Annotated in this window: 106 protein-coding genes, 3 tRNA genes and 4 pseudogenes (2 of these 113 running past the window's edge); 65 read left to right on the plus strand and 48 right to left on the minus strand. The window is 68.6% G+C overall.

Annotated features, from left to right (window positions below):
- Positions 1-100 carry the final stretch of a metallophosphoesterase gene (locus PXH83_RS14220; protein ID WP_420803222.1) on the plus strand. Its footprint begins 1,001 nt before the window's first position, so only the last 100 of its 1,101 coding nucleotides appear in the window; the start codon falls outside the window, past its left edge; its stop codon occupies positions 98-100.
- 182 nt (positions 101-282) lie between these two features.
- Positions 283-1,113: a hypothetical protein gene (locus PXH83_RS14225; RefSeq protein WP_274560495.1), complete on the plus strand. Its 831-nt coding sequence runs from the start codon at positions 283-285 to the stop codon at positions 1,111-1,113.
- 49 nt (positions 1,114-1,162) lie between these two features.
- Here PXH83_RS14225 and thiC read toward each other — a convergent pair whose 3' ends face one another.
- Positions 1,163-2,938 carry a phosphomethylpyrimidine synthase ThiC gene (gene thiC / locus PXH83_RS14230; protein WP_214927904.1) on the minus strand — a complete coding sequence of 592 codons (1,776 nt, stop codon included), beginning with the start codon at positions 2,936-2,938 and terminating at the stop codon, positions 1,163-1,165.
- A 201-nt stretch (positions 2,939-3,139) separates the two neighbouring features.
- On the opposite strand from thiC, the gene PXH83_RS14235 reads away from it, so the two are divergent.
- A complete protein-coding gene (locus PXH83_RS14235) occupies positions 3,140-4,459 on the plus strand; it encodes a YibE/F family protein (protein ID WP_274560496.1) in 1,320 nt (439 codons plus the stop codon).
- A 13-nt stretch (positions 4,460-4,472) separates the two neighbouring features.
- Here the strand turns inward: PXH83_RS14235 and PXH83_RS14240 are convergent, their stop codons facing one another.
- Together PXH83_RS14240 and PXH83_RS14245 are read right to left on the minus strand one after the other, a co-directional pair.
- The gene (locus PXH83_RS14240; RefSeq protein ID WP_274560497.1) at positions 4,473-4,688 is read right to left on the minus strand and encodes a DUF5326 family protein; all 216 of its coding nucleotides are present in this window, start codon (positions 4,686-4,688) and stop codon (positions 4,473-4,475) included.
- 203 nt (positions 4,689-4,891) lie between these two features.
- The gene (locus PXH83_RS14245) at positions 4,892-5,209 is read right to left on the minus strand and encodes a cupin domain-containing protein (RefSeq protein ID WP_274560498.1); all 318 of its coding nucleotides are present in this window, start codon (positions 5,207-5,209) and stop codon (positions 4,892-4,894) included.
- Positions 5,210-5,278: 69 nt separating this feature from the next.
- On the opposite strand from PXH83_RS14245, the gene PXH83_RS14250 reads away from it, so the two are divergent.
- From PXH83_RS14250 to PXH83_RS14265, 4 genes are all read left to right on the plus strand, one after another.
- Positions 5,279-5,656: a phage holin family protein gene (locus PXH83_RS14250; RefSeq protein WP_274560499.1), complete on the plus strand. Its 378-nt coding sequence runs from the start codon at positions 5,279-5,281 to the stop codon at positions 5,654-5,656.
- A gap of 3 nt (positions 5,657-5,659) precedes the next feature.
- Positions 5,660-6,793 (plus strand): cystathionine gamma-lyase, encoded by a 1,134-nt coding sequence (locus PXH83_RS14255; RefSeq protein ID WP_274560501.1) that lies wholly within the window; start codon positions 5,660-5,662, stop codon positions 6,791-6,793.
- Between the two features lie 211 nt (positions 6,794-7,004).
- Positions 7,005-7,901: a LysR family transcriptional regulator gene (locus PXH83_RS14260; RefSeq protein WP_274560503.1), complete on the plus strand. Its 897-nt coding sequence runs from the start codon at positions 7,005-7,007 to the stop codon at positions 7,899-7,901.
- Between the two features lie 59 nt (positions 7,902-7,960).
- Entirely contained in the window at positions 7,961-8,476 is a 516-nt protein-coding gene (locus tag PXH83_RS14265; RefSeq protein WP_274560506.1) for an NUDIX domain-containing protein, read from the plus strand.
- Here the strand turns inward: PXH83_RS14265 and PXH83_RS14270 are convergent.
- Positions 8,473-10,263, minus strand: a complete 1,791-nt coding sequence (locus PXH83_RS14270; protein WP_274560508.1) for a globin domain-containing protein — start codon at positions 10,261-10,263, stop codon at positions 8,473-8,475. The two genes, PXH83_RS14265 and PXH83_RS14270, sit on opposite strands and share 4 nt — an antisense overlap.
- A gap of 389 nt (positions 10,264-10,652) precedes the next feature.
- Positions 10,653-11,030 (minus strand): annotated as a pseudogene (locus PXH83_RS14275) (HAD hydrolase family protein); the annotation flags it as partial.
- A 112-nt stretch (positions 11,031-11,142) separates the two neighbouring features.
- On the opposite strand from PXH83_RS14275, the gene PXH83_RS14280 reads away from it, so the two are divergent.
- Together PXH83_RS14280 and PXH83_RS14285 are read left to right on the plus strand one after the other, a co-directional pair.
- Positions 11,143-11,673 (plus strand): DUF2269 domain-containing protein, encoded by a 531-nt coding sequence (locus PXH83_RS14280; protein WP_274560510.1) that lies wholly within the window; start codon positions 11,143-11,145, stop codon positions 11,671-11,673.
- A 4-nt stretch (positions 11,674-11,677) separates the two neighbouring features.
- Entirely contained in the window at positions 11,678-12,553 is an 876-nt protein-coding gene (locus PXH83_RS14285; RefSeq protein WP_274560512.1) for a GNAT family N-acetyltransferase, read from the plus strand.
- 30 nt (positions 12,554-12,583) lie between these two features.
- Here the strand turns inward: PXH83_RS14285 and PXH83_RS14290 are convergent, their stop codons facing one another.
- Positions 12,584-13,072, minus strand: a complete 489-nt coding sequence (locus PXH83_RS14290; protein WP_274560514.1) for an MFS transporter — start codon at positions 13,070-13,072, stop codon at positions 12,584-12,586.
- A 14-nt stretch (positions 13,073-13,086) separates the two neighbouring features.
- On the opposite strand from PXH83_RS14290, the pseudogene PXH83_RS14295 reads away from it, so the two are divergent.
- Both PXH83_RS14295 and PXH83_RS14300 read left to right on the plus strand, forming a co-directional pair.
- Positions 13,087-13,185, plus strand: a pseudogene (locus PXH83_RS14295) (MarR family transcriptional regulator); the annotation flags it as partial.
- Positions 13,186-13,195: 10 nt separating this feature from the next.
- Positions 13,196-13,648 carry a GNAT family N-acetyltransferase gene (locus tag PXH83_RS14300; protein WP_274560516.1) on the plus strand — a complete coding sequence of 151 codons (453 nt, stop codon included), beginning with the start codon at positions 13,196-13,198 and terminating at the stop codon, positions 13,646-13,648.
- 34 nt (positions 13,649-13,682) lie between these two features.
- Here PXH83_RS14300 and PXH83_RS14305 read toward each other — a convergent pair whose 3' ends face one another.
- Entirely contained in the window at positions 13,683-15,053 is a 1,371-nt protein-coding gene (locus PXH83_RS14305) for a serine hydrolase domain-containing protein (RefSeq protein WP_274560518.1), read from the minus strand.
- Positions 15,054-15,103: 50 nt separating this feature from the next.
- Positions 15,104-16,579 (minus strand): replicative DNA helicase, encoded by a 1,476-nt coding sequence (dnaB, locus tag PXH83_RS14310; RefSeq protein WP_274560520.1) that lies wholly within the window; start codon positions 16,577-16,579, stop codon positions 15,104-15,106.
- Positions 16,580-17,037: 458 nt separating this feature from the next.
- Between dnaB and PXH83_RS14315 the strand changes: the two genes are divergently transcribed.
- Positions 17,038-18,375: an MATE family efflux transporter gene (locus PXH83_RS14315; RefSeq protein WP_274560521.1), complete on the plus strand. Its 1,338-nt coding sequence runs from the start codon at positions 17,038-17,040 to the stop codon at positions 18,373-18,375.
- Between the two features lie 96 nt (positions 18,376-18,471).
- Here PXH83_RS14315 and rplI read toward each other — a convergent pair whose 3' ends face one another.
- The 4 genes from rplI to rpsF all read right to left on the minus strand — a co-directional run bounded on the left by rplI (position 18,472) and on the right by rpsF (position 20,176).
- Positions 18,472-18,918, minus strand: a complete 447-nt coding sequence (rplI, locus tag PXH83_RS14320; RefSeq protein ID WP_214920718.1) for a 50S ribosomal protein L9 — start codon at positions 18,916-18,918, stop codon at positions 18,472-18,474.
- Between the two features lie 18 nt (positions 18,919-18,936).
- Positions 18,937-19,173, minus strand: a complete 237-nt coding sequence (rpsR, locus tag PXH83_RS14325) for a 30S ribosomal protein S18 (protein ID WP_003949403.1) — start codon at positions 19,171-19,173, stop codon at positions 18,937-18,939.
- 43 nt (positions 19,174-19,216) lie between these two features.
- The gene (locus PXH83_RS14330) at positions 19,217-19,810 is read right to left on the minus strand and encodes a single-stranded DNA-binding protein (protein ID WP_214920717.1); all 594 of its coding nucleotides are present in this window, start codon (positions 19,808-19,810) and stop codon (positions 19,217-19,219) included.
- 75 nt (positions 19,811-19,885) lie between these two features.
- Positions 19,886-20,176: a 30S ribosomal protein S6 gene (rpsF, locus tag PXH83_RS14335; RefSeq protein WP_006604399.1), complete on the minus strand. Its 291-nt coding sequence runs from the start codon at positions 20,174-20,176 to the stop codon at positions 19,886-19,888.
- A 266-nt stretch (positions 20,177-20,442) separates the two neighbouring features.
- Here rpsF and PXH83_RS14340 point away from each other — a divergent pair, with 266 nt between their 5' ends.
- The 3 genes from PXH83_RS14340 (at position 20,443) to PXH83_RS14350 (ending at position 23,089) form a co-directional block, all read left to right on the plus strand.
- Positions 20,443-20,757: a hypothetical protein gene (locus PXH83_RS14340; RefSeq protein WP_274560522.1), complete on the plus strand. Its 315-nt coding sequence runs from the start codon at positions 20,443-20,445 to the stop codon at positions 20,755-20,757.
- A 111-nt stretch (positions 20,758-20,868) separates the two neighbouring features.
- The gene (locus PXH83_RS14345; RefSeq protein ID WP_274560523.1) at positions 20,869-21,987 is read left to right on the plus strand and encodes a lipid II:glycine glycyltransferase FemX; all 1,119 of its coding nucleotides are present in this window, start codon (positions 20,869-20,871) and stop codon (positions 21,985-21,987) included.
- Between the two features lie 70 nt (positions 21,988-22,057).
- Entirely contained in the window at positions 22,058-23,089 is a 1,032-nt protein-coding gene (locus PXH83_RS14350) for an alanine racemase (RefSeq protein ID WP_274560525.1), read from the plus strand.
- Between the two features lie 95 nt (positions 23,090-23,184).
- Here the strand turns inward: PXH83_RS14350 and PXH83_RS14355 are convergent, their stop codons facing one another.
- Together PXH83_RS14355 and PXH83_RS14360 are read right to left on the minus strand one after the other, a co-directional pair.
- A complete protein-coding gene (locus PXH83_RS14355; protein ID WP_274562829.1) occupies positions 23,185-24,669 on the minus strand; it encodes a glycosyltransferase family 87 protein in 1,485 nt (494 codons plus the stop codon).
- An 84-nt stretch (positions 24,670-24,753) separates the two neighbouring features.
- A complete protein-coding gene (locus PXH83_RS14360) occupies positions 24,754-27,453 on the minus strand; it encodes a transglycosylase domain-containing protein (RefSeq protein ID WP_274560526.1) in 2,700 nt (899 codons plus the stop codon).
- Between the two features lie 366 nt (positions 27,454-27,819).
- Between PXH83_RS14360 and PXH83_RS14365 the strand changes: the two genes are divergently transcribed.
- The 4 genes from PXH83_RS14365 (at position 27,820) to PXH83_RS14380 (ending at position 31,598) form a co-directional block, all read left to right on the plus strand.
- Positions 27,820-28,503, plus strand: coding sequence for a PadR family transcriptional regulator (locus tag PXH83_RS14365; RefSeq protein WP_274560527.1), 684 nt, complete (start codon positions 27,820-27,822; stop codon positions 28,501-28,503).
- A gap of 52 nt (positions 28,504-28,555) precedes the next feature.
- On the plus strand, positions 28,556-29,638 hold the full coding sequence (locus PXH83_RS14370; protein ID WP_274560528.1) for an inositol-3-phosphate synthase: 1,083 nt from the start codon (positions 28,556-28,558) through the stop codon (positions 29,636-29,638).
- Between the two features lie 77 nt (positions 29,639-29,715).
- Positions 29,716-30,981, plus strand: a complete 1,266-nt coding sequence (locus tag PXH83_RS14375; RefSeq protein ID WP_274560530.1) for an MFS transporter — start codon at positions 29,716-29,718, stop codon at positions 30,979-30,981.
- A gap of 53 nt (positions 30,982-31,034) precedes the next feature.
- On the plus strand, positions 31,035-31,598 hold the full coding sequence (locus PXH83_RS14380; protein WP_274560532.1) for an LppU/SCO3897 family protein: 564 nt from the start codon (positions 31,035-31,037) through the stop codon (positions 31,596-31,598).
- A gap of 102 nt (positions 31,599-31,700) precedes the next feature.
- Here PXH83_RS14380 and PXH83_RS14385 read toward each other — a convergent pair whose 3' ends face one another.
- Positions 31,701-33,143 (minus strand): CCA tRNA nucleotidyltransferase, encoded by a 1,443-nt coding sequence (locus PXH83_RS14385; RefSeq protein ID WP_274560533.1) that lies wholly within the window; start codon positions 33,141-33,143, stop codon positions 31,701-31,703.
- Between the two features lie 185 nt (positions 33,144-33,328).
- Here PXH83_RS14385 and PXH83_RS14390 point away from each other — a divergent pair, with 185 nt between their 5' ends.
- The 7 genes from PXH83_RS14390 to trxA all read left to right on the plus strand — a co-directional run bounded on the left by PXH83_RS14390 (position 33,329) and on the right by trxA (position 42,879).
- Positions 33,329-35,620, plus strand: a complete 2,292-nt coding sequence (locus PXH83_RS14390; protein ID WP_274560534.1) for a DUF6049 family protein — start codon at positions 33,329-33,331, stop codon at positions 35,618-35,620.
- Between the two features lie 136 nt (positions 35,621-35,756).
- Positions 35,757-37,934, plus strand: coding sequence for a murein biosynthesis integral membrane protein MurJ (gene murJ / locus PXH83_RS14395; protein ID WP_274560535.1), 2,178 nt, complete (start codon positions 35,757-35,759; stop codon positions 37,932-37,934).
- Positions 37,935-38,055: 121 nt separating this feature from the next.
- Positions 38,056-39,771, plus strand: a complete 1,716-nt coding sequence (locus PXH83_RS14400; RefSeq protein WP_274560536.1) for a protein kinase family protein — start codon at positions 38,056-38,058, stop codon at positions 39,769-39,771.
- Between the two features lie 28 nt (positions 39,772-39,799).
- Entirely contained in the window at positions 39,800-40,504 is a 705-nt protein-coding gene (sigM, locus tag PXH83_RS14405) for an RNA polymerase sigma factor SigM (protein ID WP_274560538.1), read from the plus strand.
- Positions 40,501-41,385: a zf-HC2 domain-containing protein gene (locus PXH83_RS14410; RefSeq protein ID WP_274560539.1), complete on the plus strand. Its 885-nt coding sequence runs from the start codon at positions 40,501-40,503 to the stop codon at positions 41,383-41,385. Before sigM ends, PXH83_RS14410 begins: the two co-directional genes overlap by 4 nt.
- 124 nt (positions 41,386-41,509) lie before the next feature.
- Positions 41,510-42,484 (plus strand): thioredoxin-disulfide reductase, encoded by a 975-nt coding sequence (trxB, locus tag PXH83_RS14415; protein ID WP_274560540.1) that lies wholly within the window; start codon positions 41,510-41,512, stop codon positions 42,482-42,484.
- A gap of 47 nt (positions 42,485-42,531) precedes the next feature.
- Complete coding sequence (trxA, locus tag PXH83_RS14420; RefSeq protein ID WP_274560541.1) at positions 42,532-42,879, plus strand: thioredoxin; 348 nt, start codon at positions 42,532-42,534, stop codon at positions 42,877-42,879.
- 79 nt (positions 42,880-42,958) lie between these two features.
- On the opposite strand, the gene PXH83_RS14425 is transcribed toward trxA, so the two are convergent.
- The 9 genes from PXH83_RS14425 to rpmH form a co-directional block, all read right to left on the minus strand.
- Positions 42,959-43,576, minus strand: coding sequence for a GNAT family N-acetyltransferase (locus PXH83_RS14425; RefSeq protein WP_274560542.1), 618 nt, complete (start codon positions 43,574-43,576; stop codon positions 42,959-42,961).
- Between the two features lie 306 nt (positions 43,577-43,882).
- The gene (locus PXH83_RS14430) at positions 43,883-44,980 is read right to left on the minus strand and encodes a ParB/RepB/Spo0J family partition protein (RefSeq protein WP_274560543.1); all 1,098 of its coding nucleotides are present in this window, start codon (positions 44,978-44,980) and stop codon (positions 43,883-43,885) included.
- The gene (locus tag PXH83_RS14435; protein ID WP_214920737.1) at positions 44,977-46,053 is read right to left on the minus strand and encodes a ParA family protein; all 1,077 of its coding nucleotides are present in this window, start codon (positions 46,051-46,053) and stop codon (positions 44,977-44,979) included. The genes PXH83_RS14430 and PXH83_RS14435 overlap by 4 nt, the downstream gene beginning before the upstream one ends.
- Positions 46,054-46,306: 253 nt before the next feature.
- A complete protein-coding gene (gene rsmG / locus PXH83_RS14440) occupies positions 46,307-47,023 on the minus strand; it encodes a 16S rRNA (guanine(527)-N(7))-methyltransferase RsmG (protein ID WP_274560544.1) in 717 nt (238 codons plus the stop codon).
- A gap of 105 nt (positions 47,024-47,128) precedes the next feature.
- The gene (locus PXH83_RS14445; RefSeq protein ID WP_274560545.1) at positions 47,129-47,641 is read right to left on the minus strand and encodes a Jag family protein; all 513 of its coding nucleotides are present in this window, start codon (positions 47,639-47,641) and stop codon (positions 47,129-47,131) included.
- Positions 47,642-47,656: 15 nt separating this feature from the next.
- Entirely contained in the window at positions 47,657-48,892 is a 1,236-nt protein-coding gene (gene yidC / locus PXH83_RS14450) for a membrane protein insertase YidC (protein WP_274560546.1), read from the minus strand.
- 3 nt (positions 48,893-48,895) lie between these two features.
- Positions 48,896-49,237 carry a membrane protein insertion efficiency factor YidD gene (gene yidD / locus PXH83_RS14455; RefSeq protein WP_214920697.1) on the minus strand — a complete coding sequence of 114 codons (342 nt, stop codon included), beginning with the start codon at positions 49,235-49,237 and terminating at the stop codon, positions 48,896-48,898.
- Entirely contained in the window at positions 49,234-49,608 is a 375-nt protein-coding gene (rnpA, locus tag PXH83_RS14460) for a ribonuclease P protein component (RefSeq protein ID WP_214920696.1), read from the minus strand. Before rnpA ends, yidD begins: the two co-directional genes overlap by 4 nt.
- A 20-nt stretch (positions 49,609-49,628) precedes the next feature.
- Positions 49,629-49,766, minus strand: coding sequence for a 50S ribosomal protein L34 (gene rpmH / locus PXH83_RS14465; RefSeq protein WP_078606731.1), 138 nt, complete (start codon positions 49,764-49,766; stop codon positions 49,629-49,631).
- Positions 49,767-50,126: 360 nt separating this feature from the next.
- On the opposite strand from rpmH, the gene dnaA reads away from it, so the two are divergent.
- The 10 genes and pseudogenes from dnaA to PXH83_RS14515 form a co-directional block, all read left to right on the plus strand.
- On the plus strand, positions 50,127-51,929 hold the full coding sequence (gene dnaA, locus PXH83_RS14470) for a chromosomal replication initiator protein DnaA (protein WP_274560550.1): 1,803 nt from the start codon (positions 50,127-50,129) through the stop codon (positions 51,927-51,929).
- Positions 51,930-52,770: 841 nt separating this feature from the next.
- The gene (gene dnaN, locus PXH83_RS14475) at positions 52,771-53,901 is read left to right on the plus strand and encodes a DNA polymerase III subunit beta (RefSeq protein ID WP_274560552.1); all 1,131 of its coding nucleotides are present in this window, start codon (positions 52,771-52,773) and stop codon (positions 53,899-53,901) included.
- Between the two features lie 178 nt (positions 53,902-54,079).
- Positions 54,080-54,958, plus strand: coding sequence for a phosphogluconate dehydrogenase (NAD(+)-dependent, decarboxylating) (gene gnd, locus PXH83_RS14480; protein ID WP_214920693.1), 879 nt, complete (start codon positions 54,080-54,082; stop codon positions 54,956-54,958).
- Between the two features lie 30 nt (positions 54,959-54,988).
- A complete protein-coding gene (gene recF / locus PXH83_RS14485) occupies positions 54,989-56,119 on the plus strand; it encodes a DNA replication/repair protein RecF (RefSeq protein WP_274560555.1) in 1,131 nt (376 codons plus the stop codon).
- A 131-nt stretch (positions 56,120-56,250) separates the two neighbouring features.
- Positions 56,251-56,817 (plus strand): DciA family protein, encoded by a 567-nt coding sequence (locus PXH83_RS14490; RefSeq protein WP_420803223.1) that lies wholly within the window; start codon positions 56,251-56,253, stop codon positions 56,815-56,817.
- A gap of 269 nt (positions 56,818-57,086) precedes the next feature.
- Positions 57,087-59,177: a DNA topoisomerase (ATP-hydrolyzing) subunit B gene (gene gyrB / locus PXH83_RS14495; protein ID WP_274560557.1), complete on the plus strand. Its 2,091-nt coding sequence runs from the start codon at positions 57,087-57,089 to the stop codon at positions 59,175-59,177.
- 55 nt (positions 59,178-59,232) lie between these two features.
- Positions 59,233-61,875, plus strand: a complete 2,643-nt coding sequence (gene gyrA / locus PXH83_RS14500; RefSeq protein WP_274560559.1) for a DNA gyrase subunit A — start codon at positions 59,233-59,235, stop codon at positions 61,873-61,875.
- A 3-nt stretch (positions 61,876-61,878) separates the two neighbouring features.
- The gene (locus PXH83_RS14505; protein ID WP_274560561.1) at positions 61,879-62,574 is read left to right on the plus strand and encodes a DUF3566 domain-containing protein; all 696 of its coding nucleotides are present in this window, start codon (positions 61,879-61,881) and stop codon (positions 62,572-62,574) included.
- Between the two features lie 61 nt (positions 62,575-62,635).
- Positions 62,636-62,709, plus strand: a tRNA-Ile gene (locus PXH83_RS14510).
- Positions 62,710-63,113: 404 nt separating this feature from the next.
- Positions 63,114-63,239, plus strand: a pseudogene (locus tag PXH83_RS14515) (IS5/IS1182 family transposase); the annotation flags it as partial.
- A gap of 72 nt (positions 63,240-63,311) precedes the next feature.
- On the opposite strand, the gene PXH83_RS14520 reads toward PXH83_RS14515, so the two are convergent.
- The 4 genes from PXH83_RS14520 to PXH83_RS14535 all read right to left on the minus strand — a co-directional run bounded on the left by PXH83_RS14520 (position 63,312) and on the right by PXH83_RS14535 (position 65,192).
- Complete coding sequence (locus PXH83_RS14520) at positions 63,312-63,602, minus strand: hypothetical protein (protein WP_274560563.1); 291 nt, start codon at positions 63,600-63,602, stop codon at positions 63,312-63,314.
- 254 nt (positions 63,603-63,856) lie between these two features.
- Positions 63,857-64,450, minus strand: coding sequence for a hypothetical protein (locus PXH83_RS14525; protein ID WP_274560565.1), 594 nt, complete (start codon positions 64,448-64,450; stop codon positions 63,857-63,859).
- A 53-nt stretch (positions 64,451-64,503) separates the two neighbouring features.
- Positions 64,504-65,019 (minus strand): methyltransferase domain-containing protein, encoded by a 516-nt coding sequence (locus tag PXH83_RS14530; protein WP_274560567.1) that lies wholly within the window; start codon positions 65,017-65,019, stop codon positions 64,504-64,506.
- Between the two features lie 41 nt (positions 65,020-65,060).
- A complete protein-coding gene (locus PXH83_RS14535; RefSeq protein WP_274560568.1) occupies positions 65,061-65,192 on the minus strand; it encodes a hypothetical protein in 132 nt (43 codons plus the stop codon).
- A 137-nt stretch (positions 65,193-65,329) separates the two neighbouring features.
- Here PXH83_RS14535 and PXH83_RS14540 point away from each other — a divergent pair, with 137 nt between their 5' ends.
- The 3 genes from PXH83_RS14540 to PXH83_RS14550 all read left to right on the plus strand — a co-directional run bounded on the left by PXH83_RS14540 (position 65,330) and on the right by PXH83_RS14550 (position 68,447).
- Positions 65,330-65,464 carry a DLW-39 family protein gene (locus PXH83_RS14540; RefSeq protein ID WP_003958712.1) on the plus strand — a complete coding sequence of 45 codons (135 nt, stop codon included), beginning with the start codon at positions 65,330-65,332 and terminating at the stop codon, positions 65,462-65,464.
- Positions 65,465-65,664: 200 nt separating this feature from the next.
- Positions 65,665-66,723 carry a vWA domain-containing protein gene (locus PXH83_RS14545; RefSeq protein ID WP_420803168.1) on the plus strand — a complete coding sequence of 353 codons (1,059 nt, stop codon included), beginning with the start codon at positions 65,665-65,667 and terminating at the stop codon, positions 66,721-66,723.
- Positions 66,606-68,447 (plus strand): hypothetical protein, encoded by a 1,842-nt coding sequence (locus PXH83_RS14550; RefSeq protein ID WP_420803169.1) that lies wholly within the window; start codon positions 66,606-66,608, stop codon positions 68,445-68,447. Before PXH83_RS14545 ends, PXH83_RS14550 begins: the two co-directional genes overlap by 118 nt.
- A gap of 26 nt (positions 68,448-68,473) precedes the next feature.
- On the opposite strand, the gene PXH83_RS14555 is transcribed toward PXH83_RS14550, so the two are convergent.
- Together PXH83_RS14555 and PXH83_RS14560 are read right to left on the minus strand one after the other, a co-directional pair.
- Complete coding sequence (locus PXH83_RS14555) at positions 68,474-69,883, minus strand: serine/threonine-protein kinase (protein WP_274560571.1); 1,410 nt, start codon at positions 69,881-69,883, stop codon at positions 68,474-68,476.
- Between the two features lie 31 nt (positions 69,884-69,914).
- Positions 69,915-70,463 (minus strand): helix-turn-helix domain-containing protein, encoded by a 549-nt coding sequence (locus PXH83_RS14560; protein ID WP_274560573.1) that lies wholly within the window; start codon positions 70,461-70,463, stop codon positions 69,915-69,917.
- Between the two features lie 163 nt (positions 70,464-70,626).
- Between PXH83_RS14560 and PXH83_RS14565 the strand changes: the two genes are divergently transcribed.
- Positions 70,627-70,699: transfer RNA gene (locus PXH83_RS14565), tRNA-Ala, on the plus strand.
- A 55-nt stretch (positions 70,700-70,754) separates the two neighbouring features.
- Here PXH83_RS14565 and PXH83_RS14570 read toward each other — a convergent pair.
- Positions 70,755-71,099 (minus strand): annotated as a pseudogene (locus tag PXH83_RS14570) (response regulator transcription factor); the annotation flags it as partial.
- A gap of 160 nt (positions 71,100-71,259) precedes the next feature.
- Positions 71,260-71,982, minus strand: coding sequence for a DUF5324 family protein (locus tag PXH83_RS14575; RefSeq protein WP_274560576.1), 723 nt, complete (start codon positions 71,980-71,982; stop codon positions 71,260-71,262).
- Between the two features lie 310 nt (positions 71,983-72,292).
- Here PXH83_RS14575 and PXH83_RS14580 point away from each other — a divergent pair, with 310 nt between their 5' ends.
- Positions 72,293-72,820, plus strand: a complete 528-nt coding sequence (locus PXH83_RS14580) for a peptidylprolyl isomerase (RefSeq protein WP_274560578.1) — start codon at positions 72,293-72,295, stop codon at positions 72,818-72,820.
- A 113-nt stretch (positions 72,821-72,933) separates the two neighbouring features.
- Positions 72,934-73,827 (plus strand): rhomboid family intramembrane serine protease, encoded by an 894-nt coding sequence (locus tag PXH83_RS14585; protein WP_274560580.1) that lies wholly within the window; start codon positions 72,934-72,936, stop codon positions 73,825-73,827.
- A 315-nt stretch (positions 73,828-74,142) separates the two neighbouring features.
- On the opposite strand, the gene crgA is transcribed toward PXH83_RS14585, so the two are convergent.
- Entirely contained in the window at positions 74,143-74,400 is a 258-nt protein-coding gene (gene crgA, locus PXH83_RS14590) for a cell division protein CrgA (RefSeq protein WP_214920680.1), read from the minus strand.
- A 136-nt stretch (positions 74,401-74,536) separates the two neighbouring features.
- Between crgA and PXH83_RS14595 the strand changes: the two genes are divergently transcribed.
- Genes PXH83_RS14595 through PXH83_RS14620 form a run of 6 tightly spaced genes read left to right on the plus strand, consistent with a single transcriptional unit; the run spans position 74,537 to position 78,996 of the window.
- A complete protein-coding gene (locus tag PXH83_RS14595) occupies positions 74,537-75,304 on the plus strand; it encodes a DUF881 domain-containing protein (protein WP_274560584.1) in 768 nt (255 codons plus the stop codon).
- Positions 75,305-75,324: 20 nt separating this feature from the next.
- Entirely contained in the window at positions 75,325-76,014 is a 690-nt protein-coding gene (locus PXH83_RS14600; protein WP_274560587.1) for a class E sortase, read from the plus strand.
- 59 nt (positions 76,015-76,073) lie between these two features.
- Positions 76,074-76,244: a hypothetical protein gene (locus PXH83_RS14605; RefSeq protein ID WP_214920677.1), complete on the plus strand. Its 171-nt coding sequence runs from the start codon at positions 76,074-76,076 to the stop codon at positions 76,242-76,244.
- Positions 76,241-76,879, plus strand: coding sequence for an aminodeoxychorismate/anthranilate synthase component II (locus PXH83_RS14610; RefSeq protein WP_274560593.1), 639 nt, complete (start codon positions 76,241-76,243; stop codon positions 76,877-76,879). The genes PXH83_RS14605 and PXH83_RS14610 overlap by 4 nt, the downstream gene beginning before the upstream one ends.
- The gene (locus PXH83_RS14615) at positions 76,876-78,213 is read left to right on the plus strand and encodes a class E sortase (protein WP_274560595.1); all 1,338 of its coding nucleotides are present in this window, start codon (positions 76,876-76,878) and stop codon (positions 78,211-78,213) included. The genes PXH83_RS14610 and PXH83_RS14615 overlap by 4 nt, the downstream gene beginning before the upstream one ends.
- A 45-nt stretch (positions 78,214-78,258) precedes the next feature.
- Complete coding sequence (locus PXH83_RS14620) at positions 78,259-78,996, plus strand: class E sortase (protein ID WP_274560597.1); 738 nt, start codon at positions 78,259-78,261, stop codon at positions 78,994-78,996.
- A gap of 130 nt (positions 78,997-79,126) precedes the next feature.
- On the opposite strand, the gene pknB is transcribed toward PXH83_RS14620, so the two are convergent.
- From pknB to PXH83_RS14650, 6 genes are all read right to left on the minus strand, one after another.
- On the minus strand, positions 79,127-81,139 hold the full coding sequence (pknB, locus tag PXH83_RS14625) for a Stk1 family PASTA domain-containing Ser/Thr kinase (RefSeq protein ID WP_274560599.1): 2,013 nt from the start codon (positions 81,137-81,139) through the stop codon (positions 79,127-79,129).
- Between the two features lie 171 nt (positions 81,140-81,310).
- Positions 81,311-82,768 carry a peptidoglycan D,D-transpeptidase FtsI family protein gene (locus tag PXH83_RS14630; protein WP_274560601.1) on the minus strand — a complete coding sequence of 486 codons (1,458 nt, stop codon included), beginning with the start codon at positions 82,766-82,768 and terminating at the stop codon, positions 81,311-81,313.
- Positions 82,765-84,162 carry an FtsW/RodA/SpoVE family cell cycle protein gene (locus tag PXH83_RS14635; RefSeq protein ID WP_274560603.1) on the minus strand — a complete coding sequence of 466 codons (1,398 nt, stop codon included), beginning with the start codon at positions 84,160-84,162 and terminating at the stop codon, positions 82,765-82,767. Before PXH83_RS14635 ends, PXH83_RS14630 begins: the two co-directional genes overlap by 4 nt.
- Before the next feature lie 22 nt (positions 84,163-84,184).
- Positions 84,185-85,699 (minus strand): Stp1/IreP family PP2C-type Ser/Thr phosphatase, encoded by a 1,515-nt coding sequence (locus PXH83_RS14640; protein ID WP_274560606.1) that lies wholly within the window; start codon positions 85,697-85,699, stop codon positions 84,185-84,187.
- 120 nt (positions 85,700-85,819) lie between these two features.
- Positions 85,820-86,329 (minus strand): FHA domain-containing protein FhaB/FipA, encoded by a 510-nt coding sequence (locus tag PXH83_RS14645; protein ID WP_214920669.1) that lies wholly within the window; start codon positions 86,327-86,329, stop codon positions 85,820-85,822.
- A 10-nt stretch (positions 86,330-86,339) separates the two neighbouring features.
- Positions 86,340-87,221 (minus strand): FhaA domain-containing protein, encoded by an 882-nt coding sequence (locus tag PXH83_RS14650; RefSeq protein ID WP_274560609.1) that lies wholly within the window; start codon positions 87,219-87,221, stop codon positions 86,340-86,342.
- A 308-nt stretch (positions 87,222-87,529) separates the two neighbouring features.
- On the opposite strand from PXH83_RS14650, the gene PXH83_RS14655 reads away from it, so the two are divergent.
- The 5 genes from PXH83_RS14655 to PXH83_RS14675 all read left to right on the plus strand — a co-directional run bounded on the left by PXH83_RS14655 (position 87,530) and on the right by PXH83_RS14675 (position 92,562).
- Positions 87,530-87,612, plus strand: a tRNA-Leu gene (locus tag PXH83_RS14655).
- A 218-nt stretch (positions 87,613-87,830) separates the two neighbouring features.
- A complete protein-coding gene (locus PXH83_RS14660) occupies positions 87,831-89,516 on the plus strand; it encodes a glycosyltransferase (RefSeq protein WP_274560611.1) in 1,686 nt (561 codons plus the stop codon).
- A gap of 144 nt (positions 89,517-89,660) precedes the next feature.
- Positions 89,661-91,085 carry a DUF2252 domain-containing protein gene (locus tag PXH83_RS14665; protein WP_274560613.1) on the plus strand — a complete coding sequence of 475 codons (1,425 nt, stop codon included), beginning with the start codon at positions 89,661-89,663 and terminating at the stop codon, positions 91,083-91,085.
- A 48-nt stretch (positions 91,086-91,133) separates the two neighbouring features.
- Positions 91,134-92,144 (plus strand): J domain-containing protein, encoded by a 1,011-nt coding sequence (locus tag PXH83_RS14670; protein WP_274560614.1) that lies wholly within the window; start codon positions 91,134-91,136, stop codon positions 92,142-92,144.
- A 73-nt stretch (positions 92,145-92,217) separates the two neighbouring features.
- A complete protein-coding gene (locus PXH83_RS14675; RefSeq protein WP_274560615.1) occupies positions 92,218-92,562 on the plus strand; it encodes a rhodanese-like domain-containing protein in 345 nt (114 codons plus the stop codon).
- A 58-nt stretch (positions 92,563-92,620) separates the two neighbouring features.
- Here the strand turns inward: PXH83_RS14675 and PXH83_RS14680 are convergent, their stop codons facing one another.
- From PXH83_RS14680 to paaA, 6 genes are all read right to left on the minus strand, one after another.
- A complete protein-coding gene (locus PXH83_RS14680) occupies positions 92,621-93,754 on the minus strand; it encodes an acyl-CoA dehydrogenase family protein (RefSeq protein WP_274560616.1) in 1,134 nt (377 codons plus the stop codon).
- A gap of 92 nt (positions 93,755-93,846) precedes the next feature.
- Positions 93,847-94,905 (minus strand): 2Fe-2S iron-sulfur cluster-binding protein, encoded by a 1,059-nt coding sequence (locus PXH83_RS14685; RefSeq protein WP_274560617.1) that lies wholly within the window; start codon positions 94,903-94,905, stop codon positions 93,847-93,849.
- The gene (gene paaD / locus PXH83_RS14690) at positions 94,906-95,403 is read right to left on the minus strand and encodes a 1,2-phenylacetyl-CoA epoxidase subunit PaaD (RefSeq protein ID WP_214920660.1); all 498 of its coding nucleotides are present in this window, start codon (positions 95,401-95,403) and stop codon (positions 94,906-94,908) included. It lies immediately after the preceding gene.
- Positions 95,397-96,140 (minus strand): 1,2-phenylacetyl-CoA epoxidase subunit PaaC, encoded by a 744-nt coding sequence (paaC, locus tag PXH83_RS14695; RefSeq protein WP_274560618.1) that lies wholly within the window; start codon positions 96,138-96,140, stop codon positions 95,397-95,399. The genes paaD and paaC overlap by 7 nt, the downstream gene beginning before the upstream one ends.
- Positions 96,137-96,424 (minus strand): 1,2-phenylacetyl-CoA epoxidase subunit PaaB, encoded by a 288-nt coding sequence (gene paaB, locus PXH83_RS14700; RefSeq protein ID WP_214920659.1) that lies wholly within the window; start codon positions 96,422-96,424, stop codon positions 96,137-96,139. The genes paaC and paaB overlap by 4 nt, the downstream gene beginning before the upstream one ends.
- The gene (gene paaA, locus PXH83_RS14705; RefSeq protein ID WP_274560619.1) at positions 96,421-97,434 is read right to left on the minus strand and encodes a 1,2-phenylacetyl-CoA epoxidase subunit PaaA; all 1,014 of its coding nucleotides are present in this window, start codon (positions 97,432-97,434) and stop codon (positions 96,421-96,423) included. The genes paaB and paaA overlap by 4 nt, the downstream gene beginning before the upstream one ends.
- Positions 97,435-97,618: 184 nt before the next feature.
- Here paaA and PXH83_RS14710 point away from each other — a divergent pair, with 184 nt between their 5' ends.
- From PXH83_RS14710 to PXH83_RS14720, 3 genes are read left to right on the plus strand one after another with little or no spacing between them, the layout of a single operon-like run.
- Positions 97,619-98,464, plus strand: a complete 846-nt coding sequence (locus PXH83_RS14710; protein ID WP_274560620.1) for a DUF5819 family protein — start codon at positions 97,619-97,621, stop codon at positions 98,462-98,464.
- Positions 98,461-99,693, plus strand: a complete 1,233-nt coding sequence (locus PXH83_RS14715; protein WP_274560621.1) for an HTTM domain-containing protein — start codon at positions 98,461-98,463, stop codon at positions 99,691-99,693. Before PXH83_RS14710 ends, PXH83_RS14715 begins: the two co-directional genes overlap by 4 nt.
- Positions 99,690-100,385: a TrmH family RNA methyltransferase gene (locus PXH83_RS14720; RefSeq protein ID WP_274560622.1), complete on the plus strand. Its 696-nt coding sequence runs from the start codon at positions 99,690-99,692 to the stop codon at positions 100,383-100,385. The genes PXH83_RS14715 and PXH83_RS14720 overlap by 4 nt, the downstream gene beginning before the upstream one ends.
- Positions 100,386-100,689: 304 nt before the next feature.
- On the opposite strand, the gene paaN is transcribed toward PXH83_RS14720, so the two are convergent.
- Positions 100,690-102,381 carry a phenylacetic acid degradation protein PaaN gene (paaN, locus tag PXH83_RS14725; protein ID WP_274560623.1) on the minus strand — a complete coding sequence of 564 codons (1,692 nt, stop codon included), beginning with the start codon at positions 102,379-102,381 and terminating at the stop codon, positions 100,690-100,692.
- 124 nt (positions 102,382-102,505) lie between these two features.
- On the opposite strand from paaN, the gene PXH83_RS14730 reads away from it, so the two are divergent.
- Together PXH83_RS14730 and PXH83_RS14735 are read left to right on the plus strand one after the other, a co-directional pair.
- The gene (locus PXH83_RS14730) at positions 102,506-104,020 is read left to right on the plus strand and encodes a 3-hydroxyacyl-CoA dehydrogenase (protein WP_274560624.1); all 1,515 of its coding nucleotides are present in this window, start codon (positions 102,506-102,508) and stop codon (positions 104,018-104,020) included.
- Positions 104,017-104,628 (plus strand): TetR/AcrR family transcriptional regulator, encoded by a 612-nt coding sequence (locus PXH83_RS14735; RefSeq protein WP_274560625.1) that lies wholly within the window; start codon positions 104,017-104,019, stop codon positions 104,626-104,628. The genes PXH83_RS14730 and PXH83_RS14735 overlap by 4 nt, the downstream gene beginning before the upstream one ends.
- A gap of 30 nt (positions 104,629-104,658) precedes the next feature.
- Here PXH83_RS14735 and PXH83_RS14740 read toward each other — a convergent pair whose 3' ends face one another.
- Positions 104,659-105,159, minus strand: coding sequence for an Lrp/AsnC family transcriptional regulator (locus tag PXH83_RS14740; protein ID WP_274560626.1), 501 nt, complete (start codon positions 105,157-105,159; stop codon positions 104,659-104,661).
- A gap of 175 nt (positions 105,160-105,334) precedes the next feature.
- Here PXH83_RS14740 and pdhA point away from each other — a divergent pair, with 175 nt between their 5' ends.
- The 7 genes from pdhA (at position 105,335) to PXH83_RS14775 (ending at position 113,671) form a co-directional block, all read left to right on the plus strand.
- Positions 105,335-106,483 (plus strand): pyruvate dehydrogenase (acetyl-transferring) E1 component subunit alpha, encoded by a 1,149-nt coding sequence (gene pdhA, locus PXH83_RS14745; RefSeq protein ID WP_274560627.1) that lies wholly within the window; start codon positions 105,335-105,337, stop codon positions 106,481-106,483.
- The gene (locus PXH83_RS14750; protein ID WP_274560628.1) at positions 106,480-107,514 is read left to right on the plus strand and encodes an alpha-ketoacid dehydrogenase subunit beta; all 1,035 of its coding nucleotides are present in this window, start codon (positions 106,480-106,482) and stop codon (positions 107,512-107,514) included. The genes pdhA and PXH83_RS14750 overlap by 4 nt, the downstream gene beginning before the upstream one ends.
- Positions 107,514-108,845 (plus strand): dihydrolipoamide acetyltransferase family protein, encoded by a 1,332-nt coding sequence (locus PXH83_RS14755; RefSeq protein WP_274560629.1) that lies wholly within the window; start codon positions 107,514-107,516, stop codon positions 108,843-108,845. Before PXH83_RS14750 ends, PXH83_RS14755 begins: the two co-directional genes overlap by 1 nt.
- 148 nt (positions 108,846-108,993) lie before the next feature.
- A complete protein-coding gene (locus PXH83_RS14760; RefSeq protein WP_274560630.1) occupies positions 108,994-109,869 on the plus strand; it encodes an NTP transferase domain-containing protein in 876 nt (291 codons plus the stop codon).
- On the plus strand, positions 109,866-111,566 hold the full coding sequence (locus PXH83_RS14765) for a molybdopterin-binding protein (RefSeq protein WP_338054713.1): 1,701 nt from the start codon (positions 109,866-109,868) through the stop codon (positions 111,564-111,566). The genes PXH83_RS14760 and PXH83_RS14765 overlap by 4 nt, the downstream gene beginning before the upstream one ends.
- Positions 111,563-112,660 carry a potassium channel family protein gene (locus PXH83_RS14770; RefSeq protein WP_274560631.1) on the plus strand — a complete coding sequence of 366 codons (1,098 nt, stop codon included), beginning with the start codon at positions 111,563-111,565 and terminating at the stop codon, positions 112,658-112,660. Before PXH83_RS14765 ends, PXH83_RS14770 begins: the two co-directional genes overlap by 4 nt.
- Positions 112,661-112,690: 30 nt before the next feature.
- Entirely contained in the window at positions 112,691-113,671 is a 981-nt protein-coding gene (locus tag PXH83_RS14775; protein ID WP_274560632.1) for an NAD(P)H-quinone oxidoreductase, read from the plus strand.
- A 132-nt stretch (positions 113,672-113,803) separates the two neighbouring features.
- On the opposite strand, the gene PXH83_RS14780 is transcribed toward PXH83_RS14775, so the two are convergent.
- Positions 113,804-114,196, minus strand: the 3' portion of a protein-coding gene (locus PXH83_RS14780; RefSeq protein WP_274560633.1) for a bacterial proteasome activator family protein. The gene runs 147 nt beyond the window's last position; the window shows 393 of its 540 coding nt (coding positions 148-540); its start codon lies beyond the right edge, outside the window; the stop codon is at positions 113,804-113,806.

Consider the following 114,196-nt stretch of genomic DNA (forward strand, 5'->3'; position numbering starts at 1 on the left):
GGGTCCTCATGTGTACGCCGACGGGCTTGCCATCGCCATGGACGGCGGCGTGACCATGGCCGGAAAGCTACTGGTGGTGCAACTTCCCCTGCATGGCTGACCGTCGTACGGGAAGGGGCAGCAGCACACTCATCGCACCCACCGCGGGGCCAATTTCAGGAAACCCCCTGTCACCCCCTGCCGTGGGCGCTCTACCATCGGCTTATCCGTAGCAGGCTCTCCTCCGTTTCCGCCCAACTGCGCGCCCGGCGCGGGTTGTCCGGCCCTACGGAGCATCGGGGGATGCACATGAACAGCAGCGCTCCGCATCTGCTGGCCGAGGACCGCCCGGAATTCGCACGCGTCCTCGACGAGGCACTGCGCACTGCGCCCGACCGCCCGGACCTGGCCGCCGTCGGGCAGCGGCTCAACAGCGAACAGCTGCGCACCATGGCGCTGAACGCCACCGCGATCATCGCGACGGCGGCGGCAGCCGAGTACGACCACTACGTGAAGGTCCGCGACGAAGTACGCACACCGCCCGGGGCGACCACAGGCGGCAGTTCCGTTCTCGCCATGGGCGAGGCCACCGAGACGACGGGCGCCGGCGCCGCCGCGGTCGTCGCCGTGCTGACCCCTGTGCTCGCGGGAACAGCCGCCGCGATCTTCCTGCTCGTCGGCTATCTGCTGACGATGCTCACACCTGAACCGGCCTTCGCCGAGACACTGCTGACCGCCGGCTGGTGCTTCGGGGGGCTCACCGCGGCGGGCATCCTCGTCGCTGCCGTCGGACTGCTGCTGACCGCTCTGCGCAACGGCTCGACGGCCTTCCCCGACGGACAGGTGGGTGAACAGACCGAAGAGGTCGACCGGGCCAGGGAAGCCTGGCGGCACGCCCTGCTGGAGCAGGGGATCGTGCCGTTCCTGCGCGAAGCCCTGGCCGACCCGGGCGCGGGCCAGGCTGCCCCCACGCCGCGCCGCCCTGCCGGCCGTATCCCGGATCTCGGGTACTCACGGCCGGACTTCAGCAGTCCCGGACCGGAAGGCGGCACCACACCGGGACCCCGCCCGAGCTACTCCAGCCCGGACTTCTCCAGCCCCGACTTCGGCGGTCCGGATCACAAACCCGAGTGATCCGGACCGGCCGCAGAGCGGAGCCAGGCCCCGCAGAGCCAGACCGGGCTCAGTCGGCAATCGGGAGGTACACCCGGTTGCCGGCGGCGGCGAACTCCTTGGACTTCTCCGCCATGCCCGCCTCGATTTCGTCCTGCGTCCCCCCGTGGTCGCGTCGGATGTCGTGGCTGATCTTCATCGAGCAGAACTTCGGCCCGCACATCGAGCAGAAGTGCGCGGTCTTCGCCGGCTCGGCGGGGAGCGTCTCGTCGTGGAACTCCCGCGCCGTGTCCGGGTCCAGAGCCAGGTTGAACTGGTCCTCCCAGCGGAACTCGAAACGCGCGTCGGACAGTGCGTCGTCCCACTCCTGCGCCCCCGGGTGCCCCTTGGCGAGATCCGCCGCATGTGCGGCGATCTTGTAGGTGATGACGCCGGTCTTCACGTCGTCACGGTTGGGCAGACCCAGGTGCTCCTTGGGCGTGACGTAGCAGAGCATGGCCGTGCCCCACCACGCGATCATTGCCGCCCCGATGCCGGAGGTGATGTGGTCATACGCCGGGGCCACGTCCGTCGTGAGCGGGCCGAGCGTATAGAAGGGGGCCTCCTCGCAGATTTCCTGCTGGAGGTCGATGTTCTCCTTGATCTTGTGCATCGGGACGTGACCGGGACCCTCGATCATCGTCTGTACGTTGTGACGCTTGGCGATCGTGTTGAGTTCCCCGAGGGTCTTGAGCTCGGCGAACTGCGCCTCGTCGTTGGCGTCCGCGATCGAACCCGGCCGCAGGCCGTCGCCGAGCGAGTACGTCACGTCGTACGCCGCGAGGATCTCGCAGAGCTCCTCGAAGTGCTCGTACAGGAACGATTCCTTGTGGTGCGCCAGGCACCACGCGGCCATGATCGAACCACCGCGCGAGACGATGCCGGTCTTGCGCCGGGCGGTCAGCGGAACGTACTGGAGCCGCACGCCCGCGTGGACCGTCATGTAGTCGACGCCCTGCTCGGCCTGCTCGATGACGGTGTCCTTGTAGACGTCCCAGGTCAGCTCCTCCGCGCGGCCGTCGACCTTTTCGAGGGCCTGGTAGAGCGGCACGGTGCCGATCGGCACGGGAGCATTGCGCAGGATCCACTCACGCGTGGTGTGGATATTGCGGCCGGTCGACAGGTCCATGACCGTGTCCGCGCCCCACTTGGTGGCCCAGGTCATCTTGTCGACCTCCTCTTCGATGGAGGAGGTGACCGCGGAGTTCCCGATGTTGGCGTTGACCTTCACCAGGAAACGCTTGCCGATGATCATCGGCTCGATCTCCGGGTGATTGACGTTCGCCGGCAGAACGGCCCGGCCCGCCGCGATCTCGTCCCGTACGACCTCGGGCGCGACGTTCTCGCGGATCGCCACGAACTCCATCTCGGGCGTGATGTCCCCGCGGCGCGCGTACGCGAGCTGGGTCACTGCCTGCCCGTCGCGGCCCCGGCGGGGCTGGCGCGGACGCCCGGGGAAGACCGCGTCGAGGTTCCTGAGGCCCCCACGCGGCGAGGTGTGCTTGATCCCGTCGTCCTCGGGGCGGACGGGGCGGCCCGCGTATTCCTCGGTGTCGCCGCGGCCGATGATCCAGTTCTCGCGCAACGGCGCGAGTCCCCGGCGTACGTCCGTCTCGATGGTCGGGTCGGTGTACGGGCCGGACGTGTCGTACAGCGTCACGTCCTTCCCGTTGGTGAGGTGCACCTGACGGACCGGCACGCGGAGATCCGAGCGCGAGCCCTCGGGCCCCGCGACGTATCCCTTGTGCCAGCCCGGCTTGCGCCCGTCCTGGCTGGTGGCAGGCGTGTGTGCATCCGCTGTGGTCATGAGACCTACTCCCTACGCCGGCATTACCCGGTAACAGGTTCGGCGGTCGACGCAGCGGCTTTCGTACAGATTTGCGTACGAAGGTCAGCGCCCTCTCAGCCCGGTGCTCCGAGCTCCCGCGTGTGCAAAGGTGCCCCCACGCTAGCGTCATGTCTGGCGCGCTGAACAGAGGGCCCCCTCCATTCTTGCGATGATCGGTCGGTGACGTCCCCACAGCCAACGCCCGAATCGCACGGCCACACCCACAGCCACGGGCCCGCCGCGCCCGTCTCCAAGCACCTCCGCAAGGTCATCGCGGCAGTGCTGATTCCTTTCGCCACAGCGGTGCTCGTCGGCCTCTTCGTCCTCTGGCCCGGCGGCGCACCCGAACACGAGCGCACAGGTGTCGGTTTCGACCGGCAAACCGTGGACGGCAAGGTGACCTCCGTGCAGCAGGTCGACTGCAAGGACGTGAACGCCGCCCAGGTGCCGCCCACCGGTGACACGTCTACGCCGTCCGGCCGCGAGGCCCAGCAGGCCCAGCAGGGCATCTGCAAGAAGGCGACGATCGAGGTCACGTCCGGCAAGGACAAGGGCCGCACCTTCACCGAGATCGTCCAGCCGGACGCACCGAGGCAGCTGCGCGAGGGCCAGGGCGTGGTGGTGGCGTACGCGCCCGACGCGCCACGCGACCTCCAGTACTCGGTCACCGATGTGGACCGCGGCCTGCCGATGTCCCTGCTGGCCGGGATCTTCGCCCTCGCGGTGATCGTGGTCGGCCGGATGAAGGGCCTGATGGCGCTGATCGCGCTCGCGGTGTCCTTCGCCGTCCTGACGCTGTTCATCCTCCCGGCGATCCTTCAGGGCTCGAATCCGCTGGTCGTCGCGGTCGTCGGTGCGAGCGCCATCATGCTGTTCGCGCTCTACGCCTGCCACGGTCTGACGGCCCGCACGTCCGTCGCCGTCGTCGGCACACTTGTCTCGCTGCTGCTGATCGGGCTGCTGGGCTCGCTCTTCATCGGCTGGGCGTCCCTGACCGGCAACACCGACGACAACACCGGGCTGATTCACGGCCTTTATCCGGACATCGACATGAGCGGTCTGCTGCTCGCGGGCGTCATCATCGGTTCGCTCGGCGTGCTCGACGATGTGACGGTCACCCAGACATCGGCGGTCTGGGAACTCCGCCAGGCCGACCCGACGATGGGCCCGCGCGCCCTCTACCGGGCCGGCATCCGTATCGGCCGCGACCACATCGCGTCCGTCGTCAATACGCTCGTCCTGGCGTACGCGGGCGCCGCACTGCCCCTCCTGCTGCTTTTCTCCATCGCACAGAGCAGTGTCGGCACGGTCGCCAACAGCGAGCTGGTCGCGGAGGAGATCGTACGGACACTGGTCGGCTCGATCGGTCTGGTCGCCTCGGTGCCGGTGACGACCGCGCTCGCAGCTCTGGTCGTGTCCGCCGATCGGATCTCACCTGCGGAATCCGCCGCGGCAGCCCCCGCGCGCGGCGGTGGCAGGGGGCGGCGCCGCAAGCGCTGAGCCCGTGGAGGGCCTACCAGTCGCTGCTCGACGAGGACGAGGAGGACATGAACTTCCGTACGACATAGATCAGACCGCCGACCACGGCGACGAAGACGAGAACCTTGAAGAGGATCGCGATCAGCAGACCGATGGCGCTCAGGATCGCTCCGCCGAACACGACCAGAGCGATGACGGGCACCGCGACCCACTTCACCCACCACGGCATTCCCGCGTATATCTCGCGCACAGACATCGTCCTGCCTCTTCTCCCTCGGGGCTTTCTTCCTGCCCTCGATGCTAGGGGCGAGGGGGTGGTCAACGGGGGCTCGGGAGCCCTTGAAGACCCCTGACCGTCCCCCTAGGGAACCCCGAGTACCGGCAGCTCCCCGGGGCGGCTCAACCGGCCCGCTCGCGGGTCGGGCTCCGGATCAGCTGTCGGTCGGCTGTCGGTCAGCTCTCGGGCGGAGAGAAGACGACCATCACGCGCAGATCCTCGGTGATGTGGTGGAACTTATGGGGCACTTCGGCCGGTACGTACACCACGCTGCCCCGCCCCACCTGCGTCGTCTCCATCCCGACCGTGATCGACGCACGGCCGCTGACGATGAAGTACACCTCGTCCTGACGGTGGGGCTGCTGCGGGTCCGTCTCGCCCGCATCCAGCGCGTACAGACCGACGGACATGTTCCTCTCCCTCAGGAACTGCAGATACGCGCCGTCATTGGCGGCGCGCTCCGCCTCCAGCTCGTCCAGTCGGAATGCCTTCATCGTCCGTCCGCCCCTCGGCCCGTCGCACGCCGCTATCCGGCGCAGATCATGTCTGCCACGATCAGACACATGATGAATTTCGTAGTCAAGACGATCGCCAATGCGGCGGCGCTGCTGGTAGCCATCTGGCTGATCAAGGACATCACTCTGACCGGCGACAGCACCGGCAACAAGGCAATGACGCTGATCATCGTCGCGCTTCTCTTCGGCCTGGTGAACTTCCTCGTGAAGCCGGTCGTTAACCTGCTGACGCTGCCGCTCTTCATTCTGACGCTCGGGCTGATCACACTGGTGATCAATGCCCTGATGCTGCTGCTGACCTCCTGGCTGGCCGACAAGTTCGATCTCAGCTTCCATGTCGAGGGCTTCTGGACCGCCGTGGTCGGCGCCCTCATCATCAGCATCGTGTCGTGGGCGCTGAACGTCGTCCTGCCCGACAAGGACTGACGTATGAACATCGCAGGCACAGGAGACGGCACCCGAGCGGTACGGGCGGGTCTGCCCGATCCTGTCGCGTACGAGCCGACCCTCCCGGGGCCGGTCTTCGCCGCGCACTACCACCTGCCGGGCGAGGCGACCGGCCCGTACACCTACGGCCGCGACGAGAACCCGACCTGGACGCACCTGGAGCGGGCCATCGGCGAGCTGGAGGCGCCGGGGGAGGAGGGCATCCATACGGTCGTCTTCGCGTCCGGCATGGCCGCCGTCTCCGCCGTCCTCCTCTCGCAGGTGCGGGCCGGCGACACGGTGGTCCTGCCCGACGACGGCTACCAGGCGCTGGCGCTGGTACGCGAGCAGCTGGCGGTGTACGACGTGACCGTCCGCACCGCGCCGACCGGTGGCGACGCGCAGCTCGGCGTGCTCGAAGGGGCGCGGCTGCTGTGGATCGAGACGCCGTCCAACCCCGGGCTCGACGTATGCGACATACGCCGCCTCGCGGACGCGGCGCACGCCGGCGGCGCGCTGGTCGCCGTCGACAACACCCTCGCGACGCCGCTCGGGCAGCGGCCCCTGGAACTCGGCGCGGACTTCTCCGTGGCCAGCGGCACCAAGGGCCTCACCGGGCACGGCGATGTCCTGCTCGGTTATGTGACGTGCCGGGACCCCGGACTGGCGGCGCGGGTACGCCGCTGGCGCAAGGTCGTCGGCGCGATCCCCGGGCCGATGGAAGCCTGGCTCGCGCACCGTTCGCTGGCCACGCTCCAGCTGCGCGCCGACAAGCAGGGCGCGAACGCGCTGGCGCTCGCCGAGGCGCTGCGCGGGCACGCCGCGGTGAGCGGGCTGCGCCATCCCGGGCTGCCCGGCGACCCGTCGTACGCCGTCGCCGCGCGCCAGATGCGCCGCTTCGGCTGCGTCGTGTCGTTCACGCTGCCCGACCGCGGGTACGCGGAGCGCTTCCTGGACGGGCTGCGGCTGGCCGACGACACGACGAGCTTCGGCGGCGTACGGTCCACCGCCGAGCGGCGCGGGCGGTGGGGCGGCGACGCCGTACCGGAGGGCTTCATCCGCTTCTCCGTGGGAGCCGAGGACGCCGTGGACCTGGTGGCGGATGTGCTGCGCGCGCTCGACGAGGCCGCCCCGTAGCGCGGCGGTACGTACAGCGGCGACTACGTACAACGGACGGTCCGAGCCTCCCCCCTCATGGCTCGGACCGTCCCGGTTCCACGCGCGAAGAACCGTGCAATCAAGGCTAGTTGACTCAGCGTCAGTGTCCAATCACCGTAGCGACACAGGCCTATCGACATATTTATAGTTGTGACTGGCCGGGGACCCGTCGGAACGGGAAGGGCGCGACATGGATCTTGCCCTGCTGCGCACATTCGTCACGGTGCACCGGGCCGGTTCCTTCACCCGGGCCGCCTCACTGCTCGGACTGTCACAGCCCGCGGTGACCAGCCAGATACGGACCCTGGAGCGGCAATTGGGCCGCCCGCTGTTCCTGCGGCAGGCCCGCGGCGTAACCCCCACCAGCGTCGGCGACGAGCTGGCGCACCGGGCCGCGCCGCATCTGGACGCGCTCGTCGAGATCACCGAGGCCGGACTCGACGAGGAGTCGGGAGTACGGACCCTGCACCTCGCCGGGCCGCCCGAATTCACGTCCGTACGCGTCCTGCCGACGCTCTCGCCGCTCATCCCTCAGGGCCTGGCGCTGCGCATCTCCTTCGGAAACGCCCAGGAGACCCTGGAGGGCCTCGCCGCGGGCCACCATGACCTGGCCATCTCGACGGACCGCCCGCGCGGAGGGGTGCTCACCGCCACCGCCCTCTGCGACGAGGAGCACGTCCTGGTCGCCGGTCCGCGCTGGGCGGGGCGCATCGGGCCCGGGCTGCTGCGCCGTAAGGGACCCGCCGTACTGGAGCACCTGCCGGTGGTGGAGGTGCATGAATCCCTGCCGCTGGTCACGCGCTACTGGACCACTGTCTTCGACACCCTGCCGACCTCTGCCGCCACCATCGTCGCGCCCGACCTGCGAGCGGTGTTACAGGCGACAGCGGCGGGCGCGGGGCTGGCCGTGGTGCCGCGATATCTGTGCGAAGAGGCGCTGGAGCGGGGGGAGGTGGTGGCGCTTTTCGACCCTCCTGTGCCGCCGCTGCGGACCTATTTCCTGGCCGTACGGACGGGCACATTGGCGCTGCCGCACATTGCGCGGGCGCACGAGTGGCTGTTGCGTGCTGCCACGGACTGGTGCTGAGCGACGCACAACACGGGTACGGGAGTTTCAGAAGGGCCGGCGCGGGCCACTTTATTGCCATGACCGGCACCGCTTTTTCCGGGGGGACGAACCCCACACCCCCGAGGCCCGTGGTCAAGCGCACCGCACGCGCCATCCTGCTCGACGGCGACGACCTCATCCTCATCAAACGCACCAAGCCGGGCGTCGACCCGTACTGGCTCACGCCCGGCGGCGGGGTCGAACCGGAGGACGCCACCGTGGTGGACGCCCTGCACCGTGAAGTCGACGAGGAACTCGGCGCCAAGATCACTGATGTGGTGCCCTGCTTCGTCGACACCGTGGAGCACATCGCGGGCGGTGGGGTGACGGGCGTGAAAGTGCAGCACTTCTTCGTCTGCCGACTGGAGTCGATGGACCCGTCCCAGCGGCACGGGCCGGAGATCGACGAACCGTGCGGTGAGTACGAGATCGTACGGGTGCCCTTCAGCCGGGTCGGGATCGCCGCGGTGCACCTCGTACCGCTGTCGCTGCGGCACTACCTGGACGGCAACATCGAGGGCCTACGGGCGATGCACGCACCTGACCTGGGTTAATCGCCTGCTGCTACGAGCTCTTCGATCGAATCGTGGCGGATGCGGTCGCCGGGGATCCCCAGGTTCCTGAGCGCGTGGACACCGCTGCGGATCATGCCGGGCGGGCCCGAGAGGTAGGCGTCGTAGGAGTTCCACGGGCCGTACTCGCGCACCGCGTCCGGGAGCTGGGCCCGGTCGTCGACCACCGTGCGGACCGACAGCCAGGAGTGCGACTGCTGGAGGCGCAGCATGGTGTCGATGTCGTACAGGTCGTAATCGCTGCGCGCACCGTAGAAGACCTCGACGGGGCGGCGCTCGCCGTGCTCGGCCACGTCCTCGACGATCGCCTTGATGGGCGCGATGCCGGTGCCGCCCCCGAGGCAGAGCAGACCGTCGTCGGTGCTGTGGTCGACGGTCATCGAGCCGGCCGGGGGGCCGAGACGCACGATGTCGCCGGGGCGGGCGCGGTGGACCAGGGCGTTGGAGACCCAGCCGGCCGGGACCGCCTTGACGTGGAACGACAGCAGCCCGTCGGTACGAGGGGCTGCGGCGAAGGAGTAGTGGCGCCAGATCCTCGGCCACCACGGGGTTTCCAGGCTGGTGTACTGGCCGGCGAGGAACGGATAGGGCTGGTCGGGACGCAGCGTGATGACGGCTATGTCGGGGGTGCGGAGGTCGTGCGAGACGACCTCGCCCTGCCATGAGGCGGGCGCCCGCCGCTCGTTCTCGGCGGCCGCGTCGATCATGATCTGGGAGATCGCGGTGTACGTCCGGATCCAGGCGGCCTCGGTCTCGTCGTCCCAGGTGGTGGTCGCGTAGCGGGCCAGCGCGCCGAGGAGGGCCTCGCCGACGGCCGGGTAGTGGGAGGCCTGGGTGCCGTACTTGCGGTGGCCGCGGCCCAGGTTGCGCAGGTACTCGGTGAGCACCGGGGCGTTGTCGATGTGTTCGGCGGCGGTGAGCAGCGCCTTGAGCAGCCGGTCGCGCTGGGTGTCCATGGCGGCTGGGAAGAGCGCGCGCAGGTCGGGGTGGCGGACGAAGAGCAGCGCGTAGAAGTACGACGTGACCTTGCCCGCGTCGGGTCCGACCTCGGCCAGGGTGCGGCGGATAAGTGCCGCGTCGGGGGAAACGGGGGCGGCGGGGGCGGCCGGGGGGCGCGGAGCCGGGGCTTCGGGGGCGGTTGCGAGGGGGGCCGCGGCTTGAGGGGCTGCGGCTTGGGGGGCTGCGGCTTGGGGGGCTCTCTGCGACTGCTGCGGTTGCTGCGGTTGCTGCCGCTCCTGCTGCTGCGGCGGCTGCGGCTGCGGCTGCGGCTGCGGCTGACGCTGTGGCTGCGGCTGACGCTGTGGGGCGGGCGCTGGGTGCGGGGCCGGTGCGGGGCGGGGGGCTTCCGCTTGCGGTGCCGGTGCTGGTGCCTGCGCTGGGCGAGGGGCCTGCGCAGGGCGGGCCTGCGCTGGGCGACGGGCTTCCGCTTGCGCAGCCGGTGCGCCCGGTGCGGCTCCCCAGACCCCTTCCGCCCGCCTCTCCGGCGGCTGCGTGGCTTCGGGCGTTTCGGCCACTTCGGGCCACCGACGCACTTCGTCGGCGGACCCTGGGTTGGGCACAGGTGTGGGCTTCGGGCGTGAAGCTCCCGTGCCGACGGGGCGTATCGCGCTCACGGGACGGCTCGGGCCGGGTATCCGGTCCTGGCCGGGGTCAGCTCCCGGGCCGGTCTGCTGAGTGGCCGCGCCCGGCTTCCTGCGCGGCTTGAACCAGCCGCCGCCGTCCTCACCAGAAGCACCGCTGTCGGCCGAGTTGGTGGTCGGAGCGTCCATACCTCTGCCTCGCCTCGAACATTTTTCGGTCGGTCTCTGCACTTCCGGAACCGGAATGTGCTCGCAATCCCCGCTCTGCTTCAGATCTGTTGGCAGCCCACACTAATCACGCCGCTGCCCCCATTCGGGGCGAGCCGGACAAAAATGTGACATTGACCGCACTTCCCGTCGTCGCAGCATGCCAGGGACCACTTCCACATCGGACAAAGAATGGGAACTCCGGGCATCCCAACCGGCTTTCCGGTTAGGCTGCTTTGCCCCATGCCCATAGACAGAGGCGCGCAGGCGCGAACCGGAGTTGACCATACCGGCGGTAGCGCGGGGCACAACCCCCCTGTTCCGCTGCCTGCACTGCCGGATGCCCGGTCGGCTCTGTGGCTATTCGAGAATTACCGGAGAGGCTGCACCAGTTCATACGCCTCGCGCAGATCGCCACCTTCGTAGGCGAGCGTGGCAAAGCCCGACACATGGTGATCTGCATTGACTGCTACGGAAAGTGGCACCTTCGCAAAGATCTCCGCGTCCGACATCGAATCCCCGTAAGCGACGCAGTCACTCCGAAGTAGCCCGAACTCTTCACAGAGCCGGTCTGCGATCTTCACCTTCGCTGCCGCATTCAGGATTCCCGCACGGTCCACCGGCTCCACGAACGGCACAGCCGGCCATCGGGAGCCGTGCGCGGCGTGAGCACCCCACGCCAGGAGCCGCTCCACAAAGAAGTCCGGCGAAAGGGAGATGACGGCGCAGCCGCCGAGCCGCGCATCAGCGTTCCGTCGAGGTCGAAAAGATGAAGTCTCGCCATGTACGCCGAGGCTAGTACGAGCGGTTACTCCCCCTGTAAGACGCGGGACCACCTCGCCGCCGGGCACCGTGTTTCACGTGAAACAACTCCCACGCCCCGCACGCCGCGCCCTCCTGGTCACCCATGTCGCCGCCTCTGTCGGCTGGCTGGGCCTCACGGTTGGGCTGCTCGCGCTCGGGCTCACCGCCTACACAACCAACTCCGCCGCTACTACACAGGCTGCGTACAGCGCCATGAAGGTCTTCGGCGACTGGCTGGTCGCCCCCGTGGCGCTGCTGTCGCTGGGCACCGGGCTCGTGCTGTCGCTCGGCACGCCCTGGGGCCTGGCCAGGCACCGCTGGGTCTGGGTGAAGTTCTGGCTGACTCTGATCACCGTGGCTGGGACGATCTTCGCGCTGCGCCCGGAAATCAGTGCGGCCGCCGCCTTGGGTATTCCCGACAGCAGTCTGGTCGCCGCACCGACCGTCGCCTCGACCGCCTACTTCTTCATGACGGCGATTTCGGTGCTCAAGCCCTGGGGGCTCACCCGGCGCGGCCGGCGTCTACGAGCAGCCACGGCCTCCTCACGTAAACAGGTGGACGCGCGATCAGTGCGTCAGCCAGCCTGACCCCATGCCGACTCCGCTTGCCGACGTGCCCGTCCGACGTCTGACTCGGGGCGACCTCACTGCCTGCGCCGACCTCGCGGAGAACCGTGGCTGGCAGCGCCAGGAGCACAGATGGGGTCTCCTGCTGACAGCCGGCACCGGCTACGGCATCGACGCACCCGGCGGCAAGGGCCTGGCCGCCACAAGCGTCCTCACCTCGTACGGCCCGGGGCCCGCTTCGTATGGCCCGGGACTCGCTGCCATCGGGCTGGTCCTCGTCGCCGAACAGCACGCACGGCAGGGCGTCGGCCGCCGCATGATGCGGCACATCATGGCGGAAGCCGGGGACACCCCGCTCACGCTGCACGCCACCCCCGACGGCCGCCCGCTCTACGAGGAGCTCGGCTTCGCCGTGACGGGCAGGGCCGAGATGGTCCGCGGCCACTTCCGCCCGTCCGGCCCGATGGCCGAAGTGCCGACCCGCCCCGCCACCGCCGAGGACCTGGCCGCGATCCTCCGCCTGGACGCCGAGGTCTTCGGCCAGGACCGCACCCACGTGATCACGCGGCTGCCCGCCTTTGCCGACCAGATCCGGGTAGCCGAGGACGGGAGCGGCATCACCGGCTACGCGGCGGCCTGGCCCAACATGAACACCCATGTCGTGGGCCCGCTCATCGCCCGGGACACGGACACCGCCAAGGCTCTGGTCGCCTCCCTGGCAGCGGGCACGGACCGCCCGCTGCACACCGACATCGACGTACGGCATGAGGACCTGCTGGCCTGGGTGAAGGCCTGCGGCCTGGAGTCGGTGGCATTCAACGCGGTGATGACCTACGGCATCCCTGCCCTGCCGGGCGACTGGACCCGCCGCTTCGCACCTTTGACGGTCGCGGCGGGCTGACGGGGAAGTCCACAGCGTCCTCTGTCCCGGTTACCTGTCGAGGGCCTCGACTGCCTCGGTCGCGAAGCCGTGGTCCTGCTCGGGCGCTCCGCCGCCCACACCGATCGCACCGATCAGACGGCCGCCACGGCGGACAGGAACTCCCCCCGCGATGAACAGGAGCGGCCGGTCGAGCACGGTCGGCAGAGTGTGGAACGGCCCGCCCGGCTGGACAGCGTCGACCGGGTCCGCCGTCGGGGCGTTGAGCTGGAGAGCGGTGTAAGCAATGGGGTCTCCCCTGCTCGAACGAAGTGTCGCTGGGCGCCCTCGCATCCGCTTGCGGGAGATCCGGGTGCCGAGGACCGACATCAGCGGGGCACCCAGCACGACACCGAGGGCGTAACCGCTGACGAGGTAACCGGCGGTGAGGATCGAGACACCGAAGTCGGTCGAGACCTCCGGCAGCAGACCCGTGATCACGAATTCGGTGGTGCCGATACCGAACGCCCCGATGGCGAGGGCGAGGAGCGCGAGTGGCATGGCCGGACCTTCCCGATGACACCGCCCTGCGCGAGGCCCTCGACGAGGCCGTGAAAACCCCGGAACTGGCTCCCTTGGTCAGGGCAGTCGAAGATCTCCGGGTCCCCGCGTAATCTGCGCTCCATGAGCGATCTTGAGATACGCCCTGCGGCGCCCGGAGACATCCCCGCGATCGTGGCCATGCTCGCCGACGACCCGCTGGGCGCCCAGCGGGAGTCCCCGGACGACCTCGCCCCGTACACCGCCGCCCTCAAGCGGCTCGCCAACGACCCGAACCAGCACGTGGTCGTCGCCGTACGCGAGGACCGGGTCGTCGGCACACTGCAGCTCACGATCATTCCGGGCCTGTCCCGGCGGGGCTCCACCCGCTCCATCATCGAAGGCGTACGCATCCACTCCGACGAACGCGGAAGCGGCCTCGGTACGCAGCTCATCGAGTGGGCGGTCGACGAATCCAGGCGCCAGGACTGCCAGTTGGTCCAGCTGACGTCGGACGCCACCCGTACCGACGCCCATCGCTTCTACGAGCGGCTCGGCTTCGAAGCCTCCCATGTCGGATTCAAGATGAGCCTTTGAAGGCCCTTTCAGCAGTCCGGTTTCACGTGAAACATCACAACCCGCGCCAGCCCTCGGGGTCGACGCCTCCCGGAACAGCAGCCCCGGATTCGTACGGCTCACGCGTGAAGACGAAGGAACCCAGGTCGAGATGGCTCACCGAGCCGTCGCCCCGACGCACCACACGCAGCGTCTCCCCCGCGTAGTAACCGTCGAGACCGGTCCAGGTACCGTCCGGCTGCGCGGCAAAGCGCGAGCGACGGCCGGGTCCGCGCAGCGGCTGCAGCTCCAAGCCCCGGTCCCCGGTCAGCGTCAGGGCATACGCGTACGTGCCCCAGAACCAGGGGCCGGTCAGCTTCAGCAGCTCCTTGTCGACCTCGGGCAGCGGCCGCCACGGCTCCGGGAAACGCGGCTCGGCCTCCGCCACGATGCGGATCAGCTCGGCGGCAACCGTCGCCGTGAGCGGGCCCGACGTGGCATTGGCGAGCGCTACGGCAGCCACACCGTCCTCCAGGCTCATCCACAGGCACGCGACGAAGCCCGGCAACGAGCCTCCGTGGCCCACCAGAGTGCGGCCGTCGCTGTCGACGATCTGCATTCCCAGCCCGTACCCGCTGCCCAACTCCCCGGGCGGCGCGGCAGGCGTCCTCATCTCCCGTACGGACCCGGCGCTCAGCACCTTCTCGTCGCCCTCCGCCAGGAACGCGGCAAAGCGGCAGAGGTCGGCAGCCGTCGACCAGAGCTGGCCCGCCGGGGCCATCAGCCCGAGGTCTTCGGCCGGTTCGGGCAGCAGTACATCGGCCCAGGGGTGCACGGCCCAGCCGCCCGCGTGCGGCGCCATGGGCTGCGCACTCGTCCGGTCCATGCCCAGCGGATCAAGGATCTCGCGCTGCAGGGCTTCAACCCAGCTCACCCCGCGTACCTCCTCGACCAGTCGGCCGAGCAGCGTGTAGCCGGGATTGGAGTAGTGATGAATGCGGCCGACGGGGTGCACCAGCGGCTGCTCACCAAGAACGTCGGCGAGGTCGGGACGCAGATCCCCCGGCGTCCGCTCCCACCAAGGCGCCGGCGTTTCCGCGGCCAGTCCCGCGGTGTGGCACAGGAGTTGAGCAACGGTCACCTCGCCCACCCCCGTGCCGGGGAGGTACTTCTCCAGCAGGTCATCGAGGTCGAGCAGTCCCTCGTCACGCAGCCGCAGCACCAGCACAGCGGTGAAGGTCTTGGTGATCGAACCGATCCGGTACTGGGTGTCTGCATCTGGCCCGTGCCCGTCGACACAGGTACGGGATCCCGTCCACACCATCCGCCCGTCGCGCTGTACCGCAGCGACGAACGAGGGCGCCCGTCCTTCGGCTTGAGCGGTGGCGATGCGGTGCAGCAAGGCGCGTTGCGTGGTGGGAAGAAGCTCTTCGAGCGGTGAGGTCATGGACAAGACGTACCGCCCCGGACCAGCCTCGTCGACTTCATTTCGGAGGATCAGATCTGCGCCATGTCCACAAAGCGTGAATAGTGGCCCTGGAAGGCCACAGTGATCGTCGCCGTCGGACCGTTACGGTGCTTGGCCACCATCAAGTCCGCCTCGCCCGCGCGCGGCGACTCCTTCTCATACGCATCCTCACGGTGCAGCAGGATGACCATGTCCGCGTCCTGCTCGATGGATCCCGACTCACGCAGGTCGGAGACCATCGGCTTCTTGTCCGTACGCTGCTCGGGACCACGGTTCAGCTGCGACAGTGCAATCACCGGGAGCTCGAGCTCCTTCGCCAGCAGCTTGAGGTTTCGGGACATGTCCGAGACCTCCTGCTGACGGCTCTCCGCACGCTTGGAGCCACCGGACTGCATCAGCTGCAAATAGTCGATGATCACCAGCTTCAGATCATTGCGCTGCTTCAGCCGACGGCACTTCGCCCGGATCTCCATCATCGAGAGGTTCGGCGAATCGTCGATGTAGAGCGGCGCCTGCGAGACATCCGGCATACGCCGCGCCAGCCGCGTCCAGTCCTCGTCCGTCAGCGTGCCGGAACGCATATGGTGAAGCGCCACCCGGGCCTCCGCCGACAGCAGGCGCATCGCGATCTCATTGCGCCCCATTTCGAGGGAGAAGATCACGCTGGGCAGGTTGTTCTTGATCGAGCAGGCGCGGGCGAAGTCCAGGGCCAAAGTCGACTTACCCATGGCGGGACGGGCTGCGATGACGATCATCTGGCCCGGGTGCAGACCGTTGGTCAGCGAGTCGAAGTCCGTGAAACCGGTAGGCACACCGGTCATTTCGCCCGTGCGGGAGCCGATCGCCTCAATCTCGTCGAGCGCGCCCTCCATGATGTCGCCGAGCGGGAGATAGTCCTCGCTCGTGCGCTGCTCGGTGACGGCGTAGATTTCGGCCTGGGCGGCGTTGACGATGTCGTCCACGTCGCCGTCGGCCGCATATCCCATCTGCGTGATCTTCGTGCCCGCCTCGACGAGCCGGCGCAGTACGGCCCGCTCATGGACGATCTCGGCGTAATACTCCGCATTGGCCGCCGTCGGCACCGTCTGGACCAGGGTGTGCAGATACGACGCCCCGCCGACCTTCGTGATTTCGCCGCGCCTGGTCAGCTCGGCGCCCACCGTGATGGGGTCCGCCGGCTCGCCCTTGGCGTAGAGATCGAGAATCGCTGTGTAGACGGTCTCGTGGGCAGGACGGTAGAAGTCGTTGCCCTTGAGGACCTCCACCACGTCTGCGATGGCGTCCTTCGACAGCAGCATGCCGCCGAGGACGGACTGCTCGGCGTCGAGATCCTGCGGGGGCACCCGCTCGAAACCGGTAGAACCGCCGTCCCAGCCGCCGCCGTCCCCGCCACGATCGTGCTGCTCGTCGCGGCCCCTGCCCTCGCCGCTGCGCCGACGGGGAGGCAGACGGTCACCTGGACCGCTGTCGGCCCAGGGGTCGTCCAACGGCTCGGAAATGCTCACCGGGCCACCTCCTCCCGTCCGCTTCGCGGACCTCGCTGTGCCACTCTTTCTTACGGCACGGCTCTGACAAATAAGACGCCCGACTCCGGTTCCGGCGCATCGAGTTCGACAGGCTTCCAGGGCCGGAACGGAAGGCGGGCGCCGGACCACGTTAGGCCCGCAGGCACCGTCAGCCAATCTGGTTATCCACAGGCCATGTGGACGAAGGACCAGTTGCTGTGGAGAACTCTCCGGATCCTGTGCACGGACCGGGGGACAGCACTGTGGACAAACTCATAGCACGCACACCCCCACCGCTCTGACCTGGTGTTTCTCCATCCACCGGCTGTGGGGGAGAAAAACTTTCACACCCGCGCCAAGTTCAGAACAAACGGCACACAGCCGAACCGTCAAAGCGTCCACAGGTAAGGACCACTAATGCATTGCGTCTCTTACCTGTGGAAGATTAGATTGGGCTCATGACACAGGCCTCCACGACGCCGAAGAACGGCCGCCGCCAACACGACCGCGAGATCATCGCGCTCGCCGTCCCCGCCTTCGGCGCCCTGGTCGCCGAGCCGCTCTTCCTGATGGCCGACAGCGCGATCATCGGCCATCTCGGGACACCCCAGCTCGCAGGTCTCGGCATCGCCGCGGCCCTGCTGATGACCGGCGTGAGTGTCTTCGTCTTTCTCGCCTATGCCACCACCGCCGCGGTCGCACGCCGCGTCGGCGCGGGCGATCTCCAGTCCGCCATCCGCCAGGGCATGGACGGCATCTGGCTCGCGCTCCTGCTCGGCGCCGCGGTCATCGTGGTCGTCCTGCCCTCTGCCCCCTGGCTCGTAGATCTCTTCGGCGCCTCCGACACGGCGGCTCCCTACGCCATTACCTATCTGCGGATCTCCAGCCTCGGCATCCCCGCCATGCTGGTCGTACTCGCCTCCACCGGAGTCCTGCGGGGCCTCCAGGACACCAAGACGCCGCTGTACGTCGCCATCGGCGGCTTCACCGCCAACGCGGCTCTCAATGTGGGCCTCGTGTACGGCGCCGAGCTCGGCATCGCCGGGTCCGCCTGGGGCACAGTGATCGCCCAGTGCGGCATGGCTGCCGTCTATCTCAGGGTGGTCGTACGGGGAGCCCGACGGCACGGCGCTTCACTGCGACCCGACGCGGCAGGGATAAGGGCCTCCGCCCAGGCCGGCGTCCCCCTGCTGGTCCGTACGCTCTCGCTGCGCGCCGTCCTGATGATCGCCACCGCTGTGGCGGCCCGTCTCGGGGACGCGGATGTCGCGGCCCACCAGATCATCCTGTCCCTGTGGAGCCTGCTCGCCTTTGCCCTCGACGCGATCGCCATTGCCGGACAGGCAATCATCGGGCGCTATCTGGGTGCCAATGACGCCGAGGGTGCACAGGAAGCCTGCCGACGCATGGTGCAGTGGGGAATCGTCTCCGGGGTGGTTCTCGGCGTGCTGGTCGCGGTATCGCGGCCGCTGTTCATACCGCTCTTCACAAGTGACCAGGTCGTGCGTGATGCGCTGCTGCCCGCACTGCTCGTGGTAGCCGTCTCCCAGCCCATCTCGGGAATCGTCTTCGTCCTGGACGGCGTGCTCATGGGTGCGGGCGACGGCCCCTATCTGGCATGGGCCATGCTGGCGACACTCGCGGTCTTCACGCCGGTCGCACTCCTGGTGCCCGTGCTCGGTGGGGGACTGACGGCCCTGTGGTGGGCGATGGTGCTGATGATGACCGTCCGGATGGTGACCCTCTGGGTGCGTGCCCGCTCGGGACGCTGGATCGTCACGGGCGCCACGCGCTGAGGCGATGTTTCACGTGAAACCGCAGAGCCGTGAACCGCAGAAGGGCCGCACCCCGAAGGGTGCGGCCCTTTGACTTTGCTCTGCGAGACGCAGCGCTTAGGCGGCGACGACCTCGACACCGAGCTTCGCAGCGACCTCGGCGTGCAGACGCACGGAGACCTGGTGCGAACCAAGGGTCTTGATCGGGGTGCCCAGCTCAACGCGGCGCTTGTCGACCTCGGGGCCACCGGCAGCCTTGATCGCCGAAGCGACGTCGGCGGGGGTGACGGAGCCGAAGAGACGGCCGGCGTCGCCGGAGCGAACGGCCAGACGCACCTTCACGCCCTCGAGCTTGGCCTTGATCTCGTTGGCCTGCTCGATGGTCGCGATCTCGTGGATCTTGCGGGCGCGGCGGATCTGTGCCACGTCCTTCTCGCCACCCTTGGTCCAGCGGATCGCGAAACCACGCGGGACCAGGTAGTTGCGAGCGTAGCCGTCCTTGACGTCAACGACGTCGCCGGCAGTGCCGAGGCCAGAGACCTCGTGGGTGAGGATGATCTTCATTTTTCGGTCACCCTTCCCTTATCGCGCGGTGGACGTGTAGGGCAGCAGCGCCATCTCACGGCTGTTCTTGACTGCCGTGGCGACGTCACGCTGGTGCTGCGTGCAGTTGCCGGTCACGCGGCGGGCACGAATCTTGCCGCGGTCGGAAATGAACTTCCGCAGCATGTTCGTGTCCTTGTAGTCCACGTACGTGACCTTGTCCTTGCAGAACGCGCAGACCTTCTTCTTAGGCTTGCGCACAGGCGGCTTCGCCATGGTGTTTCTCCTGTGTGATCAAGAAGTGGGGTACGGGCCCGCCCTAGAAGGGGGGCTCGTCCGAGTAGCCGCCGCCGGCGGAACCGCCGGAGCTTCCGCCCCAGCTGCCGCCGCCCTGCTGCTGACCGCCGCCGGACGGTGCACTGCTGGCCCAGGGATCGTCGGCGGGTGCGCCGCCGCCCTGCTGCTGGCCGCCACCGCTGGGGGCTCCGCCCCAGCTGCCGCCGCCCTGCTGGCCGCCACCGCCGCCGTAACCACCCTGACCGCCTCGACCGGTGGTCTTGGTGACCTTGGCCGTGGCGTTCTTCAGGCTGGGGCCGACTTCCTCGACGTCCAGCTCGTAGACCGTGCGCTTGACGCCCTCACGGTCCTCGTAGGACCGCTGCTTCAACCGGCCCTGCACGACGACGCGCATGCCTCGCTGAAGCGACTCCGCGACGTTCTCCGCCGCCTGACGCCAGACCGAGCAGGTGAGGAACAGGCCTTCGCCGTCCTTCCACTCATTGGTCTGCTTGTCGAAGATGCGGGGAGTGGACGCGACACGGAACTTCGCGACCGCCGCACCGGACGGGGTGAAGCGCAGCTCGGGGTCGTCGACGAGATTGCCGACGACCGTGATGACGGTCTCGCCTGCCATGGGTGAACCTCTCGGCGGGGATTGCTGCTGGCTGCTTGTTGCTACTCGGACCCGATTACCGCTGAGCTACGGAGCTCAGTGGGTTTCGGGGCGGAGGACCTTGGTCCGGAGGACCGACTCGTTCAGGTTCATCTGTCGGTCGAGCTCCTTGACGACCGCAGGCTCGGCCTGCAGGTCGATGACCGAGTAGATGCCCTCAGGCTTCTTCTTGATCTCGTAGGACAGACGACGACGGCCCCAGGTGTCGACCTTCTCGACCTTTCCGTTGCCCTCACGGACGACGGAGAGGAAGTTCTCGATCAGCGGGGAGACAGCGCGCTCCTCGAGATCGGGGTCGAGGATGACCATCACTTCGTAGTGACGCATGTGGAACCCACCTCCTTTGGACTCAGCGGCCACGGTCGTTCCGTGGCAGGAGGGTCGTGATGCGTACGCAACGGTATCGGCCGCCACTGACAAGCCGCCTCTTCGAGAGAGGAGCTCATTTCCTGGCATAGGCAGACACCGGTGCAGACCGTACAGAGTACCTGCTCACCACCTTCGGGTTGAAATCCGGCCGACAAGGGCCACAATCTGTACACATCGGGTCTGTGCGGCGTCATCGTTCGCCGCCGTCCGCCAGGAGGTGCTCCATGGCACAGGCAATGCGACGAAACAACTCGGCCTCTCTCCTCGCCACCGACGGCAAGCCTCATCCGCTCCAGGACACACTGATGGCCGTGACCCTGGTACTGGGCGCGATTGCCTTCATTACGGCGATGTTCCACGGCCTGCATCTGCTCAGCTCGTGGACAGGCCTGGTGGGCATCCTCACCGGCGCGTACGGCCAGTTCATCTCGGTGACGACGCGAGAGCGGTTCCTGCTGATCGTCGGCCTCGGAGCATCCGCCATCGGGTTCTTCCTCGGCATGGCGCACGGCGGTCTCTTCGGCGGCGTACTCGGCTAGGCCCGGCCCCCGCCCCGGCGCCAGACAGGGCGCTTCCTTGGCGCAGTAGGCTTCGGCGCGAGAGCCGGAGCCCCTGACCCATGGGGACACACCTGCCGAGGAGCGCCCCGCATGAGCCTGACCCTGAGGACCATTAGCCGAGAGCAGCATCTGGCGTACATCCAGAGCCTGCCCGCGGCTAGCCACTGCCAGGTCCCGGCGTGGGCTGATGTGAAGACGGAATGGCGCTCCGAGAGCCTCGGCTGGTTCGACAAGAACAGCGAGCTGGTCGGCGCCGGCCTGGTGCTGTACCGACAGCTGCCGAAGATCAAGCGGTATCTCGCGTATCTGCCCGAGGGCCCGGTGATCAACTGGTACGCACCGAACCTCGACGACTGGCTCCAGCCGATGCTGGCGCACCTGAAGCAGCAGGGTGCCTTCTCCGTGAAGATGGGCCCCCCGGTCGTCATCCGCCGCTGGGATGCGCCGAGCATCAAGGCCGGTATCCAGGACCCGGATGTGAAGCGCCTGCGGGATGTCGAGGCCACCCACATCGAGCCGCGCGCCTTCGAAGTGGCGGACCGGCTGCGGAAGATGGGCTGGCAGCAGGGCGAGGACGGCGGCGCCGGCTTCGGCGACGTACAGCCGCGGTACGTCTATCAGGTGCCGCTGGGGAACCGTTCGCTCGACGACGTCCTCAAGGGCTTCAACCAGCTCTGGCGGCGCAACATCAAGAAGGCCGAGAAGGCCGGTGTCGAGGTCGTCCAGGGCAGCTACGAGGACCTTGCCGAGTGGCAGCGGCTGTACGAAATCACCGCTGTGCGCGATCACTTCCGGCCGCGCCCCCTCTCGTACTTCCAGCGCATGTGGTCCGTCCTCAACTCCGAGGACCCCAACCGCATGCGGCTGTACTTCGCGCGGCACAACGGCGTGAACCTTTCCGCGGCGACGATGCTCGTCGTCGGGGGCCACGTCTGGTACTCGTACGGCGCGTCCGACAACATCGGTCGCGAGGTCCGGCCCTCGAACGCGATGCAGTGGCGGATGCTGCGCGACGCGTACGCGATGGGCGCGACCGTGTATGACCTGCGGGGCATCTCCGATTCTCTCGACGAGACCGACCACCTCTTTGGTCTGATCCAGTTCAAGGTGGGCACCGGCGGCGAGGCCGTCGAGTACGTCGGCGAGTGGGACTTCCCGCTCAACAAGGTGCTCCACAAGGCGCTCGACATCTACATGTCGCGCCGCTGATCTCCGTTCGAACCCGTTTCCCTTCATACCTCTGATACACCGCAGCCACGAGAAAGGTTCCGGACCGGCCATGGCGCTCACCCTCTACGTCGACACCGCGCGCTGGCGGGCGCACCAGAAGTCCGTACTCGATCAGTTCCCGGGGATCGTGCCGGTCTGCAAGGGCAATGGCTACGGTTTCGGCCATGAGCGGCTCGCGGACGAGGCGACCCGCTTCGGCTCGGACATCCTGGCCGTCGGCACCACGTACGAAGCGGCCCGCGTCAAGGACTGGTTCAGCGGCGATCTGCTCGTCCTCACCCCGTTCCGGCGGGGCGAGGAGCCGGTGCCCCTGCCGGACCGGGTGGTCCGCTCTGTGTCGTCGGTCGACGGCGTGCACGCCCTGGTCGGCGCCCGTGTCGTCATCGAGTGCATGAGCTCGATGAAGCGTCACGGCGTGAGGGAGGAGGAGCTCGGACAGCTGCACGCGGCCATTGAGGACGTACGCCTCGAGGGCTTCGCCCTGCACCTCCCGCTGGACCGTACGGACGGCTCGGACGCGGTCGAGGAGGTCATCGGCTGGATGGACCGCCTGCGGGCGGCCCGGCTGCCGCTGCACACGATGTTCGTCAGCCACCTGAAGGCCGAGGAGCTGGCGCGGCTGCAGCAGCAGTTCCCGCAGACCCGCTTCCGCGCGCGCATCGGTACGCGGCTGTGGCTGGGCGACCACGAGGCGACGGAGTACCGCGGCTCGGTGCTGGATGTGACCCGGGTGTCGAAGGGCGACCGGTTCGGTTACCGCCAGCAGAAGGCCGCCTCCGACGGCTGGCTGGTGGTGGTGGCCGGCGGCACGTCGCACGGTGTGGGCCTGGAGGCGCCGAAGGCGCTGCATGGCGTGATGCCGCGTGCGAAGGGTGTGGCGCGTGCCGGTCTGGCCACGGTGAACCGCAATCTGGCGCCGTTCGTGTGGGCGGGCAAGCAGCGCTGGTTCGCGGAGCCGCCGCACATGCAGGTGTCGATCCTTTTCGTCCCCGCGGACTCCCAGGAGCCCAAGGTGGGCGAGGAGCTGGTGGCCCATCTGCGCCACACGACAACGCAGTACGACCGCATCGTCGACCGCTGATCTCGTCGACCACTGAGCCAGATGCCGCCGAGCTGGTTGACCGACGAGCTGGTTGACCGCTGAGCTGGTTGACCGCTGAGCAGACGTCCCGGGCCTCAGGTCCGGGACGTAGTGCCCCACTCCACACGCGGCCCCTCGAAATGGTGCACGGCATGCCGCGCAGGGTGCGCCGCCCGTCCCAGCACAAAGGCGTCCTCCGCCCCGTCGAGCACACCGCCCGAAGGGTCGTCCGACCCGTCGCCCCGTACGGCGTCCCGCTCCGGCATGAGGATGTCTCGTACGACGACGGCGCACAGGTAGAGCGTCGCCAGCAGGTGGAGGGCGATGGCCAGCTGGTAGCCCTCTTGAGGCAGTCCCTGGTGCTTGTCGCCACTCGTCGTGTACGCCAGGTACATCCAGATACCGAAGTAGTACATGAGCTCGCAGGCCTGCCAGATCAGGAAGTCGCGCCAGCGCGGCCTGGCCAGTGCGGCAAGGGGGATCAGCCACAGGACGTACTGCGGTGAGTAGACCTTGTTGGTCAGGACGAAGGCGGCGACGACCAGGAAGGCCAGCTGGGCGAAGCGCGGCCGGCGGGGGGCCGTCAGGGTCAGCGCAGCGATACCCGCGCACACAAGGACCATCAGGAGCGTCGCGTACGTGTTCACGGCCTCGACGTCGAGGGGCTTGCCGGTGCGTTGGGTGATGATCAGCCAGAAGGACCCGAAGTCGACGGACCGTTCCTGGCTGAAGGTGTAGAACTTCTTCCACCCTTCCGGGGCGAGGAGCATGACGGGCAGGTTCACCGCGAGCCAGGCCCCTGTAGCGCCGAGTACTGCCGCACCGTACTGCCGGAATTTGCCCGCCCTCCAGCACAGCACAAGGAGGGGTCCGAGCAGCAGGACGGGATAGAGCTTCGCGGCGGTTGCCAGTCCGATGAGGATGCCGAAGGCGAGGGAGCGCCCCCGGGACCACATGAGCATCGCTGCGGCCGTGAGGGCGACTGCCAGCAGGTCCCAGTTGATGGTGGCTGTGAGGGCCAGCGCGGGCGCCAGGGCGACGAGCAGGGCGTCCCAGGGGCGGTGTCGGTGCGTACGGGCTACGCAGACCGCGGTGACGGCGGCGCAGATCATCAGCATGCCTGCATTGATCATCCAGTACGCCTGCTCGCGGCCCTGTACGGAGCCGTCGAAGGGGAGCGTAAGCCAGGCCGCCACCTGCATGAAGAGGCCCGTCAGGACGGGGTACTCGAGGAACTCCATGTCACCGGTCAGCCGGTCGAAATACGGCACAAGGCCGTCGGCGAAGCCGCGCCCGAGATACAGGTGGGGGATGTCGGAGTAGCAGGCGTGTGTGTACTGCGAACTGGTGCCGCGGAACCAGGCCCAGTCGTAGCAGGGGATCTTCTGCACCATGCCGAGCGCGAACATGCCGAGCGCCACCAGGGCGATGACGCGGACGGGTGTGAGTCGGCCGGCGCCCAGCCTGGCCCACCGGCCGACGGGGCCGCCGATCAGCTCGCTGCCGGCCGCCGCGACTTCGTCCTGCTGCGTGGGCCGTACTACGGGCCGGTCCTCGTGCACGCTCGTCATGGGGGTCATCCTGCCGTACGGGGCTGTGCACACGACGAGGGCCGCCGCACCGGGTGCGACGGCCCTCGTCATGGGTTGGCTGGCGGTGGCGCGTCAGCCGCCGCCTCCGAAGAGGCCGCCGTCACTGCCGTTTCCGTTGCCGTTTCCGCCGCCACCGGTATCGGTGCTGCCCGTATCTGTACCGCCCGTATCCGTACCGGCGGTGTCTGTGCCACCCGTATCGGTACCACCGGTGTCCGTACCGCCCGTGTCGGTGCCACCCGAATCGGTGCCGCCGACGTCCGTGCCGCCGTTGTCGGTACCGCCGTTTTCCTCGCACTCCCAGTCGAACGGCTTACAGGGCTTCTCCGGGTCAGTGGTCTCGGACGGAGCGGATTCCGAGGGCGTCACCGACGGGGTCACCGACGGTGTCTCGGACGGCGTCTCGCTGGGCGTGGGGGACGGCGTCGGGCTCGGCGCACCGGCCGAGTCGGCCCTCTTGCCGATCGGGCCGGGCTCGGGGAAGTCCCGCACTTCCTCGCCCTTGAGCGCGTCGCGCATGTAGTTCGTCCAGACCTCGGTGGGAATGTCACCACCGTGGATGGACGGGACGCCGCCGGTGCCGTTCATGGAGAGCAGCTTGCGGGACTCGGGGTCCGTACGGAACAGGGTGACCGAGGTCGACAGCTGCGGGGTGTAGCCGACGAACCAGGCGGACTTGTTCTTATCGGTGGTACCGGTCTTGCCGGCCACCGGGCGCCCCAGCTTCTGCGCCTTTTTGCCGGTGCCCTCGTCGCTCTCGACGACGTTCCGGAGAACGTCGGTGACATTGTCCGCGATGTTGTCGTCCATGACAGACTCTTCGGCTGGCTGCTCGAAGCCGTCCTGCGGCTGGCCCTTGTAGAGAACCTTGGAGACGGAGTAGGGCTCGTGGTGCGTGCCTGAGGCGGCGAAGGTCGCGTACGAGTCGGCCATGCGGATGGCACTCGGTGTGGACGTACCTAGGGAGAAGGACGCGTTCTGCTGGTCCATGCTCTCCTTGAGGATTCCGGTGTCCTCTGCCATCTTGGCCACCTTCGACAGGCCCACGTCGATGCCCAGCTGCACGAACGGGGAGTTGATGGACTTTTCCATCGCTTCCCTGAGGGTGACGTAGCCGTACGCCTTGTCGCTCTCGTTCTTCTGCCGGAACGGCTGCCCGTTCTTGCCCGGAACCGGATTGCCGCTGGGGTACTTAATCTCGAGCATGTCGTTGCCGTTGTACTTGCTCATCGGCGAAAGGCCCTCGCCGCCGGTCTTGTGGGTGCCGTGCTCCATCGCCGCGGCGAGGACGTAGGGCTTCCAGGTCGAGCCGACGGGGACGCCGGAGGTGTCGGCGTTGTTGGTGAAGTGCTTCTGGTCCCAGCCTTCGCCGCCGTAGATCGCGACGATCTTGCCAGTCTTCACGTCCACCGAAGCAGAGCCGAACTGGACGAACTTGTCCGTTTCCGGGCGCTTCTTGGTGTCCAGGAATTCCTTCTTGGTCTTCTTGACCGCCTTCTCCATCGCGTCGACCTTCTTCTTGTTGAAGGTCGTGTAGATGCGATAGCCCCCGCGTTCCAGCTGCTCCGGCGTGATGTTGGTCTGCTTCATCACGTACTTCTTGGCGGTCTCGACCAGGTAGCCCTTCTGGCCATCGAGGCCGCTGGCCTGGTCGGAGTCCCTGAGTTTCGGGAACGTCCTGTACTTTTCCCGCGTCTGCTGGGTCATACGTTTCACCTCGACCTCGCGGTCGAGGACCCACGACCAGCGCTCCTCGGCACGCGCGCGGTTCTTCTCGGGGGTGGCGTTGTCGCCGATGCCGCCGTCCGGGTTGAAGAGGTTCGGCCCCTTGAGGAGCTGGGCGAGGAAGGCGCTCTCGTCCGGCTCGAGGTCCTCGCTGTTCTTGCCGAAGTACGCCTGGGACGCGGCCTGGATTCCGTATGCGCCACGGCCGAAGTACGCGGTATTCAGATAACCGGCGAGGATTTCCTTCTTGTCCACCGTCGCGCCGACCTTGATCGAGATAAAGAGCTCGGTGAATTTGCGCTTCATCGTCTGGTCCTGCTCCAGGTACGTGTTCTTCACGTACTGCTGGGTGATGGTGGAGCCGCCTTGGGTCTCGCCGCCCGTGGCCATGTTGAACACGGCCCGGCCGATGCCCATGGGGTCGACGCCCCAGTCGTCGTCGAACGAGGCGTTCTCCGCTGCGATCACCGCGTCCTGCATGGACTCCGGAATCTTGTCGATGGTGACGATCTGGCGGTTGCGATCGCCGCCGGTGGCGGCGAGCTGCGTCTTGCCGTCGTCCCAGAAGAAGACGTTGTTCTGCGCCTCGGCCATGTCCTGTGCCTTGGGCGTATTGACCAGGGCAAGACCCACCCCCGCGCCCGCGACCATGATCGCGAAGAAGCCGAGGCAGGTACCGCCGACCAGCTTCCAAGAGGGTACGAACCGCCGCCACCCGTACTTGTCCGAGCGCGGGTAGTTGATGAACTTGCCCTTGGCCGGCGGGCCTCCGCGCCCCCGTCCGCGGCCGCTGCGGCCGCCTGCTCCCGTACTGCCGGCTTCGGCTCCGCGCCGGCGCGAGCCGCCGCCAGCGCCCCGCTGGGCGGCACGGCGGGCTTCCGCTCTGCTGCCGTACTGGCGCTCCTCTTCGTACGAACCGGAGGGAGACCCGGTGGTGGTGCCCCGCGTGGGAGCCGCGCGGCGGCCTGACGGCTGCTGTGCGGCTCGCCTGGCCGCGGCACGCCCGCTGTCTTGCGACTGTGGCGGTTTGCGACGGTGCTCGCTCATCGAACGACTACTCCTCGGGCAGGCGAGATCGCCTGGAAGCGGCAGTTGAGTTCCGGTCCCCCCGAAGTACGGACCAGCCCGGGGGCGGGCTCATCCGTACGGCCTCATGTGCATCCAGGACGAGGACGCTACCTGGCGTCACTTGGTTCCCGGTGGTGTGCATGCCGCACAGACTACGCACCGCCAAAACCCACCCAGTGCCGATCTTCACCCCAAATCAGGCAAGTTGCGTCCTGCGAATCGGTGATGTGACGCCGTTCACTCTGCCCCCACTTGTCGCATCGGGACTCCCGTTCTATCGTCTGGATGTATCGAGTCGATACATCAGCTCGGCATAAGGCCCGTCGGCGACTGGGGAGGCGAGGAATGAGCAGGCGCTCAGGCATCCTCGAATTCGCCGTGCTCGGCCTGCTGCGCGAGTCCCCGATGCACGGTTACGAGCTGCGCAAGCGGCTCAACACCTCGCTGGGGGTCTTCCGTGCCTTCAGTTACGGAACCCTCTACCCATGCCTCAAGACGCTGGTCGCCAACGGCTGGTTGATCGAGGAGCCTGGCAGCGCTCCGGAGGACGCGCTTGCCGCTTCGCTCGCGGGACGCCGCGCCAAGATCGTCTACCGGCTGACGGCGGAAGGTAAGGAGCACTTCGAGGAGCTGCTCTCCCACACCGGCCCGGATTCCTGGGAGGACGAGCACTTCGCGGCCCGTTTCGCCTTCTTCGGGCAGACCGAGCGCGAGGTGCGGATGCGGGTGCTCGAGGGCCGCAGGAGCCGGCTGGAGGAGCGTCTTGAGAAGATGCGCGCCTCCCTGGCCCGTACCCGGGAGCGCCTGGACGATTACACGCTTGAGCTGCAGCGGCACGGCATGGAGTCCGTGGAGCGCGAAGTGCGCTGGCTGAACGAGCTCATCGAGAGCGAGCGGGCGGGGCGGGACCAGCGACGGTCCACCCCCGAGAGCCCGGCTCGCCAAGACACCACATCTGGAGAGACGGGCGGCCTGCCCCGGCACCGGGATGACACCCCGCCGGATCCGTCCGACGACACCGCCAAGTGAGGCCCCTGCACACCGCAGGGCCTCGTCGAGTACACACAGGGAGCAACCGCCAATGGGTTCGGTTCGCGTAGCCATCGTCGGCGTGGGCAACTGCGCCGCCTCGCTGGTGCAGGGCGTCGAGTACTACAAGGACGCCGACCCGGCGGGCAAGGTCCCGGGTCTGATGCACGTGCAGTTCGGCGAATATCACGTGAGTGACGTCGAGTTTGTGGCCGCCTTCGACGTCGACGCGAAGAAGGTCGGCCTCGACCTCGCGGACGCCATCGGCGCCAGCGAAAACAACACCATCAAGATCTGCGACGTGCCCAACACGGGTGTGACCGTCCAGCGCGGCCACACCCTCGACGGCCTGGGCAAGTACTACCGCCAGACCATCGAGGAGTCCGCCGAGGCCCCGGTCGACATCGTCCAGACCCTCAAGGACCGCCAGGTCGACGTTCTCGTCTGCTACCTGCCCGTCGGCTCCGAGGACGCTGCGAAGTTCTACGCGCAGTGCGCCATCGACGCCAAGGTCGCCTTCGTCAACGCTCTCCCGGTCTTCATCGCCGGCACCAAGGAGTGGGCCGACAAGTTCACCGAGGCGGGCGTCCCGATCGTCGGCGACGACATCAAGTCGCAGGTCGGCGCCACCATCACGCACCGCGTGATGGCGAAGCTCTTCGAGGACCGGGGCGTCGTCCTGGACCGCACGATGCAGCTGAACGTCGGCGGCAACATGGACTTCAAGAACATGCTCGAGCGTGAGCGCCTGGAGTCCAAGAAGATCTCGAAGACGCAGGCCGTCACCTCGCAGATCCCTGACCGTGACCTTGGTGCGGACAACGTCCACATCGGCCCGTCGGACTACGTGGCGTGGCTGGACGACCGCAAGTGGGCGTACGTACGCCTCGAGGGCCGCGCCTTCGGTGACGTCCCGCTGAACCTGGAGTACAAGCTCGAGGTCTGGGACTCCCCGAACTCCGCGGGTGTCATCATCGACGCCGTGCGCGCCGCGAAGATCGCCAAGGACCGCGGCATCGGCGGCCCGATCCTCTCCGCGTCCTCGTACTTCATGAAGTCCCCGCCGGTGCAGTACTTCGACGACGAGGCCCACCGCGCCGTCGAGAAGTTCATCAAGGGCGAGGTCGAGCGCTAAAGCTCGGCCCTGTCCGATCGTTGAGGGTCCCCTGGCAATCCGCCCGGGGACCCTCCTCGTGTGTGACCCTTGCTCGCATGCCCGTCGTAGGTGATCTGCGTGTACTCCTGCGCCTGACCAACTTCCGCCGCCTGCTGACGGTGCGACTGCTCTCCCAGTCCGCGGACGGCGTCTACCAGGTGGCGCTGGCCTCGTACGTCGTTTTCTCCCCGGAGAAGCAGACCTCGCCCGGCGCCATCGCCTCGGCGATGGCCGTCCTGCTGCTCCCCTATTCCGTCGTGGGTCCCTTCGCCGGCGTGCTGCTCGACCGCTGGCAGCGTCGCCAGGTCTTTCTGTACGGGAACCTGCTGAGGGCAGTGCTCGCCTGCGGCACAGCGCTGCTGATCCTGGCTTCCGTGCCGGACTGGCTCTTCTACGCCTCGGCCCTCTCTGTCACCGCCGTCAACCGCTTCGTGCTGGCCGGGCTGTCGGCCGCCCTGCCGCGCGTCGTCGACGCCGACCGGCTCGTCATGGCCAACTCGCTCTCGCCGACTGCGGGCACGCTCGCCGCAACCGCCGGCGGTGGTCTCGCCTTCGCGGTACGGCTCGTGGCGTCGGACTCCGATGCGGCGGTGGTTCTGGTGGGTGCCGCGCTGTACCTCTGCGCCGCCCTGGCGTCCTTGCGGATGAGCCGTGAGCTGCTCGGCCCCGATCCCGAGTTGGTCCTGCCGCGACTGGGTGCCGCGCTGGCCTCCACGGCACGCGGTTTCGCCGACGGGCTGCGGCATCTCGCGGAGCGCCTGCCCGCCCGCCGTGTGCTGGCCGCAATGACGCTGATGCGCTTTTGCTACGGCGCGCTCACGGTGATGGTGCTGATGCTGTGCCGGTACGCCTGGTCGGACGGCTCGGACGGGCTGGCTCTGCTCGGGGTCGCTGTCGCGATGTCGGGGGCGGGGTTCTTCGCGGCCGCTGTGCTCACCCCGTGGGCAGTGGGGCGGCTCGGAGCGTACGGGTGGATGGTGGTGTGTGCCGGATCGGCCGCCGTACTCGAACCGGCTCTTGGCCTGCCCTTCGCACCTGTGCCGATGATGGCCGCCGCCTTCGTGCTCGGGCTCACCACGCAGGCCGCGAAGATCACCACGGACACGGTGGTGCAGTCGGAGGTCGACGATGCCTATCGCGGGCGGATCTTCTCGGTCTACGACGTGCTGTTCAACGTCGCGTTCGTAGGGGCCGCGGCGGTGGCGGCGTTGATGCTGCCCCCCGACGGCCGCTCGGCCGCTCTGGTGGTCACCGTCGCGGTCGTCTATGCGGTGGCCGCCGCGATCGTGTCCCGTTGGAAGCGCGTTGGTGGCGTCCTATAGCGTGCGCGCGTCAAATACTCATGTGCGCAGCGCATTCTCAGGGGGACTCCCGTATGACCTATCCGCAGCAGGGCCCTTCACCGTACGGACAGCAGCCCCCGCAGCAGCCGTACCCGCCGCAGCCCGGCTACGGCTATCCCCAGCAGCAACAGCCTTACCCGCCTCAGCAGCAGTACCCGCAGCAGCCTTATCCGCCGCAGCAGTACCCACAGCAGCAGCCGGGCGGCTACCCCGGCCACATGGCGCCGCAGGGCCCGCCGCCTCCGCCGCAGGCGCCCAAGAACATGTCGGTGATACGCAACCTCACCATCATCGTGCTGCTGCTCGGCGCTCTGGGCGGCCTGAAGTTCGGCTGGGACAAGGTCTTCGAGTCGGACGCGAAGGCGGCGGCGGTCGGAGACTGCATGAAGAACAACGGCACCGAGTTCACGCCGGACATGGAGGCGGTCGACTGCGGCAACTCGGCCGCCCAGTTCAAGATCGCAGAGGTTCACGATGACACCACTGACATGAACCTCTGCGACAAGACCAAGTACACGGCTTACACCGAGACTTCGGGACGACGTAAGAGCAGGACCAGCGTCGTCCTGTGCCTGACGGACCTGAAGGCCAACTAGCCGAAGCGACTGGATCGGCTGACGCGGAAGGGGCGGTGTTTCACGTGAAACACCGCCCCTCAGCCCATCCGCACTCCGTCATGTTTCACGTGAAACATGCGCTCAGCTCTGGGCCGCCCACCACTCCTTGAGTGCCGCGACCGCCGCCTCGTGCTCCATCGGGCCGTTCTCCAGCCGCAGCTCGAGCAGGAACTTGTACGCCTTGCCGATCTCCGGGCCGGGCCTGATGCCCAGAATCTCCATGATCTGGTTGCCGTCCAGATCGGGCCGGATGGAGTCCAGCTCCTCCTGCTGCTGCAGCTCCGCAATGCGCTCCTCAAGCCCGTCGTAGGCCCGCGAGAGCGCGCCCGCCTTGCGCTTGTTGCGCGTAGTGCAGTCAGAACGGGTCAGCTTGTGCAGCCGGTCCAGCAGCGGGCCCGCATCGCGTACGTACCGTCGCACCGCCGAGTCGGTCCACTCCCCGGTCCCGTACCCGTGGAAGCGCAGATGGAGCTCCACGAGTGTCGAGACGTCCTTGATCAGGTCGTTGGAGTACTTGAGAGCGGTCATGCGCTTCTTGGTCATCTTGGCCCCCACCACCTCGTGGTGATGGAACGAGACCCGACCGTCCGCCTCGAAGCGCCGCGTCCTCGGCTTCCCGATGTCATGCAGCAGAGCCGCCAGCCGCAGAACGAGGTCCGGACCGTCCTCTTCGAGGTCCATGGCCTGTTCCAGCACGGTCAGCGAGTGCTCATAGACGTCCTTGTGCCTGTGATGCTCATCACTCTCCAGGCGCAGCTCAGGCAGCTCTGGAAGCACGTACTCGGCGAGCCCGGTGTCGACAAGCAGCCTCAGACCCTTGCGCGGGTCGTCCGAGAGAATCAGCTTGTTGAGCTCGTCACGTACTCGCTCCGCCGAGACGATCTCCAGGCGCTCGGCCATGGCCGTCATCGCGGCGACAACTTCGGGCGCCACCTCGAAGTCGAGCTGAGCGGCGAACCGTGCTGCGCGCATCATGCGCAGCGGGTCGTCGGAGAACGACTCCTCGGGCGTCCCGGGAGTGCGCAGAACACGGGCCGCGAGGTCTTCCAAGCCACCGTGCGGGTCGATGAACTCCTTCTCCGGGAGCGCGACGGCCATCGCGTTGACGGTGAAGTCGCGGCGTACGAGATCTTCCTCGATGGAGTCGCCGTAGGACACCTCGGGCTTGCGCGAGTTCCTGTCGTACGCCTCGGAACGGTACGTCGTGACCTCGATCTGGTAGCCCATCTTCTGGGATCCCACCGTCCCGAAGGCGATCCCGACCTCCCACACCGAGTCCGCCCACGGCCGGACGATCTTCAGCACGTCCTCGGGGCGGGCGTCGGTCGTGAAGTCCAGGTCGTTGCCGAGCCTGCCGAGCAACGCGTCCCTGACCGATCCACCGACCAGGGCGAGACTGAACCCCGCCTCCTGGAAGCGGCGAGCGAGGTCGTCGGCGACAGGGGCGACTCGCAGCAGCTCGCTGACCGCGCGGCGCTGCACCTGGCTCAGGGCACTGGGATTGTCTTCGTTGGCGTTCGGCACAACAGAAAAGGGTACGTGCCCCAGCCGGCCGAAGCTCCCCAGTTTCCCTCCGCCCGGAACACTCTCGCGATCATGTGGCGCAGTCCGCAGCACTTCGCCACAGCGCACCTCGTTACCATGCGTGGACGCATTAATCGACAACCACCACCACCGGCAGCAGACGACGACAAGGGACGGGCGAGCGCGTGGCCGAGGCGGCAGACTTCCAGGGGACGACTCCCTCACCTGCCCGCCGGTGGCTGCGGCGCACAGCAGCGCTGCTCGCCGGCACCCCCCTGGTAGCGGGCCTCTTGTGCCTCCCGGCGGCTGCCCCCGCGCACGCCGCGGAGGAGGGCACCGGCTCACGCACCGTCGACGTGTCCCTCGACACACTGACCCCCAGCGCCCCGGTGGAGGGCGGCAAGGTCACGGTCTCGGGCACGATCACCAACAGGGGCAAGGAAACCGTCACCGACGCCCATGTCGGGCTGGGCGTCGGGCCGCGGATGTCCAGTAGGTCCGCGATCGACTCGGCGGCCGAACGCACCGGGTACACGAACGGGCTCGACGCCGCGGAAATCGGCGGGAAGTTCACCAAGAAGTTCGCGAAGCTCCCCGCCGGGATAAGCGAGGGATTCAGCATCACGGTGCCGGTCGGCAAGCTGGGTCTCGGCGACCAGGGGGTCTACCAGCTGGGTGTGTCCCTGTGGGGGCAGACGCCGACCCGCCCGTACGAGCAGGTGCTGGGCATCGAACGGACCTTCCTGCCCTGGCAGCCGGAGGACACGGAGAAGAAGACCCAGCTCACCTATCTCTGGCCGCTGATTTCCTCCACACATCTCACCGCCGAGACAGGTTCGGACGAGCAGCAGACTCCGGTCTTCAAGAACGACGACCTCGGCGCGGAGCTCGCACCGGGGGGACGGCTGGAGCAGCTCGTCTCGCTCGGCAAAGAGCTGCCGGTGACGTGGGTCGTGGACCCGGACCTGCTCGCCACCGTCGAAGCGATGACAAAGGGCTACCAGGTCAAGTCCGAGGACGGCGAAACAACGGTCGCCGGAAAGAACCAGGCCGTCGCCAACCGGTGGCTGAGCAATCTCCAGAAGGCCGTGCAGGGCCGCAAGGTCGTGGCGCTCCCGTTCGCCGACCCCGATCTGGCCTCTCTGGCGCACCGCGGCAAGGACGTCCCCGGATCTCTCAGCCACCTGAAGCCGGCGACCGATGTCGCTGCCACGGCCGTGCAGTCGATCCTCCTCACGGAGCCCTCGACGGACTTCGCGTGGCCCGTGGACGGTGCCGTGGACCCCTCGGTCGTCGACGTCGCCACCTCGGCCGGTGCGCACAACGTGATCGCGCGCAGCGACAGCCTGCAGGAGACCGGGGGCCTGCCGTACACACCCTCCGCGGCCCGGCCGATCGGCGGCGGCACGACGGCCGTAGTCGCCGACGCCCGGCTCTCCACCGCCTTCCAGGGCGACATGTCGACGGCGGATGACTCCACACTCGCGGTGCAGAAGTTCCTGGCCCAGACGCTGGCGATCACCCTTCAGAACGAGGGCAAGCAGCGCAGCATCGTCGTCGCCCCGCAGCGGCTGCCGTCCGCGAGCCAGGCACAGTCGATGGCGAGCGCCCTGCACGGGCTCGACGCCCAGCGCTGGTCCCAGCCGCTGGACATGGTGGCAGCGGCGAAAGCCAAGCCCGATGCCGAGGCCACGACCCAGGTGCCGGGTGAGGCCGCGTACCCCGGGGCGCTGCGCAAGCGGGAGCTTCCGGCCAAGGCCTTCCAGGACATCAAGGCCACGCAGGACAAGCTCGACAATTTCAAGGTGATCCTGACCGCACAGGACCGGGTGGTCACGCCCTTCGGCAATGCGATCTACCGAGCGATGTCCACGTCCTGGCGCGGCAACGAGCGGACCGCCCAGGCGTACCGGACCGGCGTTCAGAGCTACCTGATGAGCCTCACCGACGAGGTGCAGCTCATTCAGAAATCCGATGCGACCCTGTCGGGGCGCAGCGCCACCATTCCGGTGACTGTCCAGAACAAGCTGGTGCAGGGCGTCGAGCACTTGGTGCTGCGGCTGGAGTCGACCAAGCCCACCCGCCTCAAACTGGACGGCAAGCAGACCATCGCCGAGCGGCCGGTGAAGGTCGCGGGCGGCCACAGCCAGTCGGTGAAGTTCACCGCCACCGCGAACGCCAACGGCCCGGTCCCGGTGGTCGCACAGCTCTACACCGAGGACGGCAAACCGTACGGCCGCTCCATGGAGTTCACGGTGGACGTCAACGAGTTCACTCCCACCGTCATGCTGGTGATCGCCGGCGGCGTGCTGCTGCTTGTTCTCGCGGGCATCAGGATGTACACCCAGCGCAAGCGTGCGGCGGCCCGTGAGGCCGGTGACGGGGCCGACGGCCCCGAGCAGCCGAGTGACCCGACACCGGACACTGGACCGGAAAGCGGCAACCCGTCGGGCACGGGTGAGAAAGTGGACCGTTGAGCAACGCCGTGGCCGGCCGGCCGAGGACGATGAGGGGTTGCAATGCCGCGTCTTTCCGGGGGACAGTCCCCGGATCCGTGGCCGCACACCCAGCAGGGCACAGCTCGCCGGAACAGGAAGCTCGAGGGGAGCACCAGTGAACGCGCCGTACGACGGTGACCGTGGACAAGGCGCGGGCGGCACTGCGCCTTCCAGGGGATTGCCCCCGGAGCCCACGGCAGCGGGCCATGTGCCATCGCCGCAGCAGCCCGAGACCGCCCAGGACCCGTATGTCCAGGACGCCTACAGCCACGACCCTTACCGGTCGCAGGACCCCTCCACGCAGGATCCGGTGACGGAGGCGCTCTACGACCGCGCCTCGCACCCTCCGCCGCCCCCGGGTACCTACCAGGAGCCACAGTCGCTGTACCAGCAGCCGTCCCCGCCGCAGCATGCGCCGAATCCGCGCGTATGGGCCCAGACCCCGCCGCCGGAGCCGGACGGCCCGTCGCGCCGTCTGCCGTACGGCGACGATGCCGCGACCACCCAGTTCGTGGGCGTGGACGACCTGGTCACACAGGCGGGCGAGGAGCTGCCGGAGCAGGATGCCTTTGCCCACCTCTACCGCGACCAGCAGGAGGCGGGCGGAGCCACTCCAGCGGCCGCTCCCGAACCGGCTCCGGCACCCCCGCCCAAGAAGCCCGCGGGCCGTGCGGCGAGCGTGCTGAAGTCGAGCGCGCTGATGGCGGCGGGCACGCTGGTCTCCCGCCTCACGGGTTTCGTACGCAGCCTGGTGATCACCGCGGCTCTGGGTGCGGCCCTGCTCGGTGACACCTTCACCGTGGCGTACACCCTGCCCACGATGATCTACATCCTGACCGTCGGTGGTGGCCTCAACTCGGTCTTCGTGCCGCAGTTGGTACGCGCCATGAAGAACGACGAGGACGGCGGCGTAGCCTTCGCCAACCGCCTCCTCACTCTCGTCATGGTCGTTCTCGGCGCCATCGTCGTCCTCGCCGTGTTCGGGGCGCCGCTCCTGGTCCACGCGATGTCGCCCACCATCGCCGACAACCCGGACGCCAACAGCGTCGCCGTCACTTTCGCCCGCTACTGCCTGCCCACGATCTTCTTCATGGGTGTGCATGTGGTCATGGGCCAGATCCTCAACGCCCGCGGAAAATTCGGCGCGATGATGTGGACGCCGGTCCTCAACAACATCGTCATGATCGTCACCTTCGGGCTGTTCATCTGGGTCTACGGCACCTCTGCCGAGTCCCAGATGGGCGTCGAGACCATCCCCGCGGAGGGCGTCAGGCTGCTGGGTATCGGCACCCTGCTCGGCCTTGTCGTCCAGGCCCTGGCGATGATCCCGTACCTGCGCGAGACCGGCTTCCGCTTCCGTCCGCGCTTCGACTGGAAGGGCCACGGCCTCGGCAAGACGGTCAAGCTCGCCAAGTGGACCGTTCTCTTCGTCCTCGCCAACCAGGCGGGCGTAGTCGTCGTCACCCAGCTCGCCACGGCGGCCGGCGCGGCCTCCGGCAAGGACGGCGCGGGCATCCTCGCCTACTCGAACGCCCAGCTGATCTGGGGCATGCCGCAGGCCATCATCACCGTCTCCGTCATGGCCGCCCTGCTGCCCCGCATCTCCCGCGCCGCACACGACAACGACCCGGGTGCCGTCCGTGACGACATCTCCCAGGGACTGCGCAACTCGGCCGTCGCGATCGTCCCCGTCTCCTTCGCGTTCCTCGCGCTCGGCGTCCCCATGTGCACCCTGCTGTTCGCCTCGACCGGCCACGAGGGCGCCCAGGCCATGGGCTTCATCCTGATGGCCTTCGCTCTCGGCCTCATCCCGTATTCCGTGCAGTACGTCGTCCTGCGCGGGTTCTACGCGTACGAGGACACCCGGACGCCCTTCTACAACACCGTCATCGTCGCCGCCGTCAACGCGGCGGCCTCAGCCGTCTGCTACGTCGTCCTGCCCGCCCAGTGGGCTGTGGTCGGCATGGCAGCCTCGTACGGCCTGGCCTACGCCATCGGCGTCGGTATCGCCTGGCGGCGCCTGCGCAACAGGCTGGGCGGCGATCTGGACGGCACTCACGTCCTGCGTACGTACGCCCGCCTGGCCGGGGCCTCTGTACCGGCCGCGATCCTGGGCGGCGCTGCCGGCTTCGGCATCATGCACGTCCTGGGCAGCGACGCCCTCGGATCGTTGGCTGCGCTGGTCGTCGGGGGGATCGTGCTGCTCGGCGTCTTCTTCGTCGCCGCGAAGCGGATGCGGATCGAGGAGCTCAACGCCATGGTGGGCATGGTGCGAGGGCGGCTCGGGCGCTAACCTCCGGGCGGGCCCCGCACAACCATCATCGGCCGCTGCGTGTCGTGCATAGCGCCGGACTGTGGGCACAATTGGCATGGCTGTTCAACAGCGCGCAACGGATGGGGAGGCAGGAACGACGGTGGCGGAACGTAGCACGGCTGCCGTCGACGTGGCCGACAACAGCGGTGATGAACCGCTGACCGCCAAGGCGGACAAGGCCACGGCCGACGGGGTGGCGGAAGCCCAGGACACAGCGGACGAGAAAAAGGGCGAAGCGGACGGCGAGGGACAAGGCTCCGAGACTCCCATCGCCACACCCGAGCTGCACAGTGGGCACAAGCTCGCCAGACGCTACCGGCTCGAAGAATGCGTCACCCGTCTGGACGGATTCAGCAGCTGGCGCGCAGTCGACGAAAAGCTCCGCCGCGCCGTGGGTGTCCACCTGCTGCCCGCGGACCACGCCCGGGCCAGGTCCGTGCTCGCCGCGGCCCGCTCGTCGGCGCTGCTCGGCGACCCCCGATTCGTCCAGGTGCTGGACGCGGTGGAGGAGAACGACCTCGTCTACGTCGTCCACGAGTGGCTTCCGGACGCCACAGAGCTGACGGCGATGCTCGCAGCGGGCCCGCTCGAGGCCCACGAGGCGTACCAGCTCGTAAGCCAGATCTCGCAGGCCATGGCGGCCGCCCACCGAGAGGGCCTCGCCCACCTCAAGCTCACCCCGGGCGCCATCCTGCGGACCTCGTCGGGCCAGTACCGGATCCGCGGGCTCGCGGTGAACGCCGCCCTCCGTGGCATCACATCCGACCGGCCGCAGCGCACCGACACCGAGGCGATCGGCGCACTGCTGTACGCCGCCCTGACACAGCGCTGGCCGTACGAGAGGGACGCGTACGGCCTCTCCGGGCTGCCCAAGGGCGTCGGGCTCATCGCCCCCGATCAGGTACGCGCCGGCATCCACCGGAGGCTCTCCGAGCTCGCCATGCGTGCCCTGGTCAACGACGGCGCCACCGCCTCGCGCCAGGATCCGCCCTGCACCACCCCGGACGAGCTGGCGAAGGCCGTCGCGGCGATGCCTCGCATCCGTCCGCCGGAGCCCACGTTCACTGCGCCACCGGAGTACCAGCGCACCACTTACCAGCAGGGCACCTACGGCAGGCCGAGCCCGCACTCCGGTGCGCAGGCCACCCAGCCTCTAGTGGCCGCCCCGCCCCGCCCGCTCCAGAGCCGTACCGGCAAGGTGCTCAAGTGGGGTGTGGCAGCGCTGCTCATCGCCGCCCTCGGCCTGGGCAGTTGGCAGCTGGCGGACACCCTCCTGGACCGGGGCCAGGAATCCGACGACAAGACGTCCTCGCAGACGAACAACGGCAAAGAGCCCAAGAGGCCCGACCCGAAGCCGCTCCGGATCTCCGACGCCCGCGTGTACGCCCCGAACGGCGACGGGATAGAGGCGGAGGACGTACCCCAAGCCATCGACGGCAATACAGGCACGGCCTGGATCACCCCGCAGTACAGGGGCTACGCCAACTTCGGCAATCTTCCGCAGCGCAAGGACGGCAGCGGGATAATCGTTGATCTCGGCAGCGCACAGGACGTGTCCGGCGTCGACATCGACATGTACCGCAGCGGTCAGACCGTAGAGGTGCTCGCAGCGGACGAGAATGCCTCGAATCCTTCCGCGCTCTCCGATTTTTCCCAGCAGATCACCGAACTGGAGCCGGCAGCAGGCAAGCTGGAAGCCACGCTCGACAAGCCCGTCCGGACCCGGTACATCCTGATCCACATCACATCGCTGCCGACCGACGGCTCACCCGGCGCCTTCCGTGGTGGAATCTCGGAGATCAAAATCACCGGCTGACCGCCACATCAGGGGAGGGGGCTCACCGTTGGACGACGTCACACTCGGCGACACAAGCGACCAGGATCTACTGGCCCGCCATGTCAAGGGCGACCCGGACGCTTTCGGTGAGCTCGTACGTCGTCACCGCGACCGGCTCTGGGCGGTAGCCCTCCGCACGCTGGGCGACCGCGAGGAGGCCGCTGACGCGGTTCAGGACGCCCTGGTGTCCGCCTACCGGGCCGCCCACACCTTCCGCGGCCAGTCCGCCGTGACCACCTGGCTGCACCGCATCACCGTCAACGCCTGTCTCGACCGAGCACGCAAGGCCGCGTCCCGCAAGACAGCGCCCGTCGACGACGCCGAGCGACTGGATCAGCTCCTCGAACCCCACGAGTCCGCCGAGGCTCCGGCAGAGCGCCAGGACCTCCACCGGGAACTGATCGCGGCTCTGGCCACCCTGCCCGTCGAGCAGCGGGCAGCCCTGGTGCTGGTGGACATGCAGGGGTACCCCGTCGCGGAGGCCGCGCGCGTCCTCGAAGTACCGACCGGGACCGTGAAGAGCCGCTGTGCGCGCGGCCGGGCACGACTGCTGCCACTACTCACCCATCTGCGCACGGATACCGGGGATAGCAATGACCTCGGTGGGGGAAGGAACCGGACGCACGGGGCATCCGTCCCACCGGCGTCGGGACGAAAAGATGCAGGACCAAGTGATCCTGCTGCTGTGAAGGGCGGAGGTGGGCGCGCATGACATCGACGGCCGGCACGACTCAGCACCCGGACGTCTCGGAGATCTCCGATCTCACCGAAGGCCTCCTCACCCCTTCCCGCACGGCGGACGTACGTCGCCATCTGGACGGGTGCGCGCTGTGCGCCGACGTACAGGCCTCTCTGGAGGAGATCCGCGGGCTGCTGGGCACACTGCCCGGTGCGCATCGGATGCCTGCTGATGTCGTCGGCCGTATCGATGCCGCACTGGCCGCCGAAGCGCTCCTGGACTCCACAGCGCCCGAAGAGACCGCTCCTGTTTCACGTGAAACAACGCCTGCCACGCGCGTTCCCGAAGTCGCCACCCCGGACCGCCCGGCGGGACGCCCCCGCGCGACCACAGGGCCCGGCCGAAACCGTCAGGCGACTCGCCGCCGCCGCAATGCCGTCATCGGGGCCGTCTTCGGGACGGCCGCAATCGGCATGGGATTGCTCCTGCTGCAGTCCGTCGGACCGTCGGGCGGTAATGGCTCGTCCACCGGTGGGGACGTCACCGCCTCGCAGGAGCGAGGGACAGCGTTCTCGAAGCCCGCTCTCGAGAACCGCGTGCAGTCTCTGATCGCCAAGCAGCCGATGTCGCAGGGCAAGCCCGAGAAGGCGCCGTCGGTCGATATCGAGAACACCCCCATGCGGGGGACGGATGTGTACGTGCCGCCGTGCGTGCAGGAGGGGATCGGCCGCAACGCCGTGCCGCTCGCCGCCGAGGAGGGGACGTACAACGGCAAGAGCGCCTTCCTCGTTGTGCTGGCGGACCCCACCGATGTCACCAAGGTGGAGGCGTACGTCGTCGACGCCGCCTGCGTCAATGAGACTCCGCCCGCCAAGGGCAAGGTTCTGCTGACGCAGGCCTACCCTCGCCGCTGAAACGCGCCCGAGTGGGCTCGGACACCTCGGGAATGCATGCCCCGTAGGATCCGTTGGGTGGGGTGAGAGTCCAAGACCAAGCCCCGTAGGCAGCAGGCAGTCCGCAGAGACGAGGAAAAAACCCGTGAGCGACGTCCGAAACGTGATCATCATCGGCTCCGGGCCCGCCGGCTACACCGCCGCGCTGTATACCGCGCGTGCGTCGCTAAAGCCGCTGGTATTCGAGGGTGCTGTGACCGCAGGCGGTGCTCTGATGAACACCACCGACGTGGAGAACTTCCCCGGGTTCCGAGACGGCATCATGGGCCCCGACCTGATGGACAACATGCGGGCCCAGGCCGAGCGCTTCGGCGCCGAGCTCGTTCCGGACGATGTCGTGTCGGTCGACCTCACGGGCGAAATCAAGACGGTCACAGACACCGCAGGCACCGTCCACCGTGCCAAGGCTGTCATCGTCTCGACGGGCTCCCAGCACCGCAAGCTCGGCCTCCCGCAGGAGGACGCACTCTCCGGACGCGGCGTCTCCTGGTGCGCCACCTGTGACGGGTTCTTCTTCAAGGACCAGGACATCGCCGTCGTCGGCGGTGGCGACACCGCGATGGAGGAAGCGACCTTCCTCTCCCGCTTCGCCAAGTCCGTGACCGTCGTCCACCGCCGGGACACCCTGCGTGCCTCCAAGGCCATGCAGGACCGCGCCTTCGCCGACCCGAAGATCAAGTTCGCCTGGGACAGCGAGTGCGCCGAGCTCCAGGGCGACCAGAAGCTTTCGGGCCTGACCCTGCGTGACACCAAGACGGGCGAGACCTCCCCGCTTGCTGTGACCGGACTGTTCATCGCCGTGGGCCACGACCCGCGCACCGAGCTGTTCAAGGGCCAGCTGGAGCTCGACGACGAGGGCTATGTGAAGGTCGACGCACCGTCGACGCGCACGAACCTGACCGGCGTTTTCGCGGCCGGTGACGTCGTCGACCACACCTACCGGCAGGCCATCACGGCTGCGGGGACCGGCTGCTCGGCCGCACTCGACGCCGAGCGCTTCCTGGCCGCCCTCGCCGACGGCGAGAAGGTCGCGGAACCCGAGAAGACCGCCACTGCCTGATCTGCCATTCCCCACCCCACACCCCACACGAAGTTAAGGAGGCTGCCGTGGCCGGCACCTTGAAGAACGTGACCGACGACTCCTTCGAGCAGGACGTCCTCAAGAGCGACAAGCCCGTTCTGGTGGACTTCTGGGCCGCTTGGTGCGGTCCGTGCCGCCAGATCGCCCCGTCCCTCGAGGCAATCGCAGCCGAGCACGGCGACCAGATCGAGATCGTCAAGCTCAACATCGACGAGAACCCGGCCACCGCTGCCAAGTACGGCGTGATGTCCATCCCGACTCTGAACGTCTACCAGGACGGCGCGGTCGCCAAGACCATCGTCGGCGCCAAGCCGAAGGCCGCGCTCCTCCGCGACCTCGGGGACTTCATCGGTGACGAGGTCGCCAAGGCCTGACCGCCTGGTCTCTGTTTCACGTGAAACACGTGTGGGCCCATCTCCCTTTACGGGGGATGGGCCCACGGCGTATGCGCCTTCACAACGGACGCAGCACCGGCTCCTTCTGAACCGCACCCAACAGCCTGTCCAATGCCAACTCGACGTCTTCCTTCCAGGAGAGCGTCGTCCGCAGCTCCAGCCGCAGCCGGGGATGCAGCGGATGGGGCCGTACGGTCTTGAATCCGACCGCCAGCAGATGGTCCGCCGGCAACATACAGGCGGGCTCAGTCCAGCGGGCGTTGCCGAATGCCTCAATGGCCTTGAACCCTCGCCGGAGGAGGTCCTTGGCGACGGTCTGCACTATCACGCGCCCCAAACCCTGACCTTGATAGCCGGGCATGATCCAGGCGGTCATCAGCTGCACAGCGTCGGGGGACACCGGGCTCGTGGGAAATGCCGTGGACCGCGGTACGTACGCCGGCGGTGCGTACAGCACGTATCCCACAGGAACATCGTCAACGTAGACGACCCGGCCACAGGAACCCCACTCCAGCAGGACAGCGGAGATCCACGCTTCCTTCTCCAGCTCGGGTGTGCCTGCCTTTACCGCTGCTTCTCCACTGACGGGATCAAGTTCCCAGAAGACACAGGCACGGCAGCGCTTGGGGAGATCCGGAAGATTGTCCAACGTGAGCGGTACGAGCCGTCGCCCCATGAAGGCTGTTCCTCACTTCCTTCGCCTGCCGCACTGCGGGCGGCCGTCAGCGCGCCCCGCTCCCGAATCAGGCTGCCGACGAAACCGCCGACCGCACCGAGACTGAGCCCTGCTGTCACCAGCTGGGTGCGGCTCACCGATCGCATGGCCACCGGCCTCCTTCTGAAGTGAACCAAGGTGGATGTGCCATACCAGAACGCATCGTATCCACCCATCGGTCGCACGGATACCGTAGGAAAGCAAAGGGCGGGCCGTGTTCAGGAACGCCCCGGACACAACCCGCCTCTGCAACGATTCTCCGAGGGATCAGTTCTCGTCGTCCTCTTCGCCTTCCTCGGCGGGTCCCCTCTCCAGGACCCGACCCTCCCCAGGGGCGAGCGTGCCGAGGATCCGGTCGAGATCTTCCATCGACGCGAACTCGACGACGATCTTTCCCTTCTTCTGCCCCAGATCGACCTTCACCCGTGTCTCGAACCGGTCGGAGAGCCGCGAGGCGAGACCGGAAAGCGCGGGCGACACCCGCGCACCGGCGCGCGGGCCCTTGGCCTTGGGGCTGCTCTGAGGACGTGAGCCCATCAGAGTGACAATCTCCTCGACAGCACGTACCGAGAGGCCCTCGGCAACGATCCGATGCGCCAGACGGTCCTGCTCCTCGGAGTCCTCAACCGCGAGCAGCGCCCTGGCATGCCCTGCGGACAGCACCCCGGCAGCCACCCTCCGCTGAACCGAGGGCGAAAGCCTGAGCAGTCGCAGCGTGTTGGAGACCTGCGGGCGCGAGCGCCCGATGCGGTCGGCCAACTGGTCGTGCGTGCAGTTGAAGTCCTTGAGCAACTGGTCGTACGCCGCAGCCTCTTCCAGCGGGTTCAGCTGAGCCCGGTGCAGGTTCTCCAGCAGAGCGTCGAGAAGGAGCTTCTCATCCTCCGTGGCGCGGACAATCGCCGGGATCCTCTCCAGGCCGACTTCCCGGCATGCCCGCCAACGGCGCTCCCCCATGATGAGCTCGTAGCGCTCGGGACCCAGCTGCCGTACGACGACGGGCTGGAGGAGGCCCACTTCCTTGATGGAGGTGACCAGCTCCGCGAGAGCGTCCTCGTCGAACACCTCTCGGGGCTGCCGGGAGTTCGGCTTGATGGAGTCCAGCGGCAGCTCGGCAAAGTGAGCACCGGCCACCTCCTCGGGACCCACCGGCTCCGGCACCTGCGCGGGAACTTCCGTTTCACGTGAAACGGGACCCGCGGGAAGCGCAGTGACCTTCGCGGCTGCCACGCCCCGCTCCGCGGTCATGACCGGCACCGCCGTAGGGGAAGTCGAGGCCGCCCCTGTCGGCGAACCCGGCTTCTCCTGCGAAGCCGCAGGGATCAGCGCACCGAGCCCCCGCCCCAGGCCTCTACGTCGCTCACTCACTGGATCCCCTCCGACATGCTCTGCTGGCTGTTCTGGGTGCCCGACTGGGCATGCTGCGGGTCGTAGTGCACTCCCACGCCACGCAGCGCAATCTCACGGGCCGCTTCAAGATACGAGAGCGATCCGCTGGAGCCCGGATCATAGGTGAGGACCGTCTGCCCGTAGCTCGGGGCTTCCGAGATCCGTACAGACCGAGGGATGCTCGTCCTGAGCACCTCTTTGCCGAAGTGCGTGCGCACCTCGTCGGCCACCTGGGAGGCGAGCCGGGTCCTGCCGTCGTACATGGTCAACAAGATCGTCGACACATGCAGGTCGGGGTTGAGATGCCCTCGCACGAGATCGACGTTCCGCAGGAGCTGCCCCAGGCCCTCGAGTGCGTAGTACTCACACTGAATGGGGATCAGGACCTCGGCGCCGGCGACCAGTGCGTTGACGGTCAGCAGGCCCAGCGAGGGCGGACAGTCGATGAGGATGTAGTCCAGCGGCTGCTCGTACGCCAGGATCGCCCGCTGCAGTCGGCTCTCGCGCGCCACAAGCGACACCAGCTCGATCTCCGCACCTGCGAGATCGATGGTGGCCGGCGCGCAGAAAAGACCTTCGACATCCGGGACCGGCTGGACCACTTCGGAGAGCGGCCTGCTGTCCACCAGGACGTCATAGATGGAGGGGACTTCGGCGTGATGGTCGATCCCCAGCGCCGTGGAGGCGTTGCCCTGCGGGTCGAGATCGACCACCAGAACACGGGCACCGTGGAGCGCGAGTGATGCAGCCAGGTTGACCGTTGTCGTGGTCTTCCCGACGCCACCCTTCTGGTTGGCAACCACCATGATCCGTGTCTGCTCAGGCCGGGGCAGGCCCTCGCCGGCACGGCCAAGAGCTTCTACCGCCAATTGGGCAGCACGACCAATGGGGGTGTCGTCCATCGGGGGCGGTGTTTCACGTGAAACATCCTCCCCCGCCGACTCGGTACGGGGACCGGGGACCGGATCGGTCATCGGTCCCGCGATGTTGGCGTCGGACCGCAAGGATTCACTCTCCTCGACTTCAGGCTCGCAATGCACAGAGCCTGCCATGCTTTCGGGGTCATGAACCAGCGAGGCCCGTTCTTCTGTGGAGTAATCCACGCCTGTGGACAACTTCGTAACCCTCACGGGTCTACGGTCGCGCGGCTCGGCAGCCGCACGACCGCGGCTGATGATTCCATGCAGCAGAGAGCGACGTTTCACGTGAAACACGATGCACCGGCTGCGCAGCTACACCTTCACGACACTCCGAAATGCGTACGTATGGCAGCTTGTATGGAGCATCGCTGATAGACAGGGAAGATCAACGGCGGCGGCGCGTACGCCCAGTCCGCGCTGCCTTGGCCCGCTTCGCCGCGAATCGCACCCCTCCGGGGCTCTCCCCGACCTCCACACGCACCACCGTCGAGAGCGGATCGACCACTCCCTCGCCGACATGCAGCACTTCGGTCTTCACTACTCCGAGCTTGCTCAGAGCAGAACGTGTGCTCTTAATCTCTTCTTCCGCGGTGTCACCCTTGAGCGCCAGCATCTCACCGTACGGACGTAGCAGGGGTACTCCCCAGCCGGCCAGTCGGTCCAGCGGCGCGACCGCCCGAGCCGTCACCACATGGACGGGCGGCAGCTTGCCGAGCACTTCCTCGGCCCTACCCCGGACGACCGTCACATGGTCGAGGCCCAGCAGCTCGACGACTTCCTGGAGGAAGTTCGTACGCCGCAGCAGCGGTTCCAGCAGAGTGATCTTCAGGTCCGGGCGGACGAGCGCGAGCGGGATACCGGGGAGCCCGGCACCCGAGCCCACGTCGCAGACCGTGACGCCTTCGGGGACGACCTCGGAGAGCACCGCACAGTTCAGCAGATGCCGCTCCCACAGACGCGGCACCTCACGAGGACCGATCAGACCTCGCTCGACCCCGGCATCCGCGAGCAGTTCCGCGTACCGGACGGCCTCTGGAAAGCACTCACCGAATACCGCCCGTGCCTCTTCAGGCGCCTGGGGAAGCGCTGCTTCCTCCGTCACGGGGACCGTCCTTCCGTACCGCGCTACCGAACTGGTGGCTGACTATCAGGCTGACAAAGATCGGCCCCGCCTGCGAACAGACGGGGCCGAAAGGCAATGGACCGGTCAGGCCGGAAGCACAACGACGAAGCGCTGCGGCTCCTCGCCCTCGGACTCGCTGCGCAGACCCGCGGCCGCGATCGCGTCGTGCACGACCTTGCGCTCGAAGGGCGTCATCGGGTTCAGCTTCACCGGCTCACCGGTGCTCTTCACCTCGTCCGCGGTCTTGGCACCGAGCTCCGCGAGCTCTTCGCGCTTCTTGGCCCGGAATCCCGCGATGTCGAGCATCAGCCGACTGCGGTCCCCGGTCTCGCGGTGCACGGCGAGACGCGTGAGCTCCTGAAGTGCCTCAAGCACCTCACCGTCGCGACCCACGAGTTTCTGCAGATCACGGCTGCCCGCGTCACTGATGATCGAGACCGCGGCCCGGTCTGCCTCGACGTCCATGTCGATGTCGCCGTCGAGGTCGGTGATGTCGAGCAGACCCTCGAGGTAGTCGGCCGCGATTTCCCCTTCCTGCTCGAGGCGGGTCAGGGTGTCGCCACCCTCAGCGGCCGCGGAGGTGGTGCCTTCCGTCACGGGATGGACTCCTTATTACTTCTTGGACGGGTGCTTGGGCCGCTGCTGGCCCTTGCGCTGCCCGGACTTGGCTTGGCGTGCGGAACCGGGAGCGGACTTACCGGCCGGCTTGGGCTTGGCGTCCTGCGGCTCGTCCTTCTGCAGCGAAGTCTTCGCCGAAGGCTCAGTGCCGGCCTGACGCTGCGCCTTGGTCAGACGCTTGGGCTGCTGCCGCTTCGGGCCCGACTCCGGTGTCGTGCCGTCCTCGGCCTCGACCTCGGGCTCACCCTTCGCCACAGTGCCGTCAGGCTGAATAGTCAGCCGCGCCAAACCAAGGCCCTTGACGAACTTTCGCTCGGCCTCGTTGCGCTCACGGCCCTTGGCGGCAATCACCTTGATGACGTTGCGCTCGCGCCGGCTGCGCACCTTGCCGTGCTTGACGATCGACTTCTGCATCCGCTCCAGCAGGTGAGCCTGCGCCTTGCTGCCCGGGGTCGGATTGCCGTGGATCACGTACATCTGCTGGCCCATGGTCCACACGTTGGTGGTCAGCCAGTAGACGAGGACACCCACGGGGAAGTTGACGCCCATCACGGCGAACATGACCGGGAAGATGTACATCAGCATCTTCTGCTGCTGCATGAACGGCGTCTTGACCGACAGATCGACGTTCTTCGTCATCAGCTGGCGCTGCGTATAGAACTGCGACGCCGACATCAAGATGATCATGATCGCTGTGATCACGCGAACATCGGTCAGCGAGGCGTCGAACTTGACCATGTCCGCCGCGCTGTCCGTGAACTTCGCGGCCAGCGGAGCGCCGAAGATGTGCGCCTCACGGGCGCTCGCCAGCAGCGAGTCATTGATAACGCCTACGGTCTTGCCCGAGGCAATGCTGGAGAGCACGTGGTACAGGGCGAAGAAGAACGGCGACTGCGCCAGGATGGGAAGGCACGAGGAGAGCGGGTTGGTACCCGTCTCCTTGTACAGCTTCATCATCTCTTCGGACTGACGCTGCTTGTCGCTCTTGTAGCGCTCCTGGATCTTCTTCATCTCAGGCTGGAGCGCCTGCATGCCGCGCGTCGACTTGATCTGCTTGACGAACAGCGGGATCAGACAGATCCGGATAAGCACCACGAGCGACACGATGGACAGACCCCAGGCCCAGCCCGTGTCAGGTCCGAAGATCGCCCCGTACATCGTGTGGAATTGGACGATGACCCACGAAACAGGTGTGGTGATAAAGCTGAACAGACTGGCAATCGTGTCCACTAATCAGGCTCCTTGAGCATTGGGCGAGGTCTCTGCAGCCAGGTTGGGCTCAGCGGCGGAGTACTGCCCGCCCTTGGTGTCGCGGTTGCCGCTCCACGCATTGCGCAGCGCTTCGTGCCAACGCGGACGTTTGCGCGGCGGGACATGGTCCACACCGCCGGGCGACCACGGATTGCACCGCAGAATGCGCCAGGCGGTCAGGGCCGTGCCCTTCACCGCACCATGCCGGTCGATGGCCGTAAAACCGTAGTGGGAGCACGACGGGTAATAGCGGCACACAGGCCCGAGCAACGGACTGATCGTCCACTGGTACAGCTTGATCAAAGCCAGCAGCGGGTACTTCATCGCGCGCCCCCTCCCAGCAGCCGCTGAAGGGCGGCATCCAGGTCTTGGGCCAGCTGTGCATGGTCGGCATCGCCTGCTCCGGGCAATGCCCGTACGACAACCAGGCTACCGGGGGGCAGCTGGGACAACCGATCGCGGACAAGGTGGCGAAGTCTCCGCTTCACCACGTTGCGTACGACTGCGTTGCCGACGGCTTTGCTGACGACGAAACCCGCACGCGTCGGGGGAACGCTCTCCCCAGGCGCGTGCGGGTCCGTTGAACCGCTGCTGCGTAGATGGACGACGAGGAGCGGGCGACCGGCCCTGCGTCCTCGGCGTACCGCGGTCGCGAAGTCCTCGCGCCGCCTCAGCCGATTCTCGGTAGGCAGCACGTCATGACTCGTTTACGAGATCAGGCGGAAAGGCGGGTGCGGCCCTTGCCACGGCGGGTCGCCAGGATGGCGCGACCGGCGCGGGTGCGCATGCGCAGGCGGAAGCCGTGGGTCTTGGCACGACGACGGTTGTTCGGCTGGAAGGTGCGCTTGCTCACTCGGGGGCTCCAGAAATGAATCGGGTGATGGCGGGACATCGCCTGGCTGTCACCGTGCGCCCACGAGGAAGCTCGCAACGCCCGTGTGCACCGCTTCACGACCACAGATCGTGATCTTTGCCCATCGGAGGCAGGCGGCAGCAGCCATCGACAACTCGACCTGGTCACGGTACGCGCGGCTACGCCATCCGGTCAAACCGGGTCTTCGCCGTGGTCCACTATGCACAGCCTGTGGACAACAACTTGAACCGCGTGACGCGCCCCGACTACCGTGGCTGAACTTGGATTCCTTTCCTGCCTGTCCTTCCCATCCCGTCCCAAGAACCACACATTCGTGGGACCTGTGAGAGAGCGTGCCCTGTGGCTGACGTACCTGCCGATCTTGCCGCAGTGTGGCCACGGGTGCTGGAGCATCTCCTCGGAGAGGGGCAGCAGGGCATCGAACCCAAGGACAAGCAGTGGATCGAGCGCTGCCAGCCGCTCGCCCTGGTGGCCGACACCGCACTGCTCGCCGTCCCCAACGAATGGGGCAAGCGCGTCCTCGAAGGCCGGCTCGCCCCGCTCATCAGCGAGACCCTGAGCCGCGAGTGCGGCCGTCCCATCCGGATCGCGATCACCGTCGACGATTCGGCGGGAGATCCCGCCCCGCCGCCGGCCCCGTCCACGCAGCAGTCCCAGCAGCCCCGGTACCAGGGGCCGTCGCACGACGAGTCGCAGCAGCAGTCTCAGCACGAGCCGTACGACGGCTACGGGCACCGGCCCGCCGCCGATGATCTCCCGACCGCCCGGCCCGCGTACCCCGATTACCGGCAGCCGCGCCACGAGCCGGGTGCCTGGCCGGGCCCGCAGGAGGACCACGGCTGGCAGCAGCCCCGGCTCGGCGGCTACCAGGAGCGCGACCCGTACACCGGACGCCCCCAGCAGCACGACTACCGGCCGCAGGCACCCGAGCGCCAGCAGTACGAGCAGCCGCATTACGACCAGGCGCCGCGTCACGAGCGCCAGCTCGACCGCCGCGACCACCAGGACCAGCAGGCGCCGCACCGCGGCGGCCCCGGCTCCTCGCCGACCGGCGGGGCCCCCGGGCCCCTGGCCGCCCAGCCCTCGTCGCCGCCCGGTCCTGGCGAGCCGCACGCCCGCCTGAATCCGAAGTACCTCTTCGACACCTTCGTCATCGGCTCGTCCAACCGCTTCGCGCACGCGGCCGCGGTCGCCGTCGCCGAGGCGCCGGCGAAGGCGTACAACCCTCTCTTTATTTATGGGGAGTCGGGACTCGGAAAAACGCATCTGCTGCACGCGATCGGGCACTACGCGCGGAGCCTCTACCCCGGGACGCGCGTGCGCTATGTGAGCTCCGAGGAGTTCACGAACGAGTTCATCAACTCGATCCGCGACGGCAAGGGCGACGCCTTCCGCAAGCGCTACCGCGACGTGGACATCCTGCTTGTCGACGACATCCAGTTCCTCGCGAGCAAGGAGTCGACGCAGGAGGAGTTCTTCCACACCTTCAACACGCTGCACAACGCGAACAAGCAGATCGTGCTGTCCTCCGACCGGCCGCCCAAGCAGCTGGTGACGCTGGAGGACCGGCTGCGCAACCGCTTCGAGTGGGGCCTGACCACCGACGTACAGCCGCCGGAGCTGGAGACGCGCATCGCGATCCTCCGCAAGAAGGCGGTGCAGGAGCAGCTCAACGCTCCGCCGGAGGTGCTGGAGTTCATCGCGTCCCGTATCTCGCGCAACATCCGCGAGCTGGAGGGCGCGCTGATCCGGGTGACGGCCTTCGCGTCGCTCAACCGGCAGCCGGTGGACCTCGGGCTCACCGAGATCGTGCTCAAGGATCTGATCCCCGGCGGCGAGGACGCGTCGCCCGAGATCACCGCGAGCGCCATCATGGCCGCGACCGCCGACTACTTCGGGCTGACGGTGGAAGACCTCTGCGGATCCTCGCGCAGTCGTGTGCTGGTGACGGCCCGGCAGATCGCGATGTACCTGTGCCGTGAGCTGACCGATCTCTCGCTGCCCAAGATCGGCGCCCAGTTCGGCGGCCGCGACCATACGACCGTGATGCACGCCGACCGCAAGATCCGCGCGCTGATGGCCGAGCGGCGCTCCATCTACAACCAGGTCACCGAGCTCACGAACCGCATCAAGAACGGCTGACACGGCCGCGTAGAACAGCGTCGGAAGGGCGCCCCGGGACGAACTCCCGGGGCGCCCTTCGTCGTTCGGACCCTCTTCGGTCTCTCTGCGGTGTTCGAATACGCACCCGCATGGCTCTGTTCTCCACAGAACAGGGGAGGATGTTCCGTCCACACCCTGGGGACTCCCAAGTTGTCCAGAGTGGGTCCACAGGTCCGGTTGTCCAGACTTGATCACCCCAGGTCAGGTGGTTGGGGATTTGTGGTCAACCGCCCTCCACAGGCTGTGGACAGAAAAACTGTCCACAGGGCGTGATCAAGGTTGTCCACTGCCGGCCCACAGGCAGGATGATGTTGTGCACAGCTTCTCCACACCCCTGTCCACTGTTCGGCAACGAAACACCCGGGCTCACTGCGTCGAGTGAAAGCCGTCACACCAAGGGGGTCGGTTGGGCTGTGGGGAACGTGGGTAAAGCTGGGGACAGCACTGGGGAGAACTCCCACCGGCCTGTGCACCGGCTGTGCAGAACTTTCGCGTGTCCACAGAAACCCCGGGTTGTCCACGGGCTGCGCCCACAGGGGCGGTGGACAAAAAAGCGCCCCTGACCTGCGAATACGGGGTTATCCACCGTTTCCACAGGCCCTACTACTACTCCCACTTAGAGTTAGCTCGGAATTCGCTTGGAAGAAGGGCCTGTGCACAACTCGAGCCCGGAGCCTCCAGGACGTCTCGCCGCGACTTGACCCCGAGCCGCACCGACTGTCGGTGCCGTGCGTCAGACTGGTCCCCGGCGACACAGCCAGACGACCCCAGACGACGACGGCCAGCAGGGCGAGCCAGCAACAAGCAGGAGGCGGTTCCGGTGAAGATCCGGGTGGAGCGCGATGTACTCGCGGAGGCGGTGGCCTGGACGGCTCGCAGCCTCCCGGCCCGTCCGCCGGTGCCCGTCCTCGCGGGCCTTCTTCTGAAGGCGGAGGACGGCGCTCTCAGCCTCTCCGGCTTCGACTACGAGGTCTCGGCGCGGGTCTCGGTCGAGGCGGACGTGGAGGAGGACGGCACCGTTCTCGTCTCCGGCCGGCTTCTCGCCGACATCTGCCGCGCCCTTCCCAACCGGCCGGTGGAGATCTCCACAGACGGTGTACGGGCGACCGTGGTCTGCGGTTCCTCGCGGTTCACACTCCACACGCTGCCTGTGGAGGAGTACCCGGCACTTCCGCAGATGCCGACCGCGACCGGCACCGTTCCTGGTGAGGTCTTCGCCTCCGCCGCCGCCCAGGTGGCCATCGCCGCCGGCCGCGACGACACGCTGCCCGTCCTCACCGGCGTACGCATCGAGATCGAGGGCGACTCGGTCACGCTGGCCTCCACCGACCGCTACCGCTTCGCGGTCCGCGAGTTCCTGTGGAAGCCGGAGAACCCGGAAGCCTCCGCTGTCGCGCTGGTGCCCGCCAAGACTCTGCTGGACACCGCCAAGTCGCTGACCAGCGGTGACACGGTCACCATCGCGCTCTCCGGCTCCGGTGCGGGCGAAGGCCTGATCGGTTTCGAGGGCGCCGGCCGACGTACGACCACGCGACTGCTCGAAGGTGACCTGCCGAAGTACCGGACGCTCTTCCCGACCGAGTTCAACTCGATCGCCGTCATCGAGACCGCCCCGTTCGTCGAGGCCGTCAAGCGTGTGGCTCTGGTCGCCGAGCGGAACACGCCGGTGCGGCTCAGCTTCGAGCAGGGCGTGCTGATCCTCGAAGCGGGTTCGAGCGACGATGCACAGGCTGTGGAGCGGGTCGACGCCAACCTCGACGGCGACGACATCTCGATCGCCTTCAACCCGACGTTCCTGCTGGACGGCCTGAGCGCGATCGACTCCCCGGTCGCCCAGCTCTCCTTCACGACGTCCACCAAGCCGGCGCTGCTCAGCGGCAGGCCCGCGATGGATGCCGAGGCGGACGAGGCGTACAAGTACCTGATCATGCCGGTGCGGCTCTCGGGCTGACCGCTCGCTGCCCCCGCGCATCGACGCAGTCCCTGCGCCGACACAGTGCGCTGATGGGGCGGCACAGGCCCGGTGCCCTGGTGGCCCCGGGCCTGCTGATGCCAGTCAGATCCTCCCAGCGGGCCGGGCGTAGGCTCGTTCTCGGGTACGAATCGCCACAACGCTTAAGGAATCTCTGATGGAGCTCGGTCTCGTCGGCCTCGGCAAGATGGGCGGCAACATGCGTGAGCGCATCCGCCGCGCAGGCCACACCGTCATCGGTTACGACCGCAACCCGGACGTCGCCGATGTCCACAGCCTTGAGGAGCTTGTGGCCAAGCTCAAGGGCCCGCGAGTCGTGTGGGTGATGGTCCCGGCCGGTGCTGCGACCCAGTCCACCATCGACGAGCTTTCCGAGCTGCTGGAGCCCGGAGACGTCGTCGTGGACGGCGGTAACTCCCGCTGGACGGACGACGAGAAGCATGCCGTCGAGCTCGGCATCAAGGGCATCGGCTTCGTCGACTGCGGCGTCTCGGGCGGCGTCTGGGGCCTGGAGAACGGCTACGCGCTGATGTACGGCGGCGACGCCGAGAACGTGGCGAAGGTCCAGCCGGTCTTCGACGCCCTCAAGCCCGAGGGCGATTTCGGTTCGGTGCACGCGGGCAAGGTCGGCGCCGGCCACTTCGCGAAGATGGTCCACAACGGCATCGAGTACGCCATGATGCAGGCGTACGCCGAGGGCTGGGAGCTGCTGGAGAAGGTCGACTCCGTCACCGATGTGCGCGAGGTCTTCCGGTCCTGGCAGGAGGGCACGGTCATCCGTTCCTGGCTGCTCGACCTGGCCGTCAACGCTCTCGACGACGACGAGCACCTGGACCAGCTCCGCGGATTCGCCGCCGACTCCGGTGAGGGCCGCTGGACCGTCGAGGCCGCGATCGACAACGCGGTGCCGCTGCCCGCGATCACCGCGTCGCTGTTCGCGCGCTTCGCGTCCCGTCAGGAGGACTCCCCGCAGATGAAGATGATCGCTGCCCTGCGCAACCAGTTCGGCGGTCACGCGGTCGAGTCCAAGAAGTAGTTCAGAGCTGGAAGAAGGTCGGCGTACACCATGCATGTCACGCATCTGTCGCTGGCCGACTTTCGCTCGTACGCCCGGGTCGAGGTCCCTCTCGATCCGGGCGTCACAGCTTTCGTGGGGGCCAACGGCCAGGGCAAGACGAATCTCGTCGAGGCGGTCGGCTACCTCGCGACGCTCGGCAGCCATCGGGTCGCCTCGGACGCCCCCCTGGTACGGATGGGTGCGGAGCGTGCCGTCATCCGGGCCGCCGTCACCCAGGGCGAGCGGCAGCAGCTCGTCGAGCTGGAGCTGAATCCCGGCCGCGCGAACCGGGCTCGTATCAACAGGTCTTCGCAGGTCAGGCCGCGTGATGTGCTCGGGATCGTACGGACCGTGCTGTTCGCGCCCGAGGATCTGGCGCTGGTCAAGGGCGATCCGGGCGAGCGCCGACGGTTTCTCGACGAGCTGATCACGGCACGTTCGCCGCGCATGGCGGGTGTGCGGTCGGACTACGAGCGGGTGCTGAAGCAGCGCAATACGCTCCTGAAATCGGCCGCGATGGCACGCAGGCACGGCGGCCGCTCCATGGATCTGTCGACCCTCGACGTCTGGGACCAGCATCTGGGGCAGGTCGGTGCGGAGCTGCTCGCTCAGCGGCTGGATCTGATCGCGACGCTGCAGCCGATGGCGGACAAGGCGTACGAGCAGCTGGCACCGGGCGGGGGCCCGGTGAGCCTGGACTACCGCAGCTCCGTGGGTGAGGGCATAGCGGCGGCGCACACCCGTGAGGAGCTGTACGAGCAGCTGATCGCGGCACTGGCCGATGCCCGCAAGCAGGAGATCGAGCGGGGCGTGACGCTGGTCGGCCCGCACCGCGACGACCTGGTGCTCAAGCTCGGGCAGCTGCCTGCCAAGGGGTACGCGAGCCACGGCGAGTCCTGGTCGTACGCGCTGTCGTTGCGTCTTGCCTCGTACGACCTGCTGCGGGCCGAGGGCAACGAGCCGGTGCTGGTGCTCGACGACGTTTTCGCGGAGCTGGACGCGCGGCGCCGCGAGCGGCTGGCGGAGCTGGTGGCGCCGGGCGAGCAGGTGCTGGTGACGGCGGCGGTGGACGACGATGTGCCGAGGGTGCTGGCGGGCGCTCGGTACGAAGTGTCCGGTGGCGAGGTGGCGCGGGTATGAGCGCGGAGCTGCCGGGTGCTCGGGGCTCACAGGGCGCCAAGGGCTCGCGGGGCTCGCAGGGTGCCCCGACGGAACCTGAGCTTCCGGTGCCCGGCTCTTCGGTGCCTGGACCCTCGGTGACCGGGCCCTCGGTGTCCGGGTCCTCGACGCCCGGGCTCTCGATTCCCGGCCCCTCGACCCCTCGCCCCTCGGTGCCCGAGCCGTCCGGCGTTGATCTGGCGCGTGTGGCCCTGCGTGCGGCCAAGGAGCAGGCGCGGGCGCGTGGCGCGGCGGCGCAGCAGAAGAAGCAGGCGCGGCGCGGTGGCGGCCTGCGGTCCGGGTCGGGGGCCGACGGCCGTGACCCGCTGGCGCTGGGCGCTGCCCTGGACCGGCTGAAGACCGAGCGCGGCTGGGAGATGCCGATGGCGGTCAGCGGAGTCATGGGCCGATGGCCGGAAATCGTGGGCGGGGATCTGGCGAAGCACTGCGTTCCCCAGCGGTACGACGAGGACGAGCGCGTGCTGACCGTGCAGTGCGATTCGACGGCGTGGGCGACGCAGTTGCGCCTGATGCAACGGGAGTTGCTGACGCGGCTGAACAAAGACCTCGGCCGGGACACGGTGCGGATGATCAAGATCTGGGGCCCGGGCGGGCCGCAGCGCCGGTTCGGTCCTCTGCGGGCGCCGGGAAGCACCGGGCCCGGGGATACGTACGGCTGAGGAGCGGGTGTACGTATGAGGCGTCCCTCACGGTAGCCGGAGGTTGACAGGCCGAAGCGCTGAATGCCCGTGTGAGCCTCTTGGAGCCCCTTCCCGGATATGGGGAGTCGGACGGCTCCGGTTCAGGACGGCACATGGGGACTCAGGTACCGGCAAACCCCCATGAGTGTCCGCGCTACCGGTAGACTGGTGCACAATCCCGCCCGCTCGCGGGACACGTCGACTTATACAGAACGACGCAGCCGGTCCCGTTTGTCGCGGGTCGGCCTGTGCTGTGCCAGAAAGGGCGCTTCGTGGCCGATTCCGGCGACCCCAACGAGAACATTCTGTCCATTGCCGACAAGGACGGCGCGGCTGCAGTTCCGGGCGCAGTACCGGCTGCCGTCGCGGCGGCCTATGACGCCAGCGCGATCACGGTCCTCGAGGGTCTGGACGCGGTCCGCAAGCGGCCCGGCATGTACATCGGCTCGACCGGTGAGCGTGGACTTCACCACCTGGTGCAAGAGGTCGTCGACAACTCTGTCGACGAGGCCATGGCAGGACATGCGGACACGATCGACGTCACGATCCTGCCCGACGGCGGCGTGCGCGTGATCGACAACGGCCGCGGTATCCCGGTGGACATCGTGCCGTCGGAGAACAAGCCGGCCGTCGAGGTCGTGCTGACCGTCCTGCACGCGGGCGGCAAGTTCGGCGGTGGCGGCTACGCCGTATCCGGCGGTCTGCACGGCGTCGGCGTCTCCGTGGTGAACGCGCTGTCGTCGAAGGTCGCTGTCGAGGTCAAGCGCGACGGTTACCGCTGGACGCAGGACTACAAGCTCGGTGTGCCGACGGCGCCGCTGGCCCGTAACGAGGCCACGGAGGAGTCCGGTACCTCTGTCACCTTCTGGGCCGACCCGGACGTCTTCGAGACGACCGACTACTCCTTCGAGACGCTGTCGCGGCGTTTCCAGGAGATGGCGTTCCTCAACAAGGGCCTGACGCTCAAGCTGACGGACGAGCGGGAGTCCGCGAAGGCCGTGGCGGGGGCGGACACGGCGGACGGTACGGAGGACGACCAGGTCCGTACGGTCACGTACCACTACGAAGGCGGCATCGTCGACTTCGTGAAGTACCTGAACTCGCGCAAGGGTGAGCTGATTCACCCGACCGTCATCGACGTCGAGGCCGAGGACAAGGAGCGCATGCTCTCGGTCGAGATCGCGATGCAGTGGAACTCGCAGTACACCGAGGGTGTCTACTCCTTCGCGAACACGATCCACACGCACGAGGGCGGCACGCACGAAGAGGGCTTCCGTGCGGCGATGACAGGTCTGGTCAACCGGTACGCGCGCGAGAAGAAGTTCCTGCGTGAGAAGGACGACAACCTCGCCGGTGAGGACATCCGTGAGGGTCTGACGGCGATCATCTCGATCAAGCTGGGCGAGCCGCAGTTCGAGGGTCAGACGAAGACCAAGCTGGGCAACACGGAGGCGAAGACCTTCGTGCAGAAGGTCGTGCACGAGCACCTCAACGACTGGTTCGACCGCAATCCGAACGAGGCCGCGGACATCATCCGCAAGTCGATCCAGGCGGCCACGGCGCGCGTCGCGGCCCGCAAGGCGCGCGACCTGACCCGTCGCAAGGGCCTGCTGGAGTCGGCCTCGCTGCCGGGCAAGCTGTCCGACTGCCAGTCGAACGACCCGACGAAGTGCGAGATCTTCATCGTCGAGGGTGACTCCGCCGGTGGCTCGGCGAAGTCCGGTCGTAACCCGATGTACCAGGCCATCCTGCCGATCCGAGGCAAGATCCTGAACGTCGAGAAGGCGCGGATCGACAAGATCCTCCAGAACACCGAGGTCCAGGCGCTGATCTCGGCGTTCGGCACGGGTGTGCACGAGGACTTCGACATCGAGAAGCTCCGCTATCACAAGATCATCCTGATGGCGGACGCCGACGTCGACGGTCAGCACATCAACACGCTGCTGCTGACCTTCCTGTTCCGCTTCATGCGGCCGCTGGTCGAGGCGGGTCACGTGTATCTGTCGCGGCCGCCGCTGTTCAAGATCAAGTGGAGCCGGGACGACTTCGAGTACGCGTACTCCGACCGTGAGCGTGACGCGCTCATGGAGCTTGGCAAGCAGAGCGGCAAGCGGGTGCGGGACGACGCGATCCAGCGCTTCAAGGGCCTCGGTGAGATGAACGCCGAAGAGCTGCGCATCACCACGATGGACGTGGACCACCGTGTCCTCGGCCAGGTGACTCTGGACGACGCGGCGCAGGCCGACGACCTGTTCTCGGTGCTGATGGGTGAGGACGTCGAGGCGCGGCGCTCGTTCATCCAGCGCAACGCCAAGGACGTCCGCTTCCTCGACATCTGAGTCGGCCGTGCAGGCCACCAGCCGCAGCCGCAGCTCGAAAGGACTTTGACCAGCAATGGCCGACGAGAACATCCCTGTCCCTGTGACGCCCGAAGAGGTGCCGCCCGTCGAGGGTGTGGGCATGCGTGTCGAGCCCGTGGGGCTCGAGACGGAGATGCAGCGTTCGTACCTCGACTACGCGATGTCCGTCATCGTGTCGCGTGCGCTGCCCGACGTACGGGACGGGCTCAAGCCCGTGCACCGCCGGGTGCTGTACGCGATGTACGACGGCGGATACCGGCCCGAGAAGGGCTTCTACAAGTGCGCCCGTGTCGTCGGCGACGTCATGGGTACGTACCACCCCCACGGCGACTCGTCGATCTACGACGCCCTGGTGCGCCTGGCGCAGCACTGGTCGATGCGCATGCCGCTGGTGGACTCCAACGGCAACTTCGGTTCCCCGGGCAACGACCCGGCCGCCGCAATGCGGTACACCGAGTGCAAGATGATGCCGCTGGCCATGGAGATGGTCCGGGACATCGACGAGGAGACCGTCGACTTCCAGGACAACTACGACGGCCGCAACCAGGAGCCGACGGTTCTGCCGGCGCGCTTCCCGAATCTGCTGATCAACGGTTCGGCGGGCATCGCGGTCGGTATGGCCACCAACATTCCGCCGCACAACCTGCGGGAGGTGGCGGCCGGTGCGCAGTGGTTCCTGGAGAACCCGGAGGCGGGTCACGAGGAGCTGCTCGATGCGCTGATGGAGCGCATCAAGGGCCCCGACTTCCCGACCGGTGCGCTGGTCGTGGGCCGCAAGGGCATCGAGGAGGCGTACCGGACGGGCCGCGGCTCGATCACGATGCGCGCGGTGGTCGCGGTCGAGGAGATCCAGAACCGCCAGTGCCTGGTGGTCACGGAGCTCCCGTACCAGACGAACCCGGACAACCTCGCGCAGAAGATCGCCGACCTCGTGAAGGACGGCAAGGTCGGCGGCATCGCGGACGTCCGCGACGAAACGTCTTCGCGGACCGGCCAGCGTCTGGTCATCGTCCTGAAGCGGGACGCGGTCGCGAAGGTCGTCCTGAACAACCTGTACAAGCACACCGATCTGCAGACGAACTTCGGCGCCAACATGCTGGCCCTGGTGGACGGCGTGCCGCGCACGCTGTCGCTGGACGCCTTCATCCGGCACTGGGTCACGCACCAGATCGAGGTCATCGTCCGGCGTACGAGGTTCCGCCTGCGCAAGGCGGAGGAGCGGGCGCACATTCTGCGCGGTCTGCTCAAGGCGCTGGACGCGATCGACGAGGTCATCGCGCTGATCCGGCGCAGCCACACGGTGGATGTCGCGCGCGAGGGCCTGATGGGCCTGCTGTCGATCGACGAGATCCAGGCGAACGCGATCCTGGAGATGCAGCTGCGTCGGCTGGCCGCTCTGGAGCGCCAGAAGATCGTCGCCGAGCACGACGAGCTCCAGGCGAAGATCAACGAGTACAACGCGATCCTCGCCTCGCCGGAGCGTCAGCGGCAGATCATCAGCGAGGAACTGTCCGCGATCGTCGAGAAGTTCGGTGACGACCGCCGCTCCAAGCTGGTGCCTTTCGACGGTGACATGTCCATCGAGGACCTGATCGCCGAGGAGGACATCGTCGTCACCATCACCAATGGTGGCTACGTCAAGCGGACGAAGACCGAGGACTACCGCTCGCAGAAGCGCGGCGGCAAGGGTGTCCGCGGTACGAAGCTCAAGCAGGACGACATCGTCGACCACTTCTTCGTATCGACGACGCACCACTGGCTGCTGTTCTTCACCAACAAGGGCCGGGTGTACCGGGCCAAGGCGTACGAGCTGCCGGACGCCGGCCGGGACGCGCGCGGCCAGCACGTCGCCAACCTGCTGGCTTTCCAGCCGGACGAGAAGATCGCCCAGATCCTGGCGATCCGTGACTACAACGCGGCGCCGTATCTGATCCTGGCCACCAAGGGCGGCCTGGTGAAGAAGACCTCGCTGAAGGACTACGACTCGCCTCGTTCGGGCGGCGTCATCGCGATCAATCTGCGAGAGACCGCGGACGGCAGTGACGACGAGCTGATCGGCGCGGAGCTGGTGTCGGCCGAGGACGATCTGCTGCTGGTCAGCAAGAAGGCCCAGTCGATCCGCTTCACGGCGACGGACGACGCGCTGAGGCCCATGGGACGCGCGACGTCGGGTGTCAAGGGAATGAGTTTCCGCGAAGGCGACGAGCTTCTCTCGATGAATGTCGTCCGGGCCGGTACGTTCGTGTTCACCGCCACCGATGGTGGGTACGCGAAGCGGACCCCCGTCGACGAGTACCGCGTTCAGGGTCGCGGTGGCCTGGGCATCAAGGCCGCCAAGATCGTGGAGGACCGGGGTTCGCTGGTCGGCGCGCTGGTGGTCGAGGAGACGGACGAGATCCTCGCCATCACGCTCGGCGGTGGTGTGATTCGTACGCGAGTCAACGAAGTCAGGGAGACGGGCCGTGACACCATGGGCGTCCAACTGATCAACCTGGGCAAGCGCGACGCCGTTGTCGGTATCGCTCGCAATGCCGAGGCCGGTCGCGAGGCTGACGAGGTGGACGGTCCCGAAGGGGCCGATGCCGACGAGGTCGAGGGCGATGTGGCCGAGGCTTCAGCCGAATCTGCCGAATCCGTCGAGGGTGCCCAGCCTTCGGCCGGGGAGCACGAGGAGTAAAGCGTGAGTGGAGCCACGGGCGCCGGAGCGACCGCTTCCGGTTCTGGATCATCCGGTGCCCGTGGCTCTGCCGCGGACTCCCAGGGGGGGACTGTGACCGATACCCGAGGGCCTCAGCCCCAGCAGTACGACGCGTACGCGGGCGGCGGGGCGCTGCCCGGCGAGCGCGAGCAGCAGGGGCAGGGCCAGTCGGCGCAGCCGTACCACCCGCCGCAGGCGTATCCGTCGCCTCAGGCCGGCGGTACGCAGGCCGGCCAGCAGCGTCCCGGACAGCAGGCGGCGGCCGCCGCGGTGCGCCGCCCGCGGACCGGGGCAAAGACGACGCCGCGCACGCGCAAGGCGCGGCTGCGGGTGGCCAAGGCCGACCCGTGGTCGGTGATGAAGGTCAGCTTCCTGCTCTCCATCGCGCTGGGCATCTGCACGGTGGTGGCGGCCGCGGTGCTGTGGATGGTCATGGACGCCATGGGTGTCTTTTCCACGGTGGGCGGGACGATCAGCGAGGCGACGGGCTCGAACGAGAGCAACGGCTTCGACCTGCAGTCCTTCCTCTCGCTGCCGCGGGTTCTGATCTTCACGTCGGTCATCGCGATGATCGATGTGGTGCTCGCCACGGCGCTCGCGACGCTCGGCGCGTTCATCTACAACCTGTCCGCAGGGTTCGTCGGCGGCGTGGAGCTGACGCTCGCCGAGGACGAGTAGGAAGCGGGCGGAACCGATTTTGGTACTGCCCCCGAGGTGCGCTAATCTTCAGGGGCAGCGCGGGGCTATAGCTCAGTTGGTTAGAGCGCATCCCTGATAAGGATGAGGCCACAGGTTCAAATCCTGTTAGCCCCACCGCGGACCTCTTGCAGGTCAGAAGCCCGGTAGATCTTCGGATCTACCGGGCTTTTTACATGTCCTGATCTTGTTACCCCGCTACTGCCCCGTAACTTGGCCTATGGCCGACTGAGCGCCTTTGTCTCGCGCAAGGCGGTGGCGAGGGCGGGTCCTGAAGGGCTGGCCGAGAGACGGCTGTTCTCCGTTGGGAGAGGTTTTCAGGGCGTCTTGTCGCCCATTTGAAGAAGCCCCGGCCGTCCGCTCCACCGGGCGGACGGCCGGGGCTGGTCGAGGTGTTCCTACGAGGCGGGCCGACCGGAGCCGGGGCAGGTCTGCGTGCCTGTGCCGCCATGTTGATGCGTCGTGGTGCGTCGTGGTGCGTCGTGGTGGGCGTGCCGGGCGGCGAGCCGACGCCTGCGTCGCACCGGCGCCGCAAGGGCGAGGAGCTGCCGGCCCGGTAAGAGGCGCACAACAAGTCCCACAAGCAGGCCCGGGCCCGTGTCGAGCACGTCTTCACGCGCATGAAGTGCTGGACGATTTCGTCGGATAGGGGGCGCGGCCGGAAGGGCCACCGGCCACGCCCCCATCCACCCACTCAAAGGTCGTTTACGGGACAGGCCTTAGAAGGCGCTGCTGTTGCAGCCCATGCTCGAACCGATGTGGGTGTCCTGCTTGCCCGGGTCGCCCTCGCCGTTGAGCGCGCTGCCCAGCGCGCCGTTGAGGATGCCGACCTGGCCGAGGATGTCGAGGTTCAGGTCGTGCGACTTGCAGTTGGAGCTCTGGTGGATGTTGAAGTGGTCGCCGTCGTGGTGGCCGTGCCCATGGCCGCCGGCGTGGGCGGTGCCGGCACTCAGGAGTCCGACGCTGCCGAGGGCAGCAACCAGGACGGCAGCCTTGCGAAGCTTGTGCATGTCATCTCCGGTGGAGTGAGGTGGGTGCGATCTGTGATCGATCGACTTCGTTCAGTTACGGCAGATTAATATGAAATAGCATCAAAACACCCGCCGACGCGCCGAGTCCGGGCGGGACAGCTCGGGCTGGCCGCCAATGGGGTGCGCTGCGCGGGGTGCTCTTCGCAAATCGCCGACGCGATCGACGTACCGCTTGCCGATCTCGGCAGTGAAGAGCCCGGCCGCTCCCCAGTAAGCGGGCGGCCGGGGCGGTATCAGTGACCGGCGGTGTACGGGGTCCGGGTTCTCGTGTCGACGACGATCACGAACGGGTCGCCGTAGGACTTCCTCGACCAGCCCCGCCTTCGCTTGGGCTGCGGCCCTGCTGCGGCCTTCCACGCCTGGTAGCTGTCCACTACGTCCACTACTTCGGCGTACCGCGGATCAATCCAGTCGCGCATCTCGACCTCGTCTCTCTCCGTTCCCCAACGACGTTGGAGCCGTGGGGGACGGAGACCAGGGAGTCGGTCGGGGCGGGCCTTTACGCGGAGGCGATCACTCGTCTCGGGTGGGTCAGCCACACGTCCTGACTGCGGGGCGTCACGGTCAACCCGAACGCGTGCGTCAGGGCTGCCCAGAGCCTCATACTCCTGGTACGTCGTCTCGACGTCCCACCACAAGTCGCGCTCGCCGTACTGCCACGTCTCGTCACCGGGCTCAGCGAATGCGCCCGACCCGGCCTGGTCCATCAGCCAGACCCCGGTGATGCCATCGTGCTCGGCGTGGACCATCGAGACTCCGGGCATCCGGGCGCCCGCGTAGATGGAGAACCCGACAGTGAGCAAGAGCCGGGGGTCGACCTTGCTCACTGTCGGCCTGGCATTCCCTCGCACCTGCGCGTCGGCTGGGGCTCGGTGAGACCTCATCGGCATGTGGGACGCACCGCCCCGGAATGGGCCTGACGCGATGCCTCCCTCCTGGACCGACAGCTGGACGATTGCGCCGCTCCAGAACTCCCGGGCCATAGGCGCGACGAGATGCCGCCTGGTTTCACCTGGCGCACCAACTCGTACGGCACGCGGCGCAGCGCGCAGGTGGAGATCAGCCGGTCGTACGGAGCCGCCTCTACCCACCCGTGCTCGCCGTCGGCCACCACCACCGTGGGCGCGTACCCCAGAGTCGCGAGGTTCTGCCTCGCTTGATGAGCCAGCGGCGGGTCGATCTCGACGCTGAAGACGAGCTCTTCGCCCAGGCGCTCGGAGAGGAGCGCCGCGACGTAGCCGGTGGCAGTGCCGATCTCCAGCTCGTCGCTGTGGACGAGCTGCCTCCACTCGGCGTCCGGGCTGACCGGCTCGCACCGCTCCGGCCTTTGACGCCAGATGGTCGGCCCGCGCGGAGAGCGCAGCGCATCGGGGTGCCCGGCTTGGGGACCCAGCACACAACCGGGGATGTGCACGCGCCTCTGCTTCCAACTCGTCATTATGGCCGCCCCGTCGTGGCCTGCTCCGCGGCCGCGGTGAGGCAGCGCTGTTGACGGCACGGCGCGCATGCGTAGCGGCCGTAGCCCGGGCCGGACGTCGCCTCGGCGGAGTCGATGAGCACGGCGGTCATCGATGGCCCCTACCGGGCCTTTTGCGTACCTGTGGACGGCCCGAGTCGGGTGGGAACTAGGTCACCGATCGGTATCGGTCGGTGTGTATAGTCGGGCGCCAGATGTCTCCTACGTCAAGGAAAGACGAGGTCGCGCGGTGAAGAAGCTTCTCCTGGTCGCACTGGCCGCCATCGGCGGGCTCCTCGTGTACCGCCAGATCCAGGCGGATCGCGCCGAGCAGGATCTGTGGACGGAGGCGACTGACTCCGTGCCCGCAGGTTCGGGTGTGTGAGACCCAGTAGTCCGTAACACTTGCCCCGGTCGCCGAGCGACCGGGGCTTTGTGCTGTCCGCGGGATGTGTGTGCGGGTGCGGCGAGTCGTTGTTGCGGGACCGTGACACCTCCCCCTTGAATTCGCCGACGCAAATCAATAACTTGCATGAGCAAAGCGGTGGGATCTTGGTGCGGAGAGTCCCGGGGGAGGGGGAACGGGTGAAGGCACGACTTGGCCGCCGGGCGGCGGCCGCGCTGATCGACGGGGCGGTGCTCGACGGGGCGGTGCTCGGCGTGGTGGCGGGGCCGCTGCCCGCCGTGGCCGCGGACGGAACGGGGCAGGCTGAGGGGGCGGACGGCAGAAGCAGCCTGGTGATGGTGCTCGACTCCTCCGGCTCCATGGCCGACGACGACGGCACGGGACGTACGCGGATGGAGGCCGCACGCGAGGCGGTATCCACGGTTGTGGACACGCTTCCCGACGGCTACCCCACAGGACTGCGGGTGTACGGCGCCGACCGGGCCTCCGGCTGCACCGACACACGGCTGGTACGGCCCGTACGGCCGCTGGACCGCGATGGGATGAAGCAGGCCGTGAACCGGGTGAAGCCCAAGGGAGACGCCCCCGGGGGGCTGTCCCTTCAGAAGGCCGCACAGGACCTGCCGGAGCCCGCCGACGGCGCCCTCGGGCGTCGCACGATCCTGCTGATCTCCGACAGCGAGGACACCTGCGGGACGCCGCAGCCCTGCGAGGTCGCCAAGCAGCTCGGCGAGGACGGGGTCGACCTGCGGATCGACACCATCGGCTTCCAGGTACGAGGCAAGGCCAGGCAGCAGCTCGAATGCATCGCTGAGGCCGGCCACGGCTCGTACTACGACGCCCCTGACGCCGATGCGCCGGCCAGGCAGCTCCAGCGGGCCTCCCAACTCTCCGCGAACGGCTACCGGTTCCGGGGCGAACGCATCGAGGGCGGTGCGAGCGCCATCGGCGCGGCCCGGATCGCGCCCGGCCGGTACACCGACACCATCGGGCCCGGCGAGACCCGCTGGTACGCGGCGCAGCTCGACGCGAAGTCGGCCGCCGATCTCGCGGTGACTGCCGTGCCGCAGCCGGGAGTCAAAGCCGGTTACGGGGACGGGATTGCTCGGAGACCAGCTTTGTGGACACCGCGGTGTCCAGCGCGGGCCGCAAACCGATCGGGGGCAGCAGCGAGTTCAACGACCACCGGATATATCTCGGCAAGCCGGCCGCGCTCGACCTCGGCACCGTGCCAGTGACCTGGACGAACCGCTGGGAGACCTCGTCCCATGTCGTGCCGGTGCGCTCGGCGGGCGAGTACTCCATCGCGGTCTCGCTCGGACCGAATGCCGCGAAGTTCGCCGAGAACGCGGCTGTCGGCGTCGTACTGCGGGTGGATGTGATCGGTGACGAGCCGGCAGGGCCGCAGCACGATGCGCCCGTCGTGGCGAAGTCGGACAAGAAAGCGGACAACAAGGGTGGTTCGGCGGCCCACGCAGACAGTGGTGAGGCTGCCGGGGCAGGATGGACCGGCACTGTGACCGCCGCGGTGGGCGGCGCGGTTGTCCTGGCCGCGGGGGTTCGTGTTCGCGGTGATGCGGCGCAGGTCGGCCATGAAGACGACAAGGGGTGGCGCGTGAAGAGGCAGCGCAGCAGGGGAAGAGTCGCGTCGGCCGCGCTGGCGGCACTGTGTGCGGTGGCGGCCCTGCCGGGGCAGGCGTGGGCAGCGGGAGAGCCCAGTCCGTACACCTACGAGCCGTCCGCGCAGCCGGTCAAGGGCGCGGTGGTCAACACCGATGCCGAGCAGCTGAAGGCCGGCGGTACGTACAAGGACTCCATCAAGCCGGGCGGCAAGCTCTTCTACCGGGTGGTCCTCGACGCGAAGTCCAACGCCTATGTGTCGGCCACGGCAGTGCCCAAGCTCGGCACGAAGGTGTCGTACGCCGACGAGCTCAAGGTGACGCTCCAGGACCGCGACGGGAATTCGTGCAATTACGGCACCGCGCAGTTCCAGTCCGCCGAATTCGCGCGTCCGGTGGGCACCTACGCCCACCGGACCATCGACAAGGACAGCACCTCCTGCCAGGAGGCCGACACGTACTACGTCCTCGTCGAGCGGGACAGTGAGGCCACTTCGTCGAGCGAGCCCTGGGACCTGGAGATCCGGCATCTGACGGAGCCGGGGCTGAAGGCGGCCGGGCCCACGGCCGCGCCCGAGAACTGGCCCAGTGCCTCCCCGGAGCCGCCGACGGGCGGGCCGCAGGAACGCAGGGGCGGGACGAGCTTCTTCAGTGCTCGCGGGCTGAAGGAGGGCGAATGGCGGGACAAGATCAAGCCGGGCGAGACGCTGTTCTACAAGGTGCCTGTCGACTGGGGGCAGCAGCTCTTCGCCAGCGCCGACCTGAGCAGCGCGGCGGGCGAAGGGTATGTGCCCAACGCGCTCGCCATGGCGGTGTACAACCCGGCGCGGGGGCTCGTCGACAGTGCGTCCGACGTCGCGTACGACGGCAAGCAGAAGTCGACCGCGCTGGATCCGCTGCCGCCCGTGGCGTACGAGAACCGCTTCGACTCGAAGGACTCCGTCAACGGGATGCGCTTCGCGGGATGGTACTACCTGAGGGTCAGTCTCAATCCCGCTGTGGAGAAGGAGTTCGGATCGAATCCGCTCGGCCTGTCGCTGCGGCTCAATGTGAAGGGCGATGCGCAGAGCGCGCCCGGTTACGCGGGGCCGGCCGGCGACTTCGAGGTCACCGACGACCACCTGAGCGCGGCCGAGAGCGGGCAGAGCTCGTCCGAGGCGGAGAAGAGCGGCACGATGCAGCTCGTCGCGGCGGCCGGGATCGGGGCGGGCACTGTGCTCGTGCTCGGACTCGGCGTGTGGATGCTCGTCGCCAGGCGGCGGGCGGCGGCTGGGCCGCCGAGCGCGGGGCAGGGGGCCGACAGCGGGGCGCCCACGCAATACGGGCCGCCCGCCGCCTGGTAGACACCGGGCGGCCCACCGGGCGGGCCTCAGGTCTGGGTCAGCGCCCAGATGCCCACCGCGAAACAGACCAGCGCCAGCAGCAGCACCGGGACCGTCACCTTCGGGGGCGGTCCCGGGCGCGTGCGCGGGGCCGGGACGGGGGCGTGAGCCGGAGTGGGAACCTCCGGGCCCTGAGCGGTGTATGGACGAGTAAGGGCTTGTTCGTACTGGACCGCGGCCACGGGGCTCTGGGAGGGGTTCTGTGCCGCGCCGGAGAGGGGGGAGGGCGCATGCGCGGGTGCGGGGGCGGACGTGGGCGTCGATGTGGGGGGAGTCGACGGCTGCGCGGGGTGCGGGTGCGGGTACGCGGGCTGCTGGGGCGGCGGGGCCAGGTGGAAGCTGCCCGTCTCCGACATCGGGGCGGGCGCGGGGGGCTGCTGCTGTACGGGCGCCTGCCGGCCGCCCTGTGTATGTCCCTGCGCGTGGCCCTGCGCACGTTCCTGCGCGTGGCCCTGCGCGTGGTCCTGCGCCTGTCCCTGGCCGTTCTGTACGAAGCCGCCGGGGCCGGCAGCGGGTGCCTCCGGGCCTGCCGGGCCGAAGCCGGGCGGCAGCGGACCGATCTGGTCGAAGATCTCCACCGGCTCCTCGCCCGGCGCCGGCTCGGGCAGCATCTCGACGGCCGCGGTCAGCGCCTTGCGCGCGCCCGTGGCCGTACGGAACCTGGCCTGCGGATCGGGCTGCAGCATCCCGGCGATGACCTGCCACAGGGGCTCCGGAATGCCCTGGGGGGCGCCCGGTGTGCCGTACGTCGCGAAGTGCTCCACCAGGGCCTGGGAGTCCGGCTTCTGACCCTGCAGCAGGTAAAGGGCGACCAGGCCGGCCGCGAACAGGTCGGCCGGGAAGTCCGGTTCCGCGCCCATCAACTGCTCGGGCGCGAAATAACCGGGCGTCCCCACCACATAGTTGGTCTCGGTGAGGCGGGGCTCGCCCTTGCGCATCGAGATACCGAAATCGGACAGCCGCAGATGCGGCCGCCCGGTGCCGGTGGCTTCCAGCAGGATGTTCGCCGGCTTGATGTCGCGGTGCACAACACCTTCGGCGTGCACCGCGGCCAGACCGGAAAGGAGCTGGTCGAGCAGGGTGCAGACAAAGCGGGGCGGCAGCGGGCCGTAGTCCCCGATCACATGCGCCAGGGAACCGCCGGCCACCAGGTCCATGGTGAACAGCACCTTGTCGTCGTCCGCGGCCCAGCTGGCCGGGGCGAGCACATGGGGGTGGTCGATCCGCAGTGCCTGCTCGCGGACGAAGCGCAGCAAAGTGTGTGCATCGCTCTGCTGCAGCACCTTTGCCGCCACATAACGGCGACGCCTGTGGTCCCAGGACCGCCAGACGGCGCCGACTCCACCGCGCCCGATCGGGTCGACCAGCTCGTACCGACCAGCGAAGATCTCACCCATTGCGCTGTGCCCGCTCCCCGGTCCGCTGCTCTCAGCTCTGGTGCGCCTCGTAGTGGGCGACCGCGTCCGCGGTGCGCCCGGCGCCGTACACCCTGAGGAACTCTGCCAGTTCCGGATGGGTCGGGGCGAGAGTGTCCGCCGCATCGATGATGTCCCCGGCGGCGGCCACCGAGCGCAGCAGCGACTGGATTTCGCGCACCACGCGCCGTACGGTCGGCGCTCCCGAACTGGCAGTGGTCTGACTGGTGTTGCTCAGCACGGAACCGCCCTGTGACTTCTTGATCTCTTCCATCCGGTCGGTGGCTTCGACAGCGCTCACGCTGCCGTCCGCGACCTGGCCGGCCAGATCCTGCAGAGCCTGGACGCGCTGGACCACGGCAGGATTGCCGATCTTGGCGCGCTGGCCGCTCATCAGCTGGGACAGCATGGGTGCGGACAGACCGAGCACCGCCGCGAGCCTGGCCTGATTCAGGCCGAGGTCGTCGATCAGCCGACGGAAGAGCGCCCCCAACGGCTCCCCGTACCAACTGCGCTGAAGCTCTCGGGCTCTAGCTGTCGCCTCTTGTTGCGCTGCATCCATTGCGTCTCCCCTTCGCTGCTGCGAACCTCGCCGAGCATCTTACGGAGCGTGGTCGCGCACGGGGAGTCCCAATCCTTTTGCAAGATCCGGGGGAAGACCCGGTACTCTGGTCTGCGGCGGTGGCCACGGTGCAGTTTCCGACCGGTCACGTCCACCCATTCTCGGGGCCTTAGCTCAGTTGGTAGAGCGCTGCCTTTGCAAGGCAGATGTCAGGAGTTCGAATCTCCTAGGCTCCACAGCGCAGATACCCCTCTGACCTGTTTTCGCAGGTCAGAGGGGTATTTTTGTGGTTCACAGCCCGGCGTCCCTGGCGAGCAGCGCCGCCTGCACCCGGTTGTCGCACTCCAGCTTCGCCAGAATCCGGCTGACGTACGTCTTCACTGTGGCCTCGCTCATATGGAGCCGCTTGCCCGCGTCCGCGTTGGACAGGCCCTCGCCCAGCAGCGCGAGGACCTCACGCTCCCGCCCGCTCAGCGCTGTGACCTGCTGCCGAGCCTGCTCGGCGCGGGCCGGCGCCGGGCCCGAGGCCAGCTGCTCCACCACGTGCCGGGTCGCGCCGGGCGACAGATACGCGTCCCCGGCCGCGGCCGCCCGTACCGCCCGGATCAGCTCGGCGGGCGCCGAGTCCTTCAGGACCCGGAACTTCGATGACACGTCCACGGCCGACCTTCGTCGCGCTCTGCCGCTACGAAAGAGAACTACGAAAGAACACGGGTGCCCGGGAGACCCACGAGCCTCCCGGGCACCGTCGACGTACGGGCGGTACGGACGTACAGCCGTAACGCAAGTCGTTACGTCACTCGTTCTCGTCGCGTCGCTTCGCCGCCTCGGCCTCGGCTTCGGCCTGCTTGGCCTGCACCTCCGGGTCCAGCGTGTCCTGACCGCTGCCGTCGACCGAGGCCAGTGGCGCACGGTCGGACACCTCGGTCGCGGCCGGGGGCTCGACCAACCAGTCCGGGTTGGCCTGCTTGTCCCACCACTTCCAGGCCGCGAAGGCAGCGCCCGCCAGCACGCCGATTACCGCGAGACCCTTGGCCATCCGTCCGGCCCTGGCCCGCCGCTCGTGCTTCCTGACGAGCTTGCGGATCTCCTTCTGCGTGATCTGTCCCCGCAGAGCGGCCAGCACCGCCGCACTGCGCGCGGCGGCCTCCTCGCGTACGGGTCCTGCCGCCGCCACCGCGTGCTCCACCCGGGGCACCGTGTAGTCGGCGGCCTGCCGGGCAGCGTGCTTGGTGCGGACGGCGGCCTTGCGGGCTGCCAGGTCGACCTTCGGGGGCACATGTGCGCGGGCCTGTTCCATCCGCGGCACCACATGCGCCTTGTACTGGACACGGGCCTGTTGAGCTGCTTGATGCGAGGCATGGGACATCTTGGGCGCGAGCCGTGCGCGGGCGTCGTACGCGTAACGCGTGGCCTGGTCCTTGGCCGTACCGGCGTAGGGCGCCACCACTTCCGCGGCGTGCAGCACGCTTCCCTTCGCCGATTCGGATGCGGCGCGCACGCTGTCGATGCGGGTCACTGAATCCTCCTCCTTGGTGGCGGTTCGGTATTTCGCCTTTCCACCCATTTCGAAATCATGCCCCCCGGCCGCCTTCGCGGCATGTGCGGGCGGGCATCCGGGTCATGAAAGGCGACTCGGGGCAATCTCGGGCGTGCTGGGAGCAGGCCTCGGGGCAATGAAGCAGACCTCGGGGCAATACGGTGCAAGGGGAGCTTGCGGACGACAATGCCACGGTTCGGCGTCCCGCGCGCCGGTTCGGCGCTACTCGTCACAAACCGGTCCGTGGGAGGATCGCGGGACGCAAGTGAGCACCTAAGGAAGGCAGATCGTGGCCGAGCAGCTTTACGCCACCCTGAAGACCAACCACGGCGACATTCAGGTCCGGCTCCTGCCGAACCACGCGCCGAAGACGGTCAAGAACTTCGTCGAGCTTGCCACCGGCGAACGGGAGTGGACCAACCCGGCCACCGGCGAGAAGACCAGGGACAGGCTGTACGACGGCACCGTCTTCCACCGGGTGATCAGCGACTTCATGATCCAGGGCGGCGACCCGCTGGGCAACGGCACGGGCGGCCCGGGTTACCAGTTCCAGGACGAGTTTCACCCGGACCTCGCCTTCGACAAGCCGTACCTGCTGGCGATGGCCAACGCGGGCCCCGGCACCAACGGCTCGCAGTTCTTCATCACCGTCTCGCCGACGTCCTGGCTGACGCGCAAGCACACCATCTTCGGCGAGGTCACGGACCCGGCCAGCCAGAAGGTCGTGGACGCCATCATCAACGTTCCGACCAACCCGCGCACCGACCGTCCGCTCGAAGACGTCGTCATCGAGTCGGTCGTCGTCGAGACCCACTGAGTACGTCCGGTTCCCCCCGCACCCCGCTGCGGGAACAACCCGCCTCGCTCATCCGTACTGGATAGCGGGGCGGTGCGCTGAGATGTACCGCCAAGAGGCACCCAAGGGGACCGATGGACCAGCCGCCAGGAAGCCCGGACCAGCCCGCCGTCGGCAACGGCCTGCCGAGCTGTTACCGGCACCCGGGCCGTGAGACGGGCATCCGCTGTACCCGCTGCGAGCGGCCGATCTGCACGGACTGCATGGTCAGTGCGTCGGTCGGCTTCCAGTGCCCGGACTGCGTCCGCACCGGATCCGGTACGGGCCACGCCCCGGCCGCGAGCCGGCCGCGCACCCTCGCGGGCGGCACGATCGCGGCCGACCCGCGCCTGATCATCAAGATCCTGCTGGCCATCAATGTGGCGGTGTTCATCGCCGGGCGGGCGGCCGACCAGCTCGTCCGCGACCTGGACCTCATCGGCCTCGCCTACAACCCTGTGGACAACGAGATCGTGGGCGTCGCGGACGGTCAGTGGTACCGCCTGGTCACCGCGATGTTCCTGCACCAGGAGGTCTGGCACATCGGGTTCAACATGCTGGGCTTGTGGTGGCTCGGTGCCCCGCTGGAGGCGGCGCTGGGCCGCGCACGCTTCCTGGCGCTCTACGTGCTCTCCGGCCTGGCGGGCAGCGCGCTCACCTATCTCATCGCCGACGCGAACCAGCCCTCGCTCGGCGCGTCCGGCGCGATCTTCGGGCTCCTCGGCGCCACGGTCGTGCTGATGCGCCGGATGAATTACGACATGAAGCCGGTCCTGGTGCTTCTGGCGTTGAACCTGCTCTTCACCTTCACCATGAGCAACATCGCCTGGGAGGCGCACGTCGGCGGCCTGGTGGCCGGCACCGCCATCGCGGTCGGCATGGTGCACGCCCCGCGCGAGCGCCGGGCGCTGGTGCAGTACGGCACCTGTGGGCTCGTCCTGCTCGTAACCGTCGGCCTGGTGCTGGCGAGAACGGCCGCGCTCACTTGAGCGCGTAGGCGTTCGTTGTCCACAGCGAGTGGCAGATCTTCCGCATCCCGTGGGGAACAGCTGTGCCCCTTGCCGCTGACCAGGGTTTTCCCAGTCAGGACAAGGGGCGGGCCGTATGCCTCAAGAAGCGGCGGCAGTCACACCGGCGTCAACACGCTGTGAGTTATCCACAGATCGTCTGACCTTTTCCCCAGTGTGGACAACGCTGTGGATAACCCTGGGCAAGGCTTGCTTTTCCCACGTTCTTCAGGAGCACTGCCCTCAGGAGCGCTGCCCTCAGGGTCGCTGCCGCTCAGGCGTGCTGCGTGTGCCGCGCTACTTCCACTGCGTGGAGACGCCGAAGCCGGCGGCGATGAAGCCGAAGCCGACCACGATGTTCCAGTTGCCGAAGCTGTCGATCGGCAGGTCGCCCTCGGTCACGTAGAAGACCACGATCCAGGCGAGCCCGATGAGGAAGAACGCCAACATCACCGGAGCCACCCAGCTGCGGTTCGTCAGCTTGATACTCGTTGCCTGCTTCGAGGCGGGCGGCGGCGTGAAGTCTGCCTTCTTGCGGATACGTGACTTCGGCACGAGGGACTCTCCTGTCGATGCGCTGCGTTACCGCGCAGGGATCTGTGGCTGGGCCTGGGGCGCAACGGGGAACACTGCCTCCCCCGGGCGTCCGTTAGCGTAGTGCTTCCGCGGCGTGGAAGGAGATAAGGGTACGTTGAGCAATTCTGCCGACTCCCCCACCGAGCCGGCCCGGCGCCCCGCCCTCCGGCCGGTCAGGCTCCTGACGGCTGCCGTTTTCGCGCTCGCAGGCCTCATCTTCGTCACCAGCTTCAATACTGCCAAGGGCACCAACATTCGTACGGACGCCTCGCTGCTGAAGCTGTCCGACCTCATCAAGCAGCGCAGCCACAAGAACAAGGAACTGGGTGACTCCACGGCGTCCGTACGGGAGGACGTCGACGCACTCGCGCAGCGCGGCGACAGCAGCACCGAGGCCGAGGACGCCAGGCTCAGCGCGCTGGAGCAGTCCGCGGGCACCAAGAAGCTCTCCGGCGACGCCCTCACCGTCACGCTCGACGACGCCCCGCCGAACGCCACGGCGAACCCCGGCTACCCCGAGCCCCAGCCGAACGACCTGGTCATCCACCAGCAGGACCTCCAGGCCGTCGTCAACGCCCTCTGGCAGGGCGGCGCCAAGGGCATCAGGGTCATGGACCAGCGCCTGATCTCCACCAGCGCGGTGCGCTGCGTCGGCAACACCCTGATCCTCCAGGGCCGCGTCTACTCGCCGCCGTACAAGGTCACGGCCGTCGGCAACCGGGAGAAGCTCCAGCGCGCGCTCACCGCCTCCCCCGAGATCCAGAACTACCAGCTGTACGTCAAGGCGTACGGCCTCGGCTGGAAAGTCGACGAACACGAGGCGATGACTCTTCCCGGCTACTCGGGCACAGTGAATCTCCACTACGCGAAGCCTGTTGAGTAGCCCCTGGGGGAGGCCGGCCGGTGTCGGTGCGACTGATCGTCAGGACCTTCAGCGAACTCTGCATCACCATCGGTGCCCTGATCGTCCTGTTCGTGCTGTATGTGATGTTCTGGACGGGGATCAAGGCCTACGACGCGAGTGACGGCCAGATCGAAGCCCTCCAGGACAAGTGGGCGCAGAGCCCGGCGTCCGTGCGTACGACGCCTCCGAAGGGACCGCCGCCCGCCCCCGAGGCGTACGAGCCGGGCAAGCCCTTCGCCGTGATGTACGTGCCGCGCCTCGGCAGGAGCTGGGACTGGCCGGTCCTTGAGGGTACGAAGACGGACACCCTCAAGAAGGGGCTCGGGCATTACGCGAGGACCACGCAGCTCGGGGAGACGGGAAACTTCTCCGTCGCCGGCCACCGGCGTACGTACGGAGACCCCTTCAAGGACTTCCCGAAGCTGCGGCCCGGTGACGCGGTGGTGCTGACGGACGGGACGACCTGGTTCACGTACCGCATCGCGAACAAGCCGTACCGGACGGTCCCGAGCGACACCGGTGTGATCGACGAAGTGCCCCGCAAGTCGGGTTTCAGAGGCTCCGGCCGCTATCTGACGCTCACCACCTGCGAGCCGGAGTGGGGCAGCAGCCACCGGCTGATTGTGTGGGCACACCTTGATGAGACCCAGCCCGTGGAGGACGGCAAGCCGTCCGCATTGCGCAGCTGACCCACGTGCCCCTGCCGCTGCCCTTTACCCTGGGTCCCGGACCGAACGGAAGGGACAGCATGTACGGCTGGATCTGGCGGCATCTGCCGGGCAACGCATGGGTGCGGGCGGTCATCTCGCTCGTACTGATCCTCGCGGTTGTCTACGCACTGTTCCAGTACGTCTTCCCGTGGGCGGAGCCGCTGCTTCCGTTCAACGACGTGACGGTCGACGGGGGGTCGGACCAGTGAGCGCGCGCATCCTCGTCGTCGACAACTACGACAGCTTCGTCTTCAACCTGGTCCAGTACCTGTACCAGCTCGGCGCCGAGTGCGAGGTGCTGCGCAACGACGAGGTGGAACTGAGCCACGCCCAGGACGGCTTCGACGGCGTACTCCTTTCGCCCGGTCCCGGCGCCCCCGAACAGGCGGGGGTGTGCGTCGACATGGTGCGGCACTGCGCCACGACAGGGGTGCCCGTTTTCGGCGTCTGCCTGGGCATGCAGTCGATGGCGGTGGCGTACGGGGGTGTGGTGGACCGGGCTCCCGAGCTGCTGCACGGCAAGACGTCTCCCGTGACGCACGAGGGCGTCGGCGTCTTCGCCGGGCTGCCCTCGCCCTTCACGGCGACGCGCTACCACTCGCTTGCAGCCGAACCGGACACGATCCCGGACGAGCTGGAGGTCACCGCACGGACGGCCGACGGGATCATCATGGGGCTGCGGCACCGTGACCTGCCGGTCGAGGGCGTGCAGTTCCACCCCGAGTCGGTGCTTACGGAACACGGGCATCTGATGCTGGCCAACTGGCTTGCCCAGTGCGGCGATCCGGGAGCGGTGGAGCGATCGGCCGGGCTCGCGCCGGTGGTGGGCAAGGCCGCCGCGTGACGGCCCTCCGCCCCGAACACGACGCCGACCGCGTTGCCTCGTACGAGCAAGGTGCGTACGAGGCGGCGGGCGCGTTCGAGGCGGCGGTGGACCAGCTCGCTGATCCGCTGAACGATCCGCTGCCGGGGCAGGAGGGCTCGCCGTGGTTCCGGTCGGCGACGGTGCGGGCGCAGAGCGAGGCGCCACAGGCGCAGCCGCAGCCACAGGAGCCCGTGCAGCAGCCTCAGGAGTGGTACGACCCCGAGGGCTACCAGCAGGAGTGGTACGGCCGACAGGCGCCCGTACAGGAGCCTCAGACGCCCGTACAGCAGCAGGTACAGCGGCCTGTGCAGCAGCGACCGGTACAGCGGCCTGTGCAGCAGCCGGTAGAGACGCCCGAGCCGACACCAGTACCCGCGTACGAGCCGGTCCCGGAGCCGGCGGCCCCTGTCTACGACGACGAGACCGTGGGCCTGCGTACCGCCGACACCCGGCGAATAGCCGAGCAGAAGGCCCCGCCGCCGCCCACAGGGGGCCGTGCGGAGCGCCGCAGGGCTGCCAAAGGCCGCGGCCCCAAGGAGCCGAAGGGCAAGCCGGACAGGCCGGATACCCAGGCCAAGGCGGACGAGGCGGCGGCGCCGCTCTCCCGCATGGAGGCCAGGCGTGCAGCTCGCGCCGCCAAGGACAGCCCCGCCGTCATCGCCAGTCGCGTCGTCGGCGAGCTCTTCATCTCGCTCGGCGTCCTGATGCTGCTGTTCGTGACGTACCAGCTGTGGTGGACGAATGTCCGTGCCGATCTGTTCGCGGGCAAGGAGACGGACAAGATCCAGGACGGCTGGGCGAAGGGCGAGCGCAAACCGGGTGCCTTCGAGCCGGGCCAGGGCTTCGCCATCCTGCACATCCCCAAGCTGGACGTCGTCGTCCCGATCGCCGAGGGCATCGACAAGCCCAAGGTCCTCGACAACGGCATGGTCGGCCACTACGCCGAGGGCAAGCTCAAGACGGCGATGCCTTCGGACAAGCAGGGCAACTTCGCGGTCGCGGGGCACCGCAACACGCACGGCGAGCCGTTCCGGTACATCAACAGGCTCGAGCCGGGCGACGCGATCATCGTCGAGACGCAGGACAGGTACTACACGTACGAGATGGCGAGCATCCTTCCGCAGACCTCGCCGTCCAACGTCGGAGTGATCGGTCCTGTGCCGCCGGGTTCGGGTTTCACAAAGCCCGGCCGCTACATCACGCTGACGACCTGTACGCCGGAATTCACGAGTACGTACCGAATGATCGTGTGGGGCAAGATGGTCGACGAACGGCCGCGCAGCAAGGGCCTGCCCGACGCGCTTGTCGGCTGAGACCGAGCCGGTCGGACGGAAGACATCAGGACGGGGACGAGTGCGGTGGCATCGAAGACCGAGCAGGAGCAGGACGAGCAGACCGGCACGCACGCGGCCGCTCCGGCGGCGGGGCGGCCTCGTGGACGTATCGCGGGCGCCGTCAGCGTTCTCGGCGAACTGCTGATCACGGCAGGCCTGATCCTCGGCCTTTTCGTCGTCTACTCGCTGTGGTGGACGAACGTGCTCGCCGACCGCGACGCCCACCAGCAGGGCAACGAGGTGCGCGACCGCTGGGCCGGTGGCCCGGGCGCCCTCGACATGAAGGACGGCATCGGCTTCCTGCACGTACCGGCGATGAAGAACGGCGAGGTGCTGGTCAGGAAGGGCACCGACTCCAAGGGCCTCAACCGCGGTGTCGCCGGGTACTACACGGACCCGGTCAAGTCGGCGCTGCCGGCCGACAAGGAGGGCAACTTCTCCCTGGCGGCCCACCGGGACGGGCACGGCGCGAAGTTCCACAACATCGACAAACTCAAGGACGGCGACGCGATCGTCTTCGAGACGAAGGACACCTGGTACGTCTACAAGGTGTACGCGAAGCTGCCCGAGACCTCGAAGTACAACGTGGATGTGCTGAAGCCGGTCCCGAAGGAGTCGGGGAAGAAGAAGCCGGGGCGTTACATCACGCTGACGACGTGCACGCCGGTCTACACGTCGAAGCACCGGTACGTCGTGTGGGGCGAGCTGGAGCGTACGGAGAAGGTCGACAGGGACCGCACGCCGCCGGCCGAGCTGCGCTGACAGCGGCAGACCGGACGGCCGACAGCTTGGAAGAGGAACAGCACAGGGGCCGTGGACTTCACTGAAGTCCACGGCCCCTGTGTATTGCTGTGTATTGCTGACCGCGCTGTATTGCCGGGTGCGCTACGGGCTAGTCGCCGTCGCCCTGGTTGCGCCCGAAGTTGCCGCCGATGAAGCCGTCGCCGTCATTGCCGCCGTCGTTACCACCGTTGTTGCCGCCGTCACCACCACCGGCGGTGGTGAGGTTGACCGCAGTGCCCTTGGGGACCTGCGTACCGGCTGCGGGCTGGACAAGGGCGACGATGGCGTTGTCGTCCTGCGGGCCGACGATGGTGCCGACGGTGAGTCCGGTGCCCTCGATCGCCTTGCGGGCATCCTTGAGCGTCTGGCCGGCCACAGGCGGTACAGCGACCTGTTCCTGGGCGGGGGCCTTGGCGACGGTCAGGGTGACGGTGCCGCCCTTGTCGTGCCGGCTGTTGCCCACCGGGTCCTGCTTGATGACCGAGTTCGGCGTCTGGTCCGACTCCTCGTCGACGCGGGCGACGACGAAGCCGAGATCCGTGAGCTGCTTCTTGGCCGCCTCGAAGTCCTGGCCGACCACGGGCGGGACATCGGCCTTGGAGGTCTTGGCGACGGAGATGGTGACCGTCGCGCCCGTCTCCGCCTTCGTGCCGCCCTCGGGGTCCTGCTCGATGACCGTGCCCGCCGGCTTCTCGGACTCGACCGACTTGGTGTCGACCTTGAAGCCCTCGGCCCTGAGGTTTTCGGTGGCCCTGGCCTTCGACTGTTCCGTGACGTCGGGGACCTTGACCAGAGGGGCGCCCGTGGAGACGACGACCGTGACGGTCGAGCCCTGCGCGACTTCCGTGCCGCTCGCCGGGCTCTGGCTGCAGATCTTGCCCTTGGGCTGCTCCTCGCACCTCTTGCGCTCGCCGACCTCGACCGTGAGGTCGGAGTTCGTGCCGAGATCCTTCGCCTTGGCGAGTGTCTCGCCGACCAGGGGCGGCACTGTCACATCGCTGGTGCTGTTCTCGCCGGCGAAGAGCGACCTGCCGATGAGGATCGCGCCGACGAGGACCAAGACACCCGCGAGGACGAGCAGGATCGTCGAGGTGTTGCTCTTCTTCTGCCTGCGGCGGTCCCGGTGGTCGTCGTAGCCGTAGCCGCCGTCGTCCGGGTTCACCGGCGGCAGCATCGACGTGGCGCCCCCTCCGGCGTCTGTCGGGCGCAGGGCCGTGGTCGGCTGGTCGTCCGGGTAGCCGCCGTAGCCGACCGCGCCCAGAGCCGACGTGGCGGCGACGGGCTGGCCGTCGAGGCAGGCCTCGATGTCGGCGCGCATCTCGTCGGCCGACTGGTAGCGATAGTCGGGGTCCTTGACCAGTGCCTTCAGGACAATGGCGTCCATTTCGGGCGTGATCTCGGGGTCGAAGTTGCTCGGCGGCTGAGGCTCTTCCCGTACGTGCTGGTAGGCGACCGCGACCGGGGAGTCCCCGATGAAGGGCGGCCGTACCGTCAGCAGCTCGTAGAGCAGGCAGCCAGTGGAGTAGAGGTCGGAGCGTGCGTCTACCTGCTCGCCCTTCGCCTGCTCGGGCGAGAGGTACTGGGCGGTGCCGATGACCGCGGCGGTCTGCGTCATCGTCATGCCGGAGTCGCCCATGGCGCGGGCGATGCCGAAGTCCATGACCTTGACTTGGCCGGTACGCGTCAGCATGACGTTCGCCGGCTTGATGTCGCGGTGGACGATCTGGGCGCGGTGCGAGTACTCGAGCGCCTGGAGGATGCCCACGGTCATCTCCAGGGTGCGCTCGGGCAGCAGCTTGCGGCCGGAGTGCAGCAGTTCGCGCAGGGTCGATCCGTCGACGTACTCCATCACGATGTACGGGATGGAGACGTTGTCGACGTAGTCCTCGCCGGTGTCGTAGACCGCGACGATTGCCGGGTGGTTGAGCGAGGCGGCCGACTGGGCCTCACGGCGGAACCGGGCCTGGAAGGACGGGTCGCGGGCAAGATCTGCCCGCAGCGTCTTCACGGCGACGGTGCGGCCGAGCCGGGTGTCGTGTCCGAGGTAGACCTCGGCCATGCCACCACGGCCGAGCACCGAGCCCAGCTCGTACCGGCCGCCGAGGCGACGCGGCTCTTCCATAGCTAATCCAGCCCTCTCCGTCTGTCCCGACCGCACCTGTGCGTGGTCCGGCGGTGTGCTGTCCGCGCATACGGTACCGGGCACGCCGTACCTGGTCCGCCCGTGACTGTCAGCTGATACCCGACCGGTACCGCGACATGGGCGTACGCGGCCCTGGCGTGACCGGCGTCACTACTTGCTGTCGAGAACCGCCTTCATGACGTCCTTCGCGATGGGGGCGGCGAATCCGCCACCGGAGATGTCCTCGCGGTTGGCGTCGTCGTCCTCGACGACGACGGCCACGGCGACGGGCGATCCCTGGTCGGTCTTGGCGTACGAGATGAACCAGGCGTAAGGCTTCTCACTGTTGTCGACGCCGTGCTGGGCGGTGCCCGTCTTGCCGCCGACGGTGGCGCCGGCGATCTGAGCCCTGGTGCCGGTGCCCTCCTTGACGACCGTCTCCATCATTTCCTGGAGCTTCTGGGCGTTGTCGGCGGAGAGCGGGCGGCTCATCTCCTCCGGGCTTGTCTTCTCCAGGAGATCCAGGTTCGGGTCGGTGAGCCGGTCGATCATGTACGGCTTCATGAGTGAGCCGTCATTGGCGATCGCCGAGGCCACCATGGCCATCTGGAGCGGGGTGGCGGCGGTGTTGAACTGGCCGATGGAGGAGAGGGCGGTCTGGGCCTTGTCCATGTCCTTGGAGAAGACGCTGGCGTTCGACCGGACCGGCACGAACTGCTGCTTGTTGAAGCCGAACTTCTCCGCCGTCTCCAGCATCTTGTCGTTGCCGAGGTCGGCGCCGACCTTGCCGAAGACTGTGTTGCAGGACACCTTCAGGGCGACCCGCAGGGTGGCGTCCTCGCAGGGGAGGTTGCCCTCGTTCTCCAGGTTCTTGGTGGAGAGGGGCAGCTTCCACGGCAGCGGCGTGCTGGTCTTGCCGTCGATGTCGTCGTACAGGCCGTGCTCAAGAGCGGCTGCCGCGGTGACGACCTTGAAGGTGGAGCCGGGCGGGTACGTCTCGCGCAGCGCCCGGTTCACCGTCGGCTTGTCCGGGTCCTTCTCGTACTTCTGCCAGTTCTCGACGTCCTTGTCGGTGTTGCCGGCGACAAGGGACGGGTCGTACGAAGGGGTGCTGGCCAGGGCGAGGATCGCGCCGGTCTTCGGGTCGATCGCCGCGACGGCACCCTTGCGGGAGCCGAGGCCCTTGAAAGCGGCCCTCTGTGCGTCGGCGTTGAGAGTGGTCACGACGTGACCGCCCTGCTTCTTGTCACCGGTGAACATCGACAGCGTGCGGTCGAAGAAGAGCCGGTCGTCCGTGCCGGTGAGGATGCCGTCCTCGATGGACTCGATCTGGTTGGAGCCCATCCGCTGCGACGTGAAGCCGGTGACGGGCGCCCACATCGGGCCGTCCTTGTACGTCCGCTGGAACTTGAAGTCGCCGCTCTTGGACTCCTTGGACCCGGTGATCGCCTTGCCCTGGACGATGATGTCGCCGCGCTTGTGGGCGTAGCGGTCGATCAGGACGCGGCGGTTGTTGGGGTCCTTGGAGAGCTCGTCGGCCTTGACGTACTGGACCCAGTTGACGCGTACGAGCAGGGCGAGGACGAGCAGGCCGCAGAAGATCGCGACCCGGCGCAGGGGCTTGTTCACGGTCGGACCACCTGGGTCATCTCGACGTCGGGGGACGGGGCGGGGGCGGGCGCGGGCCTGCGGGCGGTGTCGCTGATGCGCAGCAGGATGGCGATGAGCGCCCAGTTGGCGATCACGGAGGAGCCACCCTGCGCGAGGAACGGCATCGTCATGCCGGTCAGTGGGATGACGCCGGTGACGCCGCCCGCGACGACGAAGACCTGGAGGGCGAAGGCGCCGGAGAGGCCGATCGCGAGGAGCTTGCCGAAGGGGTCGCGGGCGGCGAGTGCCGTGCGTACGCCGCGCTCGATGAGGAGGCCGTACAGCAGGATGATCGCCATGAGGCCGGTCAGGCCGAGCTCCTCGCCGACGGTGGCGAGGATGTAGTCGCTCTTGGGGGCGATGCCGCCGATGAGGCGGGAGTAGCCCTGGCCGAGTCCGGAACCGAAGAGGCCGCCGGAGCCGAAGGCGTACACGGCCTGGGCGGTCTCGGTGACGCCGCCGTCCTTGAGGGCGAGGGGGTTGAGCCAGTTGTCGACGCGGGACTGCACGTGGCTGGCGAAGGAGGCGACGCCGACGGCGCCCGCGGCGCTGAGGGTGAGGCCGAAGACGACCCAGCTGGTGCGCTCGGTGGCGACGTACAGCATGATCACGAAGAGGCCGAAGAAGAGCAGCGAGGTGCCCAGGTCGGTCTCGAAGACGAGGATCATCAGGCTGAGGGCCCAGATTGCGAGGATCGGTCCGAGGTCGCGGCCGCGGGGCAGGTACATGCCCATGAAGCGGCGGCTGGCCAGCGCGAGCGCGTCGCGCTTCACCATCAGGTAGCCGGCGAAGAAGATCGCGATGATGATCTTGGCAAACTCGCCGGGCTGGAGCGATCCGAGCCCGGGGATGGTGATCCAGATCTTCGCGCCGTTCACGCCGGGGAAGAACATCGGCAGGATCAGCAGCACGAGGGCCACGACCATCGAGATGTACGTGTAGCGCTGGAGTACGCGATGGTCCTTGAGGAACAGCAGGACGCACAGGAACAGGGCGACGCCGACCGCCGACCACATCATTTGCTTGGGCGCCATCGCGCCGCCGACCGCGGCGGTGGTGATGGACGGCTCCAGGTCGAGCCGCCAGATCAGCACCAGGCCGAGCCCGTTGAGCAGGGTGGCCAGCGGCAGCATCAACGGGTCGGCGTACGGCGCGAACTTACGCACCATCAGGTGCGCGACGCCCGCGAGGAGGCTGAGCCCCACGCCGTAACCGAGCATGCCGGCGGGCAGGCTGCCGTCCTTGGCGAGGCCGACGTTGGCGTACGCGAAGACCGGGATGATGACCGCGAACGCGAGCATCGCGAGCTCGGTGTTGCGGCGGCTCGGCGCTTCGATCGCGCCGATGGTGGTCGTGTTGGTGACAACGCTCATGGTGGTAAGGCCCCCTACGGCTTTACGGCTTACCGCACTGCGAGACCAGCTTCTGCTCTTCCTCGGAGAGGCTGGGGCCAGGAGTGGGCGTTGCTGTCGCCGTCGGAATTTTGGTCTTGGTGGACTGGGTCGTGGCGCCGGAGCCGGTCGTGCCGCCCGCCTCGCCCTCGCCCGTACGCGCGTTGTTGTCGCGCTCTGCCTTACGGCGCTCCTCGTCCTTCTTGCACGCGGACGCCTGAGTGCCGAGTTCCGCCACCTTCTCGCGAGCGTCGTCGAGGCTGCCCTCGGTGATGGTCGCCTCCACCTGCTTGCGCTGGTAGGGCGGGAGGTACTTGAGTTCGATCTCGGGGTGGTCCTTCTCGACCTCCGAGAGGGAGACCCAGGCGAGGTCCTGGCTGATGCCCCGGTAGAGCGCGACGTGCTCGTCGCTGGCGCCGACGTAGTACTGGGTCTGTGTCCAGCGGTAGCCGCCGTACAGACCGCCGCCCACTACGGCGAGCGCGAGCACGATGTAGAGCGATCTCTTGAACCATTTACGGCCGCTACGGGGCTTGATGAAGTCCTCGTCGCTGTACGCCCCGAACGCGCCGGGAGGCGCCCCACCGTATCCGTCGTTGTCACCGCTCCCTGGCGGGCCGAATGCGCCGCCGGGAGAGGACTGCGGGGGCACGGGCCGGCCGAGGCCCGCCGCGCGGCCCGCGGGGGTCTGCATGGCGGCTGCACTGTCGGCGGCGGCCTGCTGGATCTGGTTCTCGGCCACCGCGCCGACGATGACGGGGGTGTCGTTGAGCTGCACGGCCAGGGTGTCGTTGCCGTCGACGTCGAGGACGTCCGCGACGATGCAGGTGATGTTGTCGGGACCGCCGCCGCGCAGAGCGAGCTGAATCAGGTCCTGCACGGTCTCCTGCGGGCCCTGGTAGCTCGCGAGGGTCTCTTCCATCGTCTGGTGGGAGACAACGCCCGACAGGCCGTCCGAGCAGATCAAGTAGCGGTCGCCGGCGCGGACTTCGCGGATGGAGAGGTCGGGCTCGACATGGTCGCCGCTGCCCAGTGCGCGCATCAGCAGGGAGCGCTGCGGGTGGGTGGTGGCTTCCTCTTCGGTGATGCGCCCCTCGTCGACGAGACGCTGCACCCAGGTGTGGTCCTGGGTGATCTGCGTCAGTACGCCGTCGCGCAGCAGGTACGCCCGCGAGTCGCCGACGTGTACGAGGCCGAGGCGCTGCCCGGTCCACAGGAGGGCGGTGAGCGTGGTGCCCATGCCCTCCAGCTGGGGGTCCTCCTCGACCATCATGCGCAGCTGGTCGTTGGCACGCTGTACGGCCGTACCGAGCGAGGTGAGGATGTCGGAGCCCGGTACGTCGTCGTCGAGCGTGACCAGGGTCGAGATGACCTCGGAGCTCGCCACCTCGCCGGCGGCCTGGCCTCCCATGCCGTCGGCGATGGCGAGAAGGCGGGGGCCGGCGTAGCCGGAGTCCTCGTTGCCCTCCCGGATCATGCCTTTGTGCGATCCGGCGGCGAAACGCAGAGACAGACTCATGCGCACCTCGCCCGTCGGCTCCGGGTACAACCGGTCTCGAGCCACACTGCCCACCCTCCGGTCGGGAGCCTTCGGAGATCCGCTGTCGGGACCGCCGCGGCTCGCTCGCTCATTGTCGTACTACTTCCGCAGCTCGATGACGGTCTTGCCGATGCGGATCGGCGCACCCAGCGGAATGGGTGTCGGGGTGGTGAGCCGGGTCCGGTCGAGGTAGGTGCCATTGGTGGAACCCAGATCCTCGACGATCCACTGGCCGTCCCGGTCCGGGTAGATCCTGGCATGGCGGCTGGACGCGTAGTCGTCGTCCAGCACGATGGTCGAATCGTGCGCCCGCCCCAGCGTGATGGTCTGCCCCTGGAGGGCGACCGTGGTGCCGGTGAGGGTGCCCTCGGACACCACCAGCTTGGTCGGGGCGCCACGGCGCTGGCGCTGCTGCGGCGGTGCCGCGGCCTGCTGCTGGCGTCCGGTCTGCGGCGGTCTGGCGTCGGCGGACGCAGTGCGGCGTGAGCCGCGCTGCGTGACCCGCGTACCGAACAGATCGCTGCGGATGACCTGGACGGCCACAATCACAAACAGCCACAGAACAGCCAGGAAACCTAGCCGCATGACCGTCAGGGTCAGCTCTGACATTGCCCCCGCTTCACCCTTCGGCTTGCCGATAAACGATGGTCGTGCTGCCCACGACGATCCGCGAGCCGTCGCGGAGCGTAGCGCGGGTGGTGTGCTGTCCGTCTACCACGATGCCGTTGGTGGAACCGAGATCCTGGATCGTCGAGGGCGTTCCGGTCCGGATCTCACAGTGCCGGCGCGATACGCCGGGGTCGTCGATCCGCACGTCGGCTTCGGTGCTGCGTCCGAGCACCAGCGTCGGGCGGGAGATCTGGTGGCGTGTGCCATTGATCTCGATCCAGCGCCGTGTCTGAGCACCCGGCATCGGGCCGGGACCCGGTGCTGCCGGGCGCCGGTCCGGGGCCGCTGCGGGGCCCGGCCTGGCGCCGTGCGAGGGCGGCGGTGCCGCCGGCATGGGAGGCGGGGCCGCCGGCGGGTAGCCGTAGCCGCCGCCCCGGGGTGCGGCCGGTGCCGGGCTGTGCTGGCCCGGGCCGGGCTGGCCGACTGGCGGGCTCTGCTGGCCGGGGGCCTGTGACGTACTCGATGCGAGGGTGCGGCTGCGCACACGGTAGAGACCGGTGTCGAGGTCTTCCGCTTTCTCCAGGTGGACCTTGATGGGGCCCATGAAGGTGTAGCGCTGCTGCTTGGCGTAGTCGCGGACCAGGCCGGAGAGCTCGTCGCCGAGCTGGCCGGAGTACGGGCTGAGGCGCTCGTAGTCCGGGGTGGAGAGCTCGACGATGAAGTCATTGGGGACGACGGTCCGCTCGCGGTTCCAGATCGTGGCGTTGTTGTCGCACTCGCGCTGAAGGGCGCCGGCGATTTCGACGGGCTGTACCTCGGACTTGAAGACCTTGGCGAAGGTGCCGTTGACCAGACCTTCGAGACGCTGCTCGAAACGCTTCATGACTCCCATGGGGCACCTCCTCCGTCGTTGTCGGCCTGGTACTGCTTACTGATCGTATCCACGCGTCGGGAAATCGGCTGGTTCCCCTTGTCTGCACAGTGGATGAGTGTCACCTCTCACAGGGATCGTACAGGTGGCCTCCTGACAGTGTCCCGCACCCGGGGAGCACTCTGGAGGAGTGGGTGACGGGCAGCCTCGTTCCCTGCCCGGCTCACCCGAAACAACGGGTGTGAATCCCTCCTCGCCACCGTGCTAATCTTCTGCATGTCGTCAGGCGCTCGCACAAACCAGTGAGAGATTCGAACGGCACCACTCATGCGCGAGTGGCGGAACGGCAGACGCGCTGGCTTCAGGTGCCAGTGTCCTTAGGGACGTGGGGGTTCAAATCCCCCCTCGCGCACTTAGAGAAACCGACGAAACGGGTCTCGGTGAGTGACGAAAGTCGCTCGCAGGGGCCCGTTTTGCGTTGCCCGCAACGGCTGAGGCCCCGTCAGGGCCCTGCTGCTTGTTCACCGCGTAGCCCGCTGCGCGTCGCATGACATGATCCGGGCCTCGTCGTTGACCGCGACGAGGCCCGTTTCTGCTTTCGTGTGCTGTTGCTGCAGGGGGAATTTGGTGGTGGCCCGAATAACCCGGACGACCCGGACAGCCGGTGTCGTTGCCGTGGTGCTGACGGTCTTGGCATGTGCGCAGCAGGTGCTGCTGGTTGCCGGGTTCGGGGGATGGCTGCCGGGGTGGCAGCCGTGGCCGTATCTGCTGGTGGCGGCCCCCGCGTGGCTGTTGTCACGGCCGCTGTGGGGGGAGCGGGTGCCGCCGGTCTGGGAGCGGGCCGTGGGGGCGCTGCGGCGGGTGCCTTCCTGGGCGTACGTCGCGGGGGTCCTGGCGCTGGCTGCCGGGGCGTGGGCGGTGCTTCAGGACTTCGAGCCGTACCTCGGCCATGAGGAAGCGGTCTACGCGAACAAGGCGCGCTCCTGGGTGGAGGGGACCCCCGATGCGGGCTGGGGCGTCTACCGTCCGGTCGGGCTTCCCGCGCTCGGCGCGCTGGCTCTGTGGCTGTCCGGCGATGCCGGTGGGGTGGCTGGGGTCGGGGCGCTGCGGGCGGTGGCGCTCGTGCTGGTGCTGGGGACGCTGACGGTGACGTATCTCGTCGCGGCCGCCTGGACCACGCGGCGGCGGGCCGTGGTGGTGGTGCTGGTGCTGCTGAGCGGGCTGGGGTTCCTGCGCAGGGTGCCGGAGTACCTCAATGACATAGGAACGACGGGTCTGCTGCTCCTTGTCGTTTTTCTGCTGGTGCGTGCCCAGGAGAAGGACGGGTCGAGGGCCCTGTGGGGCGTGCCCGCCGTGGCGCTGGCTGCCTTCTATCTGCGGTACGGAGTGGTGGGGAATCTGCTGGCCATCGGGCTTGCGGCGGTCTTCGCGTACGGGCCGCGCGCGTGGCTTGCGCAAGGGCGGCGGTTGGCGGGCGCGGGCGTGCTGCTGGCCCTGGGGCTCGTACCGCACTTCGTGCATGCCCTGCTGGAGACCGGGCGGCCGCTCGGCATGATCCTGTCGGCGACGTCGCAGGCGAACCGTGCGTACGTGGGCGACGGGCTCGTCTATTACCTGGCGGTCTTCCCGTACCGGCTGGCCGGGGACCTGGGGGCCGTGGTGATGGTCGCGGGGCTGTGGGCGGCCGGGTCCGCGATGCGGCGGGTGTGGGGCCGCGGGGCCGGTGTGGTGCGGGGGGACGACCGGAGGCGCGTCTTTCTGGGGACGGCCGCACTGCTCGTCTTCGTGATCCTTGGCATCGCGACGGACGGCGAACCGCGCTTCGTCTATCTCGCTGTTGTTCTCCTCACGGTGCTCGGTGTGCAGGCGGTCGCCGAGCTGGCGGGGGCCTGGTCGGGGGGCGCTTGGCGTGCTCCCGTGCTGGCCGTCGTGGCCGCGCTGGCCGGTCTTACGGTGCTGGGCACCGCACAGGTCGTGGCGCACGGCGCGATGCCTGGACCCAAGCGGCTGAGCTGGTCGACGGTGCCGGTGGCGCTGGAGATCGGGGCCGCGGCGCAGGGTCGGCCGTGCCTGGTGGTGACGGGGTACGAGCCGGAGTTCGGCTGGTATTCCAGGTGCGATGCGGTGACGTACAGCCAGTACCGGAAGATGCGGGTGCCGGAGGGCACGCGGGTCAGCCTGGTGGTCTTCGAGCGCGGCCGGCTGCAGCCGGATGCGGCGGGGCTGGAGCGGCTGATCGGCGGCCGGGATACGGACGTACGGAAGATCGGTACGGACGGGTCGGTGGGGACGGCGACGGTCGTCACGCTGCGGTAGCGCTCGGGGCGTTGAGGGTTGTCCACAGGGGGAGACGGCCGTCGGCGGGCGGCGGTACGGTCGTGGTCAGTTGATGTTGGCGGCCGGTGTTCTCTGCGGCTGGTGTTGGGCTGGTGTTGGTACGAGATCGGGGGAGGCGGCGCCATGGCCGAGAACGAGACGGCGATGTCGGGGCAACGCGGCGGTGGGCGGATTCCGGTGGTTCCGGGGTTCGCGCGGCGTACGGTGGACGGCTCGCCCAAGGAGGACGGCAAGGCGCTGCGGATGCGGGTGCCCAGGGCCTCGCACGATTCGCTGGTGCTCGCGGTGGAGAGGCCCGACGCGGTGCGGGCGGTCGAGGAGTCGAGCCGCGGCCGGGTGCCGGAGCTGACACCGATACGGGTCGGACGTATGACTGCCTCGCCCTTCGCGTTCCTTCGGGGCGCGGCCGGGCTGATGGCTCACGACTTGATGGGCACGCCGCTCACTGGTGTGGGCGCGCAGATCTGCGGGGACGCGCATGCGGCGAACTTCGGTCTGTACGGCGATGCGCGCGGCCGTCTTGTCATCGACCTGAACGATTTCGACGAGACCGTGGTCGGCCCGTGGGAGTGGGACGTCAAGCGGCTCGCGACCTCGCTGGTGCTGGCGGGCCGTCAGGCCGGGGCGGACGAGGACACCTGCCGGGAGGCGGCGTTCGACACGGTCGGCGCGTACCGGCGGACTATGCGGTTGCTGGCGAGGCTGTCGGTGCTGGACGCGTGGAACGCGATCGCCGACGAGGAACTCGTCTCCCACACGGATGCGCGGGATTTGATCGGCACGCTTGAGCGCGTCGCGGAAAAGGCCCGGAACAACACCAGTGCGCGCTTCGCCGCCAAGGCGACGGAGGAGGGCCCCGGAGGGATACGGCGCTTCGTGGACGCACCGCCGGTGCTGAGGCGGGTTGCGGACGCGGAGGCGGCCGCGGTGGCTTCGGCGCTCGGCGGGTATCTGGGGACGCTTCCCGAGGACCGGCTGCCGCTGCTCGCACGGTACGCGATCCACGACGTGGCCTTCCGGCTGGTCGGCACGGGGAGTGTGGGGACGCGGTCGTATGTGGTGCTGCTGCTCGATCACCGGAGCGAGCCGTTGGTGCTCCAGGTGAAGGAGGCGCGGGCGTCGGCGCTGGCGCCGTATCTGCCTGCGGTCGGCTTCGACGTGCCGCCGGTCGGGCATGAAGGACGCCGGGTCGTGCTGGGGCAGAAGCGGATGCAGGTGGTCAGTGACAACCTGCTGGGCTGGGCGGAAGTGGACGGCCGGCCTTTCCAGGTACGGCAGTTCAGGAACCGCAAGGGCAGCGTGGATCCGGCAGCGCTTGAGCCGGGCCAGCTGGACGACTACGGGCGGATGACCGGGGCGCTACTGGCGCGGGCTCATGCGCACAGCGTGGACCCGCGGCTGATCGCCGGGTACTGCGGCAAGAACGAGGAGTTCGACGAGGCGGTGGCGGCCTTCGCGGTGACGTACGCGGACCGTACGGAAGTGGATCACGGCGATCTGGTGGCTGCGGTCAAGGACGGGCGGATAGCCGCCGAGGTGGGGGTCTGACGGCGGGGGTGTGACGGTGGCGGGCGCGGTCGCCCGTACGCTGGACGGGTGACTCAGGAAGCTCCCCGGGAGCCGACGACCCGGAACGACGACGCGCAGGACCGGCAGGCGGCCGGAAACGAGGCCGCCGGGCAGCAGGCCGCTGGGCGGGAAACCGCTGAGCGGGCCGGCGGTGCGGAAGCCGGTGAACCCGGTGGGCAGGCGGCCGCAGGGCAGTCGGCTGGTGGACAGGCGGCTGGTGGACGGGCGACGGCTGACGCTGAGGCTCAGGCGGCGGCTGAGGCCGAGCGGCCCGAGGCCCGGCTTGAGCGGGCCGTGCGCGCCGCCGAGCAGGCGCTGATCGAATTCGAGATCGCGGTGGAGACCTTCCGGGTCGAGGTGGAGAACTTCTCCCGGCTCCACCACCAGAAGCTCGGCCCGATGTACGCACGTCTCGACGAGCTGGACGCGCAGATCGCGGAGGCCACGGCTGCCCGCACCGGTGATCCGGAGGACCGGCGCAGGGCGGACGAGGCGCGGGCCATGGTCATGCCGATGCCCGGGGTCGAGGAGCTGTTCCACGACTGGGTGGACTCGGACGGTCTTTCGCCGGAGGCCTCGGCGATGCTCACCGACCAGGCCGTGCAGCCGCCGAAGCGGGTCCGGCCGAGCGAGGAGGCGCGCAAGGTCTACCGCGAGCTGGCGCGCAAGGCGCACCCGGACCTGGCGCAGGACGAGGACGAGCGTGCGCGCCGGGATGCGTTCATTACGCGGGTCAACGCCGCGTACGGGCGCGGTGACGTGGCCCAGCTGCAGGCGCTCGCCGAGGAATGGGCCGCCGGTCCGGCGCCCCAGGAGCAGCCGCCGAGCGAGAGCGAGGAGCTCTACGCCCGGCTGGAGTGGCTCTCGCGGCGCAAGGAGCTGCTGTCCCTGATCGCTCAGGATCTGGAGGAGAGCGCCATCGGCTCGATGCTGCGGATGGCGCCCGAGGATCCGGACCGGCTGCTGGAGGAGATCGCCGAGCAGTTGCTCGCGCGGGTCTCCGAGCGTGAGACGGATCTTGCGAAACTGTTGCAGTAGGTTTCGGTTGCCGGAGCCGGACGAGCCCCGGTGTGCCGGGAACGCTGTGTACGTACGAGAGAAGGCATGACCCATGAACTTCGCCCCGCTCCCCTCCGTCGACGTGGCGGCGGTGCCGTCCGACGGCTTCGTGCTGGACGTGCGGGAGAACGACGAATGGGCAGCCGGTCACGTCGAGGGCGCGCTGCACATCCCGATGAGCGACTTCGTGGCCCGCTTCGGTGAGCTGACCGAGGCGGCGGAGGACGGCCGGCGGGTGCATGTGATGTGCCGGGTCGGTGGCCGTTCCGCACAGGTCACGCAGTACCTGGTGCAGCAGGGCGTGGACGCGGTGAACATCGACGGCGGCATGATCGCGTGGGACGGTGCCGGCCGCCCGATGGTCACCGACACCGGCAGTCCGGCCTTCGTCCTCTGACGCTGCTCACACACTCGTCATGCTGTTCACACCGGTCACTCTGCTGAGCTGGCTGCGCTCAGCCGAGTAGATGGGCGGCCAGGAGGTCGCCCAGCGCCTCCTCGTGCGCGGCGGCAGGGCCGAGCGAGAGCTCGATCTGCTTGGCCCAGGCGTGGTAGCGGTGCAGGGGGTAGTCGGTGTCCGCGCCGAAGCCGCCGTGCAGATGCTGCGCGGTCTGGACGACGCGGCGTACTCCGTCGGAGGCCCAGATCTTTGCCACCGCCACGTCGCCCGTCACGGGCAGGGCGCCGTTCGATGCCGTGGCCAGCCGCCAGGCCGCCTGCCAGAGGGTGACTTCCATGGCCCGCAGGTCGATGTAGCGGTCGGCGGCCTGGACGGCGACGGCCTGGAAAGTAGCGACAGGGAAGCCGAACTGCTCCCGCTTGCCCGTGTATTCGCTCGTCATGGCCAGTACGCCCTCGCCGAGCCCCAGCGCCAGCGCGCACATCCCGGTGGTGAGGAGATCACGCAGCCAGTCCCAGGCGCCGTCTGCGTCGATCACCTCGCGGGCCGTGACCCGTACCGCGTCGAGGCGGACCTCGGCGAAACGCTCGCCGCTGGTGGAGACCTGGTCGGCCAGAGTGATGCCTGAGTGGGTGCGGGGAACCAGGGCGAGCACGGCGCGGCCCGCGCCGGTGTGCGCGGGCAGGGCGATACGGTCCGCTGTCTGCGCCCAGGGCACGCCCGTCTGGACCCCGTCGAGCACCCAGCCGTCGCCGTCCCGCTCTGCCGTGACGGCCAGCTCGGCCGGGTCGTGGCCGGTGCGGCCGTTGGCGCCGACCGTGAGCACCAGCTCGCCGCGGCCGACCGCGGGAAGGATTTCGGCGCTCAACTCGGGCGCGGCGTAGGCCTGTACAGCCATCGCGACCGCGCTGGTCTCCAGCAGCGGTACGCGGGCGAGCACCTTCGCGGACTCGCGCAGCACCAGGCACAGTGCGATGGGGTCGAGGCCCGCCCCGCCGTGCTCCGGGGCGAGGACCAGGCTCAGCAGGTCGGATCCGGCAAGCCTGGCCCACAGCGGGCGGTCGAAGTCCTCGGCCACCGCGCCCGGCGTGAGCGCGGGGCTCGGCACTCCGTCGGGCGCGACGCCCGAGAAGACCGCCTTCGCCGCCTCGACGGCCGCCTGATGCTCCTCGGTGAAGGTGAAGTCCACGTTCTTGCCCTCCCGTGCCCCGGTTCCGCATTCACCTGACGGGCCGTCAAGATAGAACACGTTCTTGAAAAAGGACACAGGTGGCGGGAAAGTCAGCGGTCGAAGTCCAGCTCCACTTCCGGTGTGGCCGGGTGGGACTGGCAGGCCAGGACATAGCCCGCGTCGGTTTCCTCCTGCTCCAGCGCGTAGTTGCGGTCCATCCGCACCTCGCCGGAGACGAGGAAGGCCCGGCACGTCCCGCACACCCCGCCCTTGCAGGCGTACGGCGCGTCCGCGCGGCTGCGCAGCACCGTTTCAAGCAGCGATTCGCCGTCCTGCACCGGCCATTTGCCCGAGCGGCCGTCGAGCGTGGCGGTGAGGGTGCTGTGGGCCGGTGCGGCGACCGCCGCGACGCTCGCCGTGCCCGTGCCCTGGTCCACGTGGAAGATCTCCTCGTGGATACGGTTTCTGGCCACTCCGAGACCGCGCAGCGCGCGCTCGGCGCCCTGGACGAGGCCGAAGGGCCCGCACAGGAACCAGCCGTCCACGTCTGCCACCGGCAGCAGCGCGGGCAGCAGTTGCGTCAGCCGCTCCTCGTCGAGGCGTCCCGACGGAAGCCCCGCCTGCTGCTCCTCCCGGGAGAGCACGGTGACGAGCTGAAAACGGTCCGGATAACGGTCCTTGAGGTCGGCGACCTCCTCCAGGAACATCGTCGACGCCGCCGTGCGGTCGCTGCGTATCAGGCAGAACCTGGCTTCCGGCTCCCTCGCCATCAGCGTCGCCGCGATCGACAGCACCGGCGTGATGCCGCTGCCGCCGACGATCGCCGCGAAGTGCCCCGGGCGCGGTTCCAGGACGAAGCGGCCCGTCGGGGCCATGACCTCGACGGTGTCGCCGACGGCCAGTTCCTTGAGGGCGTACGTCGAGTATTCGCCGCCGTCGACCAGCCGGATGCCCACGCGCAGCTCCGGGTCCAGCGGATCTTGCGTGGCCGGTGCGCAGATCGAGTACGTACGGCGGATCTCCTCGCCGTCCACGATGCGGCGCAGCGCGATGTGCTGGCCGGGTGTGTGGCGGAAGGCCTCGCGAAGCCCGGGCGGCACGGTGAGGGTGACTGCCACCGAGTCGTCCGTGAGCCGCTCGACCTCGCGGACCCGGAGCGGATGGAACATCTACAACTCCTTGAAGTGGTCGAACGGTTCGCGGCAGGACACGCAGCGGCGCAGCGCCTTGCACGCGGTGGAGGAGAACCGGCTGAGCAGCTCCGTGTCCGTCGAGCCGCAGTGCGGGCAGCGCACCGACAGCGTGAGGGGCACAGGGCCGCCGTCGGCGGGCTGCGGGCGCGGGGGAGCTATACCGAACTCCGCCAGCTTGCGTCGGCCTTCGGCGCTGATGTCGTCCGTCGACCAGGCGGGGGACAGGACCGTGCGTACCGAGACCTCCGGTATGCCGTGGTCGTGCAGCACGCGCTCGATGTCCGAGGACATCGCCTCGATCGCCGGGCAGCCGGTGTACGTCGGGGTCAGCTCGACCTCGACGCTGCCCGGGCCGAAGACATGGACGGCGCGCAGCACGCCCAGCTCCTCCAGGGTGAGCACCGGCAGCTCCGGGTCCGGGACCGAACCCGCGAGTCGGCGCAGCTCGGCTTCCAGGACCGTCTCGGTCACCATGTCGCCCCCGGGTGGCTGCGGTGCAGATGCTGCATCTCGGCGAGCATCCGCCCGAACGGCTCGGTGTGCAGCCCCTGGCGCCCCGCGCCCGCGGCCCAGGCGCCGCGCTGCGGACCATCCGGCACCGTCAGCGTCGCCCGTTCCAGCACGGAAGTGATGGACTCGTGCCAGGCGGCAGCCATGGCCTGCCAGTCGACGTCCACGCCCTCGACCGGCTGGAACATCTCGCCGGTGAAGCGCCACAGCGCGTCGCAGCCGCGCTGCATCCGCTCATGGCTCTCGTCCGTGCCGTCGCCGAGGCGCACGGTCCAGTGCTCGGCATGGTCCTGGTGGTACGCGACCTCCTTGACCGCCTTCGCCGCGAGCGGCGCGAACGGGCCGTCGCCGGCTGCCAACTGCCCGTACAGCAGCATCTGGTAAGTGGAGAAGTAGAGCTGGCGGGCGATGGTGTGTGCGAAGTCGCCGTTCGGCTGCTCGACGAGCTGGAGGTTACGGAAGGCCCGCTCCTCGCGGAGGTAGGCCAGCTCGTCCTCGTCACCGACGAGGGAGAGCAGGACCCGCGCCTGACCCAGCAGGTCCAGTGCGATATTGGCGAGCGCCACTTCCTCTTCCAGCACGGGCGCGTGGCCGGCCCACTCCCCCAGCCGGTGCGACAGCACCAGCGCGTCGTCGCCCAGGGCGAGAGCCGCGGGTGCGGATACGGGTGCCGGTGCGGCGCTCACGGGTACTTGGTTCACAGATGCCGCACTCCCTCAGGGATCTCGTAGAACGTCGGGTGCCGGTAGGGCTTGTCGGCGGCCGGCTCGAAGAACGGGTCCTTCTCGTCGGGAGACGATGCGGTGATCGCCGATGAGGGCACGACCCACAGCGAGACGCCTTCTGACCTGCGGGTGTACAGGTCGCGGGCATTGCGCAGGGCCATCTCCGCGTCCGGGGCGTGCAGGCTTCCCGCGTGCGTGTGGGACAGTCCGCGGCGCGAGCGCACGAACACTTCCCACAACGGCCAGTCGGTGTTCGTCATGCTGCTGCCTTCCCATGCTTCGCGGCGTATGCCGTCGCCGCCTCCCGGACCCAGGCGCCCTCTTCGTGCGCCCGGCGCCGCTGCGTGATCCGCTGCTCGTTGCACGGACCGTTGCCCTTCAGGACGTCCCAGAACTCGTCCCAGTCGATCGCGCCGAAGTCGTGCTGGCCGCGCTCCTCGTTCCACCGGATGTCCGGGTCGGGGAGGGTGAGGCCGAGCGCCTCGGCCTGCGGGACGGCTATGTCGACGAAGCGCTGACGCAGCTCGTCGTTCGAATGGCGCTTGATCTTCCAGGCCATGGACTGCGCCGAGTGCGCCGACTCGTCGTCCGGCGGGCCGAACATCATCAGCGACGGCCACCACCAGCGGTCCACCGCGTCCTGCGCCATTGCGTGCTGCTCCGGCGTCCCCTTGCTGAGGTGGAGCAGCAGCTCGTACCCCTGGCGCTGGTGGAAGGACTCCTCCTTGCAGATACGGACCATGGCGCGGGCGTACGGGCCGTAGGAGCAGCGGCACAGCGGCACCTGATTGGTGATCGCGGCGCCGTCCACGAGCCAGCCGATCGCGCCGACGTCGGCCCAGGTCAGCGTGGGGTAGTTGAAGATCGACGAGTACTTCTGGCGGCCGGAGTGGAGCTTGTCGAGCAGCTCCTCGCGGCCGGTGCCCAGGGTCTCGGCTGCGCTGTAGAGGTACAGGCCGTGTCCCGCCTCGTCCTGCACCTTGGCCATCAGGATCGCCTTGCGCCGCAGCGAGGGCGCGCGGGTGATCCAGTTGGCCTCCGGCTGCATGCCGATGATTTCGGAGTGGGCATGCTGGGCCATCTGGCGGACCAGCGAGGCTCGGTAGGAGTCCGGCATCCAGTCGCGCGGCTCGATGCGCTCGTCCGCCGCCACGGAGGCGTTGAATGCCGCCTCGTACGCGGCTGCCTGGTCTGCCTGCTCTGCCTGCCCCGTCCGTCCGGCCTGATCTTCAGCCGTCGTCCGGTGCGCAGCTGCGGCTGCTGTCGCCATCCGAGCCCCCTGCCGTTCCTTTGCCGTCCTTGCCTGCTGGCAACCGACACCACCACCGACCGACCGATCGTTCGGTTCGATGACTTCAATGGTGAGTCGACGGCCCGTAGGGTGTCAACCCTGTGGATAACTGCTGTGGACCGACGCTGATCGGGGCGGGATGGATTCGTACGACGACAGGGGCATGACCACCGGGCAGGATCCGGGCCCCGCCGTGGGTGTCACAGGCGTCACAGAGACCCCGGAGATCATGGAGAGTCCGGAGTGCCAGAAGAGTGCGGAGAGCCCATCTGCCTCTGAGGCCGCTGACGCCTCAGACGCCTCAGACGCCTCAGACGCGCCGGATGCCTCGCGCCGCGCTGGTGCGCAGCGCGGGATCGCCGCGCTTTCTCTCCCGTACCAGGTCGTGGCCGCTGTCGCGCTCGCCGTCGTCGGCGTCCTCGCCTGCGTGCACCTCGGGATGGTCTTCCTGCACGTCGCGCCCTCCAACACCCTGAGCAAGCAGCACGGCGAGGCGATCGACGAGTGGGTCTACCCCGAGTTCGAGCAGAACTGGAAGCTCTTCGCACCCAATCCGCTGCAGCAGAACATCGCCGTACAGGCGCGGGCCCAGGTCCGTACGGCGGAGGGGCAGTGGGAAACCACCGGCTGGATCGACCTCTCTGCCCAGGACGGTGATGCGATCCGCGGCAATCTGCTGCCCAGCCACACCGACCAGAACGAACTGCGCCGCGGCTGGGACTTCTACACCGCCTCGCACGACAGCACGAACAAGCCGAACGGCCTGCGCGGCGCGCTCTCCGAGCGCTACATCCGCCGCATCGTGCTGCTGCGCTTCGCAGGTCAGGACATGGGTGGCCAAGTCGAGCGGATACAGGTCCGGTCGGAGACGACGTGGGTGAAGGCCCCGTCGTGGAGCGACGAGAAGACCAACAACCGGCCCGCCCACCGGGTCCTCCCGTGGTGGTCGGTCACCGCGGCCGATCTGGCCGACGGTGCCCGTGCAGAGGGTTCGGAGGCGGTTCGGTGAGCGTCGTCGACAGCACTCTCGCGCGCGCCGTCCAGCGCGTCACTTCCACCGCCCTCGGCCCGTATCAGAGCGCCGTCGTCCGGATCGGGTTCTCCCTGACTTGGCTGCTCTTCCTGCTCCGCGAATTCCCGCACCGCCGTGAGCTGTACGGTCCCGACGGGCCCTGGAGCTGGGACATGGCCCAGCAACTCATAGCGAACAACCACGCCTTCACCGTGCTCATGTGGTCGGACAGCGGCGTCTGGTTCGAGATCGTGTACGGGCTCGCGGTCGTGTCCGCCGTGCTGCTGATGATCGGCTGGCGGACCCGCACGATGTCCGTTCTGTTCATGATCGGTGTGCTGTCGCTGCAGAACCGCAGCATCTTCATAGGGGACGGCGGCGACAACGTCATCCACCTGATGGCGATCTATCTGGTGCTGACGCGCTGCGGGCAGGTGTGGTCGCTGGATGCGCGGCGCGGGGGTGGGGACTGGGACGCGGGCGGTCGGGATGTTACGGACGGTGCCGACCGGGTCGGGGTCCTTCTGTGGTCCGTCCTCGGCGCCTTCCTCGCCGCCGTTTCGTTCATGGGCGTTCTGAGCTGGGGCTGGCTGCTGATCCTCTGGGGACTGTTGGCGGCGCAGGCCCTGTGGTGGGCCGCGGGCCGTTACGCGCCCGGTGAGCCGCGCATCCTGCTGGATGTCTTCGCCAACCTCGCGCACAACGCGGGCCTCTTCGTGATCATGGCGGAGGTCTGCTTCGTCTACGCGACCGCCGGCTGGTACAAGATCCAGGGCTCGCGCTGGCAGGACGGCACCGCGCTCTACTACCCGCTTCACCTCGACTACTTCTCGCCCTGGCCGGTGCTGTCCGGGCTGCTCGCCTCCAGCGGCGTGATCGTGATGCTGCTGACGTACGGGACGGTGGCCGTGCAGGTCGCCTTCCCCTTCACGCTGTTCAACCGGCGGGTCAAGAACGCCCTGCTCGCGGTCATGATCGCCGAGCATGCGGCCATTGCCGTGCTGCTCGGACTGCCCTTTTTCTCGCTCGCGATGATCGCCGCCGACGCGGTCTTCCTGCCGACGGGCTTCCTGCGGTGGATCGGCCGCTGGGTGGCTCGGGGGCGCGAGCGGCTGGGGATCGGGCGAGGGACGGGGATGCTGGGGCTTGGCGCCGCGGGCAAGGCGCGTGCCGAGTCCGAGCGGAGTTCTGTGGGCGCGGAGACGGACCGTACGCTCGTTGGGTGAGCAGCGAGATTTCTGACCCTGACTTTGATATTTCCGGCCCCGAGGTTCCCCTTCAGTACGACGAGGGGTTCGCGGCGCCCGAGATCGGCGTGGGCCCGCATCCTCGGCCGTGGCCGGAGGGGGAGCGGTACGACCCGGAGCTGCTCGCGAACGGCGACCGGCGCAATGTCGTCGATCCGTACCGCTACTGGCGGCGCGAGGCGATCGTTGCCGACCTGGACATGCGGCGCCACGACTTCCACGTTGCCGTGGAGAACTGGGGCCACGACTTCAATATCGGGTCCGTCGTGCGTACTGCGAACGCTTTCATGGCCAAGGAGATCCACATCGTGGGGCGGCGGCGCTGGAACCGGCGCGGTGCGATGGTCACCGACCGGTACCAGCATGTGCGCCATCACCCGGACACGGCGGAACTGACGGCTTGGGCCGCGGCGGAGGGGCTGCCGATCATCGGGATCGACAACCTGCCGGGTGCCGTGCCGCTGGAGCGGACCGAGCTGCCGCGGCGGTGCGTGCTGCTCTTCGGGCAGGAGGGGCCGGGGCTTACGGAGGAGGCGCGCAAGCACGCGGCGATGGTGTGCTCGATCGCGCAGTTCGGCTCTACGCGGTCGATCAACGCGGGGGCTGCGGCGGCGATCGCCATGCATGCGTGGGTGCAGCGGTACGCGGCGATTGCGGAGCCGGGTGTGTGAGGAGCGGCTGCCTGTAGGTGGGGGTGGGGCGCGGCTGTCGGCGCGTGCGGTGGGCCGGGATGGCGTGCGGGCGGGGCGCCTATGGCGGGCCTGTTCCCCTACCCACCCCTTCCCCGAACTGGGGGCTCCGCCCTCAGGCCCCACGAGGGGGAACGTGGGGGCTGACGCCCCCACACCTCCGGATGGGCCCGCTTCGTGGCGCAAGGCGACACGCCCGCCGTCCGGGTGTGTGGCCGGGCCGGCGTCGTGCCGGGCCTGCGGGCCAGCCCCCGTACGCCGGCCCATGTTGGCGTCGGCGTGTCCGTTACGCCTGCCTGCGTACCTCCACCACCCGGAAGCGGTTTGCTACGAATGCTCCGTCGCACAGGGCCGCGTTCGCTGCCGGGTTGCCGCCTGTTCCGTGGAAGTCGGAGAACGCGGCCGTCTGGTTGACGTACACCCCGCCCGTCAGGTTCAGCGACAGCTGTGCTGACTCCTCCAGGCAGACCTCCTCGATGGCGGCCTCAGTGACCTGCGACGTCGTGTACGCGCCCACCGTCATCGCGCCCTTCTCGCGGACCGTGCGGCGCAGCAGGTCCAGGCCGCCCTCCGTCGAGTCGACGGCGACCGCGAACGAGACCGGGCCGAAGCACTCGGACATGTATGCCGCATCCGCGTCCGGCTTGGTGCCGTCGAGCTTGACCATGACGGGCGTACGGACCACCGCTTCCGGGAAGTCCGGGTTCGTGACCTCCCTTGACGGGAGAGCCACTTCGCCGAGTCCCGCAGCAGCCTCCAGGCGGGCCTTTACGTCGGGGTTCACGAGTGCGCCCAGCAGTGCGTTCGCGCGGGCGTCGTCGCCCAGCAGGCCGGCGATCGAGGCCGCGAGGTCGGCGACCACCTCGTCGTAGGACTTCGCGCCCGCGTCCGTCATGATCCCGTCCCGCGGGATCAGGAGGTTCTGCGGTGTGGTGCACATCTGGCCGCTGTAGAGGGACAGGGAGAACGCCAGGTTGGACAGCATCCCCTTGTAGTTGTCCGTCGAGTCGATGACGACCGTGTTGACGCCGGCCTTCTCCGTGTAGACCTGCGCCTGGCGGGCGTTGGCCTCCAGCCAGTCGCCGAACGCCGTCGACCCCGTGTAGTCGATGATTTTGATCTCGGGGCGGACCGCGAGGGACTTGGCAATGCCCTCTCCGGGCCGCTCGGCGGCCAGTGCGACCAGGTTCCGGTCGAAGCCCGTCTCCGCCAGCACCTCGCGAGCGACCTGGACCGTCAGGGCCAGGGGGAGGACCGCGCGGGGGTGAGGCTTGACCAGGACGGGGTTGCCGGTGGCCAGCGAGGCGAAGAGGCCCGGGTAGCCGTTCCACGTCGGGAACGTGTTGCACCCGATCAGCAGCGAGATGCCGCGCGGGACAGCGGTGAAGGATTTCTTGAGGTCGAGCGGATCGCGCTTGCCCTGCGGCTTGGACCAGTCCGCGAACCCGGGAGTACGGGCCTGCTCGGCGTACGCGTACGCCACGGCCTCCAGGCCGCGGTCCTGGGCGTGCGGGCCGCCGGCCTGGAACGCCATCATGAATGCCTGGCCGCTGGTGTGCATGACCGCGTGCGCGAATTCGTGCGTACGGGCACTGATCCGGGAAAGGATCTCCAGGCAGACCAGGGCGCGGGTGTCGGCCCCTGCCTCTCGCCACGCGGTCATGCCCGCGCGCATGGCGGGCAGCAGGACGTCGATGTCGGCGTGCGGGTATTCGATCCCCAACTCCGGTCCGTACGGCGACACTTCGCCGCCCGTCCAGCCGTCCGTGCCGGGCTGGTCGAGCTCGAAGCGGCTGCCGTGCAGGGACTGGAAGGCCGCGAGCCCTTCGGCGGCGCTCAGGCTGCCGTTCTCGCCGTATGCCTTGGGGTGCTCGGGGTGCGGGGACCAGTACTCGCGCGTACGGATCACGTCCAGCGCCTTGTCGAGCGTCGTCCGGTGCTTCTCGGACAACTGGGGTGTGGTGAGTTCGGCGGCCATGGCGGACCAACTCCTCGTCGAGCCGGGCAGGGGCAGGCGGACACGAGCTACAGTAACCGAACGATCGGTCGGGACAAGAGGGCCCGGTAAAACCTGTGGATAACTCGTACGGGAGGATCGGGTCATGACAGCAATCGATCGAGCCCGCACAGTCGCCGTCGTAGGCACCGGCACCATGGGCCAGGGCATCGCCCAGGTGGCCCTCCTCGCCGGTCACCCGGTGCGCCTGTACGACGCCGCTGCCGGACGTGCGGCGGAGGCCGCCGCGGCCGTCGGCGCGCGCCTGGACCGGCTCGTCGAGAAGGGCAGGCTGGAGCGTGCGGACGCGGACGCGGCCCGCGACCGGCTGCATGCCGCCGACGACCTCTCCGAGCTCTCCGACGCCGCGCTCGTCGTCGAGGCGATCGTCGAACAACTGCCGGTCAAGCAGGAGCTCTTCGCCGCGCTCGAAGCGATCGTTGCTGAGGACTGCCTCCTCGCCACCAACACCTCCTCCCTCTCCGTCACGGCCATCGCAGGGCCCCTGAAGAACCCCGGCCGCTTCGTCGGGATGCACTTCTTCAACCCGGCGCCCCTGCTCCCCCTCGTCGAGGTTGTCAGCGGCTTCGCGACCGACGGAACGAGCGCCACGCGCGCGTGGGCGACGGCCGCCGCCTGGGGCAAGACACCGGTGCGCTGCGCGGACACCCCCGGTTTCATCGTCAACCGGATCGCCCGCCCCTTCTACGCCGAAGCCTTCGCGGTGTACGAGGAGCAGGGCGCCGACCCGGCCACCATCGACGCCGTACTGCGCGAGTCGGGCGGCTTCAGGATGGGTCCCTTCCAGCTGACGGATCTGATCGGACAGGACGTCAACGAGGCCGTCACTCGCTCCGTCTGGGACTCCTTCTTCCAGAGCCCCAAATTCGCCCCCTCCCTCGCCCAGCGCCGCCTCGTCGAGTCCGGCCGTCTCGGCAGGAAATCGGGCCACGGCTGGTTCCCGTACGCCGGATCCGACGGGGCCCCGGAAACCGCGCCGCACACGGCCGCCCCCGCCGCCGCTCCGGAAGCCGTCACTGTCGTCGGAGACCTCGGCCACGCCGACGCTCTCGTCGCGATGATGGAGGAGGCCGGAATCGCCGTGGAGAGGGTCGGGACGGGCGGCCCGTACATCGAGCTGCCGGGCGAAGGGCAGCTCGTCCCGGCGGACGGGCGGACCTCCGTCGAGTACGCGGACGTCGTCTACTTCGACCTCGCCCTCGACTACCGGGGCGCCACCCGCATCGCCATCTCAGCCTCCGAGGACACCTCCGCGCAGGCCGTCGAGGAGGCCACCGGCCTCTTCCAGAAGCTCGGCAAGGACGTCAGCGTCATCGGCGATGTGCCCGGCATGATCGTCGCCCGTACGGTCGCCATGCTGATCGACCTCGCCGCCGACGCCGTCGCCAGGGGCGTCGCGTCGCCCGAGGACATCGACACCGCGATGCGTCTCGGTGTGAACTATCCGCTGGGCCCCGTCGAATGGAACCGCCTCCTCGGCACGGACTGGGCGTACGACCTGCTGAAGAACCTGCACGAGTGCTGCCCGACCGGGCGCTACGCCCCGTCCCTGGCGCTCTACCGGCAGGCGTTCGCCGCCAAGGAGGAGACCGCCTCGTGACCACCGCCAAGCGCGACACGTACACCCCCGAGACGCTCCTGAGCGTGGCCGTCCGGGTCTTCAACGAGCGCGGCTACGACGGCACCTCCATGGAGCACCTCTCCAAGGCCGCCGGCATCTCCAAGTCCTCGATCTACCACCATGTCTCGGGCAAGGAAGAGCTGCTGCGGCGTGCCGTCAGCCGCGCGCTCGACGGGCTCTTCGGCGTCCTCGACGAGCCGGGTGCGGTGCGCGGGCGCGCGATCGAGCGGGTGGAGTACGTGACCCGCCGTACCGTCGAAGTCCTGAGCGCAGAGCTGCCCTACGTCACGCTGCTGCTGCGCGTACGGGGCAACACGAAGGCCGAGCGCTGGGCGCTGGAGCGGCGCCGCGAATTCGACCACCGGGTCGCCGATCTGCTCAAGGCGGCGGTCGCGGAGGGCGATCTGCGCGCCGACGTGGACATACGGCTGGCCACCCGGCTGCTCTTCGGCATGATCAACTCCCTGGTGGAGTGGTACCGGCCGCAGGCAGCCGAAGGCGGGGCGGCTTCCGGCAGCCCCGAGGGCGACCAGCTCGCCGACACCGTCGTACGGCTCGCCTTCGACGGGCTCCGCACCAGCCGCTGAGGCAGCTGTCGGCCCACCCGCCACGGCCCTTTACGGCTCCTGGGGGAGCCGGGTGTCCAGGTCCGTCTCCTCGAAGACCAGCAGCGTGCGCGTACTGAGCACCTCCGGTATCGACTGGATCTTCGTCAGTACGAGCTCCCGCAGCGCCCTGTTGTCCGCCGTATGCACCAGCAGCAGCACGTCGAAATCCCCGCTGACCAGCGCAATGTGCGCCGCGCCCGGCAGTGCCTGCAGCTGCTCGCGCACCGTGCGCCAGGAGTTCTGCACGATCTTGAGCGTGATGTACGCCGAAGCGCCCTGACCTGCGCGTTCATGGTTCACGCGGGCGCTGAAACCGCGGATCACGCCGTCGTCGATGAGGCGGTTGATCCGCGCGTATGCGTTGGCCCGCGACACATGTACGCGCTCGGCCACGGAACGTATCGAGGCGCGGCCGTCCGTTTGGAGCATGCGCAGGATGTCGCGGTCGATGGAGTCCAGTGGGCGCGCGGGAGTTCCCTCGCCCGCGTCGGCCATTTGTTCAGCTGTCATGTCCCCCCGCCTCGGTGTGATGGACGACCTGCCCCTATCCCAGGCTTTGCAGAACCGTTTGTCCACAGGCTGAAGGCGCCTGTAGCCAAATTGCGTCCACGACCGAACAATCGGTAGGTGAGGCGCACCACATTGCCGTGCCCTCTTCCACCGCTCCCACGAGGAGGTGCACGCGATGAAGAAGAGCAATACGGCGGTCCAGGAGCTGCCTGACGCCGGTGCCTACATGCCTACCCCTCCCCCGGCATGGAAGCCCCGCACGGACCCCGCACCGCTGCTCCCTGACACCGAGCCTTACCGCGTGCTCGGCACCGACGCCGCGGGCCGGCTCGACGCCGGGCTGATGCGGCGGCTGTACGCGGAGCTGGTCCGGGGCCGCCGGTACAACGCGCAGGCAACGGCCCTCACCAAGCAGGGCCGCCTCGCCGTCTACCCGTCCAGCACAGGGCAGGAGGCCTGCGAGGTCGCGGCCGCCCTCGTCCTGGAGGACCGGGACTGGCTCTTCCCGAGCTACCGGGACACCCTCGCCGCCGTGGCGCGCGGGCTCGACCCCGTACAGGCGCTGACGCTGCTGCGCGGCGACTGGCACACCGGGTACGACCCGCGGGAGCAGCGCATAGCGCCGCTCTGCACCCCGCTCGCGACCCAGCTGCCGCACGCGGTGGGCCTGGCGCACGCCGCGCGCCTCAAGGGTGACGACGTGGTCGCGCTCGCGATGGTCGGCGACGGCGGTACGAGCGAGGGCGACTTCCACGAGGCGCTGAACTTCGCCGCCGTATGGCGGGCACCGGTCGTCTTCCTCGTGCAGAACAACGGCTTCGCGATCTCCGTACCGCTGGCCAAGCAGACAGCAGCGCCTTCCCTGGCCCACAAGGCCGTCGGATACGGCATGCCCGGCCGGCTCGTCGACGGCAACGACGCCGCCGCCGTGCACGAGGTCCTCGGCGAGGCCGTGGAGCGTGCCAGGCGCGGCGGCGGTCCGACGCTGGTCGAGGCCGTGACGTACCGCATAGAGGCCCACACGAACGCCGACGACGCGACCCGCTACCGGGGCGACGCCGAGGTCGAGACGTGGCGGGCCCACGACCCGATTCAGCTGCTGGAGCGGGAGCTCACGGAGCGCGGAATGCTTGACGACGACGGTATCCGGGAGGCGCGCGAGGCGGCCGAGACCATGGCCGCGGACCTGCGCGAGCGGATGAACGCGGACCCGGTGCTGGACCCGATGGACCTCTTCGCGCACGTCTACGCCGAGAAGACCTCCCAGCTGAGGGAGCAGGAGGCCCTGCTGCGGGCCGAGCTCGAAGCGGAAGGTGAACGATGACCACGGCAGCGAGTGCGTCGGCAGCGGGCACCGCTCTCGCCGCGAAGCCCGCGACTATGGCCCAGGCGCTCGGGCGCGCACTGCGCGACGCGATGGCCGAGGACCCGTCCGTCCATGTGATGGGCGAGGACGTCGGCGCGCTGGGCGGGGTGTTCCGGGTCACCGACGGCCTCGTCAAGGAGTTCGGCGAGGACCGGTGCACGGATACGCCGCTTGCCGAGGCGGGGATCCTGGGCACGGCGGTCGGCATGGCGATGTACGGGCTGCGGCCGGTCGTCGAGATGCAGTTCGACGCGTTCGCCTACCCGGCGTTCGAGCAGCTCATCAGCCACGTCGCACGGATGCGCAACCGCACGCGCGGCGGTATGCCGATGCCGCTCGTGATCCGCGTTCCGTACGGCGGCGGGATCGGCGGGGTCGAGCACCACAGCGACTCCTCCGAGGCGTACTACATGGCGACTCCGGGGCTCCATGTCGTGACGCCGTCGACGGTCGAAGACGCGTACGGGCTGATGCGGGCCGCGATCGCGTCGGACGATCCCGTGGTCTTCCTGGAGCCGAAGCGGCTCTACTGGTCGAAGGCGGCGTGGTCGCCGGACGCGCCCACCGCCGTCGAGCCCATCGGACGGGCCGTGGTGCGGCGCTCGGGACGCAGCGCGACGCTCATCACGTACGGGCCCTCCGTGCCGGTGTGCATGGAGGCGGCGGCGGCCGCCGAGGCCGAGGGCTGGGACCTCGAAGTCGTCGACCTGCGCTCGCTGGTTCCCTTCGACGACGAGACGGTGGCCGCGTCGGTACGCCGTACCGGGCGCGCGGTCGTCGTCCACGAGTCGACCGGCTTCGGCGGACCCGGTGGGGAGATCGCCGCCCGGGTCACCGAAAGGTGCTTCCACCACCTTGAGGCGCCGGTGCTGCGGGTCGCCGGGTTCGACATTCCGTATCCGCCGCCGATGCTGGAGCGGCACCATCTGCCCGGCGTGGACCGCGTGCTGGACGCGGTCGCGCGGCTCCAGTGGGAGGCGGACAACTGATGGCCCAGGTCCTGGAATTCAAGCTGCCGGACCTCGGCGAGGGGCTCACCGAGGCGGAGATCGTGCGCTGGCTGGTGGCTGTGGGCGACGTCGTCGCCGTCGACCAGCCGGTGGTCGAGGTCGAGACGGCCAAGGCCATGGTCGAGGTGCCGTGCCCGTACGGCGGCGTGGTGACGGCCCGTTTCGGCGAGGAAGGCACGGAACTGCCGGTCGGCTCCCCCCTGTTGACGGTCGCTGTCGGGGCTTCGGAGGCGCCTGCGGGCGCCGATGAGGGTGCCGCTTCCGGTGAGGCGGAGGGCTCGGGGAACGTCCTGGTGGGGTACGGCACGGGGGCGGCGGTGGCTCGGCGGCGGCGTATACGGCCGACCGCGCCGGCGACCGCTGCCGCTTCCGCAGCAGTCACTCCCGTAACCACCGTGCCGAGGCCGGTGGTTACGGACGAGGTGTCCGGGCCTGTGCCGGTGATTTCGCCGCTGGTGCGACGGCTGGCCCGGGAGAACGGGCTGGATCTGCGGGAGTTGAAGGGATCGGGGCCCGACGGCCTGATCCTTCGGTCCGACGTCGAGCGCGCGATGCGCGAGGCCGAGCCGGTGCCGGTGCCCGTTTCTGCTGCCGCTTCCGCTTCTTCGGCGACTGCCCTCGCCGGTGAACGTGTCCCGCTGCGGGGCATGCGAGGCGCCGTGGCCGACAAGCTGTCGCGCAGCCGGCGCGAGATTCCGGACGCCACCTGCTGGGTGGACGCGGACGCGACCGAGCTCATGGCGGCCCGCACGGCCATGAACATGTCGGCCGGCCCGCCGGTCTCGGTGATCGCCCTCCTCGCCCGGATCTGTACGGCTGCCCTGGCCCGCTTCCCGGAGCTCAACTCCACGGTGGACATGGCCTCCCGCGAGATCGTGCGCCTCCCCGGCGTGCACCTCGGTTTCGCCGCGCAGACGGAGAGGGGCCTTGTCGTCCCCGTCGTACGGGACGCCCATGCGCGTAACGTCGACGAGCTGAGCGCGGAATTCGCCAGGCTGACGGAGTCCGCGCGGAAGGGCACGCTGACTCCGGCGGAGCTGACGGGCGGCACGTTCACGCTGAACAACTACGGGGTCTTCGGGGTCGACGGCTCCACGCCGATCATCAACCACCCGGAGGCGGCGATGCTCGGAGTCGGCCGCATCGTCCCCAAGCCGTGGGTTCACGAGGGCGAACTCGCGGTCCGCAAGGTCGTTCAGCTCTCCCTGACCTTCGACCACCGGGTGTGCGACGGCGGCACGGCGGGGGGCTTCCTGCGCTACGTGGCGGACTGCGTCGAGCGCCCGACGACGCTGCTGCGCACGCTGTAGCGCCCGTCGGCCCTCGTTTACGCGTCCGTGGCCCTCGTTTACGCGTCCGTCTCCCGGGAGGGAGGCGGACGCGTTGGTGTTCTCCGGTGCTGTTGGGACTTATGAGGCCGGTGGGAGCAGATCTGCGCGGGCACCGCATACTCGGGGGATGACCGCGTATGACGCCATCGTGCTTGCCGGAGGGGCCGCCAAGCGGCTGGGCGGAGCCGACAAACCCGGAGTGCGTGTGGGCGGACGGACGCTGCTCGACCGGGTGTTGGGGGTCTGCCGCGCAGCCGGCGTGACCGTCGTCGTCGGCGGGCGGCGCCCAACGGTGCGGGCCGTCGAGTGGGCCCGGGAGGCGCCGGCCGGTGGCGGGCCGCTGGCCGCGCTCGACGCGGGTGTACGGCGTACCGCTGCCGAGAGCCTGCTCGTACTCTCCGCCGACCTGCCGTTCATCGGGGCCGAGACGGTGCGGCGCCTGCTCGACGCGCTGGAGGCGAGCGGGAAGGAGGCGGCCCTGCTGGTGGACGCGGACGGGCGCGATCAGCCGCTGGTCGCCGCGTACGGTGCCGAGCCGATGCGCCGCGAGCTCGCCCTTCTCGCCGCCGAGCACGGGAATCTCTCCGGGCTGCCGCTTCGGCTGCTCACACGCGAGCTGGACGTGGTGCGGGTCGATGCCGGTCCTCTGGACTCCTTCGACTGCGACACCTGGGAAGACATTGCGGCAGCCCGCGCGAGGATCAGGGAGCATGGACACGTGCTGGATGAATGGATGACCGCAGTCAAGGACGAACTCGGCATCGAGCTCGATGTCGACACCGGCCTCCTGCTCGACCTCGCCCGCGACGCCGCGCACGGCGTCGCCCGGCCCGCCGCGCCGCTCACCACCTTCCTGGTCGGTTACGCGGCGGCGAAGGCGGGCGGAGACGGGCCGCAGGCCGTTGCGGAAGCGGCTCGTAAGGCTGCCGATCTGGCCGCCCGCTGGGCGGACGAGGGCAAGGAAGAGCCCGGACAGGACGACGAGGAAGCCGGCCGAGGGTGACCCCCCAGGACCGCGACGCGGAGGCGGAAGAGACCCAGGCCGACGAGGTGGCCGGGGCCAGGCCCCCGGCCGAGTCCGGAGCCCGAGCCGAAGCCCCCGCCGCCGGTGTCGGAGCCGCCGCCGCATCCGCCACCCATGCGGAAGCCGACGCACCCGCCACCCGTGCGGAAGCCGCCGTGTCGGCCACTGGGGCGGGAGCCGACGCCGGCGGCCCCGGCCTCCCCGCCCCCGGCCTCCCCGCCCCCGGCCTCCCCGGCCCTGCCCCCGCCACCGTCGCCGGAGCCGACGCCCCCACGGGAGTGGGAGCTGGAGCCGTCGCCCAGGCCGGAGACCCCGCCGCCGTGACCGGAGCCGCCGCCGATACCTCGGACGCCGGACCCCGATCCGATGCCCCGGCCGGGTCCGGGGCTGCTGACGAAGACGCTGACGTCGACGAGGCGCTCGCACTGGTCAGGGCCCAGCCCGTGGACACACTGGGCCAGGCGCGCGTCGGCAGTACGGCCTGGGCCGAGGCCCGTGTCGTTGCCGCCCGGGCCGGTGGCGCCGCCGCCCTTGGCACGCGGCGCGTGCCCCTGGGTGCGGCTCTTGGCGAGGTCCTCGCCGAGCCCCTCGGTGCCCTTACCGATCTGCCGTCCTTCGATACGTCGGCCATGGACGGCTGGGCGGTCGCCGGGCCGGGGCCTTGGCGCGTCAAAGCGGGGAGTGGGGTGCTCGCGGGGCACGCCGCGCCCGAGCCGCTCGCCGACGGCGAAGCCGTACGGATCGCCACCGGAGCCCGCATCCCGGTCGATGCCACCGCGGTGATCCGCAGCGAGCACGCCCGTGTGGAGGAAGCCAAGGGGCAGCTTTACGCGCAGCGCGAGGTGGTGCACGGGCAGGACATCCGGCCCCGCGGCCAGGAGTGCCGCGCCGGTGACCGGCTCCTGCCTGCCGGGGCCCTCGTGACCCCCGCCGTGCTCGGGCTTGCCGCGGCCGCGGGCTACGACGAGCTCCTCACCGTTCCCCGGCCGCGCGTCGAAGTGCTCGTACTGGGCGATGAGTTGCTCAGCGCAGGGCTCCCGCACGACGGGATGGTCCGCGATGCCCTCGGTCCCCTCCTCGGCCCCTGGCTGCGTGCCCTCGGCGCCGACGTCATCGGCACCCGCCGCCTCGGCGACGACGCCGACGCACTCCACCGGGCCGTCACCGGATCCGATGCCGACCTCGTCGTCACGACGGGCGGTACGGCCTCGGGCCCCGTCGACCACGTCCACCCGGTCCTGCGCAAGGCGGGCGCCGAGCTGCTGGTCGACGGTGTCGCCGTGCGCCCGGGCCACCCGATGCTGCTGGCACGGCTGACGCAGGACCGCTACCTGGTCGGTCTGCCCGGCAACCCGCTGGCCGCCGTGTCGGGTCTCGTCACCCTCGCCGAGCCCTTCCTGCGCGCCCGTGCCCAGCGGCCGGCCCCGGCGCCGTACCACTCGCCGGTACGCGACGACGTGAACGGCCACCCGCACGACACCCGCCTCGTCCCCGTCATGCACCGATCGACCAACGGGCAGGAGTCGGCGGCCGTGCCGCTGCACTTCAACGGGCCTGCCATGCTCCGCGGAATCGCCGCAGCCGACGGCCTCGCTGTCATCCCGCCCGGCGGCGCATCCGTCGGACAGCAGCTGGAAATCCTCGACCTGCCTTGGGCAGAAGGACGTTTCACGTGAAACTTCCCGGTCACGACGCGATGGCCAGGCAGGCCGACGAGCAACTCGTCACCAGCCGGATCCGCCTTCCGCGCCGCGTCATCGACACCCCTTTGCGGCAGGTCGGCAAGCGGCTGCTGATGGCGATGGGTGTCCTGATCCTGACGGTTCTCATCGTCTACATCGACGGCGAGGGCTATCACGACAACGCCGACGAGCGGGTCGACTTCCTCGATGCCGTCTACTACTCCACCGTGACTCTCTCCACGACGGGTTACGGCGACATCGTCCCGCACAGCGATTCCGCCAGGCTCACCAATGTGCTGCTGGTGACGCCGCTGCGCGTGCTTTTTCTGATCATCCTGGTCGGCACCACTCTCGAAGTTCTCACCGAACGCACCCGGGAGGAGTGGCGACTCAACCGCTGGAGGGGCCAGTTGCGCGATCACACCGTCATCGTCGGCTTTGGTACGAAGGGCCGTTCCGCGATCCAGACCCTTTCGGCAGTGGGGCTGCGCAAAGACCAGATCGTGATCGTCGACCCGAGTGTGGCGGTCATCGAAGCGGCCAACGCAGAGGGTTACGTGGGAGTCGTCGGCGACGCGACGCGCAGCGACGTACTGCTCCGTGCCGAACTCCAGCGGGCCCGCCAGATCGTCATCGCCACGCAGCGCGACGACACGGCGGTCCTCGTCACGCTCACCGCGCGCCAGCTCAACAGGGGCGCGAAAATCGTCGCAGCGGTCCGCGAGGAGGAGAACGCGCCGCTGCTCCGTCAGTCCGGCGCCGACGCTGTCATCACCAGCGCCAGCGCGGCCGGCCGGCTCCTCGGCCTGTCCGTGCTCAGCCCCAGCGCCGGCACCGTGATGGAGGACCTGATCCAGCAGGGCAGCGGCCTCGACCTCATCGAACGGCCGGTCATAAAGGCCGAGGTCGGACGCAGCGTGCGGGAGACCGAAGACCTGGTGGTGAGCGTCCTGCGCGGACACCGGCTGCTCGGTTACGACGACCCGGAGGCCAGCCCGCTCCAGCTGACGGACCGGGTGATCTCCATCGTGCGTGTATCGCCCGGTACCGAGATCGGTGGCGATCTGCGGATGACGGTGAAGGACTAGAGCGGCAGGGGGCGGAGTAGCCTCGCGGCCATGCATGCGATCACGATCCCTGAACCCGGTGGCCCCGAGGCACTCGTGTGGGCCGAGGTCCCTGACCCGTTGCCCGGCGAGGGAGAAGTCCTCGTCGAGGTCGCCGCAAGTGCCGTCAACCGCGCCGACCTGTTGCAACGCAAGGGCTTCTACGACGCGCCGCCCGGCGCGTCGCCCTACCCCGGCCTCGAATGTTCCGGCCGTATCGCGGCACTGGGCCCCGGGGTTTCCGGATGGGCGGTCGGCGACGAGGTGTGCGCGCTGCTGAGCGGCGGCGGGTACGCCGAGAAGGTCGCCGTACCGGTGGGGCAGCTGCTGCCCCTCCCCGAGGGTATAGACCTCGTCACGGCGGCGTCCTTGCCCGAGGTGACCTCGACGGTCTGGTCGAACGTCTTCATGATCGCCCACCTGCGGCCCGGTGAGACGCTGCTGGTACACGGCGGGGCGAGCGGCATCGGCACGATGGCCATCCAGCTCGCCAAGGCGGTCGGCGCGCGGGTCGCGGTCACCGCAGGCGGTCAGGACAAGCTGGCCCGCTGCGCGGAGCTGGGCGCCGACATCCTCGTCGACTACCGCGAGCAGGACTTCGTACAGGAGCTCCGCAAGGCCACGGACGGCTACGGCGCGGACGTCATCCTCGACATCATCGGCGCGAAGTACCTGGACCGGAACGTGAAGGCGCTCGCCGTCAACGGGCGCCTCACGATCATCGGCCTCCAGGGCGGGGTGAAGGGCGAGCTGAACCTGAGCGCGCTGCTGAAGAAGCGCGCCGCGATCACGGCGACGACGCTGCGGGCACGCCCGCTGGGCGAGAAGGCGGCGATCGTCGCCGCGGTCCGGGAGCATGTGTGGCCGCTGATCGGCACGGGCCGCGTACACCCGGTCGTGGACCGGGTCCTGCCGATGTCCGAAGCTGCGGAGGCGCACCGGGCGCTGGCCGCGGGCGAGCACGTCGGCAAGATCCTGCTGGCCACAAGCTGAGCCAGCGAGCCAGCGAGCCAGTGAGCCAGTGAGCCAGTGAGCCAGTGAGCAGGCGAGAGGCCCTCCCGCCGGACAGCGGGGAGGGCCTCTCGTCGTACCTGTGCGTGTCTGTAAGCGTGAAGGGCAGGCCGCTTAAAGGTACGGACCCGAGCGCACCGGACCGTGCCCGTCGTCCTGGCCGTCGTCCTCGTGGCTCACTCCAGGAGGAAGCGCCCGGCGCATCTGCTCCAACTGCGCCCGTGCAGCCATCTGCTGGGCGAACAGCGCGGTCTGGATGCCGTGGAAGAGACCTTCGAGCCAGCCGACCAGCTGGGCCTGCGCGATGCGCAGTTCCGCCTCGGACGGGATTGCCTCGTCGGTGAAGGGCAGGGAGAGCCGCTCCAACTCCTCGACCAGCTCGGGCGCAAGCCCGTCTTCCAGCTCCTTCACGGAGCTGGCGTGGATGTCCTTGAGCCGTACCCGGCTCGCCTCGTCCAGAGGAGCCGCCCGGACCTCCTCCAGGAGTTGCTTGATCATGCTGCCGAT

It is taken from the genome of Streptomyces spiramyceticus (assembly GCF_028807635.1).
Taxonomy (GTDB): Bacteria; Actinomycetota; Actinomycetes; order Streptomycetales; family Streptomycetaceae; genus Streptomyces; species Streptomyces spiramyceticus.

Coding starts and splice junctions, on each gene's coding strand:
- PXH83_RS14665 (WP_274560613.1), top strand. CDS start 89,661: ATGGCCGAGAACGAGACGGCGATGTCGGGGCAACGCGGCGGTGGGCGG.
- PXH83_RS14560 (WP_274560573.1), bottom strand. CDS start 70,463: ATGGATGCAGCGCAACAAGAGGCGACAGCTAGAGCCCGAGAGCTTCAG.
- PXH83_RS14710 (WP_274560620.1), top strand. CDS start 97,619: ATGACCACCGGGCAGGATCCGGGCCCCGCCGTGGGTGTCACAGGCGTC.
- PXH83_RS14370 (WP_274560528.1), top strand. CDS start 28,556: ATGGGTTCGGTTCGCGTAGCCATCGTCGGCGTGGGCAACTGCGCCGCC.
- PXH83_RS14315 (WP_274560521.1), top strand. CDS start 17,038: ATGACACAGGCCTCCACGACGCCGAAGAACGGCCGCCGCCAACACGAC.
- paaA (WP_274560619.1), bottom strand. CDS start 97,434: ATGGCGACAGCAGCCGCAGCTGCGCACCGGACGACGGCTGAAGATCAG.
- gnd (WP_214920693.1), top strand. CDS start 54,080: ATGGAGCTCGGTCTCGTCGGCCTCGGCAAGATGGGCGGCAACATGCGT.
- PXH83_RS14350 (WP_274560525.1), top strand. CDS start 22,058: ATGGCGCTCACCCTCTACGTCGACACCGCGCGCTGGCGGGCGCACCAG.
- PXH83_RS14285 (WP_274560512.1), top strand. CDS start 11,678: ATGCCGACTCCGCTTGCCGACGTGCCCGTCCGACGTCTGACTCGGGGC.
- PXH83_RS14740 (WP_274560626.1), bottom strand. CDS start 105,159: ATGACAGCTGAACAAATGGCCGACGCGGGCGAGGGAACTCCCGCGCGC.
- PXH83_RS14775 (WP_274560632.1), top strand. CDS start 112,691: ATGCATGCGATCACGATCCCTGAACCCGGTGGCCCCGAGGCACTCGTG.
- PXH83_RS14640 (WP_274560606.1), bottom strand. CDS start 85,699: ATGAGTCTGTCTCTGCGTTTCGCCGCCGGATCGCACAAAGGCATGATC.
- PXH83_RS14250 (WP_274560499.1), top strand. CDS start 5,279: ATGATGAATTTCGTAGTCAAGACGATCGCCAATGCGGCGGCGCTGCTG.
- PXH83_RS14355 (WP_274562829.1), bottom strand. CDS start 24,669: ATGACCCCCATGACGAGCGTGCACGAGGACCGGCCCGTAGTACGGCCC.
- PXH83_RS14685 (WP_274560617.1), bottom strand. CDS start 94,905: ATGTTCCATCCGCTCCGGGTCCGCGAGGTCGAGCGGCTCACGGACGAC.
- PXH83_RS14755 (WP_274560629.1), top strand. CDS start 107,514: ATGGCCCAGGTCCTGGAATTCAAGCTGCCGGACCTCGGCGAGGGGCTC.
- PXH83_RS14605 (WP_214920677.1), top strand. CDS start 76,074: ATGTACGGCTGGATCTGGCGGCATCTGCCGGGCAACGCATGGGTGCGG.
- PXH83_RS14555 (WP_274560571.1), bottom strand. CDS start 69,883: ATGGGTGAGATCTTCGCTGGTCGGTACGAGCTGGTCGACCCGATCGGG.
- PXH83_RS14340 (WP_274560522.1), top strand. CDS start 20,443: ATGGCACAGGCAATGCGACGAAACAACTCGGCCTCTCTCCTCGCCACC.
- gyrA (WP_274560559.1), top strand. CDS start 59,233: ATGGCCGACGAGAACATCCCTGTCCCTGTGACGCCCGAAGAGGTGCCG.
- PXH83_RS14330 (WP_214920717.1), bottom strand. CDS start 19,810: ATGGCAGGCGAGACCGTCATCACGGTCGTCGGCAATCTCGTCGACGAC.
- PXH83_RS14225 (WP_274560495.1), top strand. CDS start 283: ATGCACATGAACAGCAGCGCTCCGCATCTGCTGGCCGAGGACCGCCCG.
- PXH83_RS14270 (WP_274560508.1), bottom strand. CDS start 10,263: ATGGACGCTCCGACCACCAACTCGGCCGACAGCGGTGCTTCTGGTGAG.
- recF (WP_274560555.1), top strand. CDS start 54,989: ATGCATGTCACGCATCTGTCGCTGGCCGACTTTCGCTCGTACGCCCGG.
- PXH83_RS14305 (WP_274560518.1), bottom strand. CDS start 15,053: ATGACCTCACCGCTCGAAGAGCTTCTTCCCACCACGCAACGCGCCTTG.
- PXH83_RS14750 (WP_274560628.1), top strand. CDS start 106,480: ATGACCACGGCAGCGAGTGCGTCGGCAGCGGGCACCGCTCTCGCCGCG.
- PXH83_RS14255 (WP_274560501.1), top strand. CDS start 5,660: ATGAACATCGCAGGCACAGGAGACGGCACCCGAGCGGTACGGGCGGGT.
- PXH83_RS14585 (WP_274560580.1), top strand. CDS start 72,934: ATGGACCAGCCGCCAGGAAGCCCGGACCAGCCCGCCGTCGGCAACGGC.
- PXH83_RS14365 (WP_274560527.1), top strand. CDS start 27,820: ATGAGCAGGCGCTCAGGCATCCTCGAATTCGCCGTGCTCGGCCTGCTG.
- yidD (WP_214920697.1), bottom strand. CDS start 49,237: ATGAAGTACCCGCTGCTGGCTTTGATCAAGCTGTACCAGTGGACGATC.
- PXH83_RS14290 (WP_274560514.1), bottom strand. CDS start 13,072: ATGCCACTCGCGCTCCTCGCCCTCGCCATCGGGGCGTTCGGTATCGGC.
- rplI (WP_214920718.1), bottom strand. CDS start 18,918: ATGAAGATCATCCTCACCCACGAGGTCTCTGGCCTCGGCACTGCCGGC.
- PXH83_RS14300 (WP_274560516.1), top strand. CDS start 13,196: ATGAGCGATCTTGAGATACGCCCTGCGGCGCCCGGAGACATCCCCGCG.
- PXH83_RS14260 (WP_274560503.1), top strand. CDS start 7,005: ATGGATCTTGCCCTGCTGCGCACATTCGTCACGGTGCACCGGGCCGGT.
- PXH83_RS14360 (WP_274560526.1), bottom strand. CDS start 27,453: ATGAGCGAGCACCGTCGCAAACCGCCACAGTCGCAAGACAGCGGGCGT.
- paaD (WP_214920660.1), bottom strand. CDS start 95,403: ATGGTGACCGAGACGGTCCTGGAAGCCGAGCTGCGCCGACTCGCGGGT.
- PXH83_RS14425 (WP_274560542.1), bottom strand. CDS start 43,576: ATGGGGCGACGGCTCGTACCGCTCACGTTGGACAATCTTCCGGATCTC.
- PXH83_RS14410 (WP_274560539.1), top strand. CDS start 40,501: ATGACATCGACGGCCGGCACGACTCAGCACCCGGACGTCTCGGAGATC.
- PXH83_RS14380 (WP_274560532.1), top strand. CDS start 31,035: ATGACCTATCCGCAGCAGGGCCCTTCACCGTACGGACAGCAGCCCCCG.
- PXH83_RS14520 (WP_274560563.1), bottom strand. CDS start 63,602: ATGCACAAGCTTCGCAAGGCTGCCGTCCTGGTTGCTGCCCTCGGCAGC.
- PXH83_RS14345 (WP_274560523.1), top strand. CDS start 20,869: ATGAGCCTGACCCTGAGGACCATTAGCCGAGAGCAGCATCTGGCGTAC.
- rpsR (WP_003949403.1), bottom strand. CDS start 19,173: ATGGCGAAGCCGCCTGTGCGCAAGCCTAAGAAGAAGGTCTGCGCGTTC.
- PXH83_RS14730 (WP_274560624.1), top strand. CDS start 102,506: ATGACAGCAATCGATCGAGCCCGCACAGTCGCCGTCGTAGGCACCGGC.
- paaN (WP_274560623.1), bottom strand. CDS start 102,381: ATGGCCGCCGAACTCACCACACCCCAGTTGTCCGAGAAGCACCGGACG.
- thiC (WP_214927904.1), bottom strand. CDS start 2,938: ATGACCACAGCGGATGCACACACGCCTGCCACCAGCCAGGACGGGCGC.
- PXH83_RS14245 (WP_274560498.1), bottom strand. CDS start 5,209: ATGAAGGCATTCCGACTGGACGAGCTGGAGGCGGAGCGCGCCGCCAAT.
- PXH83_RS14375 (WP_274560530.1), top strand. CDS start 29,716: ATGCCCGTCGTAGGTGATCTGCGTGTACTCCTGCGCCTGACCAACTTC.
- pdhA (WP_274560627.1), top strand. CDS start 105,335: ATGAAGAAGAGCAATACGGCGGTCCAGGAGCTGCCTGACGCCGGTGCC.
- rpsF (WP_006604399.1), bottom strand. CDS start 20,176: ATGCGTCACTACGAAGTGATGGTCATCCTCGACCCCGATCTCGAGGAG.
- pknB (WP_274560599.1), bottom strand. CDS start 81,139: ATGGAAGAGCCGCGTCGCCTCGGCGGCCGGTACGAGCTGGGCTCGGTG.
- PXH83_RS14435 (WP_214920737.1), bottom strand. CDS start 46,053: ATGGCAGGCTCTGTGCATTGCGAGCCTGAAGTCGAGGAGAGTGAATCC.
- PXH83_RS14645 (WP_214920669.1), bottom strand. CDS start 86,329: ATGTCAGAGCTGACCCTGACGGTCATGCGGCTAGGTTTCCTGGCTGTT.
- PXH83_RS14265 (WP_274560506.1), top strand. CDS start 7,961: ATGACCGGCACCGCTTTTTCCGGGGGGACGAACCCCACACCCCCGAGG.
- paaB (WP_214920659.1), bottom strand. CDS start 96,424: ATGACGAACACCGACTGGCCGTTGTGGGAAGTGTTCGTGCGCTCGCGC.
- PXH83_RS14650 (WP_274560609.1), bottom strand. CDS start 87,221: ATGGGAGTCATGAAGCGTTTCGAGCAGCGTCTCGAAGGTCTGGTCAAC.
- PXH83_RS14635 (WP_274560603.1), bottom strand. CDS start 84,162: ATGAGCGTTGTCACCAACACGACCACCATCGGCGCGATCGAAGCGCCG.
- PXH83_RS14535 (WP_274560568.1), bottom strand. CDS start 65,192: ATGACCGCCGTGCTCATCGACTCCGCCGAGGCGACGTCCGGCCCGGGC.
- PXH83_RS14675 (WP_274560615.1), top strand. CDS start 92,218: ATGAACTTCGCCCCGCTCCCCTCCGTCGACGTGGCGGCGGTGCCGTCC.
- PXH83_RS14760 (WP_274560630.1), top strand. CDS start 108,994: ATGACCGCGTATGACGCCATCGTGCTTGCCGGAGGGGCCGCCAAGCGG.